We start from the raw sequence: 110,875 nt of genomic DNA, 5'->3' as shown, positions 1-110,875 counted from the left end.
CCGGAGGCGAACCTGCTTGCCGCCGCGCGACCGGAGTTCGGAGACGGACTCGACCGCGACGAGGTGGCCCTCGCGGAGGACGCCGACGCGGTCACAGAGCGCGGCCACCTCGCCGAGGACGTGCGAGGAGAGGAGCACGCTCGCCCCGTCGTCGACGCGTTCGCGCACCAAGGCGGCGAACTCCTCTTGGAGCAGCGGGTCGAGCCCGGAAGTCGGTTCGTCGAGCAACAGCAGGTCCGGGTCGTGCATGAACGCCGCCACGAGCGCCACCTTCTGACGGTTTCCCCGCGAGAGGTCGGCGATGCGCCGCGACTCGTCGAGACCGAACCGGTCGACGAGGTCGGCGCGACTCGACTCGCCCCGGAGCGCCGCCTGATGGTCGAGGAACGCCCCAGCGGTGCGGTCGCGGTCGAGTCCCGGATCGCCGGGGAGGAACCCGATCCGCTCGCGGGCGCGACGCGACGCGACCGGGTCCGTCACGTCGTGGTCCAGCAGCGTTCCGCCGCCGCTCGTCGGCGACAGGAACCCCAACAGCGTGCGGATCGCGGTCGTCTTGCCCGCGCCGTTCGGGCCGAGAAACCCGAAGACTTCGCCGCGTTCGACGGTGAACGAGACGTCTTCGATCCCCCGGACGTCGCCGTAGTACTTGGAGAGCTTCCGACACTCGATGGCGGGCATACCGCCCACAACTCCGGTTCGGCTCTTAAAAACAGGCGATGACTGCGAGGAACGGCTCAGCGGTCGAGGCGCAGCGAACCGCCTCGAACCGGACGGAGACGGAGCGGCGGTGTGTCAGTCGATGAAGCCGAGCGTCTCCTCGATCCGGCCGAGTTCGGGGCCGGTCGTGTCCTCGCCGACGACGTACCCCTCGTCGGTGGCGACGAGGCCGGAGCCGACGAGCGGCGCGCCGTAGTTGATGGTGCCGAGGTCGGCGCGAACGTCGAGCGCCTCCTCGACGGCCTGGAGTTCGTCCTCTGTCGACTGGGGGTGACAGAGCACGCCCGTGTTGTTGGCGACCGCGGCGGTGCCGACGGTTCGAACGCCGCCGAGGTCGCCGCGAGTCACGGGGACGTCGAGGGCGTCTTTGATCGTCTGGATCGCATCGCGTGAGAGGTCCGGGTGGACGTACGCGCCGTAGTCGTTCGCGAGCACGACGTTTCCGGCGGCGTTGATCTCGCCGGGCAGCTCGCGCACCGGGACGCCGGCCGCGTCCGCGATCCGGTCCTTCTCGCGTTCGGTCGCGCGGGCGGAGACGAGGACGCCCTCCTCGTTGCCCGTCGCGAGCGAACCGACGGTGTTGGACCTCCCGACCGTCGTCAGCAGCGGCTCGGCGCCGAGTTCCGCCCCGAGGTCATCGGCGAGGGCCTCGTCGACGTCCGGCCGGATCAACAGGAGGTCGTCGACGGCGCGGGCGAACACGCCCACGTACGACGAGCCGGTGAAGGTCGCCCGTAACACGTTACTCTGCGTGCTCGGCCTCGACGACCGGTTCGCCGTCCTCGACGAACCGAGCCGCGCGGACCCGCACCGTGCTGGGCGGGTTCTGCCGCCCGTTCGTCCAGACCGCCTCGTTGACGGAGCCGTCGATGATGACCGCGTCCTCGTCGACGGAGAAGTGCTTCGCGAGGTGCTGGCGCGTGATCTTCATGGCGTAGTCGGCGCGCTGCTGGACGGGCTTCTCCTTGGCGTCGCGGAGCGGGACGGTGACGACGCGCTCCTCGAAGTCGTTCGTGGACATTTACTCGTCCAGGTCGTTCCGGCGCCAGTTGCGCCGCTTGGGGTTTCGCGTCACGTTCATGTCCGTCTTCATCATGACCCACGCGGGGACGCGGGTGTTCTGGCGCTCCGCCTTCGCCAGACGCTTCTTTTGAGCCTTCGACTTGTCTCCCATAGTGGCGCACACTTTCCACGGGGCGCATAAAACCCCTTCCATACGGGTCGCGCCCGAGCCGCCTGAATCGGACCGGAACGCCGCCGGAGACCGCTACAGTTCCCGCTCTGCGATCCCCGCGTATATCTCGTAACAGCGGTCGAGGACGTCCACGCTCGCGCTCTCGGTGTCGGTGTGCGCCTCGCCCGGCTCGGAGGCGCCACAGACCAGACACTCCGTGCCGGCCCCAGCGAGCCACCCCGCGTCGGTCGCATGCGGCTTGGTGACGTGTTCCGGCGCGTCGAGGCCGCGCTCCTCGTGGACCGAGCGGGCGACGTCGAGCGCGGCGTCCGCGAAGGCGGCGTCGCCGCAGGCCATCGGCGGGAGGTCCTGATCGACGACGAGTTCGACGCCCGGCGTCGCGTCGGCGACGCCCGCGAGGTCGGCGCGGCCGCCCGGGACCGTGCGCTCGTCGACCGTCGCCTCGCAGCGCTCGGGGATCACGTTCCACGTCTCGCCGCCGTCGACGATCGTGACCGCGAGCGACCCCGACACGTCGTTGCCGAGGACCGTCGTTTCCGGCGTGTCGAGCCCGCGGACCCCGTCGATCGCGTCGCAGGCGCGGTAGATCGCGTTCTCGCCGGCCTCGGGCTCCGAGGCGTGGGCGGCCTCGCCGCGCGCGACGAGCCGCGACCCCCGCCGTCCGCGGTGGGCCACGACCACGTCCGTGACGCCCGGCTTCGAGTAGTTCGTCGACCCCTCCGCGACGAGCGCGCGGTCGGGCGCGAACCCGGCATCGATGGCGTGACGCGCCCCCTCGCCGCCGACCTCCTCGCCGACGAAGGAAGCGAAGACCAGTTCTCGGCCCGCGGGCGGCGTCGCGTCCCGGAACGCGCACATCGCGGCCGCGACCGACCCCTTCATGTCGGCGGTCCCGCGGCCGTAGATACGGCCGTCCCGGCGCTCGACCGCGTACTCGCCGTCGAGCCCCTCGCCCGTCGTCTGTCCCGGCGCCGGCGGGACCACGTCGTGGTGACCGACGAGCGCGAGCGAGTCGGCGTCGGGGTCGTCGGTCGCGCCCGCGAACGCGAGCACGTTTCCCGCGTCGTCGCGCTCGACGGTCGCGTCCGTCTCCGCGCGCAGCCAGTCCTCGATGGCGTCGCCCGCGGCCGTCTCGTCCTCGTGTGAGGGGATCGAGACGAGCCGTTCGGTCAGGTCGGCGAGTTCGTCCATGCGGCCTCTGGAGGCCGTCGGCGCATAAGCGCGTCCCTCGCGGCGGTCGTCGCCGGCGCGCTCTCCGCCGGCAGGACAGCGCGTCAGGTGGTGAACAGCTCGGTGTCGTCGGGCACCGCGAACAGCCCGAGCCGGACCCCGGCGTCGAGCCAGCCGTACCCGTACGAGTACGACGCGAGCGCGTTCACCGGGTCGCCGTCCTCGCGGAAGTGCCGGCCGTCGTCGAGGTACGACTCGGCCATCTCGGCCACGTCCGCGGCGGCCTCCCCGAGCGGGGTGTCGGCCGGCGGGCGCGGCTCGGCGACGGCCAGCGCGTCCGCGAGCATCCGCTCGTACCGGTCCGTCTTCTCCTCTAGGTCGGCGGGCATACGCGGTGATTCCCGCGAGCGGACAAAAAGGGCGTCGGGGTGGTGAAATTTATGTTCGACGCGAACCGGGCGTGACACGATGCCCTCCGACGGCTCGCCGAAGCCCGACCGCGACCCGTCGCCCCCGCTCAACCCCGCCGGTCGCGGGGGTCTGGCGCTCGTGATAGCGACGAACCTCCTCCCGCTCGCCGGCGTCGTGGGGTTCGGCTGGCGCGTCGGGGAGCTGCTCGCGGTGTACTGGATCGAGGTCGCCGTCCTGGTGGTGGCCTACGCCGCCGCCGCGATGTTCGCGGAGCGGCCGATCCGGCTGGAGGACCGCTCGTTCTACATCACCGGCTACGACGAGGACGCCGAGCGAGACGAGGTGTGGGAACGCGAACCGAGGCCGATTCACCTCGTCTCGTGGCTACCGCCGGTATACCGTCGAAACGCGCGCGTCGTCAGCCGCTCGCTCGGCATCTTCGCGTTCCTCCTCTTTCCCCTGGTCCCCGTCGGCTGGGACGCTCTCTCGTATCTCACGCCCACCGTCGGGCTGGCGGCGCTCGGCGTCTGCGGCGCGCAGGTCGCGGAGGTCAGGAGGGAGTTCTTCGCGGAACGCGCTTACGAGAGGCGGTCGCCGTACATGGTCGTCGAGGCGGCACAGCGCGTCGTCTTCTTCTACTTCGTCGTCGGAGTGGCGACGGTGATCCCGGTCACCGCCGGCATCGCCGTGATCGAGGCGGCGCTCGCCCCGGGGCTGCTAGACGGCCTCGCCGACGCGTTCGGCGTCGAGGTCGTCCTGCTCCCGTACCTCCTGCCGATCGCGCTCGGGAAGGCGACGGTCGAGTGGAGTCGGCGCCGTGCCGTCCGTGAGGACGACCCCGACGGGATCGCGACGTGGTTCACGGGCGAGGACCCGCGGCGGGAGTGGAGAACGGAGGAGGACACCACCGGCGACTGGTGACGGAACGGCGCGGAGCGCGGCGTCGAAAGCGCAACGCCGATACGCACGGCCGCGAAACGGCGCCTCATGTACGAGGCCGTTCACGCCCACCCCGACGGCGAGGCGACCGTCGCGCGCCACGCCGCCACCGCCGCTCGCCACGGCTACGACGGGATCGTGGTGCGATCGCGCGACGCGCTGGCGGCGGCCGGCGACGGGGGCGGCGCCGTCGCGACCGGCGGCGACGGGAGTCCCGTCCGCGACCCCGAGGCCGTCCGGGAGGAGTACGGCGTCGACGTCGTCGACGCGGTGGAGATCGACGCCTCCGACCCGACGAGCGCGTCGGGCGCGGTCGGGAACTACCGCTCGGACCGGACCGTGGTCTGCGTCGTCGGCGGCGACGACGCCCTGAACCGGTTCGCGGTCGAACAGGAACGCGTCGACGCGCTGGTCCGCCCGATGGCCGGGGGCGGCGACTTCAACCACGTGCTCGCGAAGGCCGCGCGCGACAACGGCGTCCACGTCGAGTTCGACTTCGGGCCGGCGCTCCGCGCGACCGGCGGGAAGCGGGTCCGGGCGCTCGCCGACCTCCGGAAGCTCCGCGAGATCGTCGACCACTACGACGCGCCCTACGTCGTGAGCGCGAACGCCCGCTCGCACCTCCAACTGCGAGCGCCCCGGGAGCTCGTCGCCGTCGGGGAGGCGGTCGGGTTCGACGCCGAGGCCGTCCGCGAGGGGCTCCGGGCGTGGGGCGACCTCGTCGAGCGGAACCGGGAGCGCCGCTCCGAGGGCTTCATAGAGCCGGGGGTCCGACTCGGTAGGTATGAAGAAGACGGTTGAAGAACACGCCGAGCGGTTCTCCGAGAAGGCGGGCGAGTACGACGAGTCGAAGAGCGACGAGTACCACGCCTGCGCGGGGCTCGTGATCGACCACGCGGCGCCCGAGCCGGACGACGTGGTGCTCGACCTGGGGGCCGGAACCGGCGCCATCGCGCTCGCGCTCGCCGAGGACGCCGAGCGCGTCCTTGCTCGCGACATCAGCGAGGGAATGATGGAGGAGGGGCGCCGGAAGGCCGAGGCGCGCGGGCTCGACAACGTCGAGTTCGCGTACGGCGAGTTCCGCGAGCCGAACCTCGACCCCGACCAGCGGGTCGACGTGGTCACCTCGAACTTCGCGCTCCACCACCTCGCGGACGACGAGAAGCGCGAGGCGATCGGCGTGATGGCCGAGACGGGCGCGCGCCGGATCGTGCTCGGCGACGTCGCCTTGTTCGAGGAGCCCGACCCGGACGCGCCGTTCTACAGCCCCGAGGTCGACGACCCCGCGACGGTCGGGACGCTCGTCGAGGCGTTCACCGACGAGGGGTACGCGGTGACGACCGTCGAGCGCGTCCACGATCAGGTTGCGGTGATCGTCGCCGATCGACTCCGGGATCTCTCGGCGTGATCCGGGTCCGATGAAACACCTCCCGAAACACCTCCGGCCGCGGTGGCGGTACCTCGCCGTCGGCGTCGAGACGTGGCCGGACGCGGAGATCGGCCGCCGCGCGTTCCAGCGCGCGCTGTGGTACAGCGCCGGCAACCTCCTCGGCGACGCCGGCAGCGCGGACGCCGACCTCACGCTGCTGTCGTTCGCACACGCGGCGGGGACCGGCGAGGCGGTCGTCCGGGTCAGACACGGCCACGTCGACGACGCGCGCGCCGCGGTCGCCTGCGTGAGTGAGGTCGACGGCGAACCCGTCGGGATCCGCGTTCGCGGGATTTCGGGGACGGTGCGTGCCTGTGAGGAAAGATATATGGGTCGTGCGGCCCCCAATTCGACACAGCGAGACGTCGCGTTCGAGGGCGCCGAACGGACCGCGACCGTGCGCGGCGACGCGTGCGACCTCCGGGTCGACTCGGGTCACGTCGGCGCGACGACCTTCGACATCGAGTGATATCATGCAGGGCCAATCCCAACAACAGGCGTACGACCGCGGCATCACCATCTTCTCTCCGGACGGCCGACTCTACCAGGTCGAGTACGCCCGGGAGGCGGTGAAACGAGGAACGGCGAGCGTCGGCGTCCGCGCCGAGGACGGCGTCGTCATCGCGGCCGACAAGCGAGCCCGCTCCCCGCTGATGGAGCCGGAGAGCATCGAGAAGCTCCACAAGGCCGACGACCACGTCGGCGTCGCGAGCGCCGGCCACGTCGCCGACGCCCGCCAGCTCATCGACTTCGCGCGCCGGCAGGCGCAGGTGAACCGACTGCGCTACGGCGAGGCGGTCGGCATCGAGACGCTGACGAAGAACATCACCGACCACATCCAGCAGTACACGCAGGTCGGCGGCGCGCGCCCCTTCGGCGTCGCGCTCATCGTCGGCGGCATCGAGAACGGCGAGCCGCGCCTGTTCGAGACCGACCCGTCCGGCACCCCCTACGAGTGGCAGGCGCTGTCGATCGGGTCGGACCGGAGCGACCTCCGCGACTACCTCGAGGAGGAGTACGAGGAGGGGATCGGGATAGACGAGGCGGTGGGCCTCGCGCTCGACACCCTCGCGCAGTCCAACGACGGCGAGCTGTCGCCCGACGGCGTCGGGGTCGCCACGATCACCGTCGACGATCCGGAGTACACCGAACATCCGGCCGACGAGATCGAGGAGATTCTGGAGGAGCGCGGCCTACTCGCGAGCGACGAAGCGGAGGAGGAGTCGGCCGACGAGGCCGCGGACGACGAGCGTAGCGACGCGGACGGCGACGAGGAGTAAGGCGCCCCCGCACCGAGTTGTTATTCAGAGGTTCGGACGAACCGCGAGCGACGCGGTCGGTCGGGAGAGTTATGCCGACGGAGGCAGACCGGAAACGCGTGCAGAAGACGGCACTCATCACCGGCTGTTCCTCGGGCATCGGCCGCGCCGCGGCGCACGCGTTCCTCGACGAGGGATGGACCGTGTACGCCACCGCGCGGAACCCGGCGGACATCGAGGCGCTCGGCGAGGCGGGGTGTGAGCTCGCCACGCTCGACGTCACCGACCAGGACGACATCGACCGCGTCGTCGAACGCGTCTTAGACGAGGAGGGCGCGGTCGACGCGCTGATCAACAACGCCGGCTACGGGCAGTTCGGGCCGGTCGAAGACGTATCGACCGAACGGGTCCACGACCAGTTCGACGTGAACGTGTACGGCCCGCATCGACTGATCCGGGCGGTGCTCCCCGCGATGCGTCGCGAGCGCGACGGCACCATCGTCAACGTCTCGTCGGTCGCCGGGCGGGTTTCGATCCCCGGCGGCGGCGTGTACAGCGGGTCGAAATTCGCCCTGGAGGCGATGTCGGACGCGTTGCGAAGCGAGGTCGCAGACCTCGGCATCGACGTGGTCGTCGTCGAGCCCGGCCCGGTGAAGACGGAGTTCTCTGCCCGCGCGGAACGGGAGGCCGATCCCGAGGAGAGCGACGGAATCGAACGGACGGAGGCCTACGAGGAGTTCTACGCGATGTTCGAGGACGCGAAGCTGATCGGCGGTGACGGCCCCGGGTCGGTCGAGCCGGCGGTCGTCGCGAACGCCATCTACGACGCCGCGAGCGCGACCCAGCCCCCGGCGCGGGTCCAGCCCGGTACGGTCGCTCGCGTCGGCGTCCTCGCGCGGTTCCTCCCCGACGCCGTGCTCGACCGCGCGTACGGCCTCGTCAGGAACTTCACCTCGTAGTCGCCGGCGGTTCGGTCGGGGTCCGACCGGCCGTCACCCGTCTGACCCGTCATCGTTCGGGGCGTCGACCGCGAACGGACTCTCTCCCTCCCGCCAGTCCCAGCCGGGGAGCCGCGTCTGGAACCCCGCGGCGAGCGCCGCGTCGAGGTCGTCGGCGCCCGCGGTCCCAGCCCCTTCCGCTTCCGGCGCGGTCGCGTCCTCGGTCACGTAGAGGTCAGCGACGTGGAACGTCGCCTGCGCGAGCAGCGAGAGCGGTCGCCCGCCGGCGATCGTCGCCGCGAGCTCCCGCCCGAGCACCTCGTCGACGACGAACCCGGGGTAGTCGCCCGCCACGTCGAGGTCGCGGAGGAGCGCGACGCAGGCCGCGACGTTGACCGCGACTTCGCCGTCGGCGAAGACGGCGTCGACCTCTCGCCGGTACGCCTCCGGAGCGACCGCGTCGACGTGCGTGTCGAAGCGTCGGCCGAGTCGGTCTCGGGTGTCGTTGAGGATCGGAACGACCGTGTCGGCGCGGTCGCGGACCCACGCGTGTTCGTCGCGGACCGTCTGCGGGGTGACGCGCATACGTCGGGGTGCGGCCGCCTGTGGCTTGCCTTTTGCGAAGAGTTTTATAACGGCGGGGCAGTAGCGTGAGTTAAGCGGGTTTTCGCTGGCTGTTCCCGCACGGAACAACTACGGATAGTACTTCCACTATGCCTACCCCGTCACGGTCGACCGATCGGCGACGAGTCAGGTGCGACTCGACGACGGCGGCGGCCCCGACGACCCGCAGTGAGATATGAGTCAAGTCGACAAGCAACTCGATACGTTGAAATCAGAGATCGAACAGGAAATTCCGAACGACATCACGGTCACCGATGTCAAGTACGAGGGGCCGGAGCTCGTCGTCTACACCCGCGACCCCAAACGCTTCGCCGGCGACGGCGATCTGATCCGACGGCTCGCGTCCAAGCTCAGAAAGCGGATCACGGTCCGCCCGGACCCCAGCGCCCTCTCTCCCCCGGCGCGAGCCGAGGACAAGGTCCGCGACGTGATCCCCGAGGAGGCCGGCGTGACCGACCTCGACTTCCACGAGGACACCGGTGAGGTCGTCATCGAGGCCGAAAAGCCCGGGATGGTGATCGGCCGCCGCGGCTCGACGCTCCGGGAGATCACCCAAGAGGTCGGCTGGACCCCCGAGGTCGTTCGGACCCCGCCGATCGAGTCCTCCACGGTCTCGAACGTCCGCGGCTTCCTGAAGAACGAGCGCGAGGAGCGCCGCGACATCCTCGAACGCGTCGGCCGCCAGATCCACCGCGAGGAGATGTCCGACGACGAGTGGGTGCGGATCACGACGCTCGGCTGCTGTCGCGAGGTCGGCCGCGCGGCCTTCATCCTCTCGACGCCCGAGACCCGGATCCTCATCGACTGCGGCGACAAGCCCGGTGCGGAAGGCGAGGTGCCCTACCTCCAAGTGCCCGAGGCGCTGGGCGCCGGCGCGGCGACGCTCGACGCGGTCGTGTTGACCCACGCCCACCTCGACCACTCCGCGCTGGTCCCCCTCCTCTTCAAGTACGGCTACGACGGCCCGATCTACACCACCGAGCCGAGCCGCGACCTGATGGGCCTGCTCACGCTGGACTACCTCGACGTCGCGGCGAAGGACGGTCGCACGCCGCCGTACGAGTCCGCACAGGTCCGCGACGCGATCAAACACACCATCCCCCTAGAGTACGGCGACGTGACCGACGTGGCGCCGGACGTGAAGCTCACGTTCCACAACGCGGGCCACATCCTCGGCAGCGCTGTCACTCACTTCCACATCGGCGACGGCCTCTACAACGTCGCGTTCTCGGGCGACATCCACTACGAGGACACCCGCCTGTTCAACGGCGCGGTCAACGACTTCCCGCGCGTCGAGACGCTCGTCTTGGAGTCCACCTACGGCGGCCGCAACGACTACCAGACCGACCAGGAGGACTCCGAGGAGGCGCTCAAGGAGGTCATCAACGAGACGTACGAGCAGGGCGGCAAGGTCGTCATCCCGGCGTTCGCCGTGGGGCGCTCGCAGGAGATCATGCTCGTCTTGGAGGAGGCGATGCGGGAAGGCGAGATCCCGGAGATGCCCGTCCACCTCGACGGGATGATCTGGGAGGCGACCGCGATCCACACCACCTACCCCGAGTACCTCCGCGACGACCTCCGCGACCGCATCTTCCACGAGGACGAGAACCCGTTCCTCGCCGACCAGTTCAACCACATCGACGCCGGCGAGGAGGAGCGACAGGAGGTCGCCGACGGCGAGGAGTGTATCATCATCTCCACGTCGGGGATGATCGAGGGCGGCCCGATCATGTCGTGGCTCCGCCACATCGGGCCCGACCCGGACTCGAACCTCGTCTTCGTCGGCTACCAGGCGCAGGGGACGCTCGGCCGCCGGATCCAGAACGGCTGGGACGAGATCCCGGTCGACGGCTGGGGCGGCGGGAGCCGCGGGGACACCCTCACGCTGGAGATGGGCGTCGACGTCGTCGACGGATTCTCCGGTCACGCCGACCGGCAGGGGTTAGAGAACTTCGTGAAGACGATGAACCCGCGCCCCGAGAAGGTGCTCTGCGTCCACGGCGACGAGAGCTCCGTTCAGGACCTCTCCTCGTCGCTGTACCACGACTACAACATGCGGACGTTCGCCCCGAAGAACCTGGAGACGTTCCGGTTCAAGTAAGTCCGCGGGGTCGCCCGCGGAGCGAGCGGTCAGTCTTCGCTCTTCTCGACGCGCTCGGCCACTTTCCCGTCCCGTCGGTCCCGTTCCCGCGCGGCCGGGTCGCGCTCGTCGGGGTCGCCGTGACCGCCGCCGCCGGGCGTCCGGATCGAGACGGTCGCGCCGGCCGCGACGTCGACCGAGGTCTTCGCCGGGACGGGGTCGCCGTCGACCAGGTTCCTCCCGGTCGCGCCGTCCTCGCCGCCCGCCAGCCCGGGCGGACCGGTTCGCCGCCGCTCGGTCAGTACGGACACGGTGGCGTCCGTCTCGACCGTGACGGTTCGTTCGATTCCGAGGCCGCCGCGGAACCGGCCGTCGCCGCCGCTCGACGGGCGCAGCGCGTACCGCTCGACGCGGAGCGGGTAGGCCGTCTCCATCGCTTCGACCGGCGTGTTGAGCGTGTTCGTCATCCCGACTTGGACGCCGTCCATCCCGTCCTTGCTCGGCCGGCCGCCGAACCCGCCGGCGATGGTCTCGTAGTAGGTGAACTCGCCGGCGCGGTCGCCGATGATCAGGTTGTTCATCGTCCCCTGTCCGGCGGCGGGGATTTCGTCGGGAACCGCCTCGGCGAGCGCGGCGAGAGTCACGTCGGTGACGCGCTGGCTCGTCTCGACGTTCCCGCCGACGACCGCGGCCGGCGGCTCGGGGTCGAGCAGCGATCCCTCGGGCGCGGAGACGGACACGGGCTCGTAACAGCCGTGGTTCGGCGGGATCTCCGGGTCGGTGATCGCGCGGACGACGAAGTAGACCGCGCTCTTCGCGACCGAGAACGGGGCGTTCAGGTTGCCGGGGACCTGGTCGGCAGTCCCGGCGAAGTCGACGTCGATCGTCTCGCCGTCGACGGTGACGGCGGCTTCGATCGGGATCGGCGCGTCGGTGATCCCGTCGCCTTCGAGCGCGTCTCGCGCCCGGTACGTGCCGTCCGGGAGGTCCGCGATCTCGGCCTCGACTCGCTCGCGGGAGTAGTCGATAACGGCGTCGAACGCGTCTAAGAGCGTCTCCCCGTGTTCGTCCAGCAGCTCGCCGACCCGCTCCTCGGCGCGGGCGTTGGCGGCGCGCTGGGCCCGGAGGTCCGCCTCGCGTTCGTCAGGGGTACGGACGTTGGCGAGGATCAGGTCGCGGACGGCCTCGTTCGGCTCGCCGCCGTCGACGAGTCGGACCGCCGGGAGCCGGAGTCCCTCCTCGTATATCTCTCGGGCTCCGGGCGGCATGCTTCCCGGTGCGGCGCCGCCGACGTCGGCGTGGTGCGCGCGCGACACCGCGAAGCCGACTACCTCGTCGTCCGGTGCGACCGTCGAGACCAGCGTCACGTCTGGGAGGTGGGTGCCGCCGGTGAACGGGTCGTTGACGATGAACACGTCGCCGGGCTTCGGGTCGCGCTCGCGGACGGCCGCCACCGCGTCCGGCATCGCGCCGAGGTGGACCGGGATGTGCTCCGCCTGCGCGACCATGCGGCCCGACGCGTCGAAAAGCGCCGTCGAGCAGTCCTGTCGCTCCTTGATGTTCGGCGAGTACGCCCCGCGGATCAGCACGTGGCCCATCTCGGTCGCCACGCTCTCCAGTTGGTTACGGAGGATCTCGAGCGAGACGGGGTCGATGTCGGGGCCGCTCACGCGTCTCCCACCTCCGCGATCAGCGCGCCGTCGCCGCGGCGTCGCACGGACCAGTCCGGCGGAACGACGACCGTGCTCTCGTCGCCCTCGACCACGACCGGCCCCGCGACGGGATCGCCGCCCGGGAACCGCTCGCGGTCGTACACCGCGGCGTCGTGCGTACCGCTCGGGAACACCGCCTCGCGAGTGGTCCGCGGGGCGGCGTCGTCCGGCGCGTCGACCTCGACAGCCGGCGCGCTCCGGGGAACGGTCGCCGTCGCGCGGCAGTTGACGAGTTCGATCGGCTCGTCGGCCCGGTAGCCGTACGCCGACTCGTGGGCCGCCGCGAACCGCTCGGCGACGGCCGCCGGGTCGAAGGGGGGATCGACGTCGACCGTGAGTTCGAAGCTCTGTCCGGCGTACCGGAGGTCCGCGGCGTACCCCACGCGCGCCGCGTCCGCGTCGCTGACCTCGCTCGACAGCCGGTCCGTCAGCTCCTCGTAGCGCGCGTCGAGCGCCTCCGCGTCGGCCTCGCCGAGCGGTCGCTGGTGCGTCCGCACCGCGTCCCGCGTCTCGTCGGCCGCGAGCAGGCCGTACGCCGACAGGACCCCGGAGGCGTGCGGGACGACGACGCGCTCGACGTCGAGGCCGTCCGCGATCGCGACCGCGTGCATCGGCCCCGCCCCGCCGAACGCGACGATGCCGAACGCCCGCGGGTCGTACCCGCGCTCGACGGTGACGGAGCGGATGGCCCGCGTCATGTCCGCGTTCGCGACGCGGTGGACGCCCAGCGCGGCCTCGACCGGGCCGTCCATCCCCGCCTCGTCGGCGAGGTCGGCGAGGGCCTCGCGGGCGGCCGCCGCGTCGAGCGAGAGGTCGCCGCCGAGGTCGGTGTCCGCGCCCACGTAGCCCAACACGAGGTCGGCGTCCGTGACGGTCGGCTCCGTGCCGCCTTTACCGTAACAGGCGGGTCCCGGATCCGCGCCGGCCGAGCGCGGCCCGATCCGGAGCGCGCCGCCGGCGTCGACCCACGCGATCGACCCGCCGCCGGCGCCCACGGTCTCGACGTCGACCATCGGCGTCCGGATCGGTCGGTCCGCGATCACCGAGTCCGTGGTCCGTTCGACCGCCCCGTCGCGGACGAGGCTCACGTCGCTGGAGGTGCCGCCCATGTCGAAGGTTATCAGCCCGTCGCGCTCGGGGCCGTCGCCCGCTGCGGTCGCGCTCGCGCCCACGACGCCCGCGGCGGGCCCCGAGAGCACCGTCGTCACCGCGTTCCGCCGCACCGTGTCGGCGTCGGTGACGCCGCCGTTGGCCTGCATGATCTGCGGCCGCGGGAGGCCGAGGGCTCGCGCTCGCTCGGTGAGGCGACCGACGTAGCCGTCGATCGCCGGTCGGACGTAGGCGTCGACGGCCGTGGTCGACGTGCGCTCGTACTCGCGGAACTCCGGCAGTACCTCGTGGGAGGCCGAGACGGGGACATCGAGCCGCTTGCGCAGTCCCTCCGCGACTCGGCGCTCGTTCTCCGGGGTGACGTAGGCGTGAAGCAGACACACCGCGACGGACTCGACCTCCGTCTCGCGGAGGTCGGCCGCGAGCGACTCTATCGCGTCGTCGTCGACGGGGCGTTCGACCCCCTCGGGCGTCGCCCGCTCGGCGACCTCGAATCGGCGGCGACGGGGGACGAGCGGCGTCGGTTTCTCGGCGTCGAGGTCGTACAGCGACGGGCGCGTCTGCCGACCGATCTCCAGCACGTCCCGGAACCCCTCGGTCGTCACGAGCGCCGTTCGCGCGCCGTCGCCCTCCAGCAGCGCGTTGACTGAGACGGTCATCGCGTGGGAGAACTCGGAGACGGTCTCGGGGTCGATCCCGGCCGCCTCGCACGCCTTCTCGATGCCGGCCACGACGCCCTCGCTCTGGTCGTCGGTGCTCGGCACCTTCGCCGTGACGAGTTCGCCGTCGAGCGAGAGCGCGACGTCGGTGAACGTCCCGCCCACGTCGACGCCGACGGCCCGCCCGTCCATCTACGACACCCCCGCGGCGTCGGAGCGGATCCGGACGCCGAGAGTCGCGGTGTCTCGGTCGCGTAGCATGGGGGGACTCGTTACCGGACGGACTTAACACCGTGCCGTCCGCGGTCGTGCCCGCGAACATCTTCGGGGACAGACGGAGGGGGAACGCGTCCAGGTCTCTTGTTATGGGTGCCGTTCCGGGCGGTCTCGGCACGGTGAGTCAGCCACCATTGACCCTGCCGCTCCGCCGCTTCCTCGCGGGGCTCGGCCTCCTCGGCGCGGCCCTGATCGTCGGCGTCGGCGAGGAGGGAGAGGAGGCCGTGCCGGCCGAATGAGTCACGGTACGGCGTCGACGCCCCACGCCGCCCGAGGCCAGTTTTAAGCGACGGCGGGGTGACTGCGTCGTATGCGCATCGCGCTCATCGCACACGACGAGCTGAAAGACGAGATGGTCGCGTTCGTCGAGGGCCACACCGACGTGCTCGACGGGTGCGAGCTCGTGACCACTGGAACGACCGGGAAACGCATCAACGACGCGACCGGCCTGTCGGTCAACCGGCAGGCGTCGGGACCCTTCGGCGGCGACCTCCAGATCGGTGCGATGATCGCGAGCGACCGGATAGACGGGGTCGTCTTCCTCCGCGATCCGCTGACGGCGCAGGCACACGAGCCCGACATCTCGGCGCTGCTCCGCGTCTGCGACGTGAAGGACGTGCCGCTGGCGACGAACGTCGCCTCCGCGGAGCTGCTCGTCGAAGGGCTGCTCGGCCGCGATTCTCCGGATTGATACCGGTGCCCGCGACGATATAAGTGCGGCTCCCGAAGACGCCAGCAATGCCACGTCGCCCGCGACTCCGTACCGTCGCCGTCGCGCTGTCGCTGCTGCTCGTCGCAGCGACCGCCGGCGTCGGCGTCGGTGGGGCGGCCGGCCACCCCGAGAGCCACGGTGCGGCCCTCGTCGAGCCCGCTGGCGGCACTCTCGCGAGCGTCGGGTCCGCCGACCCCGGGCCTGCGACGGTCGGACCGGGAGGCGACGCGAGCCGGAGCGAAGTCGGTCGGCTCACGCGGTGTTTCAGCGGCGACGGGTATCCGATCTCGATCGGCGGCGAGGGCGGCGCGACGATGGCGACTGTGATCCACCTCTCCGTGTTGACCGACCCCGGCGCGGGCAACGAGTTCGGTATCGAGACCGCCGGCGAACTCGACGGCGAACCGATCGTGACGCTCGCGGCGGGCGTCAGGCTGACCGGTCGGGAGGCGATCGCGAACGGTTTCGACCCCTTCGCGGCGTTCGACGTGTTGTACGCCTACGACCTGCGACTGCCGATGTTCGAGGGATCGATCGGAGACGCGGGCTACGAGGACGACGGCTCGCCGATCGATTCGAGCGCCGGCGCGGTCGCCTGCTGACGGTCGAGCGGCGCCGCTGATCGATTCCGGACGCCGTCGAACTCCTATCGCTCGCGAGCGTCGTCGCCGCCGTCGACGCCCGGCGGTCGAACGCCGCGAACGAGCGCCAACACCGACTGCCGCGTCGCCTCGAAGCCGTCTCCGGTCGGGTACGCGCCGCCCGCGAGCAGGTACTCGCCGCGCTCCCACACCGCCAGCAGCGCCTCTATCGGAACGCGGTCGCCGTCGACCTCGCAGTTGGCGTGGAACACGGAGAGGGTCGCGCGGGACGCTCCCGGGTCGTCGACGGCGAGGTCCCGGTCGTCGCGGCGTCCGACGTCGACGATGCCGCGGTCGGCGAGCCGGTCGCGGAACCCCTCTCGGGCCCGCGACTCGACGAGGCGAGTGAGCGCGGGGTTCGGGCGAGTATCGGGGGAAATGCGGAGTCGGCTCGCGAAGAAGAACGGTCGCGGCGGCGGCGTCTCGCGCTCGTACCGTACCGTTCCCGCGGTGACCGAGACCGGCCCCGCGGCGAACGGGTGCTCCGTCGTCTCGTCGACGAGAGTCCAGTCGTCGAGGCGGTCACGCGAGACGACCGGTGGCTCCATGGGCGCACCACTGTGCCGACGGAAATAAAACGGAGGGGCGGTGGTGAGGCGTCACTCGTCGTGACGGGATCGGAGCGAGGGAGGGCCTGAATCGGAGCGACGGAGGGCTCAATCTGAGCGACGGAGGGCTCAGTCGCCGGTCAGTGGTCGTCTTCGCGCCACTTGTGTTCGCACTCGGTACAGACGAAAAAGCGGGTCTCTGACTCGTCGGCCGAGCGGATCTGTTGCATGTACCAGTACGCCTGGTCGTTGTCGCACTCGGGGCACTGGGCGGTCGTCGTCGGGAGTCCCTTGTCCTCGGCGTCGCTCACGTCGACGATCTCGGACTCGACCTGCGACTGGGTCGTCCACTCGTCGTCGTCCGCTTCGCGTCCGCTCTCGTAGCCGCAGGAGTCACACACCCAGTGGTCCTCGCCCGCGCCGGATTTCATCATGGATCCGCACTCGTCGCAGAACTTCATGCCCGAACCTACCGCGGATCGTATATAAACGACGGGATCGCGAACGAGCGACGCGCGCGACCGTGACCGCGTCACTCGCCGCCGTCGACGTGCTCGGCGAGCGCGAAGCGGACCCGCTCCTCGTCGGGGCCCTTCGTCTCCCGCCCGGTGACGACGACCTCGCCGATATCGCTCGTGTCGCCCACGTGAGTGCCCGCGCAGGCCGTCCGATCGTAGGGCTCGTCAGCCCCGTCCGCTCCCCCGATCTCGACGATCCGGAGCTCGTCGATCGAGTCGGGAAGGAGGTCGATCCGCGTCCGGTCGGTGTCGAGGGTCGCCTCGGCGGTCTCGCGGTCCATCGTGTAGCTCGACACCGGCCGCCCGTCCGCGACGAGCCCGTTGAGCCGCGTCTCGATCCGGTCGAGGTCCGCGTCGGTGAACCGGTCGTGGGCGGCGTCGAGGCGCGCGCGGTCCCGGTACAGCTGATTTCCGGTCGTCGGCGCGTCGAACTCCGCGAGCAACAGCGCCGACAGCAGGTGCTGGGCGGTGTGGTACCGCGAGTGTGCCGCGCGCCGCTCGGCGTCGACCTCGCCGCGGAGCGACGTGCCGGACCCCGGCAGTTCAGGCGCGTCACCCTCGCTCCCCTCGACCGGTCCGAGCTCGTGATACACCGTGTCCCGTTTCTCGACGCCGACCACGTCCCAAACCCGGTCGTCGTCGGCCGCTCGCAGCGTGCCCGTGTCGTGCGGCTGGCCGCCGCCGGTCGGGTAGAAGTGCGTCCGGTCGAGGACCACTCGGGGCGGGTCCGAGAGGGCCCGCTCGACGGTCGCTTCGAACGTCGTCACGGAGTCGTCGTCGAGGTGTAGTTGCTCGGTCACGGCTCCCGAGAGGGGCGCCGCGAGGTTATATCGATCGGCCGCGTCGCACGGCCAGATCTCAACCGCGATAGACGGGTGTCCACGTTTATCAGCGCACCCGACGTATCATTCGCCATGTTCGGGGGTGAACGCGCGCAAAGCGAGGTGCTCGGCACGGTGCTACTCTTGGGCCTGACGGTGGCGGTCGTCGGCACCACGGTGGCGCTGGGCGGCGCCGCGCTCGACGACTCCCAACAGAGAGCGGACCTCCAGCGCGTCGAGGGAGCGATGACGCAGGTGGACTCCAAGGCGAGCCTCGTCGCGCACGGCGAGTCGCCCTCACAGCGCGTGCGGATGGGTCTCGGTCGCGGCGCGGACTTCCGCGTGAACGGGGACGCGGGCTGGATGCGGATCGAGGTGACGACGAGCGAGAACCCGAACGCCACGAACAAGACCGTGCCGCTCGGCGCCGTCGTCTACGAGCGCGGCGATGAAACCGTCGCCTATCAGGGCGGCGGGGTCTGGCGGTCGAGGGGCGAGAGTTCGGAGATGGTTTCCCCGCCCGAGTTCCACTACCGCGGCGGGGGCGGGACGGAGACGCTCACCCTCCCGCTCGTGCGGATCGAGAACGGCTCCGGGTCGCTCGGCGACGAGGTCCGCATCACCGAGACCGCCGGTCGGTCGGAGCGCGTGTTCCCCTCGCCGAACGGGTCGAACCCGCTCCTCGGCGGCAACGTCACGATCACCGTCGAGAGCGACTACGCCGACGCGTGGGGGCAGTTCTTCGAGACGCGGACGAGCGCGACGGTGACGGACGTCTCCGACCGGCGCGTGGAGGTGCGGCTCCGGACCACCACGGTCCACCCCACGCTGAGCGCCGGCGTCTCCGCGACCGGGCGGTCGACGTTCGACACCGGCGGGGTCGACCGGCTGGACGCCGACAGCTACGACTCGACCGTCGGGTCCTACGACGATCAGACGCCGGCAGACGGGGCGGTCATCCAGACGCGGGACCAGTTCCGCCTCACCGCCGGCGGCGGCGGGAACACCCAGTCGATCACGATCCGCGGGGACCTGATCGCCGAGTCGTACAACATTCCGCCCGGACAGGAGGACAAACTCAACGTGACCGGCGAGCGCCGTACTGAGACCGCGTTCGACGAGCCCGCTCCCGTCGACGGAGCGATCACTCAGCGCATCGAGAGCGTGAGAGACCGGGACCTCGCCACGACCGGGGATTACCGCGGCAGCGGTATCGACCTCTCGGGCACCGAATCCGAGACGATAGACGTGGACACGTACGTCGACGGCGACGTGACCGTCGCCGACCGAGCGACCCTGACCGTCACGGACGGGGCGACGCTACACGTCGCGGGGGGTCTGACGCTGGCTGGTGACGAGGGGCGCGTCGCCGTCGACACGGGGAGCGGTGACGTCGAGGTGCTCGTCGAGGGCTCGATGAACGTCACCGAGAACGCGACCGTCAGGGCGGCCGGCGGGGGACAGGCCTTCGTGTACGTCGACGACTCGCTGACCGTTCGGGACAGGGCCTCGGTGACGAGCGCCGCCGACACCCGCTTCGAGCTGCAAAACACCGCCAGGATCGACCTGAAGGACCGCGCCGTGGTGGCCGCCGACGAGGACGTGGCGAGCAACCTCTGGCTGTACTCCAGCGGCGATCAGATAGACGTCGAAGCGAACGACACCGGCGGGGTTCAGTTCGGCGGCGTCTTCTACGCCCCCCAGAGCGACGCGGAACTCGACGGCAACATGACGATCAAGGGGTCGTTCACCTTCGAGCTGTTCGAGTTCGACGACGCCGAGATCGACATCCACTACGACGAGTCGCTGGAGACGGAACAGCCGTTCAAGGGGAACTCGGTGCCCGTGGTGAGCCATCTCCACGTCTCAGTCCACGGCGTGAAGATCGAGTCCGACTGAGGCGAACGCGCTCTTTTGACCGGTCTGAAGGCGTCTTTCAGTCGGAGAAGTCGATCCGCGTCGAGGTTCGGTGGATCACGAACCGCTCGTAGTGGTCGGCGTCGAACGTCACGGTGAGGTCGGGACCGCCGCCGGTCGATACCGAGACGTGCTCGTGCTCCGACGCGAGTCCGCTGTAGTACCGTTCCCAGACGGTCGCCTGCGTCGAGTTGATCGCCAGCGTGACGTTGTCTGTCGGCGTCCGGTCGTCGAGCGCGGTCTCGCGGACGCCCCGCTGACCGACCACGAGGACCGTCTGGTCACCGGCCGTGGACTGCGCCGGCCCGCCGAGCCCGTACAGCGAGTAGACGACGGTGTCGCCGACCAAGAGGTCGGGCGGTTTGATCATGACGCCGTCGTCTCCCTCCATCCTGAACACGGCGCCGTTCTCGTAGACGATGCGCGTGTCGCCCGCGCCGCGGTAGGTGAGCGACCCCGTCTCGACGATACTCCCCGCCGTCGCGGTGTCGTTGAGTCGGAACGTCGACTCCTGCTCCAGCCGGAGTTCGCCGCCGCCCAGTTGGACCTCGGTCGCGCGACTCGGCACGCCGTCCCGGCTGATGTCGTCGAGGTTGTCCTGAAGCACGTCGAACGCGCGCTCGACGTTGTTGTCGCGTTCGGCCACCTGCGCGTCCTCTAAGCCGCCGAGCCCGACGGTGAAGGTGACCGCTATCGTCGACGTGATCAGCGCGAACACCAACACGAACCCGATCGTCTCGCTGACGCCGCGGTCGTCGGCGCACAGCCCGGCGAACGGGTCGCTCCGGGTCACGCCGCTTTCACCACCACTTCGCCGTCGCTCCCGGCGTCGGGGTCCCAGTAGATCAGCAGGTCGCCCCCGTCGACGGTCGCGTTCCGAACGGTGACGTTCCTGCTCGTGGGGAACGGGACCGTCACCGCAGTGCCCGGCCGGTCGCTCTCCAGTGTGATCGTCCCGCCGGGACCCGTCGCCGTCACGTCGATCCGATAGCCGGTGCCGGCCGCCCGCCTGGGAAGTGCTACCGACCGGTTGACGGTGAGGTTGGAGCGAGGCGTCGTGCTCGCGACGAGTCTGTCGACCGTCCCGACATCGGCCGCGACGCGCTCGCCGATGACGGTGAGTTCCCCCTGTGCGGCGCGCTCGCGCTGCGTGTCGACGAACGACCCGCCCGCGACGAACAGCCCCGAGAGCAGCAGCGTCGAGATCGCGAGCGTCATGACGTAGCCGACGGTGACCGACACCGCGCGGTCGGTGCCGCCGGGGCGCTCACGCATCGCGCTCACCCGGCGCGAGCCGGATCACGTCGCCGTACTCCAGTTCCGGCGTCCGGTAGGTGATCTCGACGTAGACGCTGTATATCGCCTCGGTCACGTACGGGCGGGAGGGGCGACCGGGGTTCGTTCCGCCGTCGCGCTCGTCGACGACGAGGTGGTACGTCCCGCGCGCCGCGTCGCCGTTCTCGTAGCGGAGGTCGAACCGGTCGTCGCCGGTCTGGACCCCCTGAGCCCACACCAGCGCGTCGAACCGCTCGCCGTTGACCGTTCCGCCGGTGAGGTCGACGGTGTGGTTCCCGTCGGGCCGCGGGTCAAACGTCTCGGACACCGCCGTCGTCCCGTTGTCCACCGTCACGGTGAGGTTGTCGCCGCTCGGGTTCGACAGCGCCGCCGACCAAGTCTCGTTGGTCCCCCCGGTCGAGCCGTCGGCCACGACGGTGAACGCCGTGCCGGCCGAGCTCGACAGCGAACTGGGCTTGACGGTCAGCCGGTAGTTCCGCGCCCGGGTAGCGTTGCCCGCGACCGTCCAGTCCGTCGTCGTTCCGTCCGGTGCGGTCATGTTGCGGAACCCGCTGTCGGTCTCGTTTTGCGCGATGAAATACCCGGAGACGACGGTGGAGTTGTTCACTCGCACCTCCCCGACCGCACCGTCGCGCGCCCGGAGGTCGGCCACGGTGCGGCCGTATCGCCTCGCGCTCGCGTTGAAGTTATCCGTCAGGTTACCGGTGCTGTTCCGGTGTTCGCGGTGGAGGATCCCCGCGAGGTCGTCGACCGCCCCGTCGCGGAACTCGATCGCTTCCGCCCCGCCCGCGTCGACTCCCCGAGTCGCGAGGTTCTCGGTGTAGATCACGGTGTTCAACAGGAGGACGACGGCGACGAAGAGGACCGCGAGCGTCAGCCCGGTGATCAGGATGATCTGCGCTCGGTCCTCGTCGCGGTCGGCCTCGCCGTCCTCGCGGTCGGATCTGCGGTGGACGTTCACATCTGCCATGCGGTAATGCGCACCTCCGCGACCGTGTACAGCGTGTCGCCACCGCCGACCGGCGCGGCGAAGTACCGGCGGGAGCCGTTCTCCGCGAGCGTGTACTCGCCGCCCGCGCCGAACCGGTCGTCGCCGTACAGCGCCACCTGCGTGCTCGCGGTCGCCGCGTTGTCGCTCGGCGTTCCCATGTCGATCAGCCGCGTCCGGTCGACCCCGTCGCCGTCCGCGGCCGGGTAATACACGTCGACGTCGAACGCGATCCGCCTCGCGTCGAACGCCTCGCGAAGCGGGTCGTGAAGCGGGTGCGACGCGTTCGGTAGCCCGGTGTAGTAGCGGTTCTCCGCGCCCACGAACCCGTCGTCGTAGTACAGCAGCGCCGACTTGAGATCGCCGCTCGCCTCGGTCGTCGTCAACACGTCCTGTGCGGCGATCGCCGCCTGATTCTCGACGTGCTGGTTCGACGTGCTCGCCGAGAGCGGCGTCACCGCCGTCGCCTGCGTCGCGAAGATGAGGCCGGTGACCAAGAGCAGCGCGGCCGTGAACGCCTCTAAGGTGTGCGCCTGCCCGCGGTCGTCCGGAAGGTGTTCGACGAACATCTCACCACACCCGGAGCGTGAGCCGATGCGTTTCTCTCCCGACGTCGTCGCGCGGATCGACGTCGACGGTGACGATGCGACTCGCGGCCGCGACGCTCTCGCCTCGGGGCGGCGCGGGACCGGCGCGCATCTCGACGGCGTCGCCGCCCGGATCGAGCTCCGCGACGGTGCCGTTCCGCGTCACCGTGAGGTTGAGCCCGCGGAAGTCGTCGACCCCGAGTTCGGCGTGGAGGTCGTCCGCGTTCGCCGTCCAGTCGCAGCCGGACTCGTTCGCCGCCGTCGCCGGGTCCGTCCCGTCGAAGAAGGCGAGCGTACAGGCGTGTGACAGCGTCGCCGTCGACCCGGCGCCGACGAGCGACGACTCCGCGAGGCGCGCGGCGCCGCGCTCGGCGACGATGACGGTCGCGCCCTCGCCGACGGCGTACGGCTCCAGAAGCGACGGGACGAACGCGAAGGTGAACCCGACCGCGACGAGGAACACCGACATCCCGACGATGAAGTCGAGGACCGTCTGCGCGCGGTCGTCGGCGCCGAGCGGCCGCCGCCGACCGCCGGAGCGCTCACCCGACATAGATCCACACCCCCAGCGCCAGCGTCATCAGGATCACGGCGTACTTGACGCCGGACGCCAACTCAGCGTCGCGGATGTAGCCGCTGATGAACCCCGAGAGGATCGCTTGGATCGTCACGGCGTGGAAGAACAGCATCGAGAGCACGTCCGGGTCGATGCTGCCGCCGCCGCCGCCGAGCCCCGCACCCCCCGTCCCGCCGCCGCTGCCGCTCTGCGCGACCAGATCGCCCATCACACTGATGAACTGCGTCTGGAGGATGGCCATCACGCCCAGCAGCGTGATGTACGTCATCACGATGATCGCCACCTGCATCCGAGTTCGGGACTTGCGCTCGCGCTCGATGTCGTCTTGGTTCTCCGAGGCCTGTGCCGCCGTCGTCAACACGTCGGTGATCTGTGAGGAGGCCTCCTGGGCCTCGGTGATCAGCTTCACCGTCCGGGCGAGCCGCGGCACCGCGTACGCGTTGTTGAACTCGACGAGCGCGTCGCGCAGGCTCATCCCGTAGTTCACCTTCGCGTGGATCACCTCGAACTCCTCGGAGAGCTTCCCGGTCGACGTCGACGAGACCGTGCGCACGGATTCGAGCAGCGTCTGTCCGGTGTCGTTCGCGGACGAGAGCTTCCGGAGCGTCTCGGAGAGCTTCCCGGTCACCGCTCGCCGCGAGCGCTGGTGCCACTCGTAGAAGAATCCGAGCGGCACCAACACGACGTACGTCGGCACGTACACCCATATGAACGCCGACCAGACGGGACGACCGACCCAGCCGTCGACGGTCGTCGGGGCCGCGCCGGCCGCGGCCGTGACGCCGACGAGCGCGAGCGCCGCCGGGACGGTCAACGCGAGGGTGTAGAACGGGTTCTCGCGCAAGAAGAGGTGCGGCGCGGAGAGGATTTCCTTCGTCTTGTAGGTCCCCTCGCGGTCGCGGATGCGGTCGAAGACGCCGAAGCCCCCGACGAACGATTCGATGAGCCCGAAGTGGAACAGTCCCTCCTTGCTCGTCTGTCGGAGCCGCTCGCTCCCGCCGTCGGGCTGGAGGTAGCCGTCGCCGGGGTCGTCCTGTTTCACCGTCGAGACCAACACGAGGAAGCCGGCGCCGACCAGCGGGATGAGCAGGTACACCGTCGCGTACAGGAGGCGGTCGTCGGCCTCGCCCATCATCCCCATGATGACGAGGATGATGATGAGAAGCAGCGGGAACAGAGAGAGCGTCATGTACATCTCCCCGAACAGCTCCAGGGTCTCCAGGGTCATCTCGCGCTCCTGTTTCGACGTGCGCAGGTGTTTCTCCTTTTTGTCCTTCAGGAACCCCTCCATGTCGCCGCCGGAGTTGACGATGGAGAGCATGTCGGCGAGGAACTGCGAGAGCTCGTCGGAGGGCGTCTCCACCGACTGCTGGCGGATGGCGTTCCGGTAGTCCGTCCCGAAGTACTCCGTCTCGTTGACGATGCTCTGGAACTCGCGAGACACCTCGCCGTAGGTGTCCTCTGCGGTCGCCATCGCCCGCAGGATTTCGAGTTGGTTGAGCCCGCCGACCGACAGCGCGTACATGAACGAGACCGAGTCGGCGAGCAGGAGGTTGATCTCCCGCTTCCGCGACGACGACCGCGAGTACGGGACCGCGACGACGCCGCCGAACCCGAGCGCGAATCCGATGGAGCCGAAGATGAGCCCGCTGAGAAGCACCGCCGACGGCACGACGAGCGACCGAAGCAGCGACCGGATCGCAGACGTCGGCGCGGGGAGCCCGAGCGAGAGCATCTCGGGTTCGATCAGTCCGAGCGAGAACACGCCGTAGCCGACCAGAGTCCCCAGCGCCCACAGCGACCCACCGACGAACAGCCCGACGGCAAGCGCCAGCGAGACGTACATCTCGACCTGATCGGGCATCCGCGCCTCGACGAGCTTGCGCTCGACGTCGCCCACGAAGTCGCCCTCGGGGTCGAAGAGCCGCTCGAAAATCGGGTAACACAGCTCCGCGAAGACGTTCGCGTCGACTCCGCCCTCGCCCGTGTCGACGTCGAGACTCACGGCTGGACCCTCACGACGGACATGGTGTCACCCGTCCTCCGCGGGTTCGACGGCGCCGAACCCCCAGTCGTCGATGTCGTCGGCCGCCTCTTCTCCGTCCGCGTCCGGGCCGTCCGTCTCGTCGTCGGCCGAGCCGTCGGAATCGTCCGCAACCTCGTCACCGCTCTCCGCGTCGCCCTCGTTCGGCGCCGCTTCTCCCTCGCCCGTGCCCGTTGCGTCCGCCGGTCCGGCCGCGCCATCGTCACGGGCGTCGGCGCTCGGAGTTCCCTCATCGGTGGGGTCCTCGGCGACGCCGAATCCCTCGCTCACGTCGGGCGTCGCGTCCGCTCTCGACGGCTTTCCGGGAGACGACAGCACGTCGACCCCCTCCTCGAACGGCTCGTCGAAGTCGATCGCGCTCGGCGCGCCCGAACCGTCTCCGGCGGCGGTCGGCGCCGTCTCGGAACCGTCTCCCGAGTCGTCGCGGGCGCCCTCCGGCGACGATGCCTCCGGACCGGCCGTTCCGGTCGCCGCATCCGCATCGGTCGACCCGGTTACGGTGTCCGGGTCCATGGCCCCCGAGTCCATCGGATCCGAGCCCATCGGAGCCGGTCCGGCCTCGGCAGCGTCGCGGGCGTCCGAGTCCGCCGCGTCCGAGTTCGCCGCATCCGCCGCGTCCGCCTCCCGAGCGGTCTCGGCGAGCGCCTCGCGGTCCGCCGTCGGGGTCGCCTCGACGTCGCGGGCGGTGTTCATCTCCAAGAGCGCGTCGGCGACCGAGTCGGGCACCTCGCCGCGGTAGGTCTCGAACAGGTCCTGGGCCGATTCGAGGATCGCTTCGACCTCCGCTTTCCCGTCCTCGTCCGGCGTCGGCCGGGGCACCAGCTCCTCCTTGTCGCGGTCGACGTTGATCAGCACGGACTCCATCTCGCGGAGGTCCTCCAGCGACCGTTCCAGTTCGTCGTTGGCCATCAGCGCCAACACCGTCTCGGGGTCGTTGATGAACGCCTGGAACGTCGCCGCCACCTGCGCGTAGCTGTTGAGTCCGCGGTCGATGAGGTACGCCAACACGACGCGCCGCTTGCGAAGCTCCGCGTCGAGGGTGGCTCGGCTCCAGCCGCGGTCGAACATGATGTCTTCGAGGGTGTTCGAGTCGCCCATCTGGAGGAACTCGTCCGTCTCCGCCTGCCACTGGAACACGTCCTGAACGTTGATCTCGTCGTTTTCGGCGTCGTAGTGGTTGATCTCGGTGATCGACTTGTTGCGTCGGACCTTCTTGCCCTGAACCCGCGTCGACGTCTGGATGGAGACCAGATCGAGGGCGGTGAACATGGTCTTCGAGACGTTGATCGGATCGGTGGTGAACCGCTTGAGCACCTCGCCGACGGAGTCGGCGTGGAACGTGGTGTAGGTGGTGTGGCCGGTCGACATCACCTGGAAGGCGGTCCGGCCCTCCTCGCCGCGGATCTCGCCCATCACGATGTAGTCGGGGCGCTGGCGGAGCGCGGCCTCCAGCAGGTCGAACTCGTCGATGTCGCCCTTGTCGTCGTCGGAGAAGGAGGGGCGCGTGACCGAGGCGATCCAGTTGCGCTGGGGCAGTTCGACCTCGCGGGTGTCCTCGATGGAGACGATCTTCGCGTTGGAGGGGATAAAGAGGGAGACCGCGTTCAGGCTCGTCGTCTTCCCGGAGGCGGTCCCGCCCGCGAAGATCAGGCTCTTGTGGTTCTCGATCGAGAGCCAGAGGAACGCCATCTCGTCGAGCGAGAACGTCTTCCAGTTGATCAGGTCGATCGGGGTGAACGGCACGTCGTTGAACTGCCGGATCGTGTAGTTGGTCCCGTGGTCGGAGACCTCGCGGCCGAGCGTGAGCTGGGCGCGCGAGCCGTCCGGCAGCGTGGCGTCCACCTGCGGTCTACGCTTGGAGATCCCCTTTCCGGACCGTTGTGCGAGCTTCACGACGAAATCGTCGAGTTCGTCGGTGCCGTGGTGGATGTTCGTGATGATCTGCTCGTACTCGGAGTGGTAGACGAAGACGGGTGAGTTGTATCCGTCACAGGAGATGTCCTCGACGTTGATGTCGTACTTGACCGGGTCGATCCGCTCGTAGCCGACGAAGTCGCGTTTGAGGTAGTACAGCAACTTCTCGACCTGGTGTGTGGAGAGCGTCTCGGCGTCCTCCGCGAGGACGGCCGGCTCCGGGCGGGCGCTGATCGAAGGCGGATCGGCCGGCGACTCGACGGAGAGCTCGTACCCCAGTGACTCCGCTATCCGCCCGGCGATCCCCTCGGTCGGGTCGATGCCGAAGCGGTCGACCAGCGTGTCAGCGATCCCGCGCTCGTCGTCGCTCTCGTAGAGGCCGTACCGGTCGAGTAGCGTGTGCGCCTCCTCGACTATCACCTCCTCGCGGAACGCCTCGTCGCCGCCCGCGATCGACTCGTCGGCGTACTTGATCGCCGTCCGGAGCTTCCCGGTGAGGAACTCCGTGAGGTCGGCCTCAATTTCGGTCCGGTACGGCTGAACGGCGTAGTACTTCGCCTCGTTCTCCTTGGTCGACCGGAAGACGATGACGAACGCGTACGGCTTGTTGACCCAGTAACGCTCCTCCTCGCGGAAATGCGTCTTCTTCGGCATCGGAACCGCCTTCTCCAGGTCGTAGCGGTTCGCCAGCGTGGTGTGACCGTCCGCGGTCGAGAAGAACGCGTCCTCGTCGATGTCGGGGTTCACGTCCACGGTCCGCTCGTCGACGAGGTCGGCGAGTTCGTCGGCCGCGTTCCCGCCCGCTCCGAGTAGTTCCTCGGTACGGTCAGGGTCGAAGCCGAGCGCCTCGGTCTTGTCTTCGTGGGTGAACGACAGCGGCACCTCCTCCCCCTCCTCGTTCTCTTCGGTCGGCGGGTTGCCCTCCTCGTCGAGGAAGTACTCGTCGCGGTAGTCGTCCCAGGTGTAGTACCCCTTCAGGACGGGGACCGAGTAGAGGTCGTAGCGAGCGGCACACAGGTCCCAGAGGACGTCCCCCACGGCCGCGGCCGCCCGGAACCGGTAGTCGGTCTCGTCCGGGGCGAACCCGAGGAGGTCCGCGGGGTCGAGGTCGACCCGGTCCCACTCCTCGTCGGTCGGCGCTCGCGAGGGCACCGATTCGACGCGGTCGCCGGGGGCAACGACGAGTCCGGACACGCCTCCGCGTCCGACCGCGTCGGCGAACACGGTGTCCGGGCCGTCATCGGCTGGGATACCCGCTCCGTCCGGTTCGTGCTCGTTGTCGTCGCCCGCGGTCGCGTCGGAGTCGTCAGGTCCTGCCGCGGTCGCGTCGGAGTCGTCAGGTCCTGCCGCGGTCGCGTCGTCGGCGGCAGGGTCCGCCGCGGTCGCGTCGTCGGGTCCGGACTCCGGCACGTCGCGCTCGGCGGCATCGGCGTCGTCTTCCACGCCGCCTGCGGCCTCCTCGGCCGTGTCACCGGGCACAGCGTCGTCCTCCCCGCCGGACTCGGAGTCACCGTCGACACCGTCATCGGCACCTTCCGCATCAGTGTCGGTCGCGGTCGTCGGCCGCGCGGCCCGTCGCTCGCCGGTGGGGACGACGGCGGCACCGCCGAGGACGACGGCGTCGGAACCGACCACGAGCGCCCCCCGTTCGGGAGTACCGTGACCGGGGACCGGTGTCTCCCCGTCAGCCTCGAAGGGTTCGTCGACGCCCGCGGCCCGGATCACCTCGTCAGCCCCGTTCGGGAGGTGGAGCGCGACCGCGTCCGCCGGGACCGCCGGCGCGTCGGGCACGTCCGCGTACACTCGTTTCGCGGCGTCTCCGTGCCCTCGCTGCGAGAGCAGGGACCGCCAGCTGTACCGGTCGGTGACGACCGGCGGACCGAGGTCCGCCGGCGCGTCCTCGTCGCCTCGCGATCGACCGTTCGCTTCGTCCTCCGGACTCTCGGTCCCGGCTCCGTTCGACGGGTCCGTGCCCTCGTCCACCGTCTCTACACCCCCATCTGCCGCTCCCGCGTCCGCGTCCGTCACATCCGCCGCTGCCGCGTCCGGTTCCTCGCCGTCAGTCGTGGGCGGGTCGGACGCCGAGCTGTCGCCCTCCGCGTCGGATTGTTGGGCGGATCGCTCAGCGTCCTCGTCAGCCATGTGCGTCTCTCCATCGCTTCCGTTGAAAAAGCTGTCTGGCAAAACACCGTGTTTGATAATCGACCGGGACGAGCGGTTTTAATCCCTCGCGGACCGACCGGCCCGTGTGTCACGCACCGAGCGTCTCGGAAGGCTCCGGCGACTCCGGCGCGCCGAGGTCAGACGCCGAGTTCGGGCGGCGGTGGCCGAGGAGCTGCTCGGTGTTCCGCGGAGCCTCGCCGTCGTCTGCGCGTTCACCGCGTTCATGCTCGCGGTCGGTGCCGGCTACTACGCGCCCACCGCCGACACCGTGCCGCGGCTCCTCTGGCCGCTGTACGCGGACTCGGCGGTCGCGGTCGCGCTCGGCGGCGTCGTTCTCGGCGCCATCGTACCGACCGTCCGACGCGGGGGCAACGTCACGGTCGACGCCCCGACCTCCCGGGCGCTGGCGTACCTCCAGACGCTCGCGTTCGTCTGGCTCGTTCAGTTCGGAGTCTGGCCGCTCGTCTCGCTCAACCTCGCGTTCGGCGAGTACGTCGCGGCGCCGGACGCGTGGATCTACTACTGGGGCGTGATCGGAACGCATCTGCTGTTCGTCGGCCTCGCCCTGCTGTTTCCGGCGTTCGGTCGGACGACGCGGGGCGCGCTCGCGGCGGCGCTCGCGCTCGGCGTCGTGAACGTCGTCGTCGACTACGGGTTCGGGTACCACCCGCCGCTGCTGTACGAGCCCGGTCTCGGACTCGCGCTCGCGACGCTCGCGATCGCGGTCGGGTCGGTCGCGCTCGCCTCGCGTTCCTTCCGGCGGTTGGACGGGTGATAGTCGAGTCGCCGACGGACCGATTCGGCCCGATTCCCAACCGATTCGGCCCGATACCCATCCGATTCGGCCCGACAGCTATCGGACTTCGACCGGCGTACCGGTCGACGCGCTCTCCGCGAGCGCGTCGATGATTCGCATGTTCTCGACCGCCGCGTGGCCGTCGGTGAGCGGTGCCGACCCGTCGCCGACGCGATCGGCGAAGTGTTCGACCTCCAAGCGATACTGGTCGATCGGATCGAACGTCTCGACCCCGTGGCGGCCGTCGATCTCGTATTCGATCGTCGTCGGCTCGTCTTCCGGCGCGTCGAACGCCTCCTTGACTTCGATCCAGCCGTTCGTGGCGTCGATCCGGTAGCGTTGGATCAGCTGCGTGTCGAATCCGGAGGCGACGCGCGCGGACCGACCGTCCTCGTACTCCAAGACGGCGGCGAGCTCCGTGTCGACCCCGGCGTCGCGCGTGTCGCCGGCGTGGGCGTACGCTCGGTCGGGCACGCCGAGGACGGCCTTCGCGAGCGACACCGGGTAACAGCCCACGTCCATCAGCGACCCGCCCGCGAGGCCGGGGTCGAGCCGCACGTCGTTCGGGCGACCGTACAGCGGGAAGCGGAACGTCGACGTCACCGTTCGCACGTCGTCTAGCTCCCGCTCGACCAGTTCGAGGACGCGTTCGGTTCGCGGATGGTACCGGTACATGAACGCCTCCATGAGCGTGACCCCCCGGTCCGCGCAGTGATCGACGACCTCGCGCGCCTCGGCGGCGTCGACCGAGAGGGGCTTCTCGCAGAGCACGTCGAGACCGGCGTCCGCGGCGCGTTTCGTCCACTCGGCGTGGAGTCCGTTCGGCAACGGGATATACACCGCGTCGAGGCCGTCGTCCGCGAGCAGCGCCTCGTAGGAGCCGTGGCTCCGCGGGACCGACTCCGCCGCCGCGAACTCCTCCGCACGGCTCCGGTCGCGTGAGGCGACCGCCCCCACCTCGTGGTCACTCGCTCGGATCCCGGGGATCACGGCCTTCCGGGCGATGTTCGCGGTCCCGAGTACGCCGAAGGAGAGTCCGCCGGTCGACCGGCTCACGCCGCGACCACCGCCGCGTCGCGGATCGATCGGTTCACACTCGCCGCTTCGGTGGCGCCGTCGGTCCGCGGACAGGATGCGTCCATGGGTGTCGTCCCAACGTCGTCGACCGCTCCTCTTAGTCGTAGCGGGACGAACGATCGGCGCGCTGATCGGGAACACGCTCTCGGAGAATTCGCAGGAACGGGCACGGCGGGATCCACGCAAGCGAGCGAAGTGAGCGAGCGCGGAGTCAGTCGCGCCCGGGATGAGCGGAGAACGGGCGCGGCGGGATTCGAACCCGCGATCGAGAGGTTAGGAACCTCTCGCCCTGTCCGCTAGGCCACGCGCCCAAAACGGGTGGAGAAAACGATACAGCAGTGGTCGGCGTCAGAGAGAGTCAGGCGCTGGTTTCCTTGTCGGTCTCGGTCTCGAGCTCGTCGAGGTCGTCGTCCTCCTCGTCGAGCGTCGAGTCCGCCTTCTCGCCGTCCTGCATGTCCTTCAGCTCCTCTTCGACCTGCTCGCGCCCCTTCCGGAACTCGCCCATCGCCTGGCCGGTCGACCGGGCGAGCTTCGGAATCTTGTTCGCACCGAACAAGAGGACCAGAACGAGCAGGATGATGAGGAGCTCCGGCCCCGCCGGAATGCCGCCGATCAGTGGAATCGAACTTACCATGTCTATCCCGCAGTAGCCCTGTGTCGACTATAGTCTTTTTGCCTCGATCGGACCGCCGCCGCCGAAACGGTGATACGCCCGGCCGACGACCCTGAGATATGCCAGCTGTCGGCGACGACGCCCCCGACTTCACCGGATCGCTCGTGAACGGCGACATCGCGCCGTTCGAACTCTCGGACCACCTCGGCGAGGAACCGATCGTGCTCGCCTTCTTCCCGGCCGCCTTCTCGAACACCTGTACCGACGAGATGGAGGCGCTGCGGGACGAGTTCGACCGCGACGACTGTACCCTGTTCGGCGTGAGCACGGACCTGCCGCACGCGCTCGGCGCGTACCGCGCACAGTACGACCTGCCGTTCGCGCTCGTCGGCGACTCCGACCACCACGCGATCGAGGCGTACGACGTGATCGAGGACTTCGAACACTACGGCGTCGAGACGGTCGCTCAGCGGGCCGTGTTCGTGATCGACGCGGACGGGACCGTGACGTACCGGTGGCTCGCGGACAACGCCGGACAGGAGCCGGACTACGAGGCGCTCGACGAGGCGGTGGCGGACGCCGCGGCCTGATTCGGCGTCACCGGACCGAACCGCACCCGCGCTCAGGCCGGGTCGCGCAGGGCTTCGAGCGCCTCGGGGTTCTCCATCGACGAGAGGTCGCCGGGGTCTTCGCCCCTGTACACCGACCCGATGGCGCGACGGATGATCTTCCCCGACTGCGTCTTCGGGAAGGCGTCGACGAACAGCAGCTCTCGCGGGCGGAACGGTTTGCCGTGTTCGTCGCCGACCAACTCGCGCAGCTCCTCGCGCAGCGCGTCGCTCGGGTCGGCGTCCGGTTCGAGCACGACGTACGCGACGACCGCGGTTCCGGTGGTGTCGTCCGGGACGCCGACCGCCGCCGCCTGGTTGACGGCGTCGTGGTCGATGAGGACGCCCTCTATCTCGGCCGGCCCGACCTTCCGCCCCGCGACGTTGAGGGCGTCGTCGGCCCGGCCGTGGAGGAACCAGAAGCCGTCCGAGTCCTTCTGCGCGAAGTCGCCGTGATCCCACAGATCGGGCCACGTCGACCAGTACTCGTCGAGGTAGCGCTCGTCGCCTGACCACAGCGACTTCGTCATCGAGGGACAGGAGTCGCGCGCGACGAGGTAGCCGCGCTCGCCCGACTCCCTGACCGACTCGCCGCTCTCGTCGACGATGTCGATGTCCATTCCGAGCCCCGGGCCACCGAGCGTACAGGGCTTCAGCGGTTGGTTCGGCATCGGCATGAGGAAGCAGCCGCAGATCTCCGTCCCCCCGGAGATGTTGATGATCGGGCAGTCGCCGCCGCCGACGGCGTCGTAGAACCAGCGCCACGACTCGGGGTCCCACGGCTCCCCCGTGGAGCCGAGGATTCGGAGCGAGGAGAGGTCGTAACCTTCGACCCACTCATCTCCGTGCTTCCGGAGCGCGCGGATCGCGGTCGGCGAGATGCCGAACTGCGTGATCCCGTGGCGGTCGATCATCTCCCAGAAGCGGTCCGGCTGGGGGTGGTCGGGCGCGCCCTCGTACATCACCACGGTCCCCCCGAACGCGTGGTTGCCGATCAGCGTCCACGGCCCCATCATCCAGCCGATGTCGGAGACCCAGAAGAACCGGTCCGCGGGCTTCTGGTCGAAGCCGAAGTGGATCTCCTTCGCGCACTGCGTGAGGACGCCCGCGTGGGTGTGAACGATGCCCTTCGGCGTCCCGGTCGTCCCGGACGAGTACAGCAACATCGACTCCTGATCGCTCGGCAGCCGCTTCGTCTCGTAGGTCGACGACTGTGAACCGACGGCCTCGTCCCACGTCCGGTCGCGGTCGTCGTCCCACGGGACGGGGTCGACGGCCGACGCCTCGGACCCCTCGGGGCCGCGTCCCGCCGGCGTCGCGCCGAGGCGGTCGTAGACGACGACCTCCTCGACGTGGCCGGCGTCCGCGATCGCTTCGTCGGCGGTCGCCTTCAGCCGCACCTCGTTTCCGCGGCGATAGAACCCGTCACCCGTGAACAGCACGTCGGGCTCCGCGTCGTCGATCCGGGTGGCGGTCGCCTCGCGGCCGAACCCGGAGAAGATCGGCACCGCGATCGCACCGATCTTCAGGCAGCCGTAGAGGATCGAGACGACCTCCGGGACCATCGGCATGTAGAGCCCGACGGTGTCCCCGGTCTCGACGCCGGCCGACGCGAGGTAGTTCGCGACGCGGTCGGTCTGACGGCGGAGCTCGTGGTAGGTGATCTCGCGGACGTCGCCGGGTTCGCCCTCCCAGATCAGCGCGACGCGGTTGCGGTTCGGCGAGTCGACCGCGGCGTGGCGGTCGACGACGTTGTGCGCGACGTTGACCTCGGCGCCGGGGTACCAGTCGGAGAACTGCGGGCCCTCCGCGTCGTCACGGACGGCGTCGTAGTCGGTGTAGAACTCGATGTCGAGGTAGTCGACAATCTCGTCCCAGAACCAGTCGACGCCGGACGCGGGTTCGCCCGCGATCTCCGAGGTGGTACGCTCGATCAGCGCCTCGTAGTCGTCGATCCCGTACTCGCGCATGAACGCGGCGACGTTCGTCGACTCGGCGAACGCCTCGCTCGGTTCGTGTACGACCTCGTCTGTCCCCTCGTACTCGTCCATCTCGTCCGAGGGTTTTCCCGGCGACAGTAAGTAACTTTCCTGAAAGACCTACCGCGGGTCCGCGCACTCGCCCGCGACCGAGACCGTCTCCGCGTCGACGGCGACCGTGGCGTCGTAGCGCAGACAGGTCCCGGCGTCCCACGCCAGTCGCCCCCCCCCAGTCCGGTCCCGTCACCGCGACCTCGTGACGGCCCGTCGCGCCCGCGACCACCTCGTACGCCCGGGCGACGCCGGGGTCGATCCGGTCCGAATCGTCTTCGTAGGCCGTTCCGTCGTCGCCCTCGACGACCACGTCGACGTCGACGGGGTCGTCGCCGTCGTTGCGGACCGTCAGGTCGAGTCGACTCGGGTCGGGGTCGCCGGAACCGAGACAGCCGGCGACCGCGCCGGCGACGGCTCCGGCGCCCGCGGCGAGGAGTCGGCGTCGTTCCATGGCTGTCACTCGTCGTCGCGTGACTTCAATCCCCAACGCGGTACACGGCGAGCGAGGTGCGAGAGGCGACCGTCGGAGCGGGGCGAAAAGCGGTCACCGCGGCGAAGACGAGCCGTCGCGAGCGGCTTACTCGGCGTCGACCGCGGCGTCGAGGTCGGCCGAGCTGTCGTCTGACTCCGCCTCGGACGCGTCGGTCTCGGACGCGTCGGACTCGACGGCGGCGTGCGTCGCCTCCGGAACGATGTCGACGGAGGCGACCTCGTCGTCGGGGTCGAGGTTCATCACGATGACGCCCTTCGTGTTGCGGCTCACCGTCGATATCTCCTCGACGCGCGTCCGCATGATCTGGCCGTCCGCGCTCATCGCGATCAGGTGGTCGCCGTGGGTGACCGCCTCGATGGCGACGACCTCGCCGTTGCGATCGCCGGTCTTGATGTCGACGAGGCCCTTGCCGTTCCGCGACTGCGGCCGGTACTCGTCGAGGTCCGAGCGCTTCCCGTACCCGTTCTCGGTCACGGTGAGCACCCAGTTGTGGTACCCCTCGTCGATGGCGGCGACGCCGGCGACGGCGTCGCCCTCGCGGAGGTCGATCCCGATCACGCCGCGGGCGGTGCGGCCCATCGCGCGGGCTTCCGACTCCTCGAACCGGATCGCCATCCCGTGTTGACTCCCGATGACGATGTGGGTGTCCCCGTCCGTGACCTCGACGTCGACGAGTTCGTCGCCGTCCTCGAGCCGGATGGCGCGGATACCGGTGGACCTGATGTTACCGAACTCGTCGACGGCGGTCCGCTTGATGTAGCCGTCGCGGGTGACCATCGTGAGGAACTCGTCGTCGTCGAGGTCCTCGGTGTTGACCACCGACTCGATCTCCTCGCCGTCGTCCAGATCGAGGAGGTTGACCGCGGACTTCCCGCGGGCCGTGCGGGACATCTCCGGGATCTCGTAGGTCTTCAGCTCGTAGATCTGCCCGTGGTTCGTGAACACGAGGAGGTAGTCGTGAGAGTTGGCCGCGAACACGGAGGAGACGCGGTCGCCCTCCTTGAGCCCCGTGCCGATGATCCCCTTCCCGCCGCGGTTCTGCGCGCGGAACTCGTCGAGGGGCATCCGCTTGATGTAGTCGTCCTCGCTCATCACGACGACCTGCTCCTCTTCCGGGATGAGGTCCTCGTGAGTCACGTCGCCCACGTCCTCGATGAAGCTCGTGCGGCGCTCGTCGTCGTACTCGGCTTTGATCTCTTCGAGCTCGTCGACGATCACCTGATCGAGCTCGCCGGGGTTCGCGAGGATCGTCTCCAGCCGCTCGATCCGGGCGGTCACGTCCTCGTACTCGGACTCGATCTCCGCGGTCTCCATCGACGTGAGCGAACCGAGCTGCATCCGGACGATGTGTGCCGCCTGCGCCTCGGTGAACTCGAACGCCGACTCGAGGGCCGCCTTCGCGGCGTCGCGGTCGTCGGAGTCCTGTATCGTCTCGACGACGCTGTCGACGTTGTCGAGCGCCTTCAGCCGACCTTCGAGGATGTGCGCGCGGTCCTCGCGCTCCGCGAGTTCGTGTTCGGAGCGCCGCCGGACCACGTCGCGCCGGTGCTCGACGTAGTGTTCCAGGGTCTCCTTGAGGTCCAACACCCGCGGCGAGCCGTCGACCAGCGCGAGGTTAATGACGCCGAACGTGCGTTCGAGGTGGCTCTCCAACAGCTGGTTTTTCACCACTTCCGCCATCGCGTCGCGCTTGAGCTCGACGACGATCCGGATGCCGTCGCGGTCGGACTCGTCGCGGAGGTCGCGGATCCCCTCGATCGAACCCTCGTTGACGTCGTCCGCGATCCGCTCGACGAGTCGGGACTTGTTCTGCTGGAAGGGGAGCTCGCTGATGACGATCCGGCCCTCCTCCTCGTCGACCTCGAACTCGGCGCGGACGCGAATGCGGCCGCGGCCGGTCTTGTACGCCTTGTGGACCGCGTTCCGGCCGACGATGTTCGCGCCGGTCGGGAAGTCGGGCCCCTTGACGTGTTCCATCAGGTCCTCGACGGTACAGTCGGGGTCCTCGATCAGCGCGACGGTCGCGTCGATCACTTCGCCCAGGTTGTGGGGCGGGATGTTCGTCGACATCCCGACCGCGATGCCCGAGGAGCCGTTGACGAGCAGGTTCGGGAACGCCGCCGGCAGCACTTCGGGCTCCTCCAGCCGGTCGTCGTAGTTGGCCTGGAAGTCGACGGTGTCGCGCTCGATGTCCGCCATCAGCTCCTCGGCGATGGGGGCCATCCGGGCCTCCGTGTACCGCATCGCGGCCGGCGGGTCGCCGTCGACGGAACCGAAGTTCCCCTGGCCGTCGACGAGCGGGTAGCGCATCGAGAAGTCCTGCGCCATGCGCGCGAGGGTGTCGTAGATGGCGCTGTCCCCGTGCGGGTGGTAGTCGCCCATCGTCTCGCCGACGACGGACGAGGACTTGCGGTGCGCGGAGTTGCTGGTCACGCCCGCCTCGTTCATCGCGAAGAGGATGCGGCGGTGGACCGGCTTGAGCCCGTCGCGAACGTCCGGCAGCGCGCGTCCCGCGATGACCGACATCGCGTAGTCGATGTACGACTGCTCCATCTCGTCTTCGATGCGCGCGTTCGTCACCTGCGCGGCGGGAACGCCCTCGGGGTCAGTGTCGGGTACGTCGGAGCTCATATGTCCACCCACTCCGCTTCGGTCGCGTGCTCTTTGATGAACTGCTTCCGCGGTTCGACCGCGTCACCCATCAGCACGTTGAACATCCGGTCCGCCGCGGCGGCGTCGTCGATGGTGATCCGCTTGAGCCGACGGTTCTCCGGGTCCATCGTGGTGTCCCACAGCTGGTCGGGGTTCATCTCGCCGAGGCCCTTGAACCGCTGGACCTGCGTGGGGTTGCCGTCGCACTTCTCCTCGACGATGCGGTCGCGTTCCGCCTCGGTCATCGCGTCGTACGTCTCGCCGCGGTAGCGGACGCGGTAGAGCGGCGGCTGGGCCGCGTACACGTAGCCGGCCTCCAGGAGCGGCTTCATGTGTCGGTAGAGGAGCGTCAGAAGGAGCGTCCGGATGTGGGCGCCGTCGACGTCGGCGTCCGTCATCAGGATGATCTTGTTGTAGCGCACGTCGTCGATGTCGAACTCCTCGCCGACGCCCGCGCCGATCGCGGTGATGAGCGCGCGGATCTCGTCGTTCTCCAGGATGCGGTCGAGGCGGTGTTTCTCGACGTTGAGTATCTTGCCTTTGAGGGGGAGAATCGCCTGGTTCTCGCGGTTCCGTCCCTGCTTCGCGCTGCCGCCCGCGCTGTCGCCCTCGACCACGAACAGCTCAGCCTCGGTCGGGTCGCGGGTCTGACAGTCGGCCAGCTTTCCGGGGAGCGCCGTCGACTCCAGGGCGGACTTCCGGCGGGTCAGCTCCTCGGCCTTCTTCGCGGCCTTCCGGGCGCGCGCCGCCTCGGCGGCCTTGTGAACGACCTTCTCGGCGGTGTCGGGGTTCTCCTCGAAGAAGGTCCCGAGCTTCTCGTGGGTCGCGGACTCGACGATGCCGCGGACCTCGCTGTTGCCGAGCTTCGTCTTCGTCTGTCCCTCGAACTGCGGGTCCGGGTGTTTCACCGAGACGACGGCCGTGAGCCCCTCGCGGACGTCTTCGCCCTTGAGGTTGGCGTCGAGGTCGTTGACGAGCCCGCGGTCGTTGGCGTAGTCGTTGACCGTCCGGGTCAGGGCCGTCTTGAAGCCGGTGAGGTGGGTCCCTCCCTCGCGGGTGTTGATGTTGTTCGCGAACGCGTGGACGGAGCCCTGAAGCTCCTCGGTGGCCTGCATCGCGACCTCGACGTGGACGCCGTCTGACTCGTCCTCGAAGTAGATGACGTCCTCGTGGATCGGCGAGCGCGTCTCGTTGAGGTACTCGACGAACTCGCGGATGCCGCCGTCGTACTGGAATGTCTCCTCGGTGTCGTCGCGGTCGTCGACGAGCCGGATCTTGACGCCGGAGTTGAGGAAGGCCAGTTCGCGGAGGCGGTTGGCCAGCGTCGACGTCTGGAAGTCGGTCGTCTCGAAGATGTCCTCGTCGGGCCAAAAGCGGATCCGGGTCCCGGTCGACTCGTCGGCGTCCATGTCGCGGACGCGCTCGAAGCCGTCCTCGGCGGGTTCGCCGCCAGCGAAGCGGTGGCGAAAGACGCCGCCGTCGCGTTTGACTTCGACCTCTAGTCGCTCGGAGAGGGCGTTGACGACGCTGACGCCGACGCCGTGGAGCCCCCCCGAGACCTGGTACGACTTGGAGTCGAACTTCCCGCCGGCGTGGAGGACGGTGAGGATGACCTCCAGCGCGGGGCGGTCGTACTCTTCGTGGGTGTCGACGGGGATGCCGCGCCCGTCGTCGCGGACCGAGACGGACCCGTCGTCGTGAATGCGCACCTCTATCCCCTCGCAGTAGCCCGCGAGGGCCTCGTCGATGGAGTTGTCGACGACCTCGTAGACGAGATGGTGGAGCCCCCGACCGTCCGTGGACCCGATGTACATCGCCGGTCGCTTACGGACGGCCTGTAGGCCTTCGAGGACCTGTATCTGGCCGGCTCCGTATTCGCTCTGCTCTGACATAGGAACTTACTCCAGCTAATTGCTGTCGGCTTATAAAGCCGGCGCACGCGCGCGGGCGTGAGAGGCCCCGAAGCTTCGCGAACGGTAAACTGTGGGGCGTAGCGCCCGCCGTCGCACGGTCGAGCCCGTGTGCCGATCGCTCCCACAGCTACAAGCCCGGGCCGCGAGTAGCTGTCGTCGATGCTACCGATCGCGGACTCCTTCGAACACGTTCACCGCGGCTGCGAGATCCGGTACGGACGGGGCCGAATCGCCGGTCTCGGCGACTGGCTCGCCGATCGCGGCCTCGACGACGCGCTCGTCGTCTGCGGCTCGAACACGGGCGCGAACGACGCGCTGATGGACCCGGTCCGAGTGGGACTCGGCGAGCGGCTCGCCGGCGTCTTCGACGGGACCTCGCCGGACAAGCGGGTCGAGACCGCCTACGACCTGCTCGACGCGCGGGCCGAGGTCGGGGCGAACGTCCTCGTCGCGGTCGGCGGCGGCGCCAGCCTCGACATCGCGAGGCAGGCGACGCTCCTCGCGGCCGACGGCCGCGACCTCGGCGACCTCCGCGCCGACGCTGAGGCGGGGAACGACGCGCTCGGCGACCTCGCGCCCGGGAGCGGCCCCGCCTTCCCGTCCGTCGTCGTGCCGACGACCTTCGCGGGGGCGGACATCTCCACCGGCGGGTCGCTGGAGGTGTTCTCGGCCGAGGAGTCGCCGACCGGGCAGCCGATCAGCGTCAGCGGGGGCGGCGCGTGGCCGATCGCGGACGTCGCGGACCCGGACCTGTTCGAGACCACGCCGACCTCGGTGCTGGCGGGGTCGGCGATGAACGGCTTCGACAAGGGGATCGAGACGCCGTACGCCCGCGACGCCTCACCGGTGAGCGACGCGGCCGCGGTCCACGGGCTCCGGCTCCTCGCCGACGCACTCCCCCGCGTCGCCGGCGACAGGCCGGACGGCGAGGCGACCGTGGACCGCGCGGTCGTGGGGTCGCTGCTCGTCCAACTCGACCGGAAGATTAGCGTGATCCACGCGTTCGGCCACGGGTTCGCCCGCCGCTACGACGTCCAGCAGGGCGCGATCCACGCGGTCGTCGCGCCCCACGCGCTGGCGTACCTCTTCGACGAGGTCGACGGGAGTCGCCGGGCGCTCGCGACCGGGTTAGGGGTCCGGACCGACGGCCGCGGCGACGACGCGATCGCGGAGGACGTCGTGGAGGCGGTCGCCGACGTGCGCGACGCGCTCGACGTCCCCGCTCGGCTCCGAGACCTGCCCGAGACCGACGAGGCGGACCTGCCGGCGATCGCGGAGTTCGTCGCCGATGACCCGCCGATGGAGCGCGCGCCGGGGGAGTTCGACGCGACGGTCGAGGGGGTTCTCGGCGTGTTGCGCGCGGCTTGGTAGGCGGCTCGTACCGCGCTCACGCGGCTCCGTTCTACGACTCGGCCGCGTACGTCTCCAGCGCGGTCAGGCGACCCTCCGCGACGTCGAACACGTCGACGAACGCGAACAGCTCCTCGCCGTCGGCGTCGAGCAGTCGGCCGTGGACCGCCACGCCCGGACCGGACGGATAGACGCGCTCGACGGCGTGCGTCGTGTCCGTGTTCGGTCGGTCGTCGCGCATGAACGCGACGAACCGGTCGCGCCCCTCGAAGGTCCGGTCCGGGCGTCGCTGGACGAAGTCGGGAGCGAGGACGGACGCGAGTCGGTCGTAGTCCCCGGCGTCGAGCGCGTCGTAGTACGCCCGAGCGAGGGCGCCGGGGTCCGACGCTTGTGGCGCCGGACCCGAGTCCGGGACCGCCGGGTCCGGGTCTCCGGCCGGCTCGTCGCCGCCCGCCCCCGAGCCGGGAGCGGACGGGTCAGGCGGCGAGGGCATCGAACTCCGCGGCCGAGGTGCGGGTTCCCTTCGAGATGACCACGTCGCCGCCCCGGAGGGTGGTGTCGATGTCGGGAGCCAGCAGCCACCCGTCTTCGGGGCGTCGGATCGCGAGCACGCTCGTGGAGACGTCCGTCGCGGGCACGCCGTCGGTGATCGCCGTCCCGTCGAGGTCGCTCCCTTCCGTGACGACGGTCCGCGTGATGATCTCGTCGGACTCCTGGACCGCCATCTCGACGACGGGATGGACGTCGAGGTCGCGACGGACGCCCTCGGTGATCGCCAGCGCGGCGTCGGATATCTCCTCGGTCGCGACGCCGAGGTGGATGAGTCCGCGCAGCGAGACGGGGTCGTCGGCCTCGCGGGCGGCTCGGAGGGTCCACGCCTCGAACCGCGACTGGAGCGCGTCCACCTCTATCTCGAGGTTGCTCACCTCCTCTGCCAGCTCCTCGTTGTCGAAGAGGACGGAGCCGTACGCCAGGTCGACCGCGAGTTCGGAGAGGTTCTTCATCAACACGATCGAGTCGACCGCGCGCTCCAAGTCGTCGATCGCGGGTTCGGCCGGCGGGTTCGGCTCGAACGGCTCCCCGCTCAGTTCGGGGAAGACGTCCGCGACGCCCGCCTCGGGGCCGCGAAGCAGTGTCACGTCGCCCGCCTCCAACCGGGTTGTCGGCCCGGGGTTGAGTATCCAGTCGTCGTCCCGGCGGATCGCGATGACACGGACGCCCGTCTCCGATTCGAGGTCGATCCCGTTCAGGGTCCGGCCGGCGTACGCGGATTCGGCGGCGACGGTCCCGCGGACGAGCGTCTCGACGCCCTCCGAGAGCGCGCCGCGCATCGCGTCGGGGAGGCCGATCTCCTCGGTGACGATCTTGGCGATGTCGCCCGCGGCGTCGGCTATCTTTTCGGCGGCGGAGATGACCCCGAGAACGGGGGCGAGCGTCTCCGCGTCCTTCGGGTTGCGCGCGGCGAGCATCAGGCTCATCCGGGCGCGCATCTGGAGCACGTCCATCCGGTGTTCGAGTTCGACGACCTCTTCGGCGACCGTCGGGCTCGCGTGTAGCACCGCCGAGTACGACAGGTCGATGAGCAGCTCCGACGTGTCCTTCATCTCGACGAGCAGGTCCTTGACGCTCGTCGGCTCGTAGCGGACCGTGCGCTCGTCGCCGCCGTTCATGTGCGTCCCTCTCCGGGCCCGAGTAAAAGGCTTGCTGCGGGGCCGACCCGGAGCCGCGACGGGGCGGCGGGAGCGGACCCTCGGCTCGGGGGCGTCAGGCGGCGTCGCCGGCGACGTATCCCGCGGGCTCGCCGCTGGGCTCCGAGTCACTGTCGGCCGGTTCGGAGTCCCCTCGGACCGGCACAGCGAGGTCGACGAGCGCGAGCCACTCCAGCAGTCGGGCCGCGCGGTCCCGCCACGCGGCCTCCCAGTCGGGGTCGCGAGCGCGGTCGTGTCGCGGCACGGCGTCGCGGGTGGCCGCGAAGAGGTCGGCGGCGGTCAGGGGGTCGGCGGGCGAGGCGTCCCGGAGCGCAGCGAGCGCCTCCGGGACGAGCAACACCCCGTCGCGGAGCCCGTCCCGGACGAGTTCCGGGGTCGGCTCGGCGTCGGCGCGGACGAACCCGCGCGGCGTCTCCTCGACGAGTCCGAGCGTGCGCAGGAAGGCGAGCCAGTCGTTGGCCGTCTGACGGTCCGCGAGGTCGCGGCGCCGCCGCAGCCGAGCGCAGCAGTCGTCCGTGTCGCCGGGGACGAGCGGGACCGCGCGCTGGAAGGCGCGGAGCGCGTCGAGTCCGGTCGGGGGGTCCGGGACGGGTTTGAGTCGCATCGGTGAGGCGTGGCAGTCGTCGGGTCGGGGTCGCGACGCGGCGGTCAGCGGTAGCCGAACGACTCGGCGAGCAGTTCCTCGTTCGTCTCGCCGACGGTGTAGACCGGACCGTCGACCACGTCGACGGTGACCTGCGCCGGGGCGAACACGCTCTCGGGCACGTCGTAGAAGTCCCAGTCGGCGTCCTCGAACACTTCGACGAAGGGGGTTCCGTACTCCTCGCTGGCGGTCGAGACGATCTCGTCGAACCGGTCGTCGTCGCGCGCGACTTGGAGGTGGACCTCGCCGCCGTACGCTAAGGCGTCGTTCGTCCGGCCCATCGCCTCGGTCTCGTCGCGCGTCGAGGGCGCGAGCGGCGCGGCGCCGGAGGCGTGAAGCACGTCCGTGGGCTCGTAGCCGACCTCCAGCAGGCGGAAGACGGCGAGTTCGGCGGCGCGGGCCGCGGTGGTGACGGAGCCGGCCGTCGAGCCGGTCGCGAAGGTCGGGAGGAAGACGCCCTCCGCGTCGACCTCGGCCAGTTCGGCGACCTGCTCCGCGACCTCCTCGTCAGGGAGCGTCGTGGACTCGATCGTCAGGGTGGCGAACTCCGATGAGTCGTAGTAGCCGACGCGCTCGAACTCGGTCTCGCGGCCGACGAGGGCGCGAGCCGGGCCGGAGCCGAGGCCCTCGAAGCCGCCCTCTGTCGTCAGTTCCCAGCCGGCCTTCTGCGAGCAGAGCAGCGCGACTGCGGGGTGGTCGGTCGACAGCTCGACGTACTGGCGGGGCGCGCCGGCGAGTTCGCCCATCCGGGTTCGCAGGTTCGCGAGCCCGGCGGTCTGGATCTCCGCGAGCAGCAGGCCGGCCTCGACGCCGCCGGCCGCGTCGACGCCGAAGTCGACGACGGTGGCGCCGTTGTCCAGTTCGTAGCCGACGACGTCCAGCTCGCCGGCGAAGTCGAGCGCCTCGTCGACCAGCTCGATCGCGGTCCGGTTGATACTCTCCATACGACGGCCTACTCGCTCACCGTTTAAGGGGTTTGGCTGTTCGACCGGTCACCAGAAGCCGTCGGAATCGCTCGGGCCGCCGGCCGCTCCGGGACCGCCCGGGCCGCCGGGACCGCTCGGCCGTGGATCCGGGTCGATCTCGACCAGTTCCGTCTCTGCGCGTGGGTCGATCTCCCGGCCCTCCTCGTACCGGACGAACGAGAGGTAGAACGGCTCGCCGCAGCCGTCCCCGTCGGCGTCCGGCTCGCGGGAGGGCTCGTCGCCGCCGACGTCGGTGCCGCGCACGCCGTCGTGGGGGTCCCAGTCGACGCCGTCGCTCTCGCCGCAGACGAACCGGACGCCGTCGGCGTCGACCGACTCGACATCGCCCTCGCCGCCGTCGCCCTCGTCCGCGTCGAACGGCTCGGTCGGCGCGACGTACGTCCATCCCTCCAGCGGGTACGGCGTCACCGACTTGTCCGCGAGGTACCCCTCGCGTTCGAGCGCGACGAGCGTCCCGCAGTGCGGACAGTAGTACGTGACCGGATAGCTCATGTCGGTGATTAGGGACCGAACGATAAACAGCCGTCGCCGCCGCGTCAGGTATTTGATCGATCGGCCCGTCGTGTTCGGTATCACACGGAATCCCTCCGCGGGCGACGCGGCCCCTCCTGACGACCGAGACGGATCGGACGAATCGGACGGCGCGGGCGACGCGGCCGAGGCGGACGACTCGACCGACGCGGCCGGGGCGACGAACGGCCCCGTCACGAGACGGCGGCTGCTCGGCGGGGCCGCGACCGGCGTTGCCCTCCTCGGCGGCGGCGGGCTCTACGTCGCGAACGAACTCGACGCCGGGTTCGCCGGCTACGAGGCCCCCGAGACGCAGCCGATAGTGAGCACCCGCGGGCGCCTCGACGAGAGCGACCCGACGGCGCGGTCGGGTTCGTGGGCGTTCGGCGACGCCGACGCCGTGGTGCTGTTCGTCCACGGGCTCGGCGCGGACGCCGAGTCGGCTCGCGATCAGGCGTACACCGCTCGGCTGGGACTCGCGGCGGCGACGGAGGGGTCGACCGAAGCGGACGCCCTCCCCGTGATCGGCTACTCGTGGGCGTCGGACGTCGACTGGGGACCGGCGAAGGCGACCGCCGACGAGAACGCGGCGCCGCTCGCGGACTGGCTGGTGCGGTGGGCCGACGAGGACGGACGACCGGTCCACCTGTTCGCGCACTCGCTCGGCGCCCGCGTGACGGGCGCGACGCTCGGCGAACTCGCCGACCGTGGCCGGACAGCCGTACTCGAATCGGTGTCGCTGTTCGGCGGGGCGATCCCGCACGACAGCGTCGCCGAAGGGGGGAGGTACGGGCCGGCGATCGACGCCCTCGACGCTCCCGTCTACAACTTCCACAGTCGGGAGGACCGAGTCCTCGGCTGGGTGTACCGGGCATCGGACCGGACCCGCGCGGTCGGCCACGGGGGAGTCTCGGACGCCGCGGCCACGCCACCCGACTACACCGACGTCGAGGTCACCGACCTGGTCGCGGACCACTACTCGTACTTCGAGCCGGAGACGGGCTGTCTGCCGCGAGCGGTCGGCCGGATCGGGCTCGACTGAGTCGGCGTCGGCGCGGGCGTGGTCGGCGTGGCCACGTCCGTCGCCGACCCCGGAACCCCTTTTACCGGCGCGGTCGACCCTTCAGGCATGATCGACGAGACCGTCGCCGAGATACGGGCGATGCGGACCCACAGCACGTCGGCGGTGGCCGTGAAGGCGACGCGCGCGCTGGGCGACCTGCTCGAACGGGAGTACGTCACCGTCGACGAGTTCGAGCGCGACCTCGAGCACAACGCGGGCGTGTTGCGCCGGTCGAACCCCTCCCACGCGGCGCTCCACAACGCAATGCGGGAGGTCGAGCGCTCCATCGTCGGCGAGGCGACGAGCGTCGAGAGCGCGAAACAGCTGTTGGAGGACGTGATTGCCCGCGTCACCGAAGACATCGAGACGGCGAAAGGCGAGGCGGCCGCCAACGCGGCCGAGCACATCGACGACGGCGACACGCTGCTCGTCCACGACTACTCGACGACGGTGCTGGAGGCCATCGAGAACGCGGCCCGCGACGGCGCGCACCTGACCGTCTACGTCACCGAGGCGCGCCCGCGGACCCTCGGCCGCAAGACCGCTCGCGCACTCGCCGGAATGTCGCGCGTCGACACGCGGATGGTCGTCGACAGCGCGATGGGGTACGCGCTCCGGGACTGTGACCGCGTCGTCCTCGGAATCACCTGTATCACGGGCGGCACCTACTACAACCGGATCGGCACGTTCCCCCTCGTGGTGACCGCGCACGAACTCGGCGTCCCCGTCACCGCCGTCGGCTCGGGCGCGAAGACCATCGAGGAGTTCCGGTTCGAAAACGAGTTCCGCGACGCAGTCGAGGTGATGCGCGAGCCCGTCGAGGACGTCGAGATCGAGAACCCCAGCTACGACGCGACGCCGATCGGCATGATCGACACCGTGATCACCGACGACGGCGTCCGAGACTGAGCCGCGACCGCTCGACCTCGACGGAACGTCCGTCGTTTGGTCGGCCGCGCTCGATGAAGGTGGTACTAAGCCGAAGGACCGAAATCCCGCCGGAAACCGGAGAAGCGCGCCCAAAGAGATTAGTGTATGAACCGTGTTAACGCACCTAATGACCATGTCACCGGGATCGACGGCGGTGTTCCAGATCCCCGATCAGGGGGTGACGGCGGCGGGCTGTTCGAGCGGCTGGTGCGAGGTGGCGGCGGCCGTGACGGAGCCGGGCGCGATCACGGCGGTCGCGCTCGTCGGTCTCCTCGCGCTGCTCGCGTTCACGTACGTCCGCGACGCGGAGGCGGCCTGTCGCCGCGAGCGGCGTCGCGTCCTCGACGAGCGAGACGCGTTCGAGACGTTCGCGGACCGGGTTGCCGAGATGGACACCGTCTCGGCCGCGACGGACTCGACTCCGGCCGGAGTGCCCGCGGGCGCGCTCCGCGGAATCGGCCGGGCCGAGGGCGGCGGTCATCCGGGCGGCACGTCCGGCGGCGGGGACGTCACGCTCCGCCGGGTGATGACCGCGTACGACGACACCGTGTTGTCGCTGCCACACTACCGTGAGGAGTACGACGAGACGGCGACGGAGAGCCTGGCGGCCGAACTCGGGCCGGACACGACGACCGCGCTGGCGACGGACGGCGGGCTGTCGAGCGGCGCGCAGTCGGCGCTCGTCGATCGGAGTCGCCGCGCGGCCGACGCGCGCACACGACTCGCCGAAGCCATCGAGGAGGAGATCGACGAACTGGCCGACCGCGAGACGACGCTCTCGGGGATCGACCGCAGCCGGCGCCGGCTGCTCGGCCACTTGGAGGGGATCCGGTCCGGGAACGAGGCCGACGCGGCGCTCGACGTCTGGAACCGACTGAGCGACCTCGAAGACGAGTGCGACCGGCTCGCCGCCGACCGGCAACGCTCGCTCGACGATCCGCCGATGAGCGCGGGAGCATCCATAGAAGAGACCGAAAAGGCGTTTTACGCGTATCTCTACGACCGCACCGACGGCCCGCGCTACCCGGTGCTGGCGCAGGCGGCAGAGCTCGCCGAGAGCGTCCGCGCGGACAAAGACCGCGTCGCGACGCGGATCGCCGGCGACCGCTGACGCCCCCGAACGCAGTTTTACCGGCAGGTTCGCGCAAACACGTCCGTTCCGAGAGGCGCTCTCGTCACCGTCTACGGCGAGGCGCTCTCGTCACCGTCTGCGGCGAGGCGCTCTCTGTGGAGTGACACTGAGGCGACCGTGACGATTTCCGCGACGACGGCCCGACGGGGAGAAACTCCAAACTACCGGATTGTTTATGAGGATAGGGCGGAACTGAGGGCGTATGAGTTGGCAGAAGGCGGAACGAGCGTTCACGGACGACGCGATCGCCCGAGAGACGCTCCCGCGCATGTTCGAGCGCACCGCGGAGCGACACGGGGGGCGCGTCGCCCAGCGGTACAAGGGGGGAGTCCACGACCGGTCGCTCGTCTCCGCGGGGGTCGTGCCGCCGGCGGCAGCGGGCGAGTACGCCGACCTGACGTACGACGAGATGCGCGAGATCGTCCGCAACCTCTCGGCCGGGTTCCGCGAGTTGGGCGTGGACGGCGACACGCGGCTGGCGCTGTACGCGCACACCCGCATGGAGTGGGCGCATACTGACTTCGCGGCGCTGTCGGCGGGCGCGGTCGTGACGACCGTGTACGCCTCCTCGTCGCCGAACCAGTTACGATACCTGCTGGAGGACCCGGGGGCGACCGCGGTCGTCGCCGAGAACCGAGCGATGCTCGACGACGTGCTGGCGGTGCGCGACGACCTCGAACACGAACTGGACGCGATCGTGACCTTCGACGACGTCGACGCGGCGGAAGTCGACGACGACGTGTACACCTTGGGAGAGGTCCACGAACTCGGCGCCGACGCGTTCGACGAGGCGACCTACGAGGGGTGGATCGACGCGCTCGACGTCGACGACCTCGCCAGCCTGATCTACACCTCGGGGACCACCGGGAAGCCGAAGGGCGTCCGGCTCACGCACGGCAACTTCCGCGACAACGTCTCGCAGTGTTACCGGCGGTTCGCCGACCGCCCGGACCGGGACCCGGAGGCGCCCGGCATCTCCGCGGAGACCACCACCCTATCCTTCCTCCCGCTCGCGCACGTCTTCGAGCGGATGTCCGGCCACTACATGATGTTCACGGCGGGCGCGACCGTCGCCTACGCGGAGAGCTCCGACACGCTCCGGGACGACTTCCAGCTCGTCCGACCGACGACGACCACGAGCGTCCCTCGCGTCTACGAGAAGCTCTACGACGCGATCCGCGAACAGGCGAGCGAGTCGCCGGTCAAAGAGCGGATCTTCGAGTGGGCCGTCGACGTCGGGCAGACGCACCACGAGACCGACGATCCGGGAGTCCTCCTCGACGCCAAGCGCGCGGTCGCCGACCGGCTCGTCTTCTCGTCGGTACGGGAGGCGATCGGCGGGAATTTCGACTTCTTCATCTCGGGCGGCGGCTCGCTGTCGGCCGAGCTGTGCTCGCTGTATCACGCGATGGACCTGCCGATACTGGAAGGGTACGGACTCACCGAGACCTCGCCGGTGATCAGCGTTAACCCGCCGGAGGAGCCGAAGGTGGGAACGATCGGCCCGCCGGTCGTCGACACGGAGATAGCCGTCGACGACGGCGTGGTGGGCGAGGAGGTCGCGGACGTCGACGGCGACGTGGGCGAACTTCTCGTCCGCGGCCCGCAGGTGACAGAAGGGTACTGGAACCGTCCGGACGCGACCGCGGAGGCGTTCACCGACGCGGAGGTTCTCGGCGACGACGTCGTGACGGCCGGGACGCCGCCGGACCAGCGGATCGGTCCCGGCAGTGGGGGAACGGACGAGACTGACCCGGCCGAGGAGCCGTGGTTCCGCACCGGCGACATCGTCCAGCTTCGCCCCGACGGCTACATCGCGTTCCGCGAGCGGGCGAAGCAACTGCTCGTGCTCTCGACGGGGAAGAACGTCGCCCCCGGGCCCATCGAGGACCGGTTCGCGGCCAACGAGTTCGTCGAGCAGTGCGTCGTCCTCGGGGACGGTCGGAAGTTCGTCTCCGCGCTCATCGTCCCGAACTTCGAACGGATCGAGAAGTGGGCGGAGAACCGCGGGCACGACGTCGCGGACGACCGCGCCTCGCTCTGTCGCGACGACCGCGTCCGCGAACGCATTCAAGAGGAGGTCGACCGCGTGAACGAGGAGTTCGAGTCATACGAGCGCATCAAGCGGTTCCGGCTCGTGGAAGAGGAGTTCTCCGAGGACAACGACCTGCTCACCCCGACGATGAAAAAGAAGCGTCGGAACATCCTCGACTGGTTCGCCGACGAGGTGAACCTGATCTACGAGGGCGAATAGCGCCTCTCGCGGTCGACGGAACTGACAACGGCTATACGGCGTGATTCGGTACATACTCGAACGGTGTCACCGATACCCCCTCAATACGGCTTCGCCGTTCTCGGCGGACTCTGTACCGGCCTGGGGGTCAGACACCTCGCGTTCGGCGGCGGTGGCGTGGGACGGCTCCTCGAGTCCGCGCTGATCCTCTCGCTGTCGGGAGCCGCGTTCTACACCGCTTACGACCTCCCGCGCTGGGACCTCTCCGAGTCGGGTCGGTGGCGCGCGGTGCGGATCAGCGCGCTGGCCGCCCTCTCGTTCGCCGCGCTCGCCGGGATCGTGTGGATCATCTGGCTGATCGACCACCACGCGTTCAAGCTGTCCTTCCTGCTGTCGTTCGCCGCGAGCCTCGGCGCCGCGGTCGGATCGCGGGCGAGCCTCTACGCGGTGAAATCCGAGGAGAAGCTCACCGAGGCACAGGAGCTGGCGACGCTCCTCTCGATCAACGACCGCGTGTTGCGACACAATATCCGGAACGAGCTCTCGGTCGGGCTCGGCTATCTCGACGGGATCGAGGAGACGGAAGACAGGGCGGAGATCGCAGAACGGGTGGGGATCGTTCGGAACCACCTGGAGGACCTCGTGGAGACGAGCGAACGAACGCGACGCATCGCGTCGATCTGGCGGACCGACACGCTCCACTCGATCGACCTCGTCGCGGTCGTGGAAGAGCGCGCGTCTCAGTTGACGGCGGAAGACGACGAGGCGACGATCCGGACCGAGCTTCCGGACGACTGCGTCGTTCGGGCACACCCGGCGCTCTCGCTCGCGATCGAGGAGGCACTCCGCAACGCCGTCGAGCACAACCCGGACGGCGTCGCGATCACGGTCCGCCTGTGGCGGGACGAAGACGGCGACGTTCGCGTCGACATCGCGGACACCGGACGGGGCATTCCCGAGAACGAACGCCGGACGCTCCGGAACGCCGAGGAGACCCCGCTCGAACACACCGAGGGACTCGGCCTCTGGATGATCTACTGGACCGTGACCCGGTCCGGCGGCACGGTCGAGTTCGAGGACAACGACCCGCAGGGAACAGTCGTTCGGATTCGGCTCCCGGGTCAGAGCGGTTCGAACGGACCGAGCGACGGCGAAACCGAGACGTGGAGCCCGAGCGAGACCGACGACCGGTGAACCCGGAACGGGGGGAACGGCTACGGTAGTCGCTACGCGGAGGAGACGGTCGACTCCGGGCGCTCGTCGCGCTCGGCGGAGTCGTCGTCGACCGCGTCGGGGTCGGCGGTCGCGTCCGCCGTCACCGGCTCACCGAACGCGTACACCGTGTTGTGGCCGGTCACTTCGACGCGGAGGAAGTCGCCGACCTCGATCCCGCGATCGCTCGCGCCCTGGACGATGATCTGACGGTACGCGCCGTCGCGACACTTCACCGAGTCGCCGGTTCCCTCCTCGACGACGAGCACGTCGTAGGTCTCGCCGACCATCGACTCGTACGCCTCGCCGACGACCTCCATCTTCAGCTCGGACATCGCCTTCGAGCGCTCCTTCTTCACGGTCCCGCCGAGCCCCTTCATGTCGGCGGCGTCGGTGCCGGGCCGCTTCGAGAAGCGGGTGACGTTGATCTTCTCCGGGCGGACCTCGGCGAGGAGGTCCATCGACAGCTCGTGGTCGGCGTCGTCCTCGGTGGGGAAGCCGACGATGAAGTCGGTCGAGAGCGTCCAGTGGTCGAGCCGGTCGTCGAACGTCGCGACGACCTCGCGGAACTTCTCGACGCGGTGCTGGCGGCGCATGTCGGCGAGCACGTCGTCGGAGCCGGACTGAACGGGGGCGTGGATGAAGTCGTACAGCTCCTCGTTTGCGGCGAACACGTCTGCCAGCTCCTCGTGGATGCCGTGGATCCCGCCGGGGTTCGCCATCCCGAGCCGGACGCGGAACTCGCCGTCGATGTCGCAGATCCGGTCGAGCAGTTCGGGGAGCTTCCGGTCCCCGTCGTCCCAGCCGTACACGCCGGTGTCCTGCCCGGTGACGCGGATCTCCTTGGCGCCGGCGTGGACCAAGGCCCGCGCCTTCTCGACGTTCTCCTCGACCGAGGGAGAGTCGACCCGCCCGGTGGCGAACTTGGTGATACAGTACGAGCAGTTGCTCATACAGCCGCGCGCGATGGGGAGGATGCCGACGACGCCGTCTAAGACCGGCTCGGCGTCGGGCGTGACAGTGGGACACTCGCCGTTGAGCACGTAGGTCGGCACCTCGTCCCAGTGGAGGATCTCGGCGTCGACGTCGGCCTCGGCGAACATGTCTCCCTGCGCGAGCGCCATACAGCCGGTGACGACGAGTTCGGCGGTCGTCTCCGACAGCTCCTCGGCGCGGCGGAGCATGTTCCGTTCCGTTTTCTCGACGACGGTACAGGTGTTGAGGATGGCGACGTCCGCGTCTTCGGGGCCGTCGGCCGGGCGGTGACCCCCGTCGCGGAGGGCGCGCTCGATCTCCCGGCTCTCTCCCCGGTTCGAGCTACAGCCGTACGTTTCGATGTGGTACGTCGCCATCGGAGTGCGTTTAGTACCGGTTCCGAGGGCAAAAACGCGACGGATCGGCGCGTCCCCGAGTCACAACGGAGGCCCACGGCCGGGACGGCAGACCGGAGACTGACGGGGGGACGCTGAAGGAGAAAACGTGAGTGACAGCGGTCGTCGGTGCGGACGACGGGCGTTCAGTCTTCGGCGACGGCCGCGGCGGTCGAGTCCGTCTCCGGCGCCGACGCCGACTCGGCGGGAGCTTCCGGCTCTTCGACGGCGTCGCGGTCCGCGGGCGGGACGGCCTGATAGACTGAGCGGCGGGCGTCGCGCGGACACAGCCCCTCCTCGACGAGGCCGACGTCGGTGAGCTTCTCGACCGCGAACCGGACGGTGCGGGTGGAGAGCCGAGTCTCCTCCGCGAGACCGGTCTGGTCGAACCGACCCTCCGCGTCGAGCACGTAGTAGACCAACTTGGCGCTCGGCGGGAGCGGTTCCAGCAGTTCGCGGGTGCCTTCGTCCATACGTTATCTACAGGAGAGAATCGCGCATAACCGTGGCCCGCCTGTGCGGCGTCCGCGCACGGCAACCGGGTTTTTATATATCAGTTTCCGGTGCGGAACTCGAACCGAGCGCCGGTGTCGGGGTCGCCGTCCGAGTCGTCTGCGGGTCCGCCGGCGTCGATCGACATCGACCACCCGTGTGCGGCCGCGATCTCGCGCACGATGGCGAGCCCGAAGCCGGTTCCGTCGGGAGAGCCCGAACGGCCGTACGTCGTCGCCTCGTCCGGATCGATGTCGAAGCCGGTCCCGTCGTCCGCGACGTAGAACCCGTTCGGAAGCGACCCCACGGAGACCGTGAGATCCGCCGTCGCGCCCGGCTCGTCTCGGCTACCGGCGGAGCCGTGCTCGACGCCGTCGTCGGGCGGAGCCCGACGTTCAGTGGAACCGTGTTCCACGCTATTCGTGAACAGGTTCTCCAAGAGGGTCCGGAGTCGCTCCGGGTCGGCGTCGACCGCGGACGTCGCCGCCGAGAGGTCGAGCGTCGCGTCCCCGGTGTCGACGGTGCGCCACGCGTTCTCGGCGGCCGCGTCGAGCGAGACCGACTCGATCTCGTCGACCGTCCGCCCCTGTCGCGCCAGCGCGAGAAGGTCGTCGATCAGTTGCGTCATCCGGTCGTGGGCGTCTTCGACCCGGTCCAGTTCGTCGAGGACGGCCGGGTCGTCGGTCAGCGACCGGGCGAGGTCGGTCCGGCCGGTGGCGACGTTGATCGGGTTCCGGAGGTCGTGTGAGACGAGTCCGGCGAACTTCTCCAGCCGGTCGATCTCCCGCTGGAGGGCGGCGTCGCGGTCGCGGAGCTGTTCGGTCCGTTCGGCGTGGTCGAGCGCGACCGTCACGTTCGCGGCGAGCACGCGGGCCAGTTGGAGGTCGGTGTCGTCGAAGAAGCCCGGCTCTCGCGAACCGAGGGGCATCACGCCGTGGTCGCCGAGCGGCACGACCAGGAGACCCCGGAGGTCGCCGTACCCGACCGCGGTGTCGACCGCGTCGAGGTCGTCGACGACGATCGGCTCGCCGGACTCGAACGCCTCCCAGACGCGACCGTCGGTGTCGCCGAACGCGGGCCTGTCGCCGAAGGCGGCGGTCGCCTCGTCACTTATGGCGGTCGGACGGAGGAGGTTCGCCTCGGGGTCGTACAGTCTGACGCCGCTGTTCGGGAACTCGAGGATGTCGATGGCGGCGCGGGCGGCCAGCGCGGCGATCTCCTCGCGGCTCTCGCCGCCGAACATCTCGCGGGTCGTCGCGTGGAGCTTCCGGAGCGTCCGTTCGACCCGCTTCTGCTCGTCGATGTCGGCGTAGACGGAGTAGACGACCGACTCCTCCGGCTGAACCACGGGGATGGCGTGGAGGATGAAGTTCCGGAGCCCCTCGGTCGTCCGCCGCTCGACCTCCAGTCTCGCGGGTTCGTCCTCGGCGATCAGTCGTTCGTGGTCGAACCCCGCCGCGTCGGGCGGGACGACCGCGTCGACCGTCGTCTCGTAGCTCGACTCGTCGGCGTCGTGTCCGAACGTCTCGACGAACGCGTCGTTCGTCTCGACGAGCGTTCGGTCACCGTCCTCGGCGACGGCGGTCCGCGCCATCGGGAGCGGGAGGTTGTCGAACAGCGCGGCGAGGCGGTCGCGCTCCCGCATGAGGGCGTCCTTCGCCTCGATCTGCTCGACGGCGTCGGCCGCGTGGGTGGCCAGCAGTTCCGCGAACTCGACGTCTCGCGCGTCGAACGCGGCGTAACCGTCCGAGACGGCCTGTAAGACGCCGTGAGGCCCGATCGGGACGCTGATCGCGGACCGCACGTCGTCGGCCACCGGATCGGCCACCTCGGCCCCGTCCCGCCTGTCTCCCCGAACGGACGGCCGGTTCGCGTTCGTCGGGTCCTCCATGTCGTCGGGGTCGGCGGGGTCGGCGGAGACGTTGTCGACCACCATCGTGCGTTCCTCGGCGATCGTGGTCCCCACGACGCCCTTGCCGACGTCGAACGACCGGACCTCGGCCTCGGTGACGCTCTCGGAGAGCGCCACCGGAACGACTCGATCGCCGCGGCGGCGGGCGACGACACAGCGGTCGAACGCGAGGATTTCCTCGGCCGCGTCGACGGTGCGATCGAACACGGTCGCCACGTCGGTGACCGACGCCAGCTCCGTCGCGAACTCGTGGATGGCCGTGACCTTCGCGTTCACCTCCCGGAGGTCACGCTCCGCCCGACGCCGGCCGAGCGCGTTCGCGACGCTGTTCGCGAGCATCTCGTAGCGGTCTCGACCCGCCCCCTTCTGGAGGTAGTCGGTGACGCCGGCGGTGATCGCCTCGCTCGCGATCTCCTCGCTCCCCTTCCCGGTGAACAGCACGAACGGGAGTCCGGGGTCGACCTCGCGGGCCGCGTCGAGGAACTCCAGCCCGTTCGAGCCCGGCATGTCGAAGTCGCTGACGACGCAGTCGACGCGCTCGCTCCGGACCACGTCGAGCGCCTCGTCCGGGGACACCCGCGTGACCGTCTCGATGCCGTCCACGAGTCGTTCGACGTGGGTCGCGGCGAGGTCCGCCGCGCCCGGTTCGTCGTCGACGAACAGCACCCGGCCCGGTCCGTCGCCGCTCCCTCCCGATCCGCCCGACGCGGCCGAGTCGACGTCCGTCGGCGGGTGACCGGAACCGGTGTTCATGTGGCCGATAGACTGGCCACTGGTAATTTTACCTTTCGCTCCGGCTACCGAAACTGAAAACGGGAAATCGGCGCGCGGGGAATAACGCCGGTCGACCGGCGAACGCCTACAGGAAGTCCTCGACGTGGTCGGCGACCTCCTCGGGGGTGTCGCCGACGGGGACGCCCGCGTCGTTGAGCGCGTCGATCTTCGACTGGGCGGTGCCCGTGCCGGAGCCGGAGACGATGGCGCCCGCGTGGCCCATCCGCTTGCCCGGCGGCGCCGTGCGGCCGGCGATGAAGCCGGCGACCGGCGTGTCCATGTTCTCGCCGATGAACCGCGCGGCCTGCTCTTCGTCCTCGCCGCCGATCTCGCCGCACATCACGACCGCGTCGGTGTCGGTGTCGGCCTCGAACGCCTCCAGCGCGTCGATGAACGAGGTGCCGATGATCGGGTCGCCGCCGATGCCGATGGCGGTCGACTGGCCGAGCCCGCGCTCGGTGAGGTTGTCGACGACCTGGTAGGTGAGCGTGCCCGACCGCGAGACCAGCCCGACGTTCCCCTCGGAGAAGATGTTGCCGGGGAGGATGCCGAGTTTCGCCTCGCCGGGCGTGATGATGCCCGGACAGTTGGGGCCGAGCAGGCGCGTGTCCGTCTCGCTCAGGCGCTTGTTCACCTTCGCCATGTCCTGGGTCGGGATCCCCTCGGTGATCGCCACCGCGAGGTCGAGGTCCGTGTCGAGCGCCTCGAAGACCGCGTCGCCGGCGAACGCCGGCGGCACGAAGATGACGGAGGCGTCCGCGTCCTCGGCCTCGACGGCCTCGTCGACGGTGTCGTACACCGGAACGCCGTCGACCTCCTGCCCGCCCTTGCCGGGCACCGCGCCGGCGACGACGTTGGTGCCGTACTCGATCATCTGGCCGGCGTGGAACTTGCCTTCCCCGCCGGTGATCCCCTGAACCACTACTCTGGTGTCGTCGTCGACGAAAATGCTCATTGGGTCACCTCCTCCGCGTTCTTCACCGCACGCTGGACCGCGTCCTCCAGCGTCTTCTCGACTTCCACGAGGTCCGTGTTCAGGATCTCCATTCCCTCCTCGGCGTTCGTGCCGGCGAGCCGGACGACGACCTTCTTGGGTATCTCGTCGAACTGCTCTAAGGCCGTATTGATCCCCTTGGCGACCTCGTCGCCCCGGGTGATCCCGCCGAAGATGTTGAACACGACGGCGTCGACGTTCTCGTCGGAGAACACCATGTCGAGCGCCTGCGTGACGCGCTCGGCCTTCGCGCCGCCGCCGATGTCGAGGAAGTTGGCGGGTTTGCCGCCGTAGTAGTCGACCAGATCGAGCGTCGTCATCACGAGTCCGGCGCCGTTGCCGATGATACCGACGTTACCCGACAGGCGAACGTAGTCGAAGCCGTACTCGCCGGCCTTGCGTTCGAGGTCGTCCTCGTAGGACGCCTCGGCCATCTCGGCCAGTTCGGGCTGGCGGAACAGCGCGTCCTCGTCGATGTTCATCACGGCGTCCGCGGCCACCACGTCGCGGTCGCCGGTGATCATCACGGGGTTGACCTCGATCTCCGAGGCGTCTTTCGACTCGTAGAGGTCGTACAGCGTCGAGAGGATCGACGCCACGTCGAGGGCCACGTCGCCGTCGACGCCGGCCTCGTAGACGACCTTCCGGGCCTGATACGGGTGGAGCCCGAAGGCGGGGTCGACGTGCTCGCGCGCGATGGCGTCCGGGTTCTCCTCGGCGACCTCCTCGATGTTCACGCCGCCCTCGGTCGAGACCATCAGGACGGGCTTCCCCTCGCCGCGGTCCATCGTGACGCCGACGTACAGCTCGTCGACGAAGTCGACGCCGGCCTCGACGAGCACCGAGTCGACCGTGTACCCCTTCAGGTCCATCCCGAGGATCTCCTCGGCGTACTGCTCGGCCTCCTCGCGGTCGGTCGCGATCTTGATCCCGCCGGCCTTGCCGCGGCCCCCCACGTGGACCTGCGCCTTGATCGCGGCCGGGTAGCCGATCTCGTCGACGGCGTCGAGCGCCTCGTCGACGGTCGTCGCCAGCCGGGACTCGGGGACGGGGATCCCGGCGTCGGCGAAGATAGTCTTCGCTTGATGTTCGTGTAGTTTCATCCGTGTTGGATCGGTAGCGACTGCGGCTTAAATGGTGCCGATCCGGCGCGAGCGACGGGGGCGATACCCCTTTTTGTACTCCGAACGGTTGCGGTCCGTATGGACCCAGCCGAGTTCCTCGACGGGGGAGCGGTGAGCGTGTCGGCAGAGACGTACGCGGTCTGCCGGACCGACCGAGACCACCCCGCCGCGTTCGCGACGGTCCGGGAGGCGGACGAGACGACGGTCGTCGTCGAGCAGGACGACCTCGACGCGGTCGAGGCCGGCGACGCGGAGCGCGACTGGAAGCGCCTGACCTTCGAGATGGACCTCCCCTTCGAACTCGTCGGGTTCCTCGCGGCGGTCGCGACGGCGCTCGCCGAGGCGGAGGTCTCGGTGTTCGTCGTCTCCTCGTACGCGACCGACCACGTGTTCGTCAAGGAGGGAGACCTCCCGGCCGCCGTTCGGCGACTGGAAGCGCTGGGCTGTGCGGTCAGCGACTGAGCGCGGCTGTCCGCGCCTCCGGGACAACGCTCCGGGCGGTCCGCGCCGTCGGAACTACGCTCCGACCGGGTCGGGCCGAACTACGCCGCTTCCCCCGGCACCCATTTGCCGCTCGGGCGGGTAGTGTACTCAGGAGTTCGATTCCGGTATGATGCCACCAATCGTTCGTCGATGTCCGGAGTGCGGTACCAGGGGCTGGAGCCGCCGCTTCGCGGTCGTCGGCGGCGAGGACGGCCGCCGGTCGGTCGAGTGCCCGTCCTGTGGCCACCGGTTCGAGCCGATCGACAACTCGCTTCTCAACTGACCCGGCAGCGGCCCGCCGTCGCGGTTCCCCCGGCAGCGACGACTCAGCGCCGTCGGACGCCCACGAAGTAGGCGGGGTTACTGCTCCAGCGCCGCTCGAAGGTGGTCCGGAACGCGAACGCGACCTCCCACCCGCCGGCGTTCCCGAATCGAGTCCGTATTTCGTCCGGGGTAAGGCCGTAAATTTCGCCGTTGCTCCGCCGCGCGTCGCCGAGGACGCAGTAGAGTCCGCCGGGGCGGACCACGTCGGCGAGGCCGTCGATGAACCGGTCGCGCTCGCGGTCGCCGAGGATGTGGAACATCGCGGAGTCGACGACGGTTCGGAACGAGAGGTCGGCCGCCCGGAGCCGAGAGATGTCCAGCGCGTCCCAGACGAGGAACTGCGCGGCGATACGCCGCCAGCGCGCCTTCTCGTCGGCCTGTCGTATCGCCAGCGGCGAGAGGTCGACGCCGAGGACGTCGCACCCGTGTCGGGCGAGAAACAGCGACAGCTCGCCCGTTCCGCAGCCGACGTCGAGGACCGGGCTCTCGACGAGTCCGGCGTCGAGAAGCTCCACGAAGGCGCGCTGCGGCCGACCGATGTCCCAGTTGGGGACGCCCGCGTACGCCGCGTCGTAGACGTGCGTGATCGGTCGCTCTCGCGCGGCGTTCCGGCGGCTCATCTGCCGGCCCGTCGACCGCTCGAATTCGCGGGCCCGGTGGCCGTGGGTCTCATACTACCGACCGATCCGCCCCGTGACAATCAGTGTACCGGGGGTCCGGGCGTGGCAGGCGGTCCCCGCAGGGACGGCGGCCTCGCCGCGTCCACTCGGTGACCGGTCCGCGGTCTCAGTCCTCGTCGCCGAGGATGACGCGGTGCGTCATCGCCTCGGGGTCGAGCACCTCGTCGGCCTCCTCCTCGGTGAGGTACCCCTCACTCACGGCGACCGCCTTGACGGACTTGTCCTCGGCCAGCGCCTTCTTCGCCACCTTGCTCGCCTTGTCGTAGCCGATCGCGGGGTTCAACGCGGTCGCGAGCGCCATCGACTGCTCGACGCGCGTCTCGCAGTGCTCCTCGTTGGCCTCCAGCTTGGCGACGAAGCGCTCGCCGAACGTCGCCGCGACGTTCGAGAGCAACTCGGCGGACTCGAGGAAGTTGTGCGCGATGACCGGCTTGTAGAGGTTCAAGTCGATCTCGCCGCGCGCCGCGCCCGCCGAGACCGCGGCGTCGTTGCCCACGACCTGCTTGTGGACCTGATTGACCGACTCGGCGACGACCGGGTTGATCTTGCCGGGCATGATCGAGGAGCCGGGCTGGTTCTCCGGCTGTTCGATCTCGCCGAGCCCGTTCCGCGGGCCGGAGGCGAGCAGCCGGAGGTCGTTCGCCATCTTGTTGAGGCTGCCGGCGACGGTTCGGAGCGCGCCGTGCCCCTCGGCCATCGCGTCGTGGGCCGCCTGCGCCTCGAAGTGGTTCTCGGCCTCGCGGAACTCCGTCCCGGTCTCGTCGGAGATGTACTCCGCGGCCAGCGCCGGGAAGTCGGGGTGCGTGTTGAGGCCGGTCCCGACGGCGGTGCCGCCCAAGGCGAGCTCGCGCAGGTTCGACTGGACGCGCTCGGCGCGTTCGATCCCCTTCGCGACCTGCGTCCGGTAGCCGCCGAACTCCTGTCCGAGACGGACGGGCGTCGCGTCCTGGAGGTGCGTCCGACCTGTCTTGACGACGCCGTCGAACTCTGCCTCCTTGGCCTCCAGCTCCGCGTGGAGCGTTTCGAGGGCGGGGACGAGGTCCTTCTCGACGGCTTCGAGCGAGGCGACGTGCATCGCGGTGGGGATCACGTCGTTGCTCGACTGGCCGTAGTTGACGTGGTCGTTCGGGTGGACGACGCGGTCGCCGATCTCGGCGCCGGCGATCTCGGCGGCGCGGTTGGCGATCACCTCGTTGGCGTTCATGTTCGAGGAGGTGCCCGAGCCGGTCTGGAACACGTCGACCGGGAACTGGTCGTCGTGTTCGCCGGCGATGACCTCGTCCGCGGCCGCGACGATCGCCTCCGCGGTGTCCTCGTCGAGCAGACCGAGGTCGCGGTTCGCCTGCGCGGCGCCCTTCTTCACGACCCCGAGCGCGCGGATGAACCGCCGGCTCATCGGGATCCCCGAGACGGGGAAGTTCTCGACGGCGCGCTGGGTCTGTGCCCCCCAGTAGGCGTCGGCCGGCACCTGCATCTCGCCGAGGCTGTCCTCCTCCGTGCGGTAGTCGTCACTCATGCGCGGAGGTACCGCGGAGCGCGTGTAAAAGGTATTGAATGCGGCGCGTCGCGGTCGGTTTCGGAGCTCGACCAAGCAACCGGCGAGACGGGGCTCGCGGGTTCAAACCGAGCAAATTCGACGAAAATCGGCGCATCCGTCTCGGAGGTATAACCCTCGGCGTCCCCTCGCCCCTCGCGCACATGAGTCCGAACGACACGGCGGCCGGCGACTCGGCGGACGGGTCGTCGGTCCGCGAGGCGTTCGACCGAGACACGGTCGAGTCGGCGAGTAGACTCCTGATCGGCGCGCTGGCGATCGTCGGCGCGCTCGCGGTCGTCACGCTCCTCCCGGGCGTCGACCGACTCGTCCCGTTCGCGCCCGTGACGTTCGCCGCGGTCGCGACGGGTATCGTCGCGGTCGCCGTGGCGGGTATCCTCCTGTACGCCGCGCCCAAGTTCGCGCTGCTGACGCGGGCGGCGCTGGGCGGCCGAGTCGCGGACGGCGACGCCCCGCCGGACCGGATCGCCGAGAACGCCGGCGGGATGGCCTACTGGCTCGTCGTCTTCGGCGCCGTCCTCGTCGCGTACCGGGGGCTCTCGGGCGCCGTCGTTCCCCTCTTGAACGACGCCGCGTGGGCCTACGACGCCGCCTTCCTGTTCGTCGCGCTCGTCCCCGTCGTGTTCCTCGTCGCCCGCCTGACGGTCACGGTCGACCCGCTGGCCGAGGCGGTCGCCGACCGGGTCGCCGGCGACGAGGAGACCGGGGACACCGACGGCAGCGGTGCCGGCGACGACAGTAACGGAGCGGCCGCGACGGAGGCCGGAAACGACTCCTGACCGACTGACGAGCGGATCGCTGTCGAATCAGGAAGAACCGAGTCGGTAGAGAGCGTCTGAGGCCGTGAAATTCGACGGAGACGGATCCGGATTCAGGCCTCGTCGACCGGGAGCAGCCCGGCGTCGCGGAGGGCCTCGTCGAGGCTCCCGTCGCCGTGTTCCGCGTAGGCTGCTGGCGTGTAGGTCTTGATCTCGAGGGCGTGGACGGACTGGGTCATGTGGTCGCCGACCGCGTCGTAGACGCGCTGGTGTTGGTCGACGAGCGAGTCGCCCTCGAAGACGGGGGAAACGACGACGGCCGCGAAGTGTGCGTCCTCGTCCTCGTCGTTGTGGATCCGGGGCGCGGTCACGCGGGCGACGGCGTCCGCGACGTTCGCCTCGATGAGGTCCGCGACCTCGTCGGGTTCGATTGACATGCCCCCGCTCGGTCGCGGACGGGCAAAAGTCGACCGGCCCGCCGCGACGCTTCGCACGCGGGAGAGACCCTCCGAGGACCGCGTCGAGCCCGACTACCGTTCGAAGACGAGCCCGTAGTGGAACGGCGGGAGGTCGACCTCGCGAACGAGCGTCAGGTCGCCGGGCGTGCCCTCGACGGCCTCGCGGGTCGCCGCGGGCGACAGCCGGAGGTCGGTGGGCGGCCCGCGCGGTTCCCCCGTGATCCGCGTTTCCGCGCGCGGTCCGTCGCGCCAGTTGACGACGACGAAGCGACCGCCGGAAGCGAGCGCCTCACAGATACCGGATACGAACGACTCCGGGTCCGGAATCCCGTGAAAGGCGTTCAACAGGAGGCCGACGTCGACCGGCTCCGGGAGGAGGGCGGCGAGGTCGCGCGCGTCGCCCTCGACGGCCGCGACGTTTGCGATCCCCTGTGCGTCCGCGAGGCGTTCGAGTTCGGTCAAAAGAGCCGCGTCGACGTCGACGGCGTAGACGGTCCCGGGGTCGGCGACGCGCGCGGCGGGGAGCGCGAAGTATCCGTTCCCGCTGCCGATCTCGGCGACGGTGTCCCCGGACTCGATGCCGAGTTCGCGAAGCGTCTCGCCCGGCGTCGGCCACACGCGGCCCCACCAGTCCCAGTCCGGCTGTCCCGTGTTCCGGAATCGCCCCATGCGATTCATAGCCGCCAGCCGACGCTTAGGCGTTGCGAGTGCGGCGACGCTGACCCGGGCCTCCGAGCCGGGCCCCGCCCGGCCCTCAGACGCGGTCGAGCCGCGAGAGCCCGCGCCAGATCGCGTCGACGAGCCGGGACTCGGGATCGCCCTCCGACTCGGCGGCGTTCCACCCGCGCGCGACGGCGTCCTCCAACGCCGCGAGCGAGTGGTTCTCGAAGTTGTTCATCCCGCGGAACGACTCCAGCGCGTCGCGGGCGTCGCCCCCGAACTCCGCGGTCGCCTCACCGTCGTAGAAGCCGAGGTCGGCGAGCGCCGACTGGACCGCGACGGCCGTCTCGCCGGTCAACTCTCGGGTGTTCTCCGGCGCCTCGCGTTCGAGCAGCGTCACGTCGTATATTTTGAAGACTCGCTCCAACTCGTCGATGGGGCGCTCGTGGTCGTCGACGCGCACGTCGACCCAGCGGTCGTTTCTCCCGTCGTAGCCGCCCTCGGGCTTGGCGACGTACAGCGCCGCGGACTGCTCGCCCCGCTTGTCGCCGCCGGCCTCGTTGCCCGCGTGGAGCGCGGCGATCAGCCGCTCCGGCAGGCCGGCGTCGGTCTCCTCGAACGCCGCGGCCATCGCGTCGAGCGTCTCGGCGTTCTCCAGGATGTTCCCCTGAACGGCGTAGTGGTCGCCCTGCCGGTCGCCGGCGTGGTCGTGGCACTCCTCGCCCGTGAACGCCGCCGGGTCGTCGTCCGGGTCGACGCCGACGATCCCGACCTGTCGCGAGGGGGACTCGTCGTCGTCGGCCGTGAGTCGGTCTATCGCTTCGGCCGGGTCGTGGCCCTCCCTGAGCAGGTCGAGGCCGTCGGGACCGTAGGCGACGTTCGCGAAGCTCTGCGTGGCGACCGCGCCGGCGTCGGCGCTCACGAAGGGCACGACGGCGCCGACGCTGACGAACTTCGACTGGACGGCGACGCCGACCGCGCCCGTCTCCGGGTCGCGGGCGGCGATCGAGAAGGTCGAGGGACGCGGACTCATGCGAACGTACTGTCGGTCGCCGCGATCATAAATCCGGGCGTCGCCGCGCTCGACCGGTCGGGTCGCCGGCTTCGTCTCGGTCCGAGGTGAACCGCCACGAGACCATCGCGGGGCGCTCAGCGTCGCGCTTCTGAACGCTTATGCCGGCCGACCCACTTCCTTCGGGTATGAGCGACGACGACGCCGTCGATGTCGAGTCCCCCGACGACGCCGACGCGGCGAAGGCGAACGGCACGGCGGAGGCGACCGCCGAGGGCGACGAGTCGCCCGCATTGGCCGCGGCTGTCGCCGAACACGACGAGGCGCTGGCTCGCGAGGTCGCGGCGCTGGAGGCCGACCTGGCCGAGGCCCGCGAGGAGCTCCGCGAGCGCGACGAGGAGGTCGAAGAGCTAACGAGCAAGCTCGCCCGGGTCCGCGCCGACTTCAGCAACTACAAGGAGCGCGCGAAACGGAAACAGGAGGACATCCGCGAGCGCGCCTCGGAGGGGCTCGTCGAGCGGCTCACCCCGGTACGCAACGACCTCCTCCGCGCGCTCGACCAAGACGAGGGGAGCGACCTCCGGCCGGGCGTCGAGTCGACGCTGGAGAAGTTCGACGAGGTGCTCGCCGAGGAGGGCGTCGAAGCGATCGAACCCGAGCCCGGCGAGTCGGTCGACCCCGCCAGGCATCAGGTGATGCTCCGCGTCGACAGCGACCGTCCTGAGGGTTCGATCCACGAGGTGTACGAGCCCGGCTACGAGATGGGCGACCGCGTGCTCAGCGAGGCGAAGGTGACCGTGAGCACCGGCGACGAGGCGTAAGGCGCGACGGGTACCGCGGACCGCGTTTCACGACCGAACCGTCGCCTCGTAGGCTTCCGCCAGTTCGTCGAGCCCCGCGTCCGGCTCGGCCGTGTGCGGCACTGACAGCGGCGAGACCGACACCTCGCCGTCGACGACGGCCCGGCGGTCGGTCCCCACGGGGTCGGGTACGTCGCCCTCGTTCATGCGGCCCCAGATCGGGTCGCTGAACCCGACGCGACCGTCGCCGTTCCGTTCCGCGCGCATCCCGTACCACGTCGAGGGGGTCGTGACGCGGAGCGGCGCGCGGTCGTCGTCCGCGATGGGCGCGTTGATGTTGAGGTAGTCCGCGCGGTCGAACACGCCGGCGTCGGCCGCCTCGTCGAGGAGGAAGCGAGTCGCGCGGGCCGCGTGGGCGAAGTCGGGGCCCTCGAACGAGCGTTTCCACCAGTCGTCGCCGCCGGGGACGTACATCGAGGTCGCGACCGCGGGCACGTCGAAGAACGACGCCTCGACGGCGGCCGAGACGGTCCCCGACCGGCCGAGCGTGTAGGCGCCGAGGTTGGCTCCCTCGTTACAGCCGGCGACCACGTAGTCGGCGTCGGGGACGAGCTCGTCGAGTCCGGCGACGACGCAGTCGACGGGCGTGCCGTCGACCACGTAGCCAAGCTCGTGGTCGTCGACGGCGACGTCGGCGGAGAGGAGCCGACCGACGGACGACTGGTCGTCGGCCGGCGCGACGACGGTCACGTCGTACTCGCCAGAGAGGGCGTCGTAGAGGGCGCGAAGCCCGGCGGCGTCGATGCCGTCGTCGTTGGTCAACAGGATCCGGTCGACGCTCATACCATTGTCACGGGCGGTTCGGGCAAAAGTCCACCGTCGGCGGCGCGCGACGGGGCCGACGCGTGACTGCCACGGACGCGTGACGGGGCCGACGCGGTGGGCAATCGCGTACCGAACGGAAAAGCACACGTACCGCCGGGCCGACCGCCCGATATGGGATTCGGGGACACCGCAAAGAAGATCCAGACGCTCGCCGACCGCGCCGAGCGGACGTACAAGAAGATCAGCGAGCTCCGCGACGAGGTCGACGAGACGCAGGAGACGGTGATAGACACCTCCGAGCGCGTCAAGACGCTCGAAAACGAGATGGCCGAACAGCGGGCCGTCCTCGACGCCGTCGCGGAGGAGGTCGGGGTCGACCTCGACCGCGTGAGCACCGAGGCGCACATCACGGACGCGGAGGAGACGGCGGCGGACGGCGACGACGCCGACTCAGTCGCCGACGGCGCGTAGGGTTCGAGTCCGGAGGCGTCGGCGCTTACTCGTCGCTCGCGTCGCCGTCCGCGTCCGCCCGCGACACCACTTCGGCGGGGACGCCCGCGACGGTCGCCTCCGCCGGCACGTCGTCCGCGACGAGGGAGTTCGCGGCGACGCGCGCGCCCTCGCCGATAGTAACGCCGGGGAGCACGACCGCCCCCGCGCCGATCATCGCGTCCTCCTCGACGACCACGTCGCCGAGCCGGTACTCCTCGGTGAGGAACTCGTGGCACAACAGCGTGGCGTCGTAGCCGATGATCGCGTCGTCGGCCACGGTGATCCGTTCGGGCCAGAACACGTCCGGCGTCGACTCTAACCCCCACGCGACGCCCGTCCCGACCGTGACGCCGATCCGGCGCAGGAGCCAGTTCTTCAGCCGGAGGCTCGGACAGATCCGCGCGAGGACGATGACGACGTAGTTGCGGACGACCGCGAGCGGCGACTTCGCGTCCGGCCACGACCAGAGGGAGTTGCGGGGTCCCGGCGTCGGGACCCGGTCGAGTTCGTCGCTGCGAGGCGGGTCCGCGTCGTCGCGCGTCGCGTCCGCGTCGTCGGTTGTCACGTCGCCCCGTTCGGACGGCGGGGATAAAAGGGTCGCTGGTGGTCGGGCGTCGGACGGGCCCTCAGTCGCGGAGTTCGTCCATGTGGTCGATCCGGCGCTGAACGAGGTCGGCGGTCCCGATGTCGTGGCGGATTCGGACCCGGTCCCCGGCCGCCGCCAGCGCGTCCTCGGCCTGCGCCTCGGCGGCCGCGATGGAACCGCCGCGCCCGACGACCGCGAACGCCCGCGACGTGGTGGTGTAGAGCCGGCCGTCGCGCTCGTCGACGCTCGCGTAGTAGAGGAGCGCGTCGCCCGCGCTCTCCTCGTCGACGGCGATCTCGGCGCCCGCGTCGGGGTCGGTCGGGTAGCCGTCCGGCACCGCGTACTTACAGACGGTCGCCTCGCCCGAGAACGTCAGTTCGGGCAGAGGGTCGCCGTCGCGCGCGGCGGCCAGCACGTCGACGAACGGCGTGTCGAGGACGGGCAGCGTGTTCATCGCCTCGGGGTCGCCGAAGCGGGCGTTGAACTCGACCACTCGCGGGCCGGTCTCGGTGAGCATGAACTGGCCGTAGAGGACGCCCTTGTAGTCGGGGAGCGCGTCGACGACGGCCTCCAGCACGTCGACGGCGGCGTCGTAGTCGCCCTCGCCCATGAACGGCAGCGAGAGCCCGGTGTCGGAGTACGAGCCCATCCCGCCGGTGTTGGGCCCCTCGTCGCCCTCGTAGGCGCGCTTGTGGTCTTGGACCGCGGGCGTCGTGCGGAGGTCGCCGTTCGCGACGAACGCCTGGATCGTGAACTCCTCGCCGACGAGACGCTCCTCCAAGACGACCCGGTCGTAGTCGGAGTCGCGCAGGTACGCCTTGGCCTCCTCGCTCGTCACCTGGTCGCCGATCACCTTCACGCCCTTGCCGCCGGTGAGTCCGGCGGGCTTGACCGCGAGGTCGCCGTCGTACGCGTCGATGTACTCGCAGGCCGCCTCGGTGTCCTCGAACACCTCGAAGTCCGGGCAGCCGGGGATCGACGCCTCCTCCATGAACCGGCGCTGGTACGCCTTGTCGGTCTCCAGTCGGGCCTCCTCGGCCCGCGGACCGAACGCGTAGACGCCGGCGTCGTCGAGCGCGTCCGCGACGCCCGACTCCAGCGCCGACTCCGGGCCGATGACCGCGACGTCGGCGTCGACCGCGGTCGCGTACTCGGCGACCGCCGCGGCGTCGGTCTCGTCTATCGTCTCGAACCCGTCCGCGAGCCGGCGGATCCCCGGGTTGCGGACGCTCGCACAGGCGTACAGCGCGCAGTCGTCGGCCACCGCGCGGGCGATCGCGTGTTCGCGGCCGCCACCCCCCACCAAGAGAACGGTCTCCGTCATGCCCGACGGGTGTCCGCACGGTAGTGTAAGTGTTACTCTCTATTCGCCGCGAGATGTACACGTCCGTGGACAGAAGCGGCCGCGACACCGCTCCTCGGCGCGGTGCGGTCGGCTTTTGCCCCGCCGGGCCGAATCGGGCGTATGTCACAGCCGACCGAGCGGAACCGCCTCGACGGGGAGGCGAGTCCCTACCTCCGACAGCACGCGGACAACCCCGTGAACTGGCAGCCGTGGGGCGACGAGGCGTTCGAGCGCGCCCGCGAGCACGACGTGCCGGTGTTCGTCTCCATCGGGTACTCCTCGTGTCACTGGTGTCACGTCATGGCCGAGGAGAGCTTCGAGGACGAGTCGGTCGCCGCGCTGCTCAACGAGGAGTTCGTCTCGATAAAGGTGGACCGCGAGGAGCGACCCGACGTCGACAGCACGTTCATGACGGTCTGCCAGCTCGTCACCGGCGGCGGCGGGTGGCCGCTCTCGGCGTGGTGTACGCCCGAGGGCAAGCCGTTCTACGTCGGGACCTACTTCCCGCCCGACGCGCGCCGGAACCAGCCCGGATTCACCGACCTCTGTGAGCGGATCGCCGACTCCTGGAGCGACCCCGAGCAGCGCGAGGAGATGAGGCGACGCGCCGATCAGTGGGCCGAGAGCGCGCGCGACGAGTTGGAGTCCGTCCCGGCGCCCGACGTCGACGGCGACGCTGATCCGCCCGGTTCGGACCTACTCGAATCGGCCGCCGCGAGCGCGTTGCGAGGCTACGACGAGGAGTACGGCGGCTTCGGGAGCGGCGGCGCGAAGTTCCCGATGCCGGGGCGGCTCGACCTGCTGATGCGAGCGTACGCGCGGAGCGGCCGCGACGCCGTCCTGTCGGCCGCGACGGGCACCCTCGACGGGATGGCCCGCGGCGGGATGTACGACCAGATCGGCGGCGGATTCCACCGCTACGCGGTCGACCGGCAGTGGACCGTCCCGCACTTCGAGAAGATGCTGTACGACAACGCCGAACTCCCGATGGCCTACCTCGACGGCTACCGGCTCACCGGCGACCCCTCGTACGCCCGCGTCGCGGGCGAGTCGCTGGCGTTCCTCGACCGCGAGCTCCGCCACGACGACGGCGGGTTCTTCAGCACGCTCGACGCGCGCAGCCGACCGCCGGCGGGCCGGAGCGGAGGCGGTTCGGACGAGGGCGACGAGCCGGAAGCCGTCGAGGGCGCGTTCTACGTCTGGACTCCCGACGAGGTCGACGCGGTCCTCGACGAGCCCGCGGCGTCGCTCGCGAAGGAACGCTACGGGATCCGGTCGGGCGGCAACTTCGAGCGGGGCACGACGGTCCCGACGGTCGCCGCGTCGGTTGCGGAGCTCGCCGCCGACCGCGATCTCTCGCCCGAGGAAGTCCGAGAGGCGCTGACCGAGGCGCGCACCGCGCTGTTCGACGCCCGGGAGTCGCGCCCGCGACCCGCCCGCGACGAGAAGGTGTTGGCCTCGTGGAACGGGCGGGCGATCTCCGCGTTCGCGAGCGCCGGCGGGGCCCTCGACGAACCCCACGCGGACATCGCCCGGGAGGCGCTCGACTTCTGCCGCGACCGACTGTACGACGCCGACGCGGAGACCGGCGCGCTCGCCCGGCGCTGGCTCGACGACGACGTGCGGGGACCGGGGTACCTCGACGACTACGCGTTCCTCGCGCGGGGCGCGCTCGACACCTACGCCGCCACCGGCGACCCGGAACCGCTCGGGTTCGCGCTCGAACTGGCCGAGGCGCTCGTCGAGGAGTTCTACGACGACGACGGGACGATATACTTCACCCGGGACCCGGACGGGGAGAACGCGGAAACCGGCGATTCCGGCCCGCTCATCGCGCGGCCGCAGGAGTTCACCGACCGCTCGACGCCGTCGAGCCTCGGCGTCGCGGCCGAGACGCTCGCGGCCCTCGACGGGTTCCGGACCGACGGGGAGTTCCGCGAGATCGCGGAGCGCGTCGTGACGACCCACGCGGACCGGGTCCGCGGGAGCCCGCTCGAACACGCCTCCCTCGTGCGGGCGGCCGATCTGGTCGAGACGGGCGGGATCGAGGTGACGATCGCCGCCGACGAGGTGCCGACCGCGTGGCGCGAGACCCTCGGCGAACGCTACCTCCCGGGGGCCGTGATCGCGCCGCGGCCCGCCACCGAGGCCGGACTCGACGAGTGGCTCGACCGGCTCGGGATGGCGGAGGCGCCGCCGATCTGGGCGGGCCGCGAGGCGACCGACGGCGAGCCGACGGCGTACGTCTGTCAGGACTTCACCTGTTCGCCGCCCCGGACGGACCTCGACTCGGCGCTGGAGTGGTTGGGGACGCGTGACCGGTCGGAGTAGCGACGACGTTCCGGACCGCACCCGTCCGCAACCCGCCGGATCGAGTCGATAAGTCACGTCGTAATTAAATATCCCCGTCACCACGCTCACTCCATGTACGATTTCGTCGTCGTCGGCGCCGGACCGCCTGGCTCCCGGTTCGCTCGGCGCGCGGCCGAGAGCGGCCACGACGTGATCGCCTTCGAGAAGGGATCGGTCGGCGAGCCGCTCGCCTGCTCCGGACACGTCTCCGACGACGTGTGGGAGTACGTCCCGGACGGCGCCCGCGACGAACTCCACCAGAACCGGGTGTACGGAGCGCGCTTCCACGTCGGCGGTCCCGGCTCGCGGTCGTACCCCTTCTACAAGCACGACCCCGTCTCGAACGTGATCGACCGCGTCGGACTCGACCGCACCCTCGCGGACTGCGCTCGGGAGGCCGGCGCCGACCTCCGGGAGAACCACGCGGTCGTCGGCGTCGAGGAGCGCTCCGACCGGGTCGTCGTCGAGGTCCGGACGCCCGCGGGCGACGTGGAACGGGTCGAAGCCCGGATGGTCGCCGGCTGCGACGGTCCCACGTCGCGCGTCCGGCGGGCGCTCGACCTACCGGAGCCGGGCGAACTGCTCCACGGCGTCCTCGGGTTCGACGAGACGCCCGACGACGGCGACCTCGTCGACGTTCACCTCACCGCGCCGACCTTCTTCGCGTGGCGGATCCCCCGCGGCGACGCGGGCGTCGAGTACGGGCTGGCGGCGCCGCCGAGCGAAGACGTATCGACGCGTTTCGACAACCTCACCGACGCGTACGGCGCGACGACGGACCGCCGCTGTTCGGGAGCGATCCCCGTGGGGCCGCCGGCGGAGACGACGAGCGACCGGGGCTTTTTGATCGGCGACGCCGCGGCGCAGACGAAGCCGTTCACCGGCGGCGGCATCCTCTACGGGATGCGCGCGGCCGACGTGGCGGCGTCGGTGATCGACCCCCGCGACCCGGGGACGCTCGCCGACTACGAGTCCGGCTGGCGCGACGAACTGGCGACAGAGATTCGGCTCGGAAAGGCGATCCGGCGGTGTTACTCGCTCCCGGAGCCGGTCCAGCGCGTCGGACTACGGGCGCTGTCGGGCGAGATCGGGGTCCACATGGACGAGCCGTCCTCGTTCTTCTCGCCGTCGAACCTCCGGGCGTTGTTCTCGCGGAGCGACCCGCCGAAGTGACGCGCGTCCGGGCCCCTCTGACACTAGCCGCGCCGCCTCACGGTCGGTAGTCACGGCACCGACGGGCCCAGTCCCGCGAGGTCGAGCGCCCACCGCACGGCGGCGATGCCGACGAGTAGCGCTCCCTCGGGACGGGTGAGTTCGCCCTCGCTCCACAGCATCGCGAGCGCGACCAGAACGAGCGCGGTCACCCAGAGTAACCCCTGTATGGCCGTCGACGCGACGGTCGGCGGCCGGATGATCGCCGCCAGACCGAGGACGCCGAGCAGGTTGAACAGGTCGCTCCCGATGAGGTTCCCCACGGTGACGCCGGCCGACCCCCTACGGGCGGCCACGACCGACGTCGCCAGCTCCGGGGTCGACGTCCCGGCGGCGACGACGGTGACGCCGATGACCCACTCGGAGAGGCCGGCCGCGCGGGCGAGGTCCGCCGCCGACCCCACTAGCAGTCGGCCGCCTCCGACGACGAGTCCGAGACCGACGAGCAGGAGCGCGACGTCCCTGCGCCGAAACTCGCGGCGGTCCCTCGTCTCCTGTTTCAGGGACTGCTCCGAGACGAAGAGGTAGACGAGGTACGCGACGAGCAGGCCGACGAGCACGGCCCCCTCCCAGCGGGCGAGCTCGAGGTCACGGAGGAAGCCGAGAACGAGGAGGCTCCCGCCGACGAGAACGGTTCCGTCGCGGCGGATCACCTCGGGAGCGGCCGCGACGGTGACGCTCGTCATCGCGACGCCGCCGAGGATGAACCCCAGGTTGAACAGGTTCGACCCGACCACGTTCCCGACGGCGATGTCGGCCCGGCCCGTCAACGCGGCGTCGACGGTCACCGCGAACTCGGGGGCCGACGTCCCGATAGCGACGACGGAGAGACCGATCACCAGGTCCGAAACCCCGAGTCGCTGAGCGATCCGCGTCGCGCTACCGACGAGGCGTTCGGCGCCGAGCCAGAGGGCGGCGACGCTCCCCGAGATCAACGCGAGGTCGACTGCGACGGCCGTCGTCGATGCCATCGAACGCAAGCTGACGCGACGGCGTGTTAAAACCACACACCGACCACGAGACGGGCCCGCGACCGCGCGGCGTACCCGGCCGAAGAACGGCTCGAAGCCGCTACCGAATTCGCGCGCTGCGTCGCCGGGAGTCCGGGAATTTCGACAGATCCCGATTCCGGCACGGCAGCGAACGCGCGGAGCGGCGACGAACGGGAGTGCCGCGCCGCTCGGACGCTACTCGTCGACGATGTTCGCGAAGGAAACGTTCTCGCGGACGCTCGTGATCTCGACGGTCGGCTCCTCGCCGGGTTCGGCGTCGGGGACGATGACGACGTAGCCGCGTTCGATCTTCGCGATGCCGTCGCCTTTGTCGCCGAGCGTCTCTATCGTCACGTCTCGGACTTCCCCCTCGGACACCGGCGGGTCGGGCTGAACGGCGCCGGCGGCCCCGCGGGAGGTGGGACGCTGTTCTCCGTCGGACGGGCTCGCGGCGTCGTCGCCGGCGGAAGCGGACCGAGTGCCGCCGTCGCTCGCCTCCGTCGCCGCCTCGGAGCTCGCTCCGGCGCGGTCCAGTACGGCGATCCGATACGTTTCGCCGACGCTGACGCTGCCGTGTTCGATCTCCGAGGCGGGAACGGTGACGACGTAGTCGTCGCCGCGGGACTCCACCTGACCGGTGTACAGACACGCGAGAGAATCAGTGATTTCGACCATATCCCTTTTCTAGCGCACGGGGATGAAAAGCCACCTGTTCAGGCCGTGCTGCGGACGAAGGTAAACGTTTACCCTGTTCCGAATTAATCAGCGCTCATGAGCCGAGACTACGAGTCGCTCCACGACCCGAACGCGGAGTACACGATGCGAGAGCTCTCCGCCGAGACGATGGGGACCACGGGGACGCGCGGGGGCGGCCGCGACGTCGAGATCACGGACGTTCAGACGACGATGGTCGACGGGAACTTCCCGTGGACGCTCGTCCGCGTCTACACCGACGCGGGCGTCGTCGGCACCGGCGAGGCGTACTGGGGCGCGGGCGTCCCGGAGCTGATCGAGCGCATGAAGCCGTTCGTCGTCGGCGAGAACCCGCTCGACATCGACCGCCTCTACGAGCACCTGATCCAGAAGATGTCCGGCGAGGGGTCGATCGAGGGCGTCACCGTCACGGCCATCTCCGGCATCGAGGTCGCGCTCCACGACCTCGCGGGCAAGATCCTCGACGTGCCCGCCTACCAGCTGCTCGGCGGGAAGTACCGCGACGAGATGCGCGTCTACTGCGACTGTCACACCGAGGAGGAGGCCGACCCCGAGGCCTGCGCGGACGAGGCCGAGCGCGTCGTCGACGAGCTCGGCTACGACGCCCTGAAGTTCGACCTCGACGTTCCGAGCGGCTTCGAGAAGGACCGCGCGAACCGCCACCTCCGTCCCGGCGAGATCCGCCACAAGGCGGAGATCGTCGAGACGGTCACCGAGCGCGTGAAGGACAAGGCCGACGTCTCCTTCGACTGCCACTGGACGTTCTCGGGCGGCTCTGCGAAGCGCCTCGCGGACGCCATCGAGGAGTACGACGTCTGGTGGCTCGAAGACCCCGTGCCGCCGGAGAACCTCGAAGTGCAAGAGGAGGTGACGAAGAACACGGTCACGCCCATCGCGGTCGGGGAGAACCGCTACCGCGTCACCGAGCTCCGCCGCCTCATCGAGAACCAGGCGGTCGACATCGTCGCGCCCGACCTGCCGAAGGTCGGCGGCATGCGCGAGACCCGCAAGATCGCGGACGTGGCGAACCAGTACTACGTCCCGGTCGCGATGCACAACGTCGCCTCGCCGATCGCGACGATGGCCGCGACGCACGTCGGCGCCGCCATCCCGAACTCGCTCGCGATCGAGTACCACTCCTACGAGCTGGGCTGGTGGGAGGACCTCGTCGAGGAGGACGTCATCGAGGACGGCTACATCGAGGTGCCGGAGAAGCCCGGCCTCGGCCTCACGCTCGACATGGACACCGTCGAAGAGCACATGGTCGAGGGCGAGACGTTGTTCGACTGAGCGAAGCGAAGTCGGATTCGAGAGACGAGCGGAGCGAGTCTCTCGGCGTTTGACGAGGCGTAAGCCGAAGTCAAGCGCGAAGGCTTCCTTTTCCAGTCGGCTCGGACGCCTCACGCGTTCTCGACGATTTCGTCGAGAACGACCGCGTCGAGCCCCCGTCTGTCGAGTTCTCCTTCGACCTCGCCGGCCCGAGGCGCGATCTCGTCCGGCTCGTGGCTGTCGGTCCCGACGGTGACGCGAACGTCGGCCTCGACGAGCCGGTCGAGGAACGCCGGCGCGGGGTGGAACTGGCCGTAGTCGCTGAGTCGGCATCCGGCGTTTATCTCCGGAACGGTCCGGGAGTCTCGGAAGGCGTCGGCGACCGCGGCGTAGTGGTCCTCGGTCGCGAACCCGCGGAGGTGGGCGTTGCGCTCGATCAAGTCGGGATGCGCGGCGACCGCGAACAGCTCCGAGTCGATCAGCGCGGTCAGCTTCTCGAAGTAGCGGTCGACGAGCGCGCGCCGCTCCGACTCGGGCTTCCCGGCGAAATGCGCCTCTGCGTGGACGTTCGTCCCGTCGAGGTCGTGGACGCTGCCGACCGCGTAGTCGAACCCGGCCTCGTCGAGGAAGTCGCCGATGGCCGCCTCGTGGTCCGGGTCGTAATCCATCTCGACGGCGTCGAACACGTCGATCGCGGCGTCCTCGCGGACCGCGTCGATCGCCCGACGCCGGCGCTCGTAGGTCAGATCGAGGTTGAACCCGAACGCGCGCCGGTGTCGCCGCGCGCCCGGATCCGGCGAGACGGTACAGTGGTCGGCGAACCCGATCCCGTCGAGTCCGGCGTCCGCGGCCGCGTCGACCATCCAACGGAGGAACGCCCCGTCCGAGTAGTTCGTGTGGGCGTGGAAGTCGTACACGGAGGGCATTCGCGCCGGGGCGACTCGAAGGTTCGGGTCGCGGTCGGAGCGCGACGGTGTGCCGACGGCTACCGCCGCTGGCCGAGGAGCGCGTTCGCGGCGATCACGAGGAACGCGACCCCCGCCATGCCGGCGATGACGAGAAAGGAGGTCCCCCATCCGAACAGGTCCGCGACGAGGCCGACGCCGACGGAGCCGGCCGAGCCGATCACGGTGTAGACGGTCCGGATCAGGCCGAAGCCGGCGCCCCGCTCCGCGTCACCGAGGGCGTCCATGAAGCGGGGGTCGATGGCCGAGAAGAAGCTGGAGCCGAGGCCCGCGAGCACCACGGCGATCCCGAGGGCGGCGAGCTCGGGAAGGGCCGGCAGCCCGACCGCGAGCGGGAGCCGGACCAGCTCGGGGAGCGCGACCAGCGCGCCGAGGCCGAGCGCGCCGCCGAGGAGCGACCCGCCGATGCTCGCGTCGCGTCCGAGCCCGTCGGAGAGCCGCCCGATCCCGACCTGCGCCCCGGCTCGGACGACGAAGAACGCGGAGAAGACCCCGCCGGCGAACGCGGGCGAGTACCCCCTGAACTCGACGAGGAACGTCGGGAGAAAGGAGATGACGCCCTGTGCGACGTACGTCCCGAGCGTCGCCACCGCGAGCGGCACGAGGATCTCGCGCCGCCCGATCAGTTCGAGCAGCGGGCCGACCCGGAGCCGCTCCGCCATCGGCTGGTCCGGGCGCCGCGGCTCGGTGGGTCGGACTCGGCGGGCGAACAGGGCGAAGATCGGAACGCCGACGAGCGCGGCAAGGGCGACCCCCGGCCGCCACCCGAATCGGAAGCCGACCCAGGTCGCGGCGACGGGCGCGACGAGCCCGGCGAGCGGCCCGCCCAGCGAGTGGATCCCGACCGCGGTGCCGAGGTCGTCGAACGTCCGGGAAAGCAGCGTGGTCGCCACCGCGTAGTGGAGCCCCGCGGCGAGCCCGAGGAGCACCGCCGCCAGCACGAACGCCGGGAACACGGGGACAGCGGCGAGCAGGAGGCTCATCGCCGTCGTCCCGCCGACCGCGACGAGGATCACGCGGCGCTCGCCGAATCGGTCCGCGAGGACGCCGCTCGGGAACTGCGAGAGGCCGTAGGCGAACCACATGCCGGAGAGGGCGACCCCGACCGCCGTGTTCGAGACCCCGAAGTCGTCGATGATCAGCGGGACGACCGGGCTGATCGCCAGCCGGGCGAAGTAGGTCACGAAGAAGGCGAGCATACACAGCGTCAACACCGTGTGGCGGTAGCGCCAGTTCACGCCGATCGCGGCCTCCGAACCGCACCTGTTCGTCCCGCCGCCGACGTTTGCGACCGCAGAGGGTCCACTGTCCGGTTCACGTCTCGTGTCCGGCGTCGCCCGCGACGGGTATAAACCGTCCTCTATCGGAAACCGGGCCGGTCGCTCTCACCCACGCGCCCGCCGGCCGGTCAGTGGTGTTCCGGCTTCGACCCGTCGTTCTCCGGATTTGGCCCTTCGTTCGCCCCCGACCGGTCCGCGAGTCGCTCAGCGATGGCCGCTCCCGCGGTCCGGGGGTCCGCCTCGCGAACGGTCACCGGATCGCCGACCGCGACGTGCCCCGGCTCCAGCACGTCACAGCAGAGGCCGCCGCGGTTCCGCAGCGCGGACGACAGCCCGCCTTCCCCGGCGAGTTCCTCGACGCGTGCGCAGGGCGGCCGACGCCGCGTCGGTCGCAGGAGCGCGCCGCCGACCGCGACGGTCGCGTCGAGGAGGTCGTCCATCTCGGCCCCGAACCCGTCGACGACGACGTTCCGGCGATGCCGACCGTCGGTCACGTCGATCCCGGTCTCCTCGCGGACCGCGGTGAGCGCCTCCGCGGCGACGAGGGTGACGGCGCAGCCGTCGAGTTGGAAGTGACCGTCGCCGCTTCGGTAGCGGTCGCCCTCGACGCCGCCCGGTCGGATTTCGACCGCGTCGCGGCGGACCGGCGTGGCGCCGGCCTCGGGTGCCGTGACGAGTGCGTCGACCGCACCGGAAGGCGAGCCGGAGTCAGGGGCCGACCCGTCGAGTGTCACGGCGGGCCTCCGAGGAGCTCCCGGTCGTCGGGCTTCAGCCACTCGCGGTGCGCGTAGTAGATAGCGGCGACCGGCGGCGCGGGGAGCGCGGCGAGCGCGTACACCCACTTGAAGAGCCCGAGGTCGACGACGCGTCGCTCGGCGAGCGAGAGTGCGTCGAGCAGCAGCGTCGCGGTCGCCAGCGGCGCGAGGAGGTATCCGTGCGCGAAGGCGACGGTCGCACCGATCGGCGTGCCTGGCGAGAGGAACGCCCAGTCGACCGCGTACAGCAGCGTCCAGAGGGCGACGGTCGCCGCGAGCACGGCGAGCCACGGGCCGTCGAAGCGTCGGTCCGAGGCGTTCGGCGAGTCTGCGGAGCCGCCGTCAGTCCCCTCGGTGGCCGGTTCTGCGCGCGTGTTCACGAGCCTATTGAGCGCCGGACGCTAATCAACGTCCGGGTGGTGCGGTCGCGGACGATCGCGGTTCGACCGATCACTCGTCGAACGTGCCGGCCGTCAGGTAGCGCTCCCCGCTGTCCCAGAAGACGGTGACGACGAGGGGCTCCTCGCCGGCGAACTCGCCGGTCTCGCGGAGCTCGGCGGCCACGTCCTTCGCGGCGAGGTTCGAGGCGCCGGACGACTGCCCGACCAGAATCCCCTCCTCGCGGGCGAGTCGTCGGCACTCGAGTTCGGCGTCTCCGAGTTCGACCGTGTGAATTTCGTCGATCAGGTCGACGTCGAGGTTCGGTGCGACGAAGCCCGGACCCATCCCCTGAAAGGAGTCGTTCCCGGGCTCTCCGCCCGACAGCACGGCGTTGTCGGCGGGCTCGACGGCGTCGATTCGGACGTCGGGGAACGCCTCGCGCAGGCGCCGACCGATGCCGGAGAGCGTGCCCCCGGTGCCGACGCCGGCGACGAGCGCGTCGGCCGTGCGGTCGCCGATCTGGTCGAGGATCTCCGGGCCCGTCGTCTCGTAGTGGGCGCGGGGGTTGGCTGGGTTCTCGAACTGGCGGAGTTGGACCGTGTTCGGCTCTCGTTCGAGTTCGTCGGCGCGGTCCTTGGCGTCCGAGATGGTGCCGTCGACGAGTTCGACGGTGGCGCCGTACGCCTTCATCAGCCGGCGGCGCTCGATCGATTTCCCCTCGGGGATGACGAGGGTCACGTCGTAGCCGCGCGTCGCGCCGACCATCGCGAGGCCGATGCCGGTGTTGCCCGAGGTCGGCTCCACGATGCGGTCGCCCGGCTCGATCTCGCCCGCCTCCTCCGCGGCCTCGACCATGTACAGCGCGGGGCGGTCCTTCGCCGAGCCGCCCGGGTTGCGGGACTCGACTTTCGCCGCCACCGTGGTTCCCGCGGGCGCGTCGACCCGCACCAGCGGCGAGCCGAGCGTCGACAGGATGTCGTCGTCCATTAGTCGACACGAGGCGGCCGCGACCCAAAGGCCCCCCGGACTCCGGCAATCGAGGTCGGTAGCCGGGAAAGTCGCAACCGGGCGGCGCAAGCGCGACGACGGCGGTCGCGAGTGAGCTACTTAGTAGTGCCCGTAAATCCCATTTTAGGCGTCGACAGAGACGTAGCCGTCGCTATCAAACTATCTCACAAAACCCATTTTGGCCGTTTTACGACACTTAGAGACGAATAATAACAGCACTTATTTGCCGTCACCCGTCCAATAATATTGTGTCTAATACACAAAACAGTTCAGCGAGGCAGGCCGGATCGCTCGGTCGACTCCAGTGGCTCGCAGTGGCGTTGGTCGTCGTCACCGGTGTTCTCCACTTGTACGCCGGCATCGTCGAGGGACGAGCTCCCGTCGCGCTCGCAGGCGTAGGTTACGCCGGGGCGCTCGTGCTCTTCTTCCGCGGCTACCGGCGGCGACTGCTCTACCTGATCGGCGTTCCGTACACCGCCGTCCAATTCCCCATCTGGATCGTGGCGAAGACGGAATACGGGGTGGTCGACTACGTCGACAAGGCGGCGCAGGTCGCCCTGATCCTCGTGTTGGTCTACCTCTATCTCAACACGATGTCCGAGCCCGACCGAGGGACCGCGACGGCGGCAGACTGAGCACGGATTCGTGGGTCGCGAACGCGCGCGCTCGGACCCGCTGACGGCGTCTACCTTCCCGCGGCCGTCGTGCGTCCCCGCGGTTGCCACCGACGCGCCGTTTACGTGTCCCGACGACGTAACGTGGGCATGACGCTCGAAACACTCGTGCCCGCGACGGACCTCGACGCGGACGCGTTCGACGATGCGGTCGTGGCGGCGCTCGCGGCCGACGACTACGTCTTCAAGGTGTGGGGCGGCGACTGGTGTGGCGACTGCCAGCGCCAGCTCCCCGAGTTCGGCGCCGCGCTCGCCGCCGCCGAGGTCCCCGACGACCGCATCGAGGCGTTCCCGGTGACGAAGGGGCCGAACGGGAAGGAGGGAGAGGGGGTCGACGCGTACGGCGTCGAGCTGATCCCGACGGTCGTCGTCGAGTCCCCCGACGGCGAGGAGCTCGCCCGCTTCGTCGAGGAGGCGGACGTCTCCATCGCGGAGTCGCTGGCGCGCCAGCTCGCCGACGTCGAAGCGACCGCCTGAGACGGCCCTCCGGAGTCAGTCGTCTGCCGCGTTCGCGTCGGTCGCGTAGTAGACGACGGCCATCGTCACGCCCATCGTGACCGCGTAGACCGTCGTCGAGGTGTCGAGGACGACGCCGACACCGAGGACCGACGCGGACGCCACGATTCCGGTGAGGAGGGCGTACCGAACTCTGGAGAGCCCGCGCGCCCAGTCGTCGGCGCGGCGGTACAGTTGGCGGGGACTTGTCATGTCTCGTCATGTCGCGCGACCGACGACTATCTTCCGGTCGATCCGCGACCGCAGTAGCGAGCGCTCAAGTCCCTCCGGCCTCCACGCGGCGTATGGCACGCGTCACAGTCTGGAACGAGTACCGACACGAGCGCGAGAGCGACGTGGTCGCCGATGTCTACCCCGACGGGATCCACGCCGTCATCGCGGACGCGCTCCGGACGGCGGGTCACGACGTGCGCACCGCGACCCTCGACGAGGGCCCCGATCACGGGCTCACGGAGGCCGTCTTGGACGACACCGACGTGCTCACGTGGTGGGGTCACGCGGCCCACGACGAGGTGCGCGACGCGGTCGTCGACCGGGTCCGCGAGCGCGTCCTCGACGGGATGGGCCTGCTCGTCCTCCACTCCGCGCACTACTCGAAGATATTCAAGCGCCTGATGGGGACCAGCTGTTCGCTGAAGTGGCGCGAGGCCGCCGAGCGCGAGCGGCTGTGGACGATCGAACCAGGGCACCCGATCGCGGACGGGATCGGTGAGACCATCGAACTGCCGGAGACCGAGATGTACGGCGAGCGATTCGACGTCCCGGCGCCGGACACCTTGGTGTTCAACTCCTGGTTCGAGGGCGGCGAGACGTTCCGCTCCGGCTGCTGTTACCGACGCGGGAGCGGGAAGGTGTTCTACTTCCGACCGGGCCACGAGACGTACCCGATCTATCACGACGAGGACGTCCGGCAGGTCCTCCGGAACGCGGTCGACTGGGCCGAACCGGGCGGCGGCCCGACCCCCGAGTTCGGCAACGCCGACCCGATCGAGGACATCGACACGAGCGACGACCGGACGGTCCACTAGCGCGGGACCGTCGTTCTCGGTCTCAAGCCACGTCGCGTAGCTCGATGAACGCGGACATCATCGCCGACTCGGCCTTCCGGAGGTGTTCCGAGGCGGTGCTCGGAGCGGCGTCGATCCGCTCGGCGACCTCCTCGACGGTCCCCGACCGCGGGAACTCGTAGTACCCGCTCTCGACGGCGGCCGCGAGCGCGTCGAACTGTCGGTCGGTCAGCCCCGGGTCGAAGAGGTCCTGTCGCCAATCGTACTCCCCGATCCGGAGGACGTCGCTCCCGATCCGGTCCGGTAGCTCGGCGAGCGCGTCTCCGAGCGGGCCGCGTTCCCCGATCAGCGTCAGGCGCACGGTCCCGCTCGGGCGGAAGTCGACCGGCGGGACGACGACGATGCCGGTCCGCTGAAACGGGTCGAACATGGCCTCGTCGACCGCGTCGCGCCGCTGCGTGAGGAAGACGTAGTAGCCGTCGTCGTCGATCCGAGTGACCTCGAACTCCCGGATCCGGTCGACCGCCCGCAGCGCGTCGGTGTAGACGTTGATGTCCCCCTCGACGTAGAACAGGAACGTGTCCGCCGTCTCGTCGAGAACGGTGCCCTGTAGCAGGACGTCCCGCTCCACGGCGTCGGACTCGTCGACGAGCCGGTGCATGGGATGCATGAGGTCCGGCGGATAGCGGAGTTCGAGCCGGAGGTATCTCACGCCGCGCAATCGCGCCGGCGCGATTATAAATGCCCGTGCTGAGCCGGCAGAAGATTCGGGGGTCGCGGCCGCCTCCGTCCGTGTATGTCGACCGAGCTGCTGCGCGACGCCGACGAGGGCGACGGAACGGCGGACCCCTTCTCGCCGATCCGCGAGTTGGTGACGGGGCGCGAGGAGCACGTGAACGCGCCCGCCGCCCGAATTCGACCGGACGCGGTACAGGAGGCCCTCTCCGCCCTGCGAGCCGAGGGCGACTACGACCACCTCGCCTGCGTCACCGCACAGGAGTACGAGGGCCGCTACGAATCGATCTACCACCTGCGCTCGTACGACGACCCGACGCGGGAGGTCAGCGTCGTCGTTCCCGCCGACAGAGAGGACCCCGTCTCGGAGTCCGCGGCGCCCGTGTTCCACACGGCCGACTGGCACGAGCGCGAGGCGTACGACCTCGTCGGGATCGAGTACGATGACCACCCCGACCTCCGACGGATACTGCTCCCCGAGACGTGGCAGGGGCACCCGCTGTCGACGGACTACGACAAAGACCGGCCGCAGATCGCCGCGCTCTCCGAGAACGAGCCGGTCGAGCCGGGGGCCTCGGCGTCGGTCGAGAGCGACACCATGCTGCTCAACATCGGGCCGCACCACCCGGCCACCCACGGCGTCCTCCACCTTCAGGTGACCCTCGACGGCGAGGACGTGATCGGCGTCGAGCCCGACATCGGCTACATCCACCGCTGCGAGGAGCAGATGGCCCAGTCCGGCACGTACCGCCACCAGATCATGCCGTACCCCGACCGGTGGGACTGGGGCGGTGGCGGGCTGCTCAACGAGTGGGCCTACGCGCGCGTCGCCGAGGACCTCGCGGACGTCGAGGTGCCCGAGTACGCGCGGGTGATCCGGACGATGAGCGCCGAGCTGAGCCGGATCCTCTCGCACATGCTGGCGATGGGCGCGTACGCGCTCGACGTGATCGGCGACTTCACCGCGACGTTCATGTACGCAATCCAGGAGCGCGAGCGCGTTCAGGACATATTAGAGGACCTGACCGGCCAGCGGCTGATGTTCAACTACTTCCGGCTCGGCGGCGTGGCGTGGGACCTCCCGGAGCCCCGTGAGGAGTTCCTGGGCGGAATCCGCGAGTTCCTCGACGGCCTCCCGCGTCGCATCGAGGAGTACCACGACCTGCTGACGCGGAACGAGATACTACAGCTCCGAACGATAGACACCGGGACGCTCCCGCCGTCGGTCGCGAAGGAGTACGGGACGACCGGCCCGGTACTCAGGGGCTCCGGGGTCGACTACGACCTGCGCCGCGACGACCCGTACGGGTACTACGACGAACTCGACTGGGACGTCGTCACCGAGGACGGGTGTGACAACTACAGTCGGCTGCTCGTCCGGATGCGCGAGGTCGAGGAGTCCGCGAGGATCGTCGGGCAGTGCGTCGACCTGCTCGACGACTGGCCCGAGGACGACCGAACCGTTCAGGCGAACGTCCCCAGAACGATCCGCCCGGACGACGACGCGGAGATCTACCGCGCCGTCGAGGCCGCGAAGGGAGAGCTCGGCATCTACGTCCGTGCCGACGGGACGGACAAACCCGCCCGGTTCAAGATCCGCGGTCCGTCGTTTTCGAACCTCCAAGCGCTCCCCGAGATGGCCGAGGGCGAGTCGATTCCGGACCTGGTCGCGGCGCTGGGGAGCCTCGACACGATCATGGGCGAGGTCGACCGCTGACCCGGTCGCTCCCCGACGAGCCCGCGGCTCACGAGCGTAGAGCGACCGCCGCTACGGCGCGGACGTTGAAAGGCGGCCGCCCCACGCGAACGCGAGACGACCGGTTTGTGTCGCACGCCGGCGGCCGGTCACGTGAACGTGGTCCGCCCGAGGGTATAAACCCTCCTTCACGTCGCCGCGAGCGTCACGCGACGGCGCCGCCGCGTGCCGGCGGAGCGACTCAGTCCGGTCGGTGGACCTCGCCGTCGCGCTCGTCGGCCCCTTTCCGGCGGACCGCGGCGGCCGCGTTGTTCGCGTCGTAGCCGAAGAACACGTCCTTCGCGTACGCCTCGGCCACCTCGGTCGCGTGGATCAGGTCGTCGACGTCGACGTCGACCGCGTACAGCTCCAGCGAGAACGGCGTCTCCGGCGGCGCGCCGTGGACGTCGTAGTCGCCGCCGAGCCGGGAGCGGAACCCCCGTGCGATCGTCTCCAGCCAGTAGGTCGTCGCGTACTCGGTGTCGTACAGCGGGACGACGAACTCGTCGACGTGGTCGGCGAGCCGGTCGAGGTCGAGGCCGGCGCGCTCGTAGAGGTGGTCGGGATACGGGTCGGGATACAGCGTGAGCAGCAGGCGTCCGGGGACTAACTCGGCCGCGTCCGCGACGAACTCGGTGATGACGTCGGCGCGCCAGTCGCCGAAGTCGTCGCGGTCGCTCTCGGTGAACAGGCGTTCACAGCGGTCGCAGTGGCAGAATCCCTCGCGGGGGAAGCCGACGTCGTCGAGGCGGACGTCGCCGTTCTCCGCGGCGCAGTCGGAGATTATCTCCATGAGCCCCTCGCGGTACTCCGGGTGCGTCGGGCAGATGTACGCCCAGTCGAAGTAGTCGCGGTCGCGGGTCGCCGGCTCGCCGCGCTCGTCGACCGGGACGAGCTCCGGGTTCTCGCCGGCGGCGGCGTTGTCGCCGAAACACGACACCATGTTCACGGCGTTCGGCAGCGGCTCGGCGGCCCGCCCCGTGACGTCTTTCACCTCGTAGAAGCCGAGGTCGAACGGCTCCATCGCGACCTCGTCGGCGTTCCGCGTGACGACCCCGTACATGGGGCTTGCTAGGCGGTAGGTCGGTAAAAACGGCGGGTCTCGTGACGGTCGGCGCGGGGAAGCGGACCGGCGTAGCGACGTAACTCAGCGGGTACTGCGACCCCGTGAGGGGGCTATTCAGCGGTCGGCCGGATCGCGGAGGGCGGGTCCGACGACTACTCGACTTCGACCGGCTGCTTGTCGCCGGCGAAGAGGAAGTACGCGAGCGCGACGAGCGACAGCACGAGGACGAGCTTGGCTTTCTTGCTCATGGACCGACGTTCGCACGGCGGGCGCTAAAACTTACCGGAGGGCCGGCGACCGCGCGGCGGGTCGGTCGTCGAACGGCGGCGGCTCAAACGTCGATGTGGTCGGCGATGTCGGCGCGCAGGATCGTCGCGCAGTAGTCGCAGCGCACGCCGTCGGCGACGACGTCGAAGCGGGTCTCGACCGGTTCGCCGGCGTTCGTGATACAGTTGCGGTTCGGACACGAGAGGACGCCGGTGACCCCGTCGGGCCGGGTGACGCGGTTCTTCTCGACGACCTCGAAGTCGCGGACGATGTTGATCGTGGCCTCGGGCGCGATGAGCGACAGCACGTCGACCTCGGACTGCGAGAGCTCGCGGTCCTCGACCTTCACGATGTCCTTGCGGCCCAGCCGGTCGGAGGGGACGTTCATCCCGACGGAGACGCCGAAGCCCTCCCGACCGTCGATGCCCAAGATCGCGAGGACGTTCAGCGCTTGGCCGGCCTCGACGTGGTCGATGACCGTGCCGTCTCGGATCTTCGAGACGCGGAGCTCGTGTTCGCTCATCGGTCCACCTCCGTCCCCTCGTCGCCGTCGGGATTCGCGTTCTCCAACAGGGTGTCGAGCAGCGCCATGCGCACCGGGATCCCGTTGTGCGCCTGTTCGAAATAGCGCGCGTGGTCGGTCTCGTCGACGTCGGGCGCGATCTCGTCGACCCGGGGAAGCGGGTGCATCACCGTCAGGTCGTCCGCCGCGGCCTCGAGCGTGTCGGCGTCGATCTGGTACTCGCCCGCGACGCGGTGGTACTCGTTCTCGTCGGGGAACCGCTCCTTCTGGATCCGGGTGACGTAGAGCACGTCGAGGTCGCCGATGACCGGCTCCAACTCCTCGTGTTCGCGCACCTGGGCGCCCGTCTCGTGGAGGTCGAACCGCACCGACCGCGGGAGCCGCAGCGACTCGGGGCTGATGAAGTGCTGGTTGGCGTCGAACTCGGTGAGCGCGGCCGCCAGCGAGTGGACGGTCCGCCCGTACTTCAGGTCGCCCATGATCCCGATCGTGAGGTCGTCGAGCCCGTGGTCCTCGCGGATCGTGTGGAGGTCGAGGAGGGTCTGGGACGGGTGCTGGCCCGCGCCGTCGCCCGCGTTGACGACCGGAACGTCGACGCGTTCGCCGGCCAGCGTCGCGGCGCCCTCGCTCGGGTGACGGAGGACGAGGGCGTCCGCGTACCCCTCGATGACGCGGACGGTGTCCGACAGCGACTCCCCCTTCGAGACGGACGAGGAGTCGACGTCGCCCATGCCGATGGTGTCCATCCCGAGGCGCTTCCCCGCGCTGTCGAAGCTCATGCGGGTCCGCGTGCTGGGCTCGAAAAAGCAGAGCGCGAGCACGCGGCCGGCGTGTCGGTCCGCGTAGGCGGCGGGGTCGTCGGCGACCGCTCGGGCCCGGTCGAGCACGGCCTCGATGTCATCCCGCGAGAGCTGGGTCGCGGTGATGAGGTGATCCTGACGCATCATCCGAGAAGGGTATCGGCAGTATCTTGAATCCCTCGGCTCGGGCCGCAGAACCGATGTTCACGGACGTGAACAGTCGTCGAGAGGTGCTTTCGAAATCCGTAACGCGGGGAGAATCCGTCCGCGCCTCGCGACGGCCACACGGCTCCCGCCGCCGCGCATAAGCCGCCGCGGACCGAAACGGGTCTATGAGCGAAAACGACCCGGCCGACCTGCTCCCGAACGACCGCGTGAAACAGGCCGCCCTCGACGGCGACGTGACACAGCTCCACCGCGGGAATCAGTACGGCGAGCCGGGCGACACCTTCGAGATAGACGGCGTCGCCTTCGAACTGACCGAGGTCGCGGAGCGGACGCTGGGCGACATGACCGACGAGGACGCGAAACGCGAGGGGTCGCCGTCGCTGGAGGCGTACAAGGAGCGCATGGTCCGCGCACACGGCGGGAACTTCGACTGGGACGACGACGCGGACGTGGTGCGACACCGCTTCGAGCGAGTCGAGTAGGCGTTCGTCGCCGGCCCGACACGGTCGGGCGATGTGTCAGGCGTCGCGACCGTACCCCATTATTTATACTGTAAGATATTGGATGTAGAGAGTATGGCAGCCAGCGACGAGGCCGGCGTCGTCGAACGTATCGGATTTCGAATGTCGGAGGCCGTCGAGCGGTGGATGCCGAGCCCGTTCGTCTTCGCCATTCTGTTGACGTATATCGTCTTCGTGGCCGGATTGGTGACCACCGATTCGGGACCGACAGAACTGTTGGAGTTCTGGTACGGCGGGTTCTGGGCGTTCCTCGGATTCTCGATGCAGATGGTGCTCATCCTGATGACCGGGTTCGTCATCGCGTACCACCCGAGAGTCAACGCGATCTTACAGCGGCTCGCCGAGATTCCGAACACCGGCGCGCAGGCGGCCGCGTTCGTCGGGTTCATCTCGATGTCGCTGGCGTGGGTCCACTGGGGGTTCAGCCTCATCATGGGCGCCATCTTCGCCCGCGAGATGGGGAAAGTCGCCCACCGCAAGGGGATTAACGCGCACTACCCGCTGCTCGCGGTCGCCGGCTACATGGGGCTCGGCCTGACGTGGCACTGGGGCATCTCCGGGTCCGCGCCGCTCCAGTTGACCGACGCGAACAACATCGGCGAGGGGACCGGGTTCGAGTTCCTCTCGTCGACTATCCCCGCCGCCGAGACCATCTTCCACCCGTACGCGCTCACGCTCACCGTCCTCTCAATCCTGTTCGCGAGCGCCGTGCTTTACGTCCTCGCGCCTTCGGGCGACCGCACGAAGGGGATCACTGAGTACGTCGACGAGGCCGAGCTGTTCGACTCGGCGGCGGACGGGGGGCGCGCAGCGGACGACGCGGCCACCGACGGAGGCACCGACGCCGCCGACGCGTCCGACCCGGTCGACGAGCCGCCCGCGGCGGTCGACGACGTGCCAGCCGAGCGGCTGAACAACAGCCGGATCCTCGGGGGCCTGATCGCGCTGTCGGGCATCGCCATCCTCGCGGTCCAGTTCGCCGGACAGGGACTCGGCGCGTTCACGCTGAACGCGGTCAACTTCGGGTTCCTCTTCGCCGGGCTGCTGATCTACCAGCGCCCGGCGTACTACCGCGACCGGTTCAACGAGGCGGCGGGCGCCGCGGCCGGTATCGTCCTGCTTTTCCCCTTCTTCGCGGGTATTCAGGGGATCATGGCCGACTCCGGGCTCGCGCTGCTACTCGCCGAGGCGCTGCTCAGCGTGTCCACGGAGGCGACGTACCCCGTGGTCGCGTGGATCGTCGGCTCCGTCGCGAACCTGTTCGTCCCCTCGGGCGGCGGCGAGTGGCTCGTCGTCGGGCCGTCGGTCCTCCAGGCCGCACAGGAACTCGGCGTGCCGTACGGACAGGCCACCATCGCGTACGCGGTCGGCGACGCGCACACGAACCTGCTGAACCCGTTCTGGGCGCTGCCGCTGCTGGCGATCACGAACGTCAAGGCGCGCGAGATGTTCGGCTACGCCATCGCGATGCTGCTCGCGTTGATCCCGTTCCTGGCGGTAGCGCTGTACGCGGTGCCGTACTGAGGTCGAACCCGATTTTTCGTCCCGAGAGCAGACCAGACGTAGCCCGATCGCTACGTCGGCCGGAACACTGGCGCGCCGAAACTGCGCAGAATACCGTGGCGGCGGGGCCGCTCCGATCGGCGTCAGAAGCGCAACGGGCGAACTGTCGCAACGAAACCGAACAGGTATCAAAAGTTATGTGTCTAGGGACGGAGAGGTATCGCTACGGCCTTCGACGCCTACCATGGATTTCGAAACGGAAGCACACGTCGACGAATACGTCATCGATAGCGACGACACGGCGGTATTCGCCGCGTCCGACGGCGAACTCACGTACACCCGACCGGGTGAGGAGGGCATGGTTTCGATTCCCGTTAGCGACGCGAACAGCGTCGAGTTCGACCGGAACACCGGCTTTCACCGGCACACGTTCCTCGGCCTGTTCTTTCTCGTCCTCTCGCTCATCCTCACCGTCGGCACGGCCCTCCTCGTCTATCAGGGACACGCCGAAACCCGAACGGAAGTCGCGCTCGCGGCGTTCCTGTCTCTTTTCGCGATAGGCGGCTGGAACACCACGTACGACTTCCTGTCTCACTCGAACCGCGACGTGATCGACGTGTACATCACCACCGAGGCGAAGACGCACGTTCTCTGTGGCGAGATCGGAGACGCCGAATTCGTCAACGCGTGTCAACAGCTCAGTGATTCCGACATTCCCACCTCGAACCGTAACCGGAAGCTCGAAGCCACACTCAACTGACGCCCGCGACATCTCGCACGGCGAAGGCGAATCGAGAACGAGGAGAGCCGACGGGCGCGGATCGGCCCTTCAGTCGTCGTCCGCGGCCGCGCCCTCGTCCGCGGCGGTCGCCGCGTCGTCCTCGATGCTCGGCGGGTACTTCCCGCGGTCCAGTACCAGGTCGGACTGCGGGCGGGCCATACAGGTGAGCGCGTACTCGTCGGCCTCCTCGTCGGTGAGGCCGCGGGCCGCGGGCTGGGTCACCTCGCCCTCGACGATTTCGGCGGAGCAGGCGAGACACATTCCGACGCGGCAGGAGTACTCCTGAGCGATCCCCTCCTCGATACAGGGCTGAAGGATCGTCTCCGTGTCGGCCACCTCTATCGTCTCGCCGGTGCCGACGAACTCGACGGTGTACTCTGTCATGACGCCGAATACCCGCTGACCGGTCAAAAAGGGTTCCCCTCGAACGCGTCGCCGTCGCGGGGACGGAAGACGAACGAAGAGCGGCCGGCGGGGGGAGGAAGCGGTGTCGGTTGCTCGACCCATTCCAAGGGAGCCTCAGCGGACGGTGTCGGACGACCGCTACATGAACTAGGGCCTGACGAGCATAAGTTGCTGTAGTACAGTCCTCGAAAAATGGAACAGCGGTGGACCTCTTTGGCGAGCTGCGTCGACACTGAGACGTATGAACCCGACCGCGCTTGTTCCCGCTGTTAACGCGGGGTGGATCACAGCCTTGTCCCCCGAACTCGCGAGCCGGGCACAGTTCGGGTGGACGATTTCCGTCCACATCATCTTCGCGTCGCTCTCGATCGGTCTCGCGCCGTTCATCGTCTACTTCACGTACAAGAGCGTGCGAACCGACGAGGAGCGATTCGAACGGCTTCGATCGTTCTGGCTGCGGGTGTTCGCGGCCGGCTTCGTCATGGGGACGGTCACCGGAATTCCGATGAGTTTCCAGTTCGGGACGAACTTCCCGCAGTTCTCGGAGGTCGCCGGCGAACTGATCGGTGGCCCGCTGGCGTTCGAAGCGAAGATGGCGTTCTTCCTCGAAGCGGTGTTCCTCGGGGTGTTGCTGTACGGTCGTGAGCGGGTGAGTGACCGGAGCTACGTCCTGTCGTCCGTACTCGTGGGGGTCGGGGCGTGGCTGTCGGGATTTTGGATCCTCGTGGTCAACGCATGGATGCAGACGCCGCGGGGCTACGAGATGATCACCCGCAACGGGATGGAGGTCGCCAAGCTCACCGACCCCGTTGCCGCGTTCTTCACCCCTCGGATGACGTGGATGTACGTTCACATGATCAACGCGTCTGTCATCTCGGTCGCCCTGTTGGTCGCCGGCGTCTCGGCGTACATCATCTGGAAGAAGCGCACTGCGACGGCGTGGAACACCGCATTGAAACTGGCGGTGGTGGTCCTGCTCGTCTCCGCGCCGCTACAGGCCGTTCACGGCGACGCGTACGGTCGCCACGTCGCGGATACACAGCCGCAGAAGTTCGCGGCTATGGAGGCCCACTACGAGACCGGCACGGCCGACCTCCACCTCCTCGCGTTCCCGAAGAGCGTCGACGCGTTCACCGACCCGAAAGCGGAGAACCTCTTCACGGTAAGTCTCCCCGGGATCGGGTCGTTCCTAGCCAGCGGTGGTGATTTCGACGCCGAGGTGCTCGGACTGAACGAGTACGAGTCGAACCCGCCCGTCGCCATCGTGTTCTGGTCGTTCCGCATGATGGTCGGGCTCGGCTTCCTCTTTATCGGGCTGGCCCTGTGGGGCGGTGGTCTCATGTTCCGCGGCCGGCTCTCCGACAGCGATCGGTATCTGAAGGCGATGATACTCGCGTCGCCGCTCGGCTACGCCGCGCTCCTCACGGGGTGGTACGTCACAGAGGTTGGACGCCAACCGTGGGTCATCCAGGGCGAACTCAAGACCAGTGAGGCGGTCTCCTCGACGCTGACCGGTACCGAGGCCACGCTGACGCTGGTCGGGTTCGTCGTCGTGTACGTCGGACTCGTGGCGACCGCGCTCTACGTACTGAAGTGGCTGATCCGCGAGGAACTCCGGACGCTGGGGAGGGAGGGGTCGAGTAACGACCACTGGCACGGTCCACTACCGGGGATGATCGACGATGACTGACCCGATGATCCCCGTCGACGCGTACCTCGTCGACTCGCTACCGGAGATTTGGTTCGGCGTTGTGCTGTTCGCACTGGGAATGTATCTCGTGCTCGACGGGTTCGACTTCGGGATCGGACTGCTGTATGCGACCCGCGAGACGGAACACGAGCGTGAGAAACTCCTGTCGGCGTTCGGGCCGGTGTGGGACGCCAACGAGGTCTGGTTGGTCGCCTTCGGAACGATGCTGTTGGCGGCGTTTCCCCGGGCGTACTCGCGACTGCTGGCGGACCACTACCTGCTCGCGATCGGGTTCGTGCTCGCGCTGTTGTTCCGCGGACTGGGACCGGAGTTGCGTGAACAGCGTCACGACAGGCAGTGGCAACGGTACTGCGACTACTTGTTCGTCGTCGGCAGCTTCTTCGCCCCCCTGCTGTTCGGGACGCTCGCCGGCCGATGGGTGTTCGACGCGGCAACGCTGTCGCTTCCGGCGCTGCTCACCGGTATCGGCTTGGTAGCGGTCTCCGTCGCGACGGGCGCGGCGTTCATCGCGGCCAAGGGAGGACCGGTTCTCGCGTCGGACCTGCGCCCGTACGGGGTCGGCGCGACGATCGTGTACCTCGGTGGCGTCGTCGCCCTGCTGGCGACCGTCGTCCTGACGGACGCCGGTGGCGCCGCCGACACCGTCCGTTCGCTGCCCGCCGCTGTGGTCGTGGGACTGTCGGTCGGTGCGGGTCTGGGTGGGATTCTCCTCGCCAGACGCGGTTCGTATCGCGCGTGGGTGGCGAGCGCGTTCGCGCTTCCGGCGCTGTTGACAGTGTTACTCGCGCTCTTTCTGTACCCGACGATCTATCCGCCGACCGGTCTGACCCTCAGGGCGGCGGTCGTCTCGCCGCTCGCGCTGAATCTCGTGACGGTCCTCGGGCTGCCCGTGTTGGTCATCGTGTTGTGGTATTTCACCTACCTCTATCGCGTGTTTAGCGGTCCGATCGACGCCGAGGGGTACGGGAGCTGAACGCCGAAACACCGCTCTCGCTCCGAGCCATCACGGAGCGAAGGTAATTGGTTCACCGGGCGCGTCACGTAGACGGGCCGAGCGGTTCGACCGCCGTGTCGGGCCACCGCGGCCCGGATGTGCGAGCGGTCCCGCGCATCGCAACGACTAATCCCCCGCCGAACGCTTCCCGATGTATGACCGGCAAGGCCACCGCGCGAGCCCACCCGATTCAGGGGCTCGTCAAGTATCACGGGATGCGCGACGAGGAACTGCGGCTCCCGTACCACGACAGCATCAGCCTCTGTACCGCGCCGACCGCCACGACGACCACCGTCGAGTGGCAGCCGGACGCGAGCGAGGACGCGTACGTCATCGGCGGCGAGGAGGTCGACGGCCGCGCGGCCGAGCGCATCGACATGGTCGTCGACCACGTCCGCGACCTGGCCGGCGTCGACGCCGCGGTCCGACTGGAAAGCGAGAACTCCTTCCCGTCGAACATCGGCTTCGGCTCCTCGTCGTCCGGGTTCGCGGCCGCCGCGCTCGCCTTAGTCGAGGCCGCCGGCCTCGACCGCACCCTCCCGGAGGTCTCCACGATCGCTCGGCGCGGCTCCTCCTCGGCGGCGCGGGCGGTCACCGGCGCGTACTCCCGGCTCGACGCCGGGCTCAACGACGAGGACTGCCGCTCCCGTCGGCTCAACGTGGGCGTGAGCGAGGACGGGTTCGACCCGGAAGAGGACCTCCGGATCGTCGCCGCGCACGTCCCGGCGTACAAGGAGACGGAGGAGGCCCACCGCGAGGCGGCCGCGAGCCACATGATGCAGGCGCGGACCGCGCACGTTCAGGACCAACTGGTCGAGATGACCGACGCGCTGCGCGAGGGCGACTTCGACCGCATCTTCGAGACGGCCGAACACGACTCGCTGTCGCTTACCGCCACGACGATGACCGGCCCGTCGGGCTGGGTGTACTGGCAGCCCGAGACGATCGCCGTGTTCAACGCGGTCCGCGAACTCCGCGAGTCGGGCGTTCCCGTCTACTTCTCGACGGACACGGGCGCGTCGGTGTACGTGAACACCCTCGCCGACCACGCAGACGAGGTGGAGTCGCGGATCGCCGAGATCGGCATCGACACCGACGTCTGGGAGGTCGGCGGTCCCGCGCACGTCCTCGACGAGAGCGACGCGCTGTTCTGACGGTCGCCCGCGGCGTCGCCCCGTCCCCGGCGAGGTGATTTATCAGTCCGGCGGGTGAACCGTGCCGTCATGTCGACGATCTCCGAGGCGATCGTAGCGTTCGACGGGGCGACGCCCCGCGTCGTCGCCGACCTCCGGAGCGTCGCGTTCGAGATCGAACACGTCCGCGACGACGTGGAGGACCGGTACTCGAACGCCGACTTGGAGAAGGCGTACCAGCTAGTGATGTCGAATCAGATCACGGGCGACGAGTTCAAGAACCTCGTCGGTCGGACCCAGTACCGGGCACAGACGTTGTTCTTCGACGACCTCGTGGTGTTTCTGTTCCCCTCCGACCGGTACGACGCGGTGTTCGCGTCCTTCGACTACGACGAGGCGTTCCCGGTGACCGAACTGGTGAGCGCCGTCAGCGAAGCACGCTCGGACTGACTCCGTCTCGGACGGCCGCCGGGCTACTCGTCCGGGTCCTCGCCGCGCGCCCGCTTGTACATCGCCAGCGCGTCCTCACGCCGCTCGGAGTGGTCGACGATCGGAGCGGGGTAGTCTGGCGCGGCGTTCGCGCGCTGAGTCGGCGACAGCTCGTGCCAGCCGTGAACGACCTCGGGATCGACGCCGCGTAGCTCGGGGACGTACTCGGCGATGTACTCCGCGTCCGGGTCGTACCGCTCGCCCTGCGTCATCGGATTGAAGATGCGGAAGTAGGGCTGCGCGTCGGTCCCCGTCGAGGCCGCCCACTGCCAGCCGCCGTTGTCGTTGGCGGTGTCGTGGTCGGCCAGCCGCTCGCGGAAGTGCTCGTAGCCGTGGCGCCAGTCGACGAGGAGGTCCTTCGTGAGGAAGGAGGCGACGATCATCCGCACGCGGTTGTGCATGAACGCCTCCTCGCGGAGCTGCCGCATCCCGGCGTCGACGATGGGGTACCCCGTCTCGCCGCGCTTCCACGCGGCTATCTCCTCGGGGTCGTCGCGCCACTCGATCCCCTCCTCGTACTCCTTGTAGTCCTCCGTCACTACCTCCGGGTTGTGGAAGAGGACCTGCGTGTAGAACTCCCGCCACGCCAACTGCTGTTGGAACTCCTCGACCTGTCCGGGCGCGTCGTCGGGACGCGCGTCCGAAGTCGCCTCGCTCATCGCCTCGGCGGTCGCCGCGTACGCCTCCCTGACACCGATCTCGCCGTACTTCAGGAACGCCGAGAGCCGGGAGGTCGCGTCCTTCGCCGGGTAGTCGCGCTCGGCCTCGTAGGCGAACACCGCCTCGTCGAGGAAGTCGGCGAGCCGCTCGCGGGCCGCCTCGGTCCCCGCGGGGCCCACCGCGGCGTCCGGCTCCGCGAAGCCGAGGTCGGAGGGAGCGGGCAGGTCGCCGACCGCGGCGACCGGCGGCTCGTCGACGCCGCCGTCGGCGAGCGTGGGGTCGCTCTCGTCGACCGCGCCGACGACTTCGACCGCCTCCGCGAGCCGATCGGGGTCGACGAGCGCGTCCGCGTCGGGCGCCGGCGCCGGCTCGTCTTTCGCGCGGTCGGTCCACTTCTTCCAGTAGTAGCTGTACACCGAGTACGGGTCGCCGGCGTTCGTCCGGATCGCGTCGGGGTCGTGGAGAACCGCGTCGTGGTGGGCCTCGCGTGACACGTCGACCGCGTCGAGCGCCCGTCTGACGCCGGCGTCGCGCTCCCGAGCGAGCCCGGAGTAGTCGCGGTTCCAGACGACGCGCTCGGCGTCGAGCGCCTCGGCGAGACGCGGCAAGACGGTCTCCGGGTCGCCGCGCGCGACGAGCAGGTCGCCCCCGCGCTCCCGGTAGTCGTCGCGCAGCGCGGCGAGCCCGTCGAGCAGGCGGCGCACCCGCACGTCGCTCGCGTGGTCGAGGACGTCCGGATCGAAGACGAAGACGGGCGCGGCCGGCCCCCGGTCGGCGTTGTCGATGCCGGCGCCGGCCGCGACCGCCAGCCCGACGTTGTCCGCGACTCTGAGGTCCCGTCGGTGCCAGAACAGCTCCATGGGATCCCCACGGGCGCGTCCACCGTGAAACCACCGGGACGAACGGCGGGAGGCCGGAGACCGCGGACCGCGTCAGCGACCGGCGTCCGTTCCGGTGAGCGATTCGAGGAGGCGGACGGCCGGAGCCTTCGCGAGGGGATCGTTCCCGTTGCCGCAGTGGGGCGACTGGACGCAGGCGGGACAGCCGCCCTCGCAGTCGCAGGTGTCGATGAGCCGCGCCGTCCGGGTCATCAGCTCCTCGATTCGGCCGTGACCGCGGCGCGTGAGCCCGACGCCGCCCGGGTAGCCGTCGTAGACGAACACCGCCGGCCCCTCGGTGTGAGGGTGGTGCGGCGTCGAGATGCCGCCCACGTCGGCGCGGTCACAGAGCAGGTGGAACGGGAACAGCGAGATGATCCCGTGTTCGGCGGCGTGGATCCCGCCGTTGAACGCGTAGTCGCCGCCTGGAACGTCCGCGCCGCCGTCGGGGCCCTCCCCCTCTGTCGGAGCCTCGTCACCGCCGTCCGGCGCGACTTCCGGGGACCCGTCGCCGGGGAGCGCGTCTCCGAGGCGTCGCATCTCGCGTTCGACGTCGGTCGGGACCGGGAAGTACAGCGACTTCGTGCGCAGCGTCGTCTCCGGGAGGTCGAGCGTCGACTCGCCCAGCGACTCCCCCGTCGCCGCGTCCTTCCTGACGAACCCCGTGATCTGCTCCGTCACCGTCACGTCCGCGAAGCGGACCGGCACGTCCGGCCGGGCCGAGAGCGTCCGCTCGTCGAGGTCGGCGTTCACGACGATGTCCTTCTCCGAGCGCACCTGCGTGTAGTAGTCCGCCCACGACTGCTGGAGCTCGGCGACGTCGCGGTCCAGATCCAGTTCGACCACCTCGTACGTGCGGCCCTGCTGGTGGTAGATGGCGCCGGGGTGGGCGTCGCGGAGCGCGTCGGCGAAGCCGAGCGTGGCGACCGTCTCCCCGCTCGACCGCTCGATCAGCGATATCTCGCGCTCCTCGGCTGTCCGGAGGTTCACCGACTGCTGCGGGCTCGACGAACCGGCGTGGACCCAGCGCGTGCCCGCCGCGGCCTCGCGTCTGTTCAGGACGCCCTCGTCGGTGAGGTCGGCCACGACGCTCGGGAACGAGTCGCCGAAGAAGCGCTCGTCCTCGGGCGAGAGCCAGTTCTCGTCGGCCGCGCAGGCGACGTGGCCGGGCATCAGCTGGCCGTTCTCCGGGTCGCAGATGGCGTCCTCCGGCGGCGCGTCGAAGAAGTCGCTCGGGTTGCGCATCAGGTACTGGTCGAGTTGGTCCTCGCCGCCGACCATCACGACGAGGGCGGGGTCGTCGCCGCGGCCCGCGCGTCCGGCGCGCTGGTGGGCGGACATCCGCGTGCCGGGGTAGCCGTCGAGCACCACGGCGTCGAGGCCGCCCACGTCGACGCCGAGTTCGAGGGCGCTCGTCGACCAGACACCCCGGAGGTCGCCGGCGTGGAGGTCGCCCTCTATCTCGCGGCGGCGGTCGTCGGTGAGCGCCGCCTGGTACGCGCCGACCTTCCCGGCGAGGTCGCGCTCGCCCCGGTCGCGGAGGTCGCTCGCGCTGTCCGTCGCGTACTGCTCTGCGGTCTGCCGAGCGCGGGTGAACGCTAGCGTCTGCTGGCCCGCGGTGACGAGGTCGACGAACAGCCGCTTGCTCTCCGTGTGACTCGACTTGCGGCGCCCGCTGCCGCGCTCCTGCCAGTCGTCGTCGTACTCCGGCGGGTTCCACAGCACCCAGTCGCGCGGCCCGCGTCCGGAGGTGTCCTGGTCGACCAAGGCGATCCCGTCGGGGTCGCGGCCGGTGACGGTCGAAACGTGGTCGACCGGGTTGTTGATCGTCGCCGAACAGCAGACGAACTGCGGCGACGAGTCGAACCGCTCGCAGGTCCGCGCGAGTCGACGGAGCGTGAGCGCCACCTGCGAGCCGAACACGCCCCGGTAGCTGTGGACCTCGTCGATCACGACGCACTCCAGCGAGGAGAAGAACCAGTCCCAGAGGCGCCCGGCGTACGGCAGCAGCGCGTAGTGGAGCATGTCCGGGTTCGAGAGGAGGACGGTGGGGCGGCGGTCGCGCACGTCGCGCTTCTCCGACCGCGAGAGCCGACCGGTGTACGAGTCGACCGAGACTCGGCTGCCGAAGCCGAGGTCGGTCGCGAGTTCGGACAGCGACTCCTCCTGATCGGCGATCAGCGCGTTCTGCGGGCCGACGTAGAGGGTGCGGCCGCCGTGATCCATCGCCGCCTCGAAGGCGGGAACGGTGTACGCGAGCGACTTGCCGCTGGCCGTCTCGGTTGCGAGGACCACGTCGTCGCCGTCGCGGACGGCCTCGATCGCCTCGGCCTGGTGGCGGTAGAGCCGATCGATCCCTCGGTCGGCGAGCGCGCCGGCGAGCCGCGGTTCGAGGTCGACGTCGGCGAACTCGGGTGAGCGCGCCGGGAGCCGCCGGTGGTCGGCGATCTGTCCCTCGTAGAAGGGGCGGTCCCGCAGCCACTCGATGGCGTCGTCCACGGTTACGATACCCTAGTGACGGCGAGCCGTAACCGTTGCGGTGGGCCCGACGGGAACGCCGCCGAGCAGTCCGGAGGGCGGACGCCGCGCGTCAGTCGTCCGCCGGTGACCGGCCCGGCCCGGAGGCGGCGGACGGCCGTTCGAGGAGCGACTCCGTCGGTCCCTCGCGGGCGAGCGGCGGCCAGCGCACCTCGGTCGCGACCGGCTCGTCGAGGTCGAGCCGCATCAGGAGGTCCCCGCGGCGCTCGACCACCTCGAACCCGACCGTCCCGTAGACCGACCGAGCGGCCCGGTTACCGGTCTCGACGTGGAGTTCCAGCGCCTCCCGACCGGCCGCGGCGGCGGCCGCGATGACGTGCCGACACAGCTCCGTCCCCACGCCGCGGTCCTGCGCGTCGGGGTGGACGAAGACGGCGAGTTCGGGCGTGTCCGCGGCGGTCGGCGTGTACATCGCGTGGCCGTACAGCTCGCCGTTCCGCTCGGCGACGACGTCGTGCCCGTCTTCGAGCATCGTCTCGATCCAGTCGGCGCGCCGACGGCGGCTCACCGGCGGGAGCCCCTGCGCGCGGTCGGCACGGTCGAACCCCTCGTACATCTCGGCGAGGAACGGCTCGTCCGCCGCGACCGCCGGTCGGATCGTCCAGCGCGCCCCCTCCTTGTCGACGAACCGCGGACAGCGCGGCGGACAGTGTGGCGTCCCTTCGCACTCGCTGCCGTCCCACCCGTCGCAGGCGACGCTCGCGGTATCGGGAGTCATGTTTCACGGTTGGCACCCCCTCGTGTTATAGGGTGACAACGACTTTCACGGCGTGGGAACGGTCGGTCGGCGGTGCGCTCCGCCCCTGCCGCGGACCAGCGGACGGCCGCGCTCCTGCTCAACCGCGGATCAGCACGATGCCCTCGCGGAACACCGCGTGGTTCGGGAGGACGTGTTCCTCGCCGTCCGTCTCGATGTGCGTGACGAACAGGTCGACCTCCTGAACGACGCCGCGCTCGCCCGCGACCCGGACCTCGTCGCCGATGCCGTACGGCTGCCGGAGGAGGAGGAAGACGCCGGCGGCGGCGGACGCGACGAGGTCCTTGGTCGCGAGCGCCGCGAACAGCACGACCGCGAACGCGTACGCCGCGAGCAACACGATGAGCGCGAGCGTCTGGACGCCGACCTGTCCGAGTGCGATGAGCGCGGCGACGTACACGACGCTGTAGTTCACGAGCGTCGGGACGACGCCGAGTTCGGGGAGCTTGACCCCGCGGAGGCGCTCGGCGACGAGCAGTTCGATCTTATCGCCGACCACGACCCCGACGATGAGGACGACCGCGGCGACGAACAGGCGCGGGAGGAAGGCGGCGACGCCGGACCAGAACTGTTCGAGGTAGTTCACGTCGGCGACGGTGAGCGCGACGATGACGGCGACGGCGACGATGAAGTAGCTCGATAGCTGTGCCAGGATCCGCACCGTCGAGGTGTCGAACTCGCGGGCCGTCCGCTCGAAGGCGGTCCCCTCGATCACCTCGGGGACGCCCGCCCGGCGGAGCAGCCGGCGGTTGATCACGCCGACGAGGTACGCCAACGCGAGCCCGACAACCAGCACGAACAGCGCCAGCCAGATCCGCTCCGGGACGGTACGCACGAACTCGGAGAGGAAGCTCGGGACCGCGGACATCTGTCAGTACTCCTCCGGATCGATCTCCAAGATGAGTTCGCCCGCCTTGAACGCCCGAACGAGCCCGTCCGACTCGGAGAGGACGATGGCGGTCGAGTTCGTGTCGCGGGTGATCGCGGCCCCGGACATGTGGCGCGCGCCGAGCCCCTTCGGGATGTCGACCCCCTCGGCGGCGGGTTCGAGGTACCGGTACGCCGAGACGATCTTCCCCGAGTCGGAGACGACGAACGCGCCGTCGAGCCGCGAGAACTCCTTGAGCATGACGTTCACGATGGGGTCGCCGACGTGGACGTGGGACTTCTCGAAGGGGTTGTACGAGAGCGGCCGCGACTTGTTCATCACCTTGCCCGCGTCGCCGACGACGAACAGCGCCCCGACCGGCTTCCCCTTCTGTCCCTTCTGTCCGAGTTCGATCGCGACCTCGAACACGTCGCGGATGACGCTCGGCTCCGCCCGGGAGTTGGCGAACAGGTCGTAGATGCCGGTGTGTATCCCCTCGTCGACGGTGACCCGAACGATCGCGTCCGAGCCGCCGTCGAACACCGAGGCCACGCAGGCGACCTCGTCGCCCTGAGAGACGAGCCCCTCGTCCATCGACCCCTCGATACCGAACCGGATCCGGTCTTTGACGTTGTCGAACGGGAGCGGGAGTTCGACGAACGTCTCGGCGTCGACGTCGTTGTCGGGCGCGACGACGACGACCTCAACCCCGTCGTCCGCGAAGCGCTCGTAGAAGGAACTCGCCGGCGAGAACAGCAGCGTGGCGTCGACGTCGTCGACGAGGTCCGTCAGGTGGTCGGTGAGCGAGGCCATTATCACCCCTGACTTCCGGAATCCGTATAGTCGTTGCGTCGGCGTCGTGCGTTCGTCTGACGCGGCGGTGGCCTGCGTCTGACGAGACGAGGCGGTGACGACGCACCCGACCGCGGGGACAACGGTCAGAGTCGGTCCGCCGACGGCGACGCGCGCGGTTTTTATTCCGTCCGCGCCGATGGACCGACATGGCGACTCGCGAGGCCCTCTGGGGGTACCGAGACCGGTTCGGCGACGCCTTCGGGCGGACGTACTTCCGGCGGTTCGGTCCGGGCGTCGTCTCCAGCGTCGGGATCGGGACGTACCTCGGCGAGCCGACGCCCGCCGTCGACGAGGACTCGCGCGAGTCCATCGCGTTAGCGCTCCGCTCGGGGATCAACCACGTCGACACCGCGGCCAACTACCGGTGCGGCCGCGCCGAGCGCGTCGTCGGCGATGCGCTCCGAGACGCCCCGGTCGACCGCGAGGCCGTGGTCGTCGCGACGAAGGGCGGGTTCCTCCCCTTCGACGGCGAGCGGCCGGCCGACCCGAGCGCGTACGTCCGCGAGCGGTTCGTCGAGCCGGGGATCGTCGACCCCGACGACCTCGCGAACGGCGCGCACAGCCTCGCTCCGGCGTTCCTCGAGTGGTCGCTGGAGCGGTCGCTCGACCGTCTGGGGCTCGACGCGGTCGACTGCTACTACGTCCACAACCCGGAAACGCAGCTCGCCGTCCGGTCGCGCGAGGCGGTGTACGACGCGCTCGAAGCCGCCTTCGAGACCCTGGAGCGCCGGCGCGCGGCGGGCGACGTCGGGGCGTACGGCGTCGCCACGTGGGACGCCTTCCGGCTCCCCGCGGACGCCGACGGCGCCCTGTCGCTCGCCGAAGTGCTCGGTCGGGCAGAGGCGGCGGGCGAGGCGGTCGGCCCGGACGACGACCACGGGTTCGAAGCGATCCAACTCCCGTTCAACGTCGCGATGGCTGACGCGTTCACGCGGGCGAACCAGCCGGCCCCGCCCGGCTCCGACGACGAGGGCCCGGTTTCGGTTCTGGAGTTCGCCCACGAGGCCGGGCTCTCGGTGGTGACGAGCGCCAGCGTCGGGCAGGGAGACCTGACCGTCGACGGCGCGATCCCCGCCGACGTCGACGCGACGCTCGCGGGGGACACGCCCGCTCAGCGGGCGCTCAACTTCGCGCGGAGCGCGCCCGGCGTCACCTCGTCGCTCGTCGGGACGAGCGACCCGGACCACGTCCGCGAGAACGTCGCGGCCGGCACCTTCGACCCGCTCGGCGCGTCGGCGTTCGACGCGGTGTTCGAGTGACGGGCCGCCGAGCGCCGCGCCACAAGAAGTTTATCGGGACCGATCCAAGCGGCCCGCATGTCCCCGACGCGACGAGCCCTCCTGAGTAGCGCGACACTCGGCGCGGTCGGCGCGCTGGCCGGCTGTCTCGGCGGCGCCGACGAGCCCGAGTCGGAGTCCGTCCAGCGGCGGGCCTCCGGGACCGACACGGACCCGACCGTGCTGAAGGTCCGGAACCCGGACGGCGACGCCGTCCTGGTCGACGGCGCCGAAACCGACGGTGCGGGCGACCCGCTCTCGATCGGGCGCGAATTAGTCACGAGCGCGGACCGGGCGGCGAGCCTGCTGGTCGCCGGCGGCGTCGCCGACGCCGACCGAAGGCGAGTCCGGTCGTTCCTCGACGAGACGAACTTCGACGCGGAGACGGTGTACGTCGCGCGGGCCGGCGTGTACTCGTGCCAGCGCCTCCACATCGATTCCGTCTCCTGGCAGCCGCAGCGGGTCGAGTACGAGTACTGCCGCGAACTCAGACCGCCCGACGAGGCGTGCGAGGCCGGAACGCGGGTCGCCCTAGCGCTGATCTTCCGACTCCCCGTCGTGCTCGACGGGCGGCTCTCGGGGAGCGGTTCGAGCGGGATGTCGCCGTGTCAGACCACCGCGACCGACTACGCCGTGATCGACGGCAACGCGACCGTTCCCGGGAACGAGACGGCCATCGACGAGGGAGGTGACGCGGCGTGACGCGACGGCTCACCCGACGCGAGGCGCTCATGGCCGGCGGCGCCGCCGCGCTCGGGGCGCTCGCCGGCTGCTCGGGGGTCGGGAACGAGCCCCGGTTCTGGACCGATCCGCCCGCGCTCGCCGTCGACGCGGTCCCGAACGCGTTCGACGCGTCGCCGCCGGAGCGACCGCGAGTGGTTCCGGTCGATTTCGACCCCGAGGCGACGGGCGCGTTCGCCGATCGAGTCGAACGGCTACTCCGTCCGATCCCGGAGCCGTTGACCGCGGAGACGCTCCCGAACGGCGAGATCCGCGAGCAGATCGAGACGGAGCGGGCGGCGGCCCGCGAGACCCTGCCGGTTTCGGGGGAGTCGTCCGTTCCCCTGCTGGCCGCGGAACGGTACGCCACGGCGCGGAAGCACGCGGCGGCGGCCGTCGGCACGTGGGCCGCCGTGACCGTCGAGGGCGACCCCGAAGCGGTGGCCCCGGCCATCGGTTCGGTCCGACGGCGGGCGTACGAGACGCTGGAGTCGCTTCCGGGCGCCGCGTCCGACCCGATGGCGGGGGCCGCGGTGTACGGGCCGATCGAGCGCTGGTACGACGAGTCGCGGCGCCGGACGCTCGTGGGGGGAAACACGGGTCCGGCGGGGCGCGCGAACCCGATCCGAACCGGCGAGGCGGTCGGGGACGTCGAGCGAGTCCAGTCGTACGTCGAGGCGGGCCGACACCTCCGCGACCGGTACCGCGCGTCGCTCGCCGCGTCGGAACCCGTCGGCGACGCGCTCCGTCGGGCGGCCGAGCGGATCGGGGCCGAGATCGGTGAGACGCTCCGGGAGGCTCACGGGGAGGACGTCGACAGAATCCGGTCGAACCCCGGCGCGGAGGCGTTCCTCGACGAGCGACCGATACCCGAGGACGCCCCGAGCGTATCGCTGCTCTCGAACGCGCTCTATCGGACGTTCGAGGACCTCCGGTTCGACCCGATCCCGGTGGACGACTACGTCCCGGACCACCCGGCGACCGCGTTCACGCGGACCCTGCTCGCTCGCGCTCGGTTCCGCGGGATCGACGCGATCGCGTCGCGCATCGAATCGGGCGAGACCATGTTCCCGGCGAACGCCGACGCCGTCGCCGAGGCGCGCGACGACGCGATTGAGTCGGCGGCTGCGCTCGCGGCGAGCGAGAGCCCCTTGGACCGGTGGCTCGCGGCGCAGTTCCTCCGGGCGTTCGCGGAGCCGGACGCCGACCTCGCGAGCGAAGACCGCAGCGCTCGCGGAGTGGCCCGTGCGTACGCGTCGTATCGCTGGATCGAGACCGTCACGAGTGAGTCTCGAACGGTGACGGAGTCGGTCGCGGACGCGTTCGAGTCGTGAGCGGGCGCGACCGCTCGGCGGGAGCGACGCGAGGAGAGGGCGACGGCGAAGGAGGGAGAAACGGTGACTGCGGCGGGACGTCCGTCAGCGGAGTTCCTTGAACCGGCTGCCGCACTCCGGACAGATGCGGACCGAGAACACCTCGTCGGGGTCGTTCTCCTTTTTCAACACCTGATCGCACTCGGCGCAGTTGAGCCGCTCGTAGGTGTCCTTTATCAGGTCGCCGTCGCGGAGCCCCTTGCGCGTGGATTTCATACACCGGCGTTCGTCATCGGGGCGGATAAAAACCCCGTCCGACGTCGGGCTGACGGTTCCGGCGAACTAACCGCTGTACTGACACGTTTCTCGCGATCGGCGGTGGGCGAACGCATCGGTCGAAGCCGGGTTCGAGAGGGGCCGAGGCGCCCGGGATCGCCGGCGATCGCTTTCGCAACGCTTGTGTTCCGGCGCGGTGAATCGAGGCCGTGTCACGGACTCGGCTGTTCGGATCGCTTTGCGCCCTGGTCTTCCTCGTCAACTTCGCGCGGGTCGTGTTCGCACCCCTCGTGGGGCAGTTCATCGGCGAGTTCGGAATCGGCGAGGGGACCGCCGGGCTCATCGTCACGCTCGCGTGGCTCGGGTCGGCCGCGCCGCGGCTCCCCGCCGGCTGGGCGCTGACCAGATTCGCGCGCCACCGCGTGATCCTCGTCTCCGGCGCGATGCTGACGGCGGGCGCGCTCGGCGTCGCGCTGGCGCCGGGCGTGCTCGCGCTCATGGTCGCCGCGTTCGCGGTCGGCTGCGCGTCCGGCGTCTACTTCGTGGCCGCGAACCCCTTCATCGCGGAGCTGTTCCCCCGACGCGTCGGTCGCGTGATGGGGGTCCACGGGATGGCGAGCCAGCTCTCCGCCGTCATCGCCGCGCCCGCCGTCACCGTCGCGCTGTGGTACGACTGGCGGTTCGCCTTCTACGGGCTCGCGGTCGCCGCGGCCGCCAGCACGGTCGTGTTCGTCGTCCTCGCGGCCCGGACCGACCTGCCGGACGCCGGCGGGAGCGACACAGACTTCCTCGCGGCCGCTCGCGGCGAGTGGAAGCTCATCCTCGCGGGGGTCGTGATGATGGGGCTCACGAGCTTCGTCTGGCAGGGCCTGTTCAACTTCTACGAGCTGTACATGATCGCCAAGGACCTGCCGCCGGGGACCGCGAGGAACCTCCTGACGGTCATCTTCGCGGCCGGCGTGCCCGCGTTCCTCGTGTCGGGCGACCTCGCCGACCGGCTCCCGCACGTCCCCTACATCCTCGGGATAATCACGGCGTTCATCGGCGGTATCGTCCTCGTCGTCCTCGCCGAGGGGCTGGCGGCCGTCATCGCGGCGAGCGTCGTCGTCGGCTTCTCCATCCACATGCTGTTCCCGGCCGGCGACACGTACCTGCTCGCGTCGCTGCCGGACGAGTCGCGCGCGTCGGCGTACGCCATGTTCTCCGCCGGGATGATGTCGGCGCAGGCGGCCGGCTCGTGGGTCGTCGGCGAGGCGGTCGAGGCGGGCGCGACCTACGACGCCGTCTTCCTCGCGCTCGCCGGCGGACTGACGGTCCTCGTGGTCGTGTACGCGGTGTTACACCGCCTCGGCCGCGTCCCCGGCGGCGCGGCGGGTTCGACGCCGGCGGCCTGAGGTCGTCGAGGCGAAGCCCGCAACGGGTCGGAGGTACCGCACCTGTTTTGAGCGTCCCGCCCGTGTGATCGGTAGATGGAGTACGTTCAAGAACGCGTGACGACCCTCCACGCGTTGACCGACCACCGGCCCGACGCCCCCACGGACCGAGCGGCGGTCGTCGTGCCGATGACCGAACGCGAGTACGGGACCCTCGCCGCGGAGCGCGTGCTCTCGACGCTGGAGACCGTCGACCCCGCGCGGGTGATCGTCCCGCTTCGAGCGTCCGCGGAGCGCGCCGGCCCGTTCGCGGACTGGCTCGACGGGTTCGACCTCGACGTCGAGACGCTGTGGTGTGACGGCCCCCGTCTCGCGTCGCTGCTCTCGGCCCGCGGACTCGACGGCGAGCGCGGCAAGGGCCGCGACGTGTGGCTCGCGCTGGGTCGCGCGCTCGACGAGGAGTTCGTCGTCGTCCACGACGCCGACACGAAGACGTACTCGCCGGCGTTCGTGAACCGCCTGCTGTTCCCGCTCGGGCGCGGCTACTCGTTCTCGAAGGGGTACTACGCCCGCGTCGAGGACGGCTCGCTGTACGGTCGGCTGTTCCGGCTGTTCTTCCGGCCGCTCGTCCGGGCGCTCGGAGACGCGGCCCCGGGTCGCGAGCCCGACGTGCTCGCGTATCTCTCCGCGTTCCGCTACGCGCTCGCCGGCGAGTTCGCGGCGACGAGCGACCTCGTCTCGCGGCTCCGCGTCCAGCGCGGCTGGGGGTTGGAAGTCGGGACGCTCGGCGAGGCGTTCGGCCACGCCGGCTTCGCCGACAGCGCGCAGGTCGACCTGGGCCGGTACGAACACGACCACCGGTCGGTCGACGGTCCGACCGGCCTCGCCGACATGAGCCGCGCGGTCGGGGCGGCGACGCTGCGCGCGGTGGAGGACGCCGGCGTCGACGTCGACTACGACGGTCTCCCGGGGCGATACCGCGAGGCCGCGGAGACGCTGGTCGACGGCTACGCCGCGGACGCCGCGTTCAACGGGCTCTCGTACGACGGCGACGACGAGCGCTCCCAGGTGGCGACGTACGCCGAGGCGCTCGGCGAGCCGGGTCCGGACACGCGGCTCCCGGCGTGGCAGCACGCCCCGGTCGATCCGGACGAGGTCCGCGAGGCCGCGAGCGCCGACCTCGCGGACGTCCGCGGCGACGGTGCGGTCGGGGGGAGCCTCGGACGCGACGGCGACGCCGCGGTGTCGGGCTCGACGGTCGACACCGACGGCGGCGAGCCGACGACCGGTGACGGCGGGACGGAGCCGGCGCCGGGGGAGGACTGACGATGGCCGACGGTCCGAGCGTCGCGGCCCGGGACGACCTCGCCGGGGTCGTCGACCTGTTCGCGTGGCTCACTCGGACGGAGCTCTCGCAGGCGCTCTCGGAGTTGGCGTTCAAGAGCCGGACCGAGGTCGACGAGGACGCCATCGACGCCGCCATCGACCTCGCGGTCGCGGAGTACGCGCTGGTTCCGGCTCCGGCGGCCGCCCTTTCGAGCGAGGGCACCGAGTCCGCGTCCGAGCGGGAGACCGCGCTCGCCGTCGGTCCCGCCGCGTTCCCGACGCTTCCGGAGGGCGCAGCGGACCTCCCGCACATTCTCGACATTCCGTCACGGGAGGTCGACCGCGAGGCGCTGTCGGACGCCGTCCTCGAACGGCTCCGCGAGGAGGCAGTGGCGGCGATAGGCGACGGGGACGACGACCGGCTGGAGACGCTCGCGGACGTGACCTACGACGTGGAGGCGTGGGCGCCTGTCGACGTCGACCCCGTTCGAACGCGGATCCTCGCCGAGGTCGACGAGGAGGCGTGAGTCGGCGGGCGCCGCGGTCGCCTCAGCCGGAGAACTCCGACTCGCTCACGCGGACGACGACGGTCTCGTCGACGTCGCGGAGGTCGTACTCTGGCGTCTCGCCCTGCCGGCGCCGGACGAACAGCGGTTCGACCGGCCGGCCGTCGACGAGGCCGAACACCTTCAGGCGCTGATCGGTCTCCTCCGGCGGGACTGCGCCGTCTCGCACTTCCCGGGCCAGGTCCCGCGAGAGCCACTCGTCGGCGGCGACCGACGGCTCCAAGACGAGCGCCTCCTCGACGAAGCGGACGAGATACCAGTCGAGGTCGTTCAGCAGCGAGACGGCGGCGCCGAGGCTCACGGTGTCGACGGCGACGCTGTTCTCGAAGGGCTCCTCGATCCGGTAGGTTGCGAGCGCGTCCCGCGCCGTCTCGCGAGAGAGCAGCTCGTAGGAGAGCTCCACGTCCGGGTCGCCGAGGAGACACACCCGCGTCACACGTCGGCGGTCGCGGGGCGCGGTGAAATCGGTTGCGGTCGGTGACGCTACCAGGAGATCCGCTCGCGGTCCTTCCAGAGGTGCCCCGCGGGGCTCCCCCGCGCGAACCGGGCGAGCCAGACCGGCGTCTCGGCGCCCTCGGAGGGCGTCCGCGGCGCCTCGTCGCCGCCCATGTCCGTCCGCACCCAGCCGGGAGAAACGGCGTTGGCGATGAGTCCCTGATCGCCGTACTCGCCGTCGAGGTACGCCGTCAGCCCGCCGACGCCGACCTTCGAGAGCCGGTAGGGCGGATACCCGCCGTCCATCTGTCCGTCGGTGAACCGGCCGAGCCCCGACGAGAGCGTCACGACGCGACCGCCGGTCCCGTCCAGGAGGAGCGGCAGCGCGTGCTTGGTCAAGACGACCGGGCCGCGGAGGTTCACGGCCATCGTGAGGTCGAAGTCCGCGGTGTCCATCTCGTGGAGGGGTCCCGACCGCGCGAACACGCCCGCGTTGTTGACGAGGACGTCGAGCGAGCCCTGTTCGCGCTCGATCCGGTCGACCGCGGACCGTACCTCCTCCTCCTCGGTCACGTCCAACTGGACGGCGTGCTGGTCGGACGCGGTCACGTCGTCGGGGTCGCGCGCTCCCGCGTAGACGGTCGCTCCCAGGTCGGCGAGTTCCGCGGCGATCTCGGCGCCGATCCCCCGAGTCGCGCCCGTGACGAGGGCCACGTCGTCGGTCAGGTCGGCCTTGAGATCGACGTCTGTCGAAGCGTCTGGCATGCCGTTCGGTACGGCGCGTCGACAGTAGAAACCCCGGATCGGCGCGGCTCGGACCGGGTCACCGGTCCGACCGTGTCCGCGCTCAGAACGTCGAGACGTCGCCCTCGATGACGCTGCGGGTCACGTCCGTCACGTCGGCCAGTTCGCGGTCGACGATGGCGAGGACGTCGTCCTCGATGTCGCCCAGGACCACGTCGTCCTCGGTGACGATCTGCGCGTCGGCGACGTGCGGCTCGTCGATCGGCCGGCCGATCTGCGAGAGCAGTCGGACCTGAAGGTCGCGGATGCCGTCGACCTCGCTCGTGACCGACTCGGCGATACGCGTCGACAGCAGGTTGTAAATCTTCCCGATGTGGTTGACGGGGTTCTTCCCGGAGGTCGCCTCCATCGACATCGGGCGGTTCGGCGTGATGAGCCCGTTCGCGCGGTTACCGCGACCGACCGAGCCGTCGTCGCCCTGCTCGGCGGAGGTGCCGGTGACGGTGAGGTAGACGGAGCCCTCGTCGTAGTCGTCTGCGGTGTTGACGTCGACGTGGACCTCGCGGTCGGTGTACTCGCGGGCGAGGTCGTCGACGTACTCGCGGACGGAGTCGACCGCGTCGTCGTACTCCTCGAGGCCGTCGACGTACGCGTCGACCATCGCGGCGGCGACGGTGATGTCGATCTGGTCGCCCTCGCGTTTGCCCATGATCTTCACGTCGGGGCCGAGTTCGGGGTGATCGTCGTGGTACGTGGTGTTGAGCGCGTGCTCGGCCTCGTGGACGATGGTCTCCGTCTCCGTGAGCGGGGCGTGACCGACGCCGAAGGAGGTGTCGTTGGCCATCGGCACTTCCTGGGTCTCCTCGCCGAAGACGTCCTGAAGGTCGCCGGAGCCCTCGCCGAGCCTCGCGTCGACGACCACGTCGGTGCCGTACTCCAGTTCGGGGATCGCCTCGGAGAGGTAGTCGCGGGCGGCCGCGAGGGCGGTCGAGTCGACCGGGAGCTGTTCGCCCTCGTACTCCTTCGTGGCGCGGCCGACGATGAGGATGTAGATGGGCTCGACGACCTCGCCGCCGCCGAACGCGGGGGCCGCGCGGCCGGCGACCAGCTGCGTCTCGTCGGTGTTGTAGTGGAGGACTTTCCCGACGCGGTCGAGGTAGAGCTGCGAGAGCGCCCGCGAGACCGACTCCGCGACGCCGTCGCAGATCGAGTCGGGGTGACCGATCCCCTTTCGCTCGACGATTTCGACCTCCTGGTCCTCGACCGCTTGCCGGTCGAGGCGGCTGACCTGTATGTTCCGGTCCATTAGCCTCCGGTACTTCACCGCTGACAGTATAACTTGCGGAAACGCTCCGTCGCGGTTAAATTACCTCAAGTAATCAAATGCCCCCTCGACGGCCGATCGTGCCCGCGCCCTGCGGAGACGCAAGCGAGCCTTTGTGTCTCGCCAACGACTTTCCGTCACCTCACGGTGTTGTCCGTATGGACGGACCCACACCCTCTCGGCGCCGGCTCCTAGCCGGTGCGATCGCCGGCGGCGTCGGCGCCGTCGCGGGCTGTCTCGGAACGACCGACGACGATCCGGGCGACGGTGACGGAGCGACGTTGCGTCTCTCGCTCTCGCGGGTCGACGGCTCGTTGCGGGAGCGCTACGTGCGGGACAGCGACGATCCGGCCGAGCGCTGGGACGAGGCGGCGCTCGACGCCGCGCTGGCGGGCGACTCGTACACGATCCGACACAGAGAGCCGTTCTACGCGGGTCCCGAGAAGCCGGCGTACGTGGCTCACAAGGGCACGTACTACCGGCTCGGTTCGCTTGTCGTCGACGAGGTCGCCGAGACGTATCCGGTGTTGCGGCTCTACGAGACCGACGGAGCGGTCGAGTCGGCGGTCGCGGCGGACGAGGAGGGTGACTTGCCGCTTGTCGACCGACGCGCGGTCAAGATCGCGCACTTCGCGGCGCGGGCCCGCGGGAACGTCGGCGGGTACGCGGTCGGACTGGTCGAACGCGGCGGGTACGCGTACCGCGACGAGTCCGACCGCGCCGACAGCGAACTGCTCGACGACGACGGTCCCGATCACGTCACGTACCGAGAGACCACGTACCGCGTCGACATCGAGCGCGAGCGCTTTCACGATGCCGTCTACCGGCCGACCGCGCAACCGGTCGCGGAGAGTCCCGAACGAATGGAGACGGTCCTCCGAGCGCGGCTCGTCGGTCCCAGAATCGAGTCGGACGAGCTCTCGGAAGCGGCCGGGCGGATCATCGACCGAGCGGCGGCCGACGAGTACACCGAGACGCACCCGTACTCCGAGGCGTACGTCGAACTGCTCCGGGCGCTCGACGCGCGACCGTACCTCGACGGTAACATCAGGAAGGACGCGGGCGTCGGCGAACACGACAAGGAGATGATCCGGCACGGCGAGGCGTACTACGAGCGGTACCTCCGGCTGTCGGGTTCGGGGGACGGCTGACCGGCCGCGCTTCTCG

108 protein-coding genes and 1 tRNA gene (1 of these 109 cut by a window edge) are annotated in these 110,875 nt (G+C 69.9%); 44 read left to right on the top strand and 65 right to left on the bottom strand.

The window, feature by feature from the left end:
* The 6 genes from ABDZ89_RS03290 to ABDZ89_RS03265 all read right to left on the bottom strand — a co-directional run.
* Positions 1-678: the 5' portion of an ABC transporter ATP-binding protein gene (locus ABDZ89_RS03290; protein ID WP_343776594.1), read on the bottom strand. The gene continues 315 nt to the left of window position 1, outside the view; the window shows 678 of its 993 coding nt (coding positions 1-678); it begins with the start codon at positions 676-678; the stop codon falls past the left edge of the window.
* Positions 679-792: 114 nt separating this feature from the next.
* Positions 793-1,458: a translation initiation factor IF-6 gene (locus ABDZ89_RS03285; protein ID WP_343776592.1), complete on the bottom strand. Its 666-nt coding sequence runs from the start codon at positions 1,456-1,458 to the stop codon at positions 793-795.
* A 1-nt stretch (position 1,459) separates the two neighbouring features.
* Entirely contained in the window at positions 1,460-1,738 is a 279-nt protein-coding gene (locus ABDZ89_RS03280; protein ID WP_343776590.1) for a 50S ribosomal protein L31e, read from the bottom strand.
* Positions 1,739-1,891 carry a 50S ribosomal protein L39e gene (locus tag ABDZ89_RS03275; protein ID WP_004050128.1) on the bottom strand — a complete coding sequence of 51 codons (153 nt, stop codon included), beginning with the start codon at positions 1,889-1,891 and terminating at the stop codon, positions 1,739-1,741. It lies immediately after the preceding gene.
* A gap of 93 nt (positions 1,892-1,984) precedes the next feature.
* Entirely contained in the window at positions 1,985-3,103 is a 1,119-nt protein-coding gene (locus tag ABDZ89_RS03270; RefSeq protein ID WP_343776586.1) for a M20 family metallopeptidase, read from the bottom strand.
* 83 nt (positions 3,104-3,186) lie between these two features.
* Positions 3,187-3,471, bottom strand: coding sequence for a DUF357 domain-containing protein (locus ABDZ89_RS03265; protein ID WP_343776584.1), 285 nt, complete (start codon positions 3,469-3,471; stop codon positions 3,187-3,189).
* 79 nt (positions 3,472-3,550) lie between these two features.
* Here ABDZ89_RS03265 and ABDZ89_RS03260 point away from each other — a divergent pair, with 79 nt between their 5' ends.
* The 6 genes from ABDZ89_RS03260 (at position 3,551) to ABDZ89_RS03235 (ending at position 8,079) form a co-directional block, all read left to right on the top strand.
* A complete protein-coding gene (locus tag ABDZ89_RS03260; protein ID WP_343776582.1) occupies positions 3,551-4,414 on the top strand; it encodes a DUF6498-containing protein in 864 nt (287 codons plus the stop codon).
* Between the two features lie 66 nt (positions 4,415-4,480).
* Positions 4,481-5,233, top strand: a complete 753-nt coding sequence (locus ABDZ89_RS03255) for an RNase P subunit p30 family protein (protein ID WP_343776580.1) — start codon at positions 4,481-4,483, stop codon at positions 5,231-5,233.
* Positions 5,217-5,840 carry a class I SAM-dependent methyltransferase gene (locus ABDZ89_RS03250; protein ID WP_343776579.1) on the top strand — a complete coding sequence of 208 codons (624 nt, stop codon included), beginning with the start codon at positions 5,217-5,219 and terminating at the stop codon, positions 5,838-5,840. The genes ABDZ89_RS03255 and ABDZ89_RS03250 overlap by 17 nt, the downstream gene beginning before the upstream one ends.
* Before the next feature lie 10 nt (positions 5,841-5,850).
* A complete protein-coding gene (locus ABDZ89_RS03245; RefSeq protein WP_343776578.1) occupies positions 5,851-6,330 on the top strand; it encodes an Rpp14/Pop5 family protein in 480 nt (159 codons plus the stop codon).
* A 4-nt stretch (positions 6,331-6,334) separates the two neighbouring features.
* Positions 6,335-7,141, top strand: coding sequence for an archaeal proteasome endopeptidase complex subunit alpha (gene psmA / locus ABDZ89_RS03240; RefSeq protein WP_343776577.1), 807 nt, complete (start codon positions 6,335-6,337; stop codon positions 7,139-7,141).
* A 71-nt stretch (positions 7,142-7,212) separates the two neighbouring features.
* Positions 7,213-8,079, top strand: a complete 867-nt coding sequence (locus ABDZ89_RS03235; RefSeq protein ID WP_343776575.1) for an SDR family oxidoreductase — start codon at positions 7,213-7,215, stop codon at positions 8,077-8,079.
* Between the two features lie 33 nt (positions 8,080-8,112).
* On the opposite strand, the gene ABDZ89_RS03230 is transcribed toward ABDZ89_RS03235, so the two are convergent.
* Positions 8,113-8,643 (bottom strand): DUF7984 family protein, encoded by a 531-nt coding sequence (locus tag ABDZ89_RS03230; RefSeq protein WP_343776573.1) that lies wholly within the window; start codon positions 8,641-8,643, stop codon positions 8,113-8,115.
* A gap of 214 nt (positions 8,644-8,857) precedes the next feature.
* Here ABDZ89_RS03230 and ABDZ89_RS03225 point away from each other — a divergent pair, with 214 nt between their 5' ends.
* Positions 8,858-10,783 carry a beta-CASP ribonuclease aCPSF1 gene (locus tag ABDZ89_RS03225; protein WP_343776571.1) on the top strand — a complete coding sequence of 642 codons (1,926 nt, stop codon included), beginning with the start codon at positions 8,858-8,860 and terminating at the stop codon, positions 10,781-10,783.
* A 29-nt stretch (positions 10,784-10,812) separates the two neighbouring features.
* Here the strand turns inward: ABDZ89_RS03225 and ABDZ89_RS03220 are convergent, their stop codons facing one another.
* Together ABDZ89_RS03220 and ABDZ89_RS03215 are read right to left on the bottom strand one after the other, a co-directional pair.
* Positions 10,813-12,432, bottom strand: a complete 1,620-nt coding sequence (locus ABDZ89_RS03220; protein ID WP_343776569.1) for a hydantoinase B/oxoprolinase family protein — start codon at positions 12,430-12,432, stop codon at positions 10,813-10,815.
* Entirely contained in the window at positions 12,429-14,435 is a 2,007-nt protein-coding gene (locus ABDZ89_RS03215) for a hydantoinase/oxoprolinase family protein (RefSeq protein ID WP_343776568.1), read from the bottom strand. Before ABDZ89_RS03215 ends, ABDZ89_RS03220 begins: the two co-directional genes overlap by 4 nt.
* Positions 14,436-14,829: 394 nt before the next feature.
* Here ABDZ89_RS03215 and ABDZ89_RS03210 point away from each other — a divergent pair, with 394 nt between their 5' ends.
* Both ABDZ89_RS03210 and ABDZ89_RS03205 read left to right on the top strand, forming a co-directional pair.
* Positions 14,830-15,210 carry a methylglyoxal synthase gene (locus tag ABDZ89_RS03210; protein ID WP_343776566.1) on the top strand — a complete coding sequence of 127 codons (381 nt, stop codon included), beginning with the start codon at positions 14,830-14,832 and terminating at the stop codon, positions 15,208-15,210.
* 47 nt (positions 15,211-15,257) lie between these two features.
* Complete coding sequence (locus ABDZ89_RS03205; protein ID WP_343776564.1) at positions 15,258-15,833, top strand: DUF7332 family protein; 576 nt, start codon at positions 15,258-15,260, stop codon at positions 15,831-15,833.
* A gap of 44 nt (positions 15,834-15,877) precedes the next feature.
* Here ABDZ89_RS03205 and ABDZ89_RS03200 read toward each other — a convergent pair whose 3' ends face one another.
* The 3 genes from ABDZ89_RS03200 to ABDZ89_RS03190 form a co-directional block, all read right to left on the bottom strand.
* Positions 15,878-16,420, bottom strand: coding sequence for a DUF6517 family protein (locus ABDZ89_RS03200; RefSeq protein WP_343776562.1), 543 nt, complete (start codon positions 16,418-16,420; stop codon positions 15,878-15,880).
* Positions 16,421-16,560: 140 nt separating this feature from the next.
* Positions 16,561-16,881 carry a transcription factor S gene (locus ABDZ89_RS03195; protein ID WP_343776560.1) on the bottom strand — a complete coding sequence of 107 codons (321 nt, stop codon included), beginning with the start codon at positions 16,879-16,881 and terminating at the stop codon, positions 16,561-16,563.
* Between the two features lie 71 nt (positions 16,882-16,952).
* Positions 16,953-17,738 carry an alanyl-tRNA editing protein gene (locus ABDZ89_RS03190; RefSeq protein ID WP_343776558.1) on the bottom strand — a complete coding sequence of 262 codons (786 nt, stop codon included), beginning with the start codon at positions 17,736-17,738 and terminating at the stop codon, positions 16,953-16,955.
* Positions 17,739-17,852: 114 nt separating this feature from the next.
* Here ABDZ89_RS03190 and ABDZ89_RS03185 point away from each other — a divergent pair, with 114 nt between their 5' ends.
* The gene (locus ABDZ89_RS03185) at positions 17,853-19,658 is read left to right on the top strand and encodes a DUF7289 family protein (RefSeq protein WP_343776556.1); all 1,806 of its coding nucleotides are present in this window, start codon (positions 17,853-17,855) and stop codon (positions 19,656-19,658) included.
* A gap of 37 nt (positions 19,659-19,695) precedes the next feature.
* Here ABDZ89_RS03185 and ABDZ89_RS03180 read toward each other — a convergent pair whose 3' ends face one another.
* From ABDZ89_RS03180 to ABDZ89_RS03150, 7 genes are read right to left on the bottom strand one after another with little or no spacing between them, the layout of a single operon-like run.
* Positions 19,696-20,469: a DUF7289 family protein gene (locus ABDZ89_RS03180; protein WP_343776554.1), complete on the bottom strand. Its 774-nt coding sequence runs from the start codon at positions 20,467-20,469 to the stop codon at positions 19,696-19,698.
* Complete coding sequence (locus ABDZ89_RS03175; RefSeq protein WP_343776552.1) at positions 20,466-20,951, bottom strand: DUF7266 family protein; 486 nt, start codon at positions 20,949-20,951, stop codon at positions 20,466-20,468. Before ABDZ89_RS03175 ends, ABDZ89_RS03180 begins: the two co-directional genes overlap by 4 nt.
* Positions 20,944-21,942, bottom strand: coding sequence for a DUF7261 family protein (locus ABDZ89_RS03170; RefSeq protein WP_343776550.1), 999 nt, complete (start codon positions 21,940-21,942; stop codon positions 20,944-20,946). Before ABDZ89_RS03170 ends, ABDZ89_RS03175 begins: the two co-directional genes overlap by 8 nt.
* Positions 21,930-22,529: a DUF7288 family protein gene (locus ABDZ89_RS03165; RefSeq protein ID WP_343776548.1), complete on the bottom strand. Its 600-nt coding sequence runs from the start codon at positions 22,527-22,529 to the stop codon at positions 21,930-21,932. The genes ABDZ89_RS03170 and ABDZ89_RS03165 overlap by 13 nt, the downstream gene beginning before the upstream one ends.
* A gap of 1 nt (position 22,530) precedes the next feature.
* Complete coding sequence (locus ABDZ89_RS03160) at positions 22,531-23,100, bottom strand: DUF7287 family protein (RefSeq protein ID WP_343776546.1); 570 nt, start codon at positions 23,098-23,100, stop codon at positions 22,531-22,533.
* A complete protein-coding gene (locus ABDZ89_RS03155) occupies positions 23,090-25,129 on the bottom strand; it encodes a type II secretion system F family protein (protein ID WP_343776544.1) in 2,040 nt (679 codons plus the stop codon). The genes ABDZ89_RS03160 and ABDZ89_RS03155 overlap by 11 nt, the downstream gene beginning before the upstream one ends.
* Before the next feature lie 27 nt (positions 25,130-25,156).
* A complete protein-coding gene (locus tag ABDZ89_RS03150; protein ID WP_343776542.1) occupies positions 25,157-29,224 on the bottom strand; it encodes an ATPase, T2SS/T4P/T4SS family in 4,068 nt (1,355 codons plus the stop codon).
* A 106-nt stretch (positions 29,225-29,330) separates the two neighbouring features.
* Here ABDZ89_RS03150 and ABDZ89_RS03145 point away from each other — a divergent pair, with 106 nt between their 5' ends.
* A complete protein-coding gene (locus tag ABDZ89_RS03145) occupies positions 29,331-30,020 on the top strand; it encodes a DUF1405 domain-containing protein (protein ID WP_343776540.1) in 690 nt (229 codons plus the stop codon).
* Between the two features lie 78 nt (positions 30,021-30,098).
* Here ABDZ89_RS03145 and ABDZ89_RS03140 read toward each other — a convergent pair whose 3' ends face one another.
* From ABDZ89_RS03140 to ABDZ89_RS03130, 3 genes are all read right to left on the bottom strand, one after another.
* Entirely contained in the window at positions 30,099-31,097 is a 999-nt protein-coding gene (locus ABDZ89_RS03140) for a Gfo/Idh/MocA family protein (protein ID WP_343776538.1), read from the bottom strand.
* A 259-nt stretch (positions 31,098-31,356) separates the two neighbouring features.
* Positions 31,357-31,429: transfer RNA gene (locus ABDZ89_RS03135), tRNA-Arg, on the bottom strand.
* Positions 31,430-31,476: 47 nt separating this feature from the next.
* Positions 31,477-31,752 (bottom strand): Sec-independent protein translocase subunit TatA/TatB, encoded by a 276-nt coding sequence (locus tag ABDZ89_RS03130; protein WP_343776536.1) that lies wholly within the window; start codon positions 31,750-31,752, stop codon positions 31,477-31,479.
* A gap of 98 nt (positions 31,753-31,850) precedes the next feature.
* Between ABDZ89_RS03130 and ABDZ89_RS03125 the strand changes: the two genes are divergently transcribed.
* The gene (locus tag ABDZ89_RS03125) at positions 31,851-32,321 is read left to right on the top strand and encodes a redoxin domain-containing protein (protein ID WP_343776535.1); all 471 of its coding nucleotides are present in this window, start codon (positions 31,851-31,853) and stop codon (positions 32,319-32,321) included.
* A gap of 32 nt (positions 32,322-32,353) precedes the next feature.
* Here ABDZ89_RS03125 and ABDZ89_RS03120 read toward each other — a convergent pair whose 3' ends face one another.
* From ABDZ89_RS03120 to gyrB, 3 genes are all read right to left on the bottom strand, one after another.
* Positions 32,354-34,390 (bottom strand): AMP-binding protein, encoded by a 2,037-nt coding sequence (locus ABDZ89_RS03120; protein ID WP_343776533.1) that lies wholly within the window; start codon positions 34,388-34,390, stop codon positions 32,354-32,356.
* A 559-nt stretch (positions 34,391-34,949) separates the two neighbouring features.
* Positions 34,950-37,496, bottom strand: a complete 2,547-nt coding sequence (gene gyrA / locus ABDZ89_RS03110; RefSeq protein ID WP_343776531.1) for a DNA gyrase subunit A — start codon at positions 37,494-37,496, stop codon at positions 34,950-34,952.
* Positions 37,493-39,409, bottom strand: a complete 1,917-nt coding sequence (gene gyrB, locus ABDZ89_RS03105; protein ID WP_343776529.1) for a DNA topoisomerase (ATP-hydrolyzing) subunit B — start codon at positions 39,407-39,409, stop codon at positions 37,493-37,495. Before gyrB ends, gyrA begins: the two co-directional genes overlap by 4 nt.
* A gap of 180 nt (positions 39,410-39,589) precedes the next feature.
* Here gyrB and ABDZ89_RS03100 point away from each other — a divergent pair, with 180 nt between their 5' ends.
* Complete coding sequence (locus ABDZ89_RS03100; protein WP_343776527.1) at positions 39,590-40,801, top strand: iron-containing alcohol dehydrogenase family protein; 1,212 nt, start codon at positions 39,590-39,592, stop codon at positions 40,799-40,801.
* A 31-nt stretch (positions 40,802-40,832) separates the two neighbouring features.
* Here the strand turns inward: ABDZ89_RS03100 and ABDZ89_RS03095 are convergent, their stop codons facing one another.
* The 5 genes from ABDZ89_RS03095 to ABDZ89_RS03075 form a co-directional block, all read right to left on the bottom strand.
* The gene (locus ABDZ89_RS03095; RefSeq protein ID WP_343776525.1) at positions 40,833-41,273 is read right to left on the bottom strand and encodes a nuclear transport factor 2 family protein; all 441 of its coding nucleotides are present in this window, start codon (positions 41,271-41,273) and stop codon (positions 40,833-40,835) included.
* The gene (locus ABDZ89_RS03090; RefSeq protein WP_343776523.1) at positions 41,257-42,450 is read right to left on the bottom strand and encodes a potassium channel family protein; all 1,194 of its coding nucleotides are present in this window, start codon (positions 42,448-42,450) and stop codon (positions 41,257-41,259) included. The genes ABDZ89_RS03095 and ABDZ89_RS03090 overlap by 17 nt, the downstream gene beginning before the upstream one ends.
* 94 nt (positions 42,451-42,544) lie before the next feature.
* Positions 42,545-43,093: a double winged helix-containing putative transcriptional regulator gene (locus tag ABDZ89_RS03085; RefSeq protein ID WP_343776521.1), complete on the bottom strand. Its 549-nt coding sequence runs from the start codon at positions 43,091-43,093 to the stop codon at positions 42,545-42,547.
* Between the two features lie 44 nt (positions 43,094-43,137).
* Positions 43,138-44,076: a methenyltetrahydromethanopterin cyclohydrolase gene (gene mch, locus ABDZ89_RS03080; RefSeq protein WP_343776519.1), complete on the bottom strand. Its 939-nt coding sequence runs from the start codon at positions 44,074-44,076 to the stop codon at positions 43,138-43,140.
* Positions 44,077-44,124: 48 nt separating this feature from the next.
* Positions 44,125-44,610, bottom strand: coding sequence for a DUF7969 family protein (locus ABDZ89_RS03075; RefSeq protein WP_343776517.1), 486 nt, complete (start codon positions 44,608-44,610; stop codon positions 44,125-44,127).
* Positions 44,611-44,836: 226 nt separating this feature from the next.
* Here ABDZ89_RS03075 and ABDZ89_RS03070 point away from each other — a divergent pair, with 226 nt between their 5' ends.
* The 5 genes from ABDZ89_RS03070 (at position 44,837) to ABDZ89_RS03050 (ending at position 51,180) form a co-directional block, all read left to right on the top strand.
* The gene (locus ABDZ89_RS03070) at positions 44,837-45,670 is read left to right on the top strand and encodes a DUF726 domain-containing protein (RefSeq protein WP_343776982.1); all 834 of its coding nucleotides are present in this window, start codon (positions 44,837-44,839) and stop codon (positions 45,668-45,670) included.
* An 87-nt stretch (positions 45,671-45,757) separates the two neighbouring features.
* A complete protein-coding gene (locus ABDZ89_RS03065; protein ID WP_343776515.1) occupies positions 45,758-46,600 on the top strand; it encodes an eIF2B alpha/beta/delta subunit family protein in 843 nt (280 codons plus the stop codon).
* Between the two features lie 148 nt (positions 46,601-46,748).
* Positions 46,749-47,732: a DUF7260 family protein gene (locus tag ABDZ89_RS03060; RefSeq protein WP_343776513.1), complete on the top strand. Its 984-nt coding sequence runs from the start codon at positions 46,749-46,751 to the stop codon at positions 47,730-47,732.
* A gap of 223 nt (positions 47,733-47,955) precedes the next feature.
* Positions 47,956-50,007, top strand: coding sequence for an AMP-dependent synthetase/ligase (locus ABDZ89_RS03055; RefSeq protein ID WP_343776511.1), 2,052 nt, complete (start codon positions 47,956-47,958; stop codon positions 50,005-50,007).
* 63 nt (positions 50,008-50,070) lie between these two features.
* Positions 50,071-51,180, top strand: coding sequence for a sensor histidine kinase (locus ABDZ89_RS03050; RefSeq protein ID WP_343776510.1), 1,110 nt, complete (start codon positions 50,071-50,073; stop codon positions 51,178-51,180).
* Positions 51,181-51,212: 32 nt separating this feature from the next.
* Here ABDZ89_RS03050 and ABDZ89_RS03045 read toward each other — a convergent pair whose 3' ends face one another.
* The 5 genes from ABDZ89_RS03045 to sucC form a co-directional block, all read right to left on the bottom strand.
* Positions 51,213-52,550, bottom strand: a complete 1,338-nt coding sequence (locus tag ABDZ89_RS03045; protein ID WP_343776509.1) for a tRNA (N(6)-L-threonylcarbamoyladenosine(37)-C(2))-methylthiotransferase — start codon at positions 52,548-52,550, stop codon at positions 51,213-51,215.
* A gap of 164 nt (positions 52,551-52,714) precedes the next feature.
* Entirely contained in the window at positions 52,715-53,041 is a 327-nt protein-coding gene (locus ABDZ89_RS03040) for an ArsR family transcriptional regulator (protein WP_343776507.1), read from the bottom strand.
* Between the two features lie 80 nt (positions 53,042-53,121).
* Positions 53,122-55,725 (bottom strand): hybrid sensor histidine kinase/response regulator, encoded by a 2,604-nt coding sequence (locus ABDZ89_RS03035; protein WP_343776505.1) that lies wholly within the window; start codon positions 55,723-55,725, stop codon positions 53,122-53,124.
* A 106-nt stretch (positions 55,726-55,831) separates the two neighbouring features.
* On the bottom strand, positions 55,832-56,701 hold the full coding sequence (gene sucD / locus ABDZ89_RS03030) for a succinate--CoA ligase subunit alpha (RefSeq protein ID WP_343776504.1): 870 nt from the start codon (positions 56,699-56,701) through the stop codon (positions 55,832-55,834).
* Entirely contained in the window at positions 56,698-57,843 is a 1,146-nt protein-coding gene (sucC, locus tag ABDZ89_RS03025) for an ADP-forming succinate--CoA ligase subunit beta (RefSeq protein ID WP_343776502.1), read from the bottom strand. The genes sucD and sucC overlap by 4 nt, the downstream gene beginning before the upstream one ends.
* A 99-nt stretch (positions 57,844-57,942) precedes the next feature.
* On the opposite strand from sucC, the gene ABDZ89_RS03020 reads away from it, so the two are divergent.
* Positions 57,943-58,326, top strand: a complete 384-nt coding sequence (locus tag ABDZ89_RS03020; protein ID WP_343776500.1) for an ACT domain-containing protein — start codon at positions 57,943-57,945, stop codon at positions 58,324-58,326.
* Positions 58,327-58,474: 148 nt separating this feature from the next.
* Entirely contained in the window at positions 58,475-58,630 is a 156-nt protein-coding gene (locus tag ABDZ89_RS03015; RefSeq protein ID WP_343776498.1) for a hypothetical protein, read from the top strand.
* 43 nt (positions 58,631-58,673) lie between these two features.
* On the opposite strand, the gene ABDZ89_RS03010 is transcribed toward ABDZ89_RS03015, so the two are convergent.
* Together ABDZ89_RS03010 and ABDZ89_RS03005 are read right to left on the bottom strand one after the other, a co-directional pair.
* Entirely contained in the window at positions 58,674-59,291 is a 618-nt protein-coding gene (locus ABDZ89_RS03010; RefSeq protein ID WP_343776496.1) for a class I SAM-dependent methyltransferase, read from the bottom strand.
* Positions 59,292-59,457: 166 nt separating this feature from the next.
* The gene (locus tag ABDZ89_RS03005) at positions 59,458-60,867 is read right to left on the bottom strand and encodes a class II fumarate hydratase (RefSeq protein ID WP_343776494.1); all 1,410 of its coding nucleotides are present in this window, start codon (positions 60,865-60,867) and stop codon (positions 59,458-59,460) included.
* Positions 60,868-61,049: 182 nt separating this feature from the next.
* On the opposite strand from ABDZ89_RS03005, the gene ABDZ89_RS03000 reads away from it, so the two are divergent.
* Positions 61,050-61,685, top strand: coding sequence for a hypothetical protein (locus tag ABDZ89_RS03000; protein WP_343776492.1), 636 nt, complete (start codon positions 61,050-61,052; stop codon positions 61,683-61,685).
* Positions 61,686-61,777: 92 nt separating this feature from the next.
* Here the strand turns inward: ABDZ89_RS03000 and ABDZ89_RS02995 are convergent, their stop codons facing one another.
* The 3 genes from ABDZ89_RS02995 to ABDZ89_RS02985 form a co-directional block, all read right to left on the bottom strand.
* Entirely contained in the window at positions 61,778-62,101 is a 324-nt protein-coding gene (locus tag ABDZ89_RS02995; protein ID WP_343776490.1) for a BolA family protein, read from the bottom strand.
* Between the two features lie 93 nt (positions 62,102-62,194).
* Complete coding sequence (locus ABDZ89_RS02990) at positions 62,195-62,791, bottom strand: class I SAM-dependent methyltransferase (RefSeq protein WP_343776488.1); 597 nt, start codon at positions 62,789-62,791, stop codon at positions 62,195-62,197.
* 85 nt (positions 62,792-62,876) lie between these two features.
* Positions 62,877-63,815 (bottom strand): DUF1028 domain-containing protein, encoded by a 939-nt coding sequence (locus ABDZ89_RS02985; protein WP_343776486.1) that lies wholly within the window; start codon positions 63,813-63,815, stop codon positions 62,877-62,879.
* 167 nt (positions 63,816-63,982) lie between these two features.
* On the opposite strand from ABDZ89_RS02985, the gene ABDZ89_RS02980 reads away from it, so the two are divergent.
* Entirely contained in the window at positions 63,983-64,615 is a 633-nt protein-coding gene (locus tag ABDZ89_RS02980; RefSeq protein WP_343776484.1) for a nucleotide exchange factor GrpE, read from the top strand.
* A gap of 27 nt (positions 64,616-64,642) precedes the next feature.
* Here the strand turns inward: ABDZ89_RS02980 and surE are convergent, their stop codons facing one another.
* Positions 64,643-65,437 (bottom strand): 5'/3'-nucleotidase SurE, encoded by a 795-nt coding sequence (gene surE / locus ABDZ89_RS02975; protein ID WP_343776482.1) that lies wholly within the window; start codon positions 65,435-65,437, stop codon positions 64,643-64,645.
* A gap of 153 nt (positions 65,438-65,590) precedes the next feature.
* On the opposite strand from surE, the gene ABDZ89_RS02970 reads away from it, so the two are divergent.
* On the top strand, positions 65,591-65,890 hold the full coding sequence (locus tag ABDZ89_RS02970; protein WP_343776480.1) for a DUF5798 family protein: 300 nt from the start codon (positions 65,591-65,593) through the stop codon (positions 65,888-65,890).
* 25 nt (positions 65,891-65,915) lie between these two features.
* On the opposite strand, the gene ABDZ89_RS02965 is transcribed toward ABDZ89_RS02970, so the two are convergent.
* Both ABDZ89_RS02965 and purD read right to left on the bottom strand, forming a co-directional pair.
* Positions 65,916-66,476 (bottom strand): acyltransferase, encoded by a 561-nt coding sequence (locus tag ABDZ89_RS02965; RefSeq protein WP_343776478.1) that lies wholly within the window; start codon positions 66,474-66,476, stop codon positions 65,916-65,918.
* A gap of 61 nt (positions 66,477-66,537) precedes the next feature.
* Complete coding sequence (gene purD, locus ABDZ89_RS02960; protein ID WP_343776476.1) at positions 66,538-67,821, bottom strand: phosphoribosylamine--glycine ligase; 1,284 nt, start codon at positions 67,819-67,821, stop codon at positions 66,538-66,540.
* Positions 67,822-67,962: 141 nt separating this feature from the next.
* On the opposite strand from purD, the gene ABDZ89_RS02955 reads away from it, so the two are divergent.
* Both ABDZ89_RS02955 and ABDZ89_RS02950 read left to right on the top strand, forming a co-directional pair.
* Complete coding sequence (locus ABDZ89_RS02955) at positions 67,963-70,173, top strand: thioredoxin domain-containing protein (RefSeq protein WP_343776474.1); 2,211 nt, start codon at positions 67,963-67,965, stop codon at positions 70,171-70,173.
* Positions 70,174-70,266: 93 nt separating this feature from the next.
* Complete coding sequence (locus ABDZ89_RS02950; RefSeq protein ID WP_343776472.1) at positions 70,267-71,367, top strand: geranylgeranyl reductase family protein; 1,101 nt, start codon at positions 70,267-70,269, stop codon at positions 71,365-71,367.
* 50 nt (positions 71,368-71,417) lie between these two features.
* On the opposite strand, the gene ABDZ89_RS02945 is transcribed toward ABDZ89_RS02950, so the two are convergent.
* Together ABDZ89_RS02945 and ABDZ89_RS02940 are read right to left on the bottom strand one after the other, a co-directional pair.
* Entirely contained in the window at positions 71,418-72,377 is a 960-nt protein-coding gene (locus ABDZ89_RS02945; protein ID WP_343776470.1) for a calcium/sodium antiporter, read from the bottom strand.
* Positions 72,378-72,593: 216 nt separating this feature from the next.
* Entirely contained in the window at positions 72,594-73,073 is a 480-nt protein-coding gene (locus tag ABDZ89_RS02940; RefSeq protein ID WP_343776468.1) for a TRAM domain-containing protein, read from the bottom strand.
* A gap of 96 nt (positions 73,074-73,169) precedes the next feature.
* Between ABDZ89_RS02940 and ABDZ89_RS02935 the strand changes: the two genes are divergently transcribed.
* Positions 73,170-74,402 carry a mandelate racemase/muconate lactonizing enzyme family protein gene (locus ABDZ89_RS02935; RefSeq protein ID WP_343776466.1) on the top strand — a complete coding sequence of 411 codons (1,233 nt, stop codon included), beginning with the start codon at positions 73,170-73,172 and terminating at the stop codon, positions 74,400-74,402.
* Positions 74,403-74,512: 110 nt separating this feature from the next.
* Here ABDZ89_RS02935 and ABDZ89_RS02930 read toward each other — a convergent pair whose 3' ends face one another.
* The 5 genes from ABDZ89_RS02930 to ABDZ89_RS02910 form a co-directional block, all read right to left on the bottom strand.
* On the bottom strand, positions 74,513-75,298 hold the full coding sequence (locus tag ABDZ89_RS02930; protein WP_343776465.1) for a PHP domain-containing protein: 786 nt from the start codon (positions 75,296-75,298) through the stop codon (positions 74,513-74,515).
* Positions 75,299-75,366: 68 nt separating this feature from the next.
* Positions 75,367-76,584 carry an MFS transporter gene (locus tag ABDZ89_RS02925; protein ID WP_343776463.1) on the bottom strand — a complete coding sequence of 406 codons (1,218 nt, stop codon included), beginning with the start codon at positions 76,582-76,584 and terminating at the stop codon, positions 75,367-75,369.
* A gap of 170 nt (positions 76,585-76,754) precedes the next feature.
* Positions 76,755-77,360: an MOSC domain-containing protein gene (locus tag ABDZ89_RS02920; RefSeq protein WP_343776461.1), complete on the bottom strand. Its 606-nt coding sequence runs from the start codon at positions 77,358-77,360 to the stop codon at positions 76,755-76,757.
* Positions 77,357-77,761 (bottom strand): hypothetical protein, encoded by a 405-nt coding sequence (locus ABDZ89_RS02915; RefSeq protein WP_343776459.1) that lies wholly within the window; start codon positions 77,759-77,761, stop codon positions 77,357-77,359. The genes ABDZ89_RS02920 and ABDZ89_RS02915 overlap by 4 nt, the downstream gene beginning before the upstream one ends.
* 70 nt (positions 77,762-77,831) lie before the next feature.
* Positions 77,832-78,749 carry a PLP-dependent cysteine synthase family protein gene (locus ABDZ89_RS02910; RefSeq protein ID WP_343776458.1) on the bottom strand — a complete coding sequence of 306 codons (918 nt, stop codon included), beginning with the start codon at positions 78,747-78,749 and terminating at the stop codon, positions 77,832-77,834.
* 269 nt (positions 78,750-79,018) lie between these two features.
* On the opposite strand from ABDZ89_RS02910, the gene ABDZ89_RS02905 reads away from it, so the two are divergent.
* Both ABDZ89_RS02905 and ABDZ89_RS02900 read left to right on the top strand, forming a co-directional pair.
* A complete protein-coding gene (locus ABDZ89_RS02905; protein WP_343776457.1) occupies positions 79,019-79,405 on the top strand; it encodes a DUF7475 family protein in 387 nt (128 codons plus the stop codon).
* A 129-nt stretch (positions 79,406-79,534) separates the two neighbouring features.
* Entirely contained in the window at positions 79,535-79,921 is a 387-nt protein-coding gene (locus ABDZ89_RS02900; RefSeq protein ID WP_343776455.1) for a TlpA family protein disulfide reductase, read from the top strand.
* Positions 79,922-79,936: 15 nt separating this feature from the next.
* Here the strand turns inward: ABDZ89_RS02900 and ABDZ89_RS02895 are convergent, their stop codons facing one another.
* Positions 79,937-80,152: a hypothetical protein gene (locus tag ABDZ89_RS02895; protein WP_343776454.1), complete on the bottom strand. Its 216-nt coding sequence runs from the start codon at positions 80,150-80,152 to the stop codon at positions 79,937-79,939.
* Positions 80,153-80,244: 92 nt separating this feature from the next.
* Between ABDZ89_RS02895 and ABDZ89_RS02890 the strand changes: the two genes are divergently transcribed.
* Positions 80,245-80,988, top strand: a complete 744-nt coding sequence (locus ABDZ89_RS02890) for a ThuA domain-containing protein (protein WP_343776452.1) — start codon at positions 80,245-80,247, stop codon at positions 80,986-80,988.
* A gap of 22 nt (positions 80,989-81,010) precedes the next feature.
* Here ABDZ89_RS02890 and ABDZ89_RS02885 read toward each other — a convergent pair whose 3' ends face one another.
* Positions 81,011-81,679, bottom strand: coding sequence for a helix-turn-helix domain-containing protein (locus ABDZ89_RS02885; RefSeq protein ID WP_343776451.1), 669 nt, complete (start codon positions 81,677-81,679; stop codon positions 81,011-81,013).
* Between the two features lie 84 nt (positions 81,680-81,763).
* Here ABDZ89_RS02885 and ABDZ89_RS02880 point away from each other — a divergent pair, with 84 nt between their 5' ends.
* Complete coding sequence (locus tag ABDZ89_RS02880) at positions 81,764-83,419, top strand: NADH-quinone oxidoreductase subunit D-related protein (RefSeq protein WP_343776450.1); 1,656 nt, start codon at positions 81,764-81,766, stop codon at positions 83,417-83,419.
* A gap of 220 nt (positions 83,420-83,639) precedes the next feature.
* Here ABDZ89_RS02880 and ABDZ89_RS02875 read toward each other — a convergent pair whose 3' ends face one another.
* From ABDZ89_RS02875 to pyrB, 3 genes are all read right to left on the bottom strand, one after another.
* Complete coding sequence (locus ABDZ89_RS02875) at positions 83,640-84,500, bottom strand: hypothetical protein (RefSeq protein ID WP_343776449.1); 861 nt, start codon at positions 84,498-84,500, stop codon at positions 83,640-83,642.
* Positions 84,501-84,834: 334 nt separating this feature from the next.
* A complete protein-coding gene (gene pyrI / locus ABDZ89_RS02870) occupies positions 84,835-85,293 on the bottom strand; it encodes an aspartate carbamoyltransferase regulatory subunit (protein WP_343776447.1) in 459 nt (152 codons plus the stop codon).
* Positions 85,290-86,237, bottom strand: a complete 948-nt coding sequence (gene pyrB, locus ABDZ89_RS02865; protein WP_343776446.1) for an aspartate carbamoyltransferase — start codon at positions 86,235-86,237, stop codon at positions 85,290-85,292. Before pyrB ends, pyrI begins: the two co-directional genes overlap by 4 nt.
* A 188-nt stretch (positions 86,238-86,425) precedes the next feature.
* On the opposite strand from pyrB, the gene ABDZ89_RS02860 reads away from it, so the two are divergent.
* The 3 genes from ABDZ89_RS02860 to ABDZ89_RS02850 all read left to right on the top strand — a co-directional run bounded on the left by ABDZ89_RS02860 (position 86,426) and on the right by ABDZ89_RS02850 (position 89,045).
* Positions 86,426-86,743, top strand: coding sequence for an ASCH domain-containing protein (locus ABDZ89_RS02860; RefSeq protein ID WP_343776445.1), 318 nt, complete (start codon positions 86,426-86,428; stop codon positions 86,741-86,743).
* A 141-nt stretch (positions 86,744-86,884) separates the two neighbouring features.
* Complete coding sequence (locus tag ABDZ89_RS02855; RefSeq protein ID WP_371153008.1) at positions 86,885-88,306, top strand: short-chain fatty acid transporter; 1,422 nt, start codon at positions 86,885-86,887, stop codon at positions 88,304-88,306.
* 223 nt (positions 88,307-88,529) lie between these two features.
* Positions 88,530-89,045: a hypothetical protein gene (locus ABDZ89_RS02850; protein ID WP_343776442.1), complete on the top strand. Its 516-nt coding sequence runs from the start codon at positions 88,530-88,532 to the stop codon at positions 89,043-89,045.
* A 69-nt stretch (positions 89,046-89,114) separates the two neighbouring features.
* On the opposite strand, the gene ABDZ89_RS02845 is transcribed toward ABDZ89_RS02850, so the two are convergent.
* Positions 89,115-89,450 (bottom strand): 2Fe-2S iron-sulfur cluster-binding protein, encoded by a 336-nt coding sequence (locus ABDZ89_RS02845; RefSeq protein ID WP_343776441.1) that lies wholly within the window; start codon positions 89,448-89,450, stop codon positions 89,115-89,117.
* A gap of 262 nt (positions 89,451-89,712) precedes the next feature.
* Here ABDZ89_RS02845 and ABDZ89_RS02840 point away from each other — a divergent pair, with 262 nt between their 5' ends.
* The 4 genes from ABDZ89_RS02840 (at position 89,713) to ABDZ89_RS02825 (ending at position 93,759) form a co-directional block, all read left to right on the top strand.
* Complete coding sequence (locus ABDZ89_RS02840) at positions 89,713-91,161, top strand: cytochrome ubiquinol oxidase subunit I (protein ID WP_343776440.1); 1,449 nt, start codon at positions 89,713-89,715, stop codon at positions 91,159-91,161.
* Complete coding sequence (locus ABDZ89_RS02835; protein WP_343776439.1) at positions 91,154-92,155, top strand: cytochrome d ubiquinol oxidase subunit II; 1,002 nt, start codon at positions 91,154-91,156, stop codon at positions 92,153-92,155. Before ABDZ89_RS02840 ends, ABDZ89_RS02835 begins: the two co-directional genes overlap by 8 nt.
* A gap of 176 nt (positions 92,156-92,331) precedes the next feature.
* Positions 92,332-93,330 (top strand): phosphomevalonate decarboxylase MvaD, encoded by a 999-nt coding sequence (mvaD, locus tag ABDZ89_RS02830; RefSeq protein WP_343776437.1) that lies wholly within the window; start codon positions 92,332-92,334, stop codon positions 93,328-93,330.
* Positions 93,331-93,399: 69 nt separating this feature from the next.
* Positions 93,400-93,759: a DUF7522 family protein gene (locus tag ABDZ89_RS02825; RefSeq protein ID WP_343776435.1), complete on the top strand. Its 360-nt coding sequence runs from the start codon at positions 93,400-93,402 to the stop codon at positions 93,757-93,759.
* 23 nt (positions 93,760-93,782) lie between these two features.
* Here ABDZ89_RS02825 and ABDZ89_RS02820 read toward each other — a convergent pair whose 3' ends face one another.
* From ABDZ89_RS02820 to dacZ, 5 genes are all read right to left on the bottom strand, one after another.
* Entirely contained in the window at positions 93,783-95,318 is a 1,536-nt protein-coding gene (locus ABDZ89_RS02820) for a cryptochrome/photolyase family protein (RefSeq protein ID WP_343776434.1), read from the bottom strand.
* Positions 95,319-95,390: 72 nt separating this feature from the next.
* Complete coding sequence (locus tag ABDZ89_RS02815) at positions 95,391-97,835, bottom strand: DEAD/DEAH box helicase (protein WP_343776433.1); 2,445 nt, start codon at positions 97,833-97,835, stop codon at positions 95,391-95,393.
* Positions 97,836-97,926: 91 nt separating this feature from the next.
* On the bottom strand, positions 97,927-98,592 hold the full coding sequence (locus ABDZ89_RS02810; RefSeq protein ID WP_343776431.1) for a GNAT family N-acetyltransferase: 666 nt from the start codon (positions 98,590-98,592) through the stop codon (positions 97,927-97,929).
* 118 nt (positions 98,593-98,710) lie between these two features.
* Positions 98,711-99,499 (bottom strand): mechanosensitive ion channel domain-containing protein, encoded by a 789-nt coding sequence (locus ABDZ89_RS02805; RefSeq protein ID WP_343776430.1) that lies wholly within the window; start codon positions 99,497-99,499, stop codon positions 98,711-98,713.
* A 3-nt stretch (positions 99,500-99,502) separates the two neighbouring features.
* Positions 99,503-100,312: a diadenylate cyclase DacZ gene (gene dacZ / locus ABDZ89_RS02800; protein WP_343776428.1), complete on the bottom strand. Its 810-nt coding sequence runs from the start codon at positions 100,310-100,312 to the stop codon at positions 99,503-99,505.
* Between the two features lie 188 nt (positions 100,313-100,500).
* On the opposite strand from dacZ, the gene ABDZ89_RS02795 reads away from it, so the two are divergent.
* The 3 genes from ABDZ89_RS02795 to ABDZ89_RS02785 are packed head-to-tail and all read left to right on the top strand — an operon-like array spanning position 100,501 to position 103,685.
* Positions 100,501-101,613, top strand: coding sequence for an aldo/keto reductase (locus ABDZ89_RS02795; RefSeq protein WP_343776427.1), 1,113 nt, complete (start codon positions 100,501-100,503; stop codon positions 101,611-101,613).
* A gap of 57 nt (positions 101,614-101,670) precedes the next feature.
* The gene (locus ABDZ89_RS02790; RefSeq protein WP_343776426.1) at positions 101,671-102,333 is read left to right on the top strand and encodes a hypothetical protein; all 663 of its coding nucleotides are present in this window, start codon (positions 101,671-101,673) and stop codon (positions 102,331-102,333) included.
* On the top strand, positions 102,330-103,685 hold the full coding sequence (locus tag ABDZ89_RS02785; protein ID WP_343776424.1) for a hypothetical protein: 1,356 nt from the start codon (positions 102,330-102,332) through the stop codon (positions 103,683-103,685). The genes ABDZ89_RS02790 and ABDZ89_RS02785 overlap by 4 nt, the downstream gene beginning before the upstream one ends.
* A gap of 84 nt (positions 103,686-103,769) precedes the next feature.
* Here ABDZ89_RS02785 and ABDZ89_RS02780 read toward each other — a convergent pair whose 3' ends face one another.
* Positions 103,770-103,940, bottom strand: coding sequence for an HVO_0758 family zinc finger protein (locus tag ABDZ89_RS02780; protein ID WP_343776423.1), 171 nt, complete (start codon positions 103,938-103,940; stop codon positions 103,770-103,772).
* Between the two features lie 209 nt (positions 103,941-104,149).
* On the opposite strand from ABDZ89_RS02780, the gene ABDZ89_RS02775 reads away from it, so the two are divergent.
* The 3 genes from ABDZ89_RS02775 to ABDZ89_RS02765 all read left to right on the top strand — a co-directional run bounded on the left by ABDZ89_RS02775 (position 104,150) and on the right by ABDZ89_RS02765 (position 107,166).
* Entirely contained in the window at positions 104,150-105,334 is a 1,185-nt protein-coding gene (locus ABDZ89_RS02775) for an MFS transporter (protein ID WP_343776422.1), read from the top strand.
* A gap of 75 nt (positions 105,335-105,409) precedes the next feature.
* On the top strand, positions 105,410-106,639 hold the full coding sequence (locus ABDZ89_RS02770) for a glycosyltransferase family protein (RefSeq protein ID WP_343776421.1): 1,230 nt from the start codon (positions 105,410-105,412) through the stop codon (positions 106,637-106,639).
* A 2-nt stretch (positions 106,640-106,641) separates the two neighbouring features.
* A complete protein-coding gene (locus tag ABDZ89_RS02765; RefSeq protein ID WP_343776420.1) occupies positions 106,642-107,166 on the top strand; it encodes a DUF7109 family protein in 525 nt (174 codons plus the stop codon).
* Between the two features lie 22 nt (positions 107,167-107,188).
* Here the strand turns inward: ABDZ89_RS02765 and ABDZ89_RS02760 are convergent, their stop codons facing one another.
* The 3 genes from ABDZ89_RS02760 to ABDZ89_RS02750 form a co-directional block, all read right to left on the bottom strand.
* On the bottom strand, positions 107,189-107,641 hold the full coding sequence (locus ABDZ89_RS02760) for a DUF5804 family protein (RefSeq protein WP_343776419.1): 453 nt from the start codon (positions 107,639-107,641) through the stop codon (positions 107,189-107,191).
* Positions 107,642-107,688: 47 nt separating this feature from the next.
* Positions 107,689-108,405: an SDR family NAD(P)-dependent oxidoreductase gene (locus ABDZ89_RS02755; protein WP_343776417.1), complete on the bottom strand. Its 717-nt coding sequence runs from the start codon at positions 108,403-108,405 to the stop codon at positions 107,689-107,691.
* Positions 108,406-108,487: 82 nt separating this feature from the next.
* Positions 108,488-109,690: a methionine adenosyltransferase gene (locus ABDZ89_RS02750; protein WP_343776415.1), complete on the bottom strand. Its 1,203-nt coding sequence runs from the start codon at positions 109,688-109,690 to the stop codon at positions 108,488-108,490.
* A gap of 176 nt (positions 109,691-109,866) precedes the next feature.
* On the opposite strand from ABDZ89_RS02750, the gene ABDZ89_RS02745 reads away from it, so the two are divergent.
* The gene (locus tag ABDZ89_RS02745) at positions 109,867-110,859 is read left to right on the top strand and encodes a hypothetical protein (protein WP_343776414.1); all 993 of its coding nucleotides are present in this window, start codon (positions 109,867-109,869) and stop codon (positions 110,857-110,859) included.
* Positions 110,860-110,875: the final 16 nt, after the last annotated feature.

This window comes from Halorubrum ejinorense (genome assembly GCF_039522565.1).
In the GTDB taxonomy this organism is placed as follows: domain Archaea; phylum Halobacteriota; class Halobacteria; order Halobacteriales; family Haloferacaceae; genus Halorubrum; species Halorubrum ejinorense.
This window is presented reverse-complemented; position numbering and strand designations above follow the sequence as displayed.

Bases quoted from the DNA above. Each gene is read 5' to 3' on its own strand.
- ABDZ89_RS03280 (WP_343776590.1), bottom strand. From the start codon at position 1,738: ATGTCCACGAACGACTTCGAGGAGCGCGTCGTCACCGTCCCGCTCCGC.
- ABDZ89_RS03275 (WP_004050128.1), bottom strand. From the start codon at position 1,891: ATGGGAGACAAGTCGAAGGCTCAAAAGAAGCGTCTGGCGAAGGCGGAG.
- ABDZ89_RS03270 (WP_343776586.1), bottom strand. From the start codon at position 3,103: ATGGACGAACTCGCCGACCTGACCGAACGGCTCGTCTCGATCCCCTCA.
- ABDZ89_RS03265 (WP_343776584.1), bottom strand. From the start codon at position 3,471: ATGCCCGCCGACCTAGAGGAGAAGACGGACCGGTACGAGCGGATGCTC.
- ABDZ89_RS03260 (WP_343776582.1), top strand. From the start codon at position 3,551: ATGCCCTCCGACGGCTCGCCGAAGCCCGACCGCGACCCGTCGCCCCCG.
- ABDZ89_RS03255 (WP_343776580.1), top strand. From the start codon at position 4,481: ATGTACGAGGCCGTTCACGCCCACCCCGACGGCGAGGCGACCGTCGCG.
- ABDZ89_RS03250 (WP_343776579.1), top strand. From the start codon at position 5,217: ATGAAGAAGACGGTTGAAGAACACGCCGAGCGGTTCTCCGAGAAGGCG.
- ABDZ89_RS03245 (WP_343776578.1), top strand. From the start codon at position 5,851: ATGAAACACCTCCCGAAACACCTCCGGCCGCGGTGGCGGTACCTCGCC.
- psmA (WP_343776577.1), top strand. From the start codon at position 6,335: ATGCAGGGCCAATCCCAACAACAGGCGTACGACCGCGGCATCACCATC.
- ABDZ89_RS03235 (WP_343776575.1), top strand. From the start codon at position 7,213: ATGCCGACGGAGGCAGACCGGAAACGCGTGCAGAAGACGGCACTCATC.
- ABDZ89_RS03230 (WP_343776573.1), bottom strand. From the start codon at position 8,643: ATGCGCGTCACCCCGCAGACGGTCCGCGACGAACACGCGTGGGTCCGC.
- ABDZ89_RS03225 (WP_343776571.1), top strand. From the start codon at position 8,858: ATGAGTCAAGTCGACAAGCAACTCGATACGTTGAAATCAGAGATCGAA.
- ABDZ89_RS03215 (WP_343776568.1), bottom strand. From the start codon at position 14,435: ATGGACGGGCGGGCCGTCGGCGTCGACGTGGGCGGGACGTTCACCGAC.
- ABDZ89_RS03210 (WP_343776566.1), top strand. From the start codon at position 14,830: ATGCGCATCGCGCTCATCGCACACGACGAGCTGAAAGACGAGATGGTC.
- ABDZ89_RS03205 (WP_343776564.1), top strand. From the start codon at position 15,258: ATGCCACGTCGCCCGCGACTCCGTACCGTCGCCGTCGCGCTGTCGCTG.
- ABDZ89_RS03200 (WP_343776562.1), bottom strand. From the start codon at position 16,420: ATGGAGCCACCGGTCGTCTCGCGTGACCGCCTCGACGACTGGACTCTC.
- ABDZ89_RS03195 (WP_343776560.1), bottom strand. From the start codon at position 16,881: ATGAAGTTCTGCGACGAGTGCGGATCCATGATGAAATCCGGCGCGGGC.
- ABDZ89_RS03185 (WP_343776556.1), top strand. From the start codon at position 17,853: ATGTTCGGGGGTGAACGCGCGCAAAGCGAGGTGCTCGGCACGGTGCTA.
- ABDZ89_RS03175 (WP_343776552.1), bottom strand. From the start codon at position 20,951: ATGCGTGAGCGCCCCGGCGGCACCGACCGCGCGGTGTCGGTCACCGTC.
- ABDZ89_RS03170 (WP_343776550.1), bottom strand. From the start codon at position 21,942: ATGGCAGATGTGAACGTCCACCGCAGATCCGACCGCGAGGACGGCGAG.
- ABDZ89_RS03165 (WP_343776548.1), bottom strand. From the start codon at position 22,529: ATGTTCGTCGAACACCTTCCGGACGACCGCGGGCAGGCGCACACCTTA.
- ABDZ89_RS03160 (WP_343776546.1), bottom strand. From the start codon at position 23,100: ATGTCGGGTGAGCGCTCCGGCGGTCGGCGGCGGCCGCTCGGCGCCGAC.
- ABDZ89_RS03150 (WP_343776542.1), bottom strand. From the start codon at position 29,224: ATGGCTGACGAGGACGCTGAGCGATCCGCCCAACAATCCGACGCGGAG.
- ABDZ89_RS03130 (WP_343776536.1), bottom strand. From the start codon at position 31,752: ATGGTAAGTTCGATTCCACTGATCGGCGGCATTCCGGCGGGGCCGGAG.
- ABDZ89_RS03125 (WP_343776535.1), top strand. From the start codon at position 31,851: ATGCCAGCTGTCGGCGACGACGCCCCCGACTTCACCGGATCGCTCGTG.
- ABDZ89_RS03120 (WP_343776533.1), bottom strand. From the start codon at position 34,390: ATGGACGAGTACGAGGGGACAGACGAGGTCGTACACGAACCGAGCGAG.
- gyrA (WP_343776531.1), bottom strand. From the start codon at position 37,496: ATGAGCTCCGACGTACCCGACACTGACCCCGAGGGCGTTCCCGCCGCG.
- gyrB (WP_343776529.1), bottom strand. From the start codon at position 39,409: ATGTCAGAGCAGAGCGAATACGGAGCCGGCCAGATACAGGTCCTCGAA.
- ABDZ89_RS03100 (WP_343776527.1), top strand. From the start codon at position 39,590: ATGCTACCGATCGCGGACTCCTTCGAACACGTTCACCGCGGCTGCGAG.
- ABDZ89_RS03095 (WP_343776525.1), bottom strand. From the start codon at position 41,273: ATGCCCTCGCCGCCTGACCCGTCCGCTCCCGGCTCGGGGGCGGGCGGC.
- ABDZ89_RS03090 (WP_343776523.1), bottom strand. From the start codon at position 42,450: ATGAACGGCGGCGACGAGCGCACGGTCCGCTACGAGCCGACGAGCGTC.
- ABDZ89_RS03085 (WP_343776521.1), bottom strand. From the start codon at position 43,093: ATGCGACTCAAACCCGTCCCGGACCCCCCGACCGGACTCGACGCGCTC.
- mch (WP_343776519.1), bottom strand. From the start codon at position 44,076: ATGGAGAGTATCAACCGGACCGCGATCGAGCTGGTCGACGAGGCGCTC.
- ABDZ89_RS03075 (WP_343776517.1), bottom strand. From the start codon at position 44,610: ATGAGCTATCCGGTCACGTACTACTGTCCGCACTGCGGGACGCTCGTC.
- ABDZ89_RS03065 (WP_343776515.1), top strand. From the start codon at position 45,758: ATGATCGACGAGACCGTCGCCGAGATACGGGCGATGCGGACCCACAGC.
- ABDZ89_RS03060 (WP_343776513.1), top strand. From the start codon at position 46,749: ATGACCATGTCACCGGGATCGACGGCGGTGTTCCAGATCCCCGATCAG.
- ABDZ89_RS03055 (WP_343776511.1), top strand. From the start codon at position 47,956: ATGAGTTGGCAGAAGGCGGAACGAGCGTTCACGGACGACGCGATCGCC.
- ABDZ89_RS03045 (WP_343776509.1), bottom strand. From the start codon at position 52,550: ATGGCGACGTACCACATCGAAACGTACGGCTGTAGCTCGAACCGGGGA.
- ABDZ89_RS03040 (WP_343776507.1), bottom strand. From the start codon at position 53,041: ATGGACGAAGGCACCCGCGAACTGCTGGAACCGCTCCCGCCGAGCGCC.
- ABDZ89_RS03035 (WP_343776505.1), bottom strand. From the start codon at position 55,725: ATGAACACCGGTTCCGGTCACCCGCCGACGGACGTCGACTCGGCCGCG.
- sucD (WP_343776504.1), bottom strand. From the start codon at position 56,701: ATGAGCATTTTCGTCGACGACGACACCAGAGTAGTGGTTCAGGGGATC.
- sucC (WP_343776502.1), bottom strand. From the start codon at position 57,843: ATGAAACTACACGAACATCAAGCGAAGACTATCTTCGCCGACGCCGGG.
- ABDZ89_RS03020 (WP_343776500.1), top strand. From the start codon at position 57,943: ATGGACCCAGCCGAGTTCCTCGACGGGGGAGCGGTGAGCGTGTCGGCA.
- ABDZ89_RS03015 (WP_343776498.1), top strand. From the start codon at position 58,475: ATGATGCCACCAATCGTTCGTCGATGTCCGGAGTGCGGTACCAGGGGC.
- ABDZ89_RS03010 (WP_343776496.1), bottom strand. From the start codon at position 59,291: ATGAGCCGCCGGAACGCCGCGCGAGAGCGACCGATCACGCACGTCTAC.
- ABDZ89_RS03005 (WP_343776494.1), bottom strand. From the start codon at position 60,867: ATGAGTGACGACTACCGCACGGAGGAGGACAGCCTCGGCGAGATGCAG.
- ABDZ89_RS03000 (WP_343776492.1), top strand. From the start codon at position 61,050: ATGAGTCCGAACGACACGGCGGCCGGCGACTCGGCGGACGGGTCGTCG.
- ABDZ89_RS02995 (WP_343776490.1), bottom strand. From the start codon at position 62,101: ATGTCAATCGAACCCGACGAGGTCGCGGACCTCATCGAGGCGAACGTC.
- ABDZ89_RS02990 (WP_343776488.1), bottom strand. From the start codon at position 62,791: ATGGGGCGATTCCGGAACACGGGACAGCCGGACTGGGACTGGTGGGGC.
- ABDZ89_RS02985 (WP_343776486.1), bottom strand. From the start codon at position 63,815: ATGAGTCCGCGTCCCTCGACCTTCTCGATCGCCGCCCGCGACCCGGAG.
- ABDZ89_RS02980 (WP_343776484.1), top strand. From the start codon at position 63,983: ATGAGCGACGACGACGCCGTCGATGTCGAGTCCCCCGACGACGCCGAC.
- surE (WP_343776482.1), bottom strand. From the start codon at position 65,437: ATGAGCGTCGACCGGATCCTGTTGACCAACGACGACGGCATCGACGCC.
- ABDZ89_RS02970 (WP_343776480.1), top strand. From the start codon at position 65,591: ATGGGATTCGGGGACACCGCAAAGAAGATCCAGACGCTCGCCGACCGC.
- purD (WP_343776476.1), bottom strand. From the start codon at position 67,821: ATGACGGAGACCGTTCTCTTGGTGGGGGGTGGCGGCCGCGAACACGCG.
- ABDZ89_RS02955 (WP_343776474.1), top strand. From the start codon at position 67,963: ATGTCACAGCCGACCGAGCGGAACCGCCTCGACGGGGAGGCGAGTCCC.
- ABDZ89_RS02950 (WP_343776472.1), top strand. From the start codon at position 70,267: ATGTACGATTTCGTCGTCGTCGGCGCCGGACCGCCTGGCTCCCGGTTC.
- ABDZ89_RS02945 (WP_343776470.1), bottom strand. From the start codon at position 72,377: ATGGCATCGACGACGGCCGTCGCAGTCGACCTCGCGTTGATCTCGGGG.
- ABDZ89_RS02940 (WP_343776468.1), bottom strand. From the start codon at position 73,073: ATGGTCGAAATCACTGATTCTCTCGCGTGTCTGTACACCGGTCAGGTG.
- ABDZ89_RS02935 (WP_343776466.1), top strand. From the start codon at position 73,170: ATGAGCCGAGACTACGAGTCGCTCCACGACCCGAACGCGGAGTACACG.
- ABDZ89_RS02910 (WP_343776458.1), bottom strand. From the start codon at position 78,749: ATGGACGACGACATCCTGTCGACGCTCGGCTCGCCGCTGGTGCGGGTC.
- ABDZ89_RS02900 (WP_343776455.1), top strand. From the start codon at position 79,535: ATGACGCTCGAAACACTCGTGCCCGCGACGGACCTCGACGCGGACGCG.
- ABDZ89_RS02895 (WP_343776454.1), bottom strand. From the start codon at position 80,152: ATGACAAGTCCCCGCCAACTGTACCGCCGCGCCGACGACTGGGCGCGC.
- ABDZ89_RS02890 (WP_343776452.1), top strand. From the start codon at position 80,245: ATGGCACGCGTCACAGTCTGGAACGAGTACCGACACGAGCGCGAGAGC.
- ABDZ89_RS02880 (WP_343776450.1), top strand. From the start codon at position 81,764: ATGTCGACCGAGCTGCTGCGCGACGCCGACGAGGGCGACGGAACGGCG.
- ABDZ89_RS02875 (WP_343776449.1), bottom strand. From the start codon at position 84,500: ATGTACGGGGTCGTCACGCGGAACGCCGACGAGGTCGCGATGGAGCCG.
- pyrI (WP_343776447.1), bottom strand. From the start codon at position 85,293: ATGAGCGAACACGAGCTCCGCGTCTCGAAGATCCGAGACGGCACGGTC.
- pyrB (WP_343776446.1), bottom strand. From the start codon at position 86,237: ATGCGTCAGGATCACCTCATCACCGCGACCCAGCTCTCGCGGGATGAC.
- ABDZ89_RS02860 (WP_343776445.1), top strand. From the start codon at position 86,426: ATGAGCGAAAACGACCCGGCCGACCTGCTCCCGAACGACCGCGTGAAA.
- ABDZ89_RS02855 (WP_371153008.1), top strand. From the start codon at position 86,885: ATGTCGGAGGCCGTCGAGCGGTGGATGCCGAGCCCGTTCGTCTTCGCC.
- ABDZ89_RS02850 (WP_343776442.1), top strand. From the start codon at position 88,530: ATGGATTTCGAAACGGAAGCACACGTCGACGAATACGTCATCGATAGC.
- ABDZ89_RS02845 (WP_343776441.1), bottom strand. From the start codon at position 89,450: ATGACAGAGTACACCGTCGAGTTCGTCGGCACCGGCGAGACGATAGAG.
- ABDZ89_RS02840 (WP_343776440.1), top strand. From the start codon at position 89,713: ATGAACCCGACCGCGCTTGTTCCCGCTGTTAACGCGGGGTGGATCACA.
- ABDZ89_RS02835 (WP_343776439.1), top strand. From the start codon at position 91,154: ATGACTGACCCGATGATCCCCGTCGACGCGTACCTCGTCGACTCGCTA.
- mvaD (WP_343776437.1), top strand. From the start codon at position 92,332: ATGACCGGCAAGGCCACCGCGCGAGCCCACCCGATTCAGGGGCTCGTC.
- ABDZ89_RS02825 (WP_343776435.1), top strand. From the start codon at position 93,400: ATGTCGACGATCTCCGAGGCGATCGTAGCGTTCGACGGGGCGACGCCC.
- ABDZ89_RS02820 (WP_343776434.1), bottom strand. From the start codon at position 95,318: ATGGAGCTGTTCTGGCACCGACGGGACCTCAGAGTCGCGGACAACGTC.
- ABDZ89_RS02810 (WP_343776431.1), bottom strand. From the start codon at position 98,592: ATGACTCCCGATACCGCGAGCGTCGCCTGCGACGGGTGGGACGGCAGC.
- ABDZ89_RS02805 (WP_343776430.1), bottom strand. From the start codon at position 99,499: ATGTCCGCGGTCCCGAGCTTCCTCTCCGAGTTCGTGCGTACCGTCCCG.
- dacZ (WP_343776428.1), bottom strand. From the start codon at position 100,312: ATGGCCTCGCTCACCGACCACCTGACGGACCTCGTCGACGACGTCGAC.
- ABDZ89_RS02795 (WP_343776427.1), top strand. From the start codon at position 100,501: ATGGCGACTCGCGAGGCCCTCTGGGGGTACCGAGACCGGTTCGGCGAC.
- ABDZ89_RS02790 (WP_343776426.1), top strand. From the start codon at position 101,671: ATGTCCCCGACGCGACGAGCCCTCCTGAGTAGCGCGACACTCGGCGCG.
- ABDZ89_RS02780 (WP_343776423.1), bottom strand. From the start codon at position 103,940: ATGAAATCCACGCGCAAGGGGCTCCGCGACGGCGACCTGATAAAGGAC.
- ABDZ89_RS02770 (WP_343776421.1), top strand. From the start codon at position 105,410: ATGGAGTACGTTCAAGAACGCGTGACGACCCTCCACGCGTTGACCGAC.
- ABDZ89_RS02765 (WP_343776420.1), top strand. From the start codon at position 106,642: ATGGCCGACGGTCCGAGCGTCGCGGCCCGGGACGACCTCGCCGGGGTC.
- ABDZ89_RS02755 (WP_343776417.1), bottom strand. From the start codon at position 108,405: ATGCCAGACGCTTCGACAGACGTCGATCTCAAGGCCGACCTGACCGAC.
- ABDZ89_RS02750 (WP_343776415.1), bottom strand. From the start codon at position 109,690: ATGGACCGGAACATACAGGTCAGCCGCCTCGACCGGCAAGCGGTCGAG.
- ABDZ89_RS02745 (WP_343776414.1), top strand. From the start codon at position 109,867: ATGGACGGACCCACACCCTCTCGGCGCCGGCTCCTAGCCGGTGCGATC.